Origin of the sequence: Enterobacter chengduensis (assembly GCF_001984825.2) — a bacterium.
Lineage (GTDB): Bacteria > Pseudomonadota > Gammaproteobacteria > Enterobacterales > Enterobacteriaceae > Enterobacter > Enterobacter chengduensis.
On sequence record NZ_CP043318.1, the window covers coordinates 975635 to 1087748 of the forward strand.

At 55.3% G+C, this 112114-nt stretch carries 115 protein-coding genes, 5 tRNA genes and 3 rRNA genes (2 of these 123 cut by a window edge); 84 read left to right on the forward strand and 39 right to left on the reverse strand.

Translation table 11 applies throughout. The annotated features are described in order from the left end of the window. A protein-coding gene (fhuB, locus tag FY206_RS04665) for a Fe(3+)-hydroxamate ABC transporter permease FhuB (RefSeq protein ID WP_032644122.1) crosses the window boundary here: on the forward strand, positions 1-590 show its 3' portion. Its footprint begins 1393 nt before the window's first position; 590 of the gene's 1983 nt are visible here — the last part of the coding sequence; its start codon lies beyond the left edge, outside the window; its stop codon occupies positions 588-590. Positions 591-679: 89 nt separating this feature from the next. Here fhuB and hemL read toward each other — a convergent pair whose 3' ends face one another. Then, entirely contained in the window at positions 680-1960 is a 1281-nt protein-coding gene (gene hemL / locus FY206_RS04670) for a glutamate-1-semialdehyde 2,1-aminomutase (RefSeq protein WP_032644123.1), read from the reverse strand. Positions 1961-2072: 112 nt separating this feature from the next. On the opposite strand from hemL, the gene clcA reads away from it, so the two are divergent. Both clcA and erpA read left to right on the forward strand, forming a co-directional pair. Beyond that, positions 2073-3473 (forward strand): H(+)/Cl(-) exchange transporter ClcA, encoded by a 1401-nt coding sequence (clcA, locus tag FY206_RS04675; protein WP_032644176.1) that lies wholly within the window; start codon positions 2073-2075, stop codon positions 3471-3473. A gap of 85 nt (positions 3474-3558) precedes the next feature. Then, positions 3559-3903, forward strand: coding sequence for an iron-sulfur cluster insertion protein ErpA (gene erpA / locus FY206_RS04680; RefSeq protein WP_032644124.1), 345 nt, complete (start codon positions 3559-3561; stop codon positions 3901-3903). A 58-nt stretch (positions 3904-3961) separates the two neighbouring features. Here erpA and FY206_RS04685 read toward each other — a convergent pair whose 3' ends face one another. Genes FY206_RS04685 through mtnN form a run of 3 tightly spaced genes read right to left on the reverse strand, consistent with a single transcriptional unit; the run spans position 3962 to position 6104 of the window. Beyond that, positions 3962-4585 (reverse strand): TRIC cation channel family protein, encoded by a 624-nt coding sequence (locus FY206_RS04685; RefSeq protein WP_032644125.1) that lies wholly within the window; start codon positions 4583-4585, stop codon positions 3962-3964. A gap of 27 nt (positions 4586-4612) precedes the next feature. Further along, positions 4613-5413 carry a vitamin B12 ABC transporter substrate-binding protein BtuF gene (gene btuF / locus FY206_RS04690; protein ID WP_032644126.1) on the reverse strand — a complete coding sequence of 267 codons (801 nt, stop codon included), beginning with the start codon at positions 5411-5413 and terminating at the stop codon, positions 4613-4615. Further along, positions 5406-6104 (reverse strand): 5'-methylthioadenosine/S-adenosylhomocysteine nucleosidase, encoded by a 699-nt coding sequence (gene mtnN, locus FY206_RS04695; protein WP_032644127.1) that lies wholly within the window; start codon positions 6102-6104, stop codon positions 5406-5408. The genes btuF and mtnN overlap by 8 nt, the downstream gene beginning before the upstream one ends. 82 nt (positions 6105-6186) lie before the next feature. On the opposite strand from mtnN, the gene dgt reads away from it, so the two are divergent. From dgt to FY206_RS04710, 3 genes are all read left to right on the forward strand, one after another. Further along, complete coding sequence (dgt, locus tag FY206_RS04700) at positions 6187-7701, forward strand: dGTPase (protein ID WP_032644128.1); 1515 nt, start codon at positions 6187-6189, stop codon at positions 7699-7701. Positions 7702-7832: 131 nt separating this feature from the next. Then, a complete protein-coding gene (gene degP / locus FY206_RS04705; protein ID WP_032644129.1) occupies positions 7833-9272 on the forward strand; it encodes a serine endoprotease DegP in 1440 nt (479 codons plus the stop codon). 146 nt (positions 9273-9418) lie between these two features. Further along, complete coding sequence (locus tag FY206_RS04710) at positions 9419-10576, forward strand: CdaR family transcriptional regulator (protein ID WP_032644130.1); 1158 nt, start codon at positions 9419-9421, stop codon at positions 10574-10576. A 532-nt stretch (positions 10577-11108) separates the two neighbouring features. On the opposite strand, the gene FY206_RS04720 is transcribed toward FY206_RS04710, so the two are convergent. From FY206_RS04720 to map, 4 genes are all read right to left on the reverse strand, one after another. Then, a complete protein-coding gene (locus tag FY206_RS04720; RefSeq protein ID WP_008501916.1) occupies positions 11109-11498 on the reverse strand; it encodes a DUF3461 family protein in 390 nt (129 codons plus the stop codon). 111 nt (positions 11499-11609) lie between these two features. After that, positions 11610-12434, reverse strand: a complete 825-nt coding sequence (gene dapD / locus FY206_RS04725; protein WP_008501915.1) for a 2,3,4,5-tetrahydropyridine-2,6-dicarboxylate N-succinyltransferase — start codon at positions 12432-12434, stop codon at positions 11610-11612. 32 nt (positions 12435-12466) lie between these two features. Next, on the reverse strand, positions 12467-15142 hold the full coding sequence (gene glnD / locus FY206_RS04730; protein WP_032644177.1) for a bifunctional uridylyltransferase/uridylyl-removing protein GlnD: 2676 nt from the start codon (positions 15140-15142) through the stop codon (positions 12467-12469). Between the two features lie 62 nt (positions 15143-15204). Continuing rightward, positions 15205-15999 (reverse strand): type I methionyl aminopeptidase, encoded by a 795-nt coding sequence (gene map, locus FY206_RS04735; protein ID WP_015572721.1) that lies wholly within the window; start codon positions 15997-15999, stop codon positions 15205-15207. A 321-nt stretch (positions 16000-16320) separates the two neighbouring features. On the opposite strand from map, the gene rpsB reads away from it, so the two are divergent. From rpsB to tilS, 20 genes are all read left to right on the forward strand, one after another. Further along, a complete protein-coding gene (gene rpsB / locus FY206_RS04740) occupies positions 16321-17046 on the forward strand; it encodes a 30S ribosomal protein S2 (protein ID WP_003856207.1) in 726 nt (241 codons plus the stop codon). Positions 17047-17163: 117 nt separating this feature from the next. Then, entirely contained in the window at positions 17164-18015 is an 852-nt protein-coding gene (tsf, locus tag FY206_RS04745; protein WP_006173611.1) for a translation elongation factor Ts, read from the forward strand. A 150-nt stretch (positions 18016-18165) separates the two neighbouring features. Then, positions 18166-18891 carry a UMP kinase gene (gene pyrH / locus FY206_RS04750; RefSeq protein WP_008501910.1) on the forward strand — a complete coding sequence of 242 codons (726 nt, stop codon included), beginning with the start codon at positions 18166-18168 and terminating at the stop codon, positions 18889-18891. Between the two features lie 167 nt (positions 18892-19058). Next, complete coding sequence (gene frr, locus FY206_RS04755; RefSeq protein ID WP_014882629.1) at positions 19059-19616, forward strand: ribosome recycling factor; 558 nt, start codon at positions 19059-19061, stop codon at positions 19614-19616. Between the two features lie 93 nt (positions 19617-19709). Further along, positions 19710-20909, forward strand: coding sequence for a 1-deoxy-D-xylulose-5-phosphate reductoisomerase (gene ispC / locus FY206_RS04760; protein ID WP_032644131.1), 1200 nt, complete (start codon positions 19710-19712; stop codon positions 20907-20909). Positions 20910-21095: 186 nt separating this feature from the next. After that, positions 21096-21854, forward strand: coding sequence for a (2E,6E)-farnesyl-diphosphate-specific ditrans,polycis-undecaprenyl-diphosphate synthase (ispU, locus tag FY206_RS04765; protein WP_024907522.1), 759 nt, complete (start codon positions 21096-21098; stop codon positions 21852-21854). 12 nt (positions 21855-21866) lie between these two features. Then, complete coding sequence (gene cdsA / locus FY206_RS04770) at positions 21867-22724, forward strand: phosphatidate cytidylyltransferase (RefSeq protein WP_032644132.1); 858 nt, start codon at positions 21867-21869, stop codon at positions 22722-22724. An 11-nt stretch (positions 22725-22735) separates the two neighbouring features. Next, a complete protein-coding gene (gene rseP, locus FY206_RS04775; protein WP_032644133.1) occupies positions 22736-24088 on the forward strand; it encodes a sigma E protease regulator RseP in 1353 nt (450 codons plus the stop codon). Positions 24089-24119: 31 nt separating this feature from the next. Beyond that, positions 24120-26537 carry an outer membrane protein assembly factor BamA gene (bamA, locus tag FY206_RS04780; RefSeq protein ID WP_032644134.1) on the forward strand — a complete coding sequence of 806 codons (2418 nt, stop codon included), beginning with the start codon at positions 24120-24122 and terminating at the stop codon, positions 26535-26537. 122 nt (positions 26538-26659) lie between these two features. After that, positions 26660-27154, forward strand: coding sequence for a molecular chaperone Skp (gene skp / locus FY206_RS04785; protein ID WP_032644135.1), 495 nt, complete (start codon positions 26660-26662; stop codon positions 27152-27154). A 3-nt stretch (positions 27155-27157) separates the two neighbouring features. Then, the gene (gene lpxD / locus FY206_RS04790) at positions 27158-28183 is read left to right on the forward strand and encodes a UDP-3-O-(3-hydroxymyristoyl)glucosamine N-acyltransferase (protein WP_032644136.1); all 1026 of its coding nucleotides are present in this window, start codon (positions 27158-27160) and stop codon (positions 28181-28183) included. Between the two features lie 102 nt (positions 28184-28285). Further along, the gene (fabZ, locus tag FY206_RS04795; protein ID WP_010426706.1) at positions 28286-28741 is read left to right on the forward strand and encodes a 3-hydroxyacyl-ACP dehydratase FabZ; all 456 of its coding nucleotides are present in this window, start codon (positions 28286-28288) and stop codon (positions 28739-28741) included. 3 nt (positions 28742-28744) lie between these two features. Continuing rightward, positions 28745-29533, forward strand: a complete 789-nt coding sequence (lpxA, locus tag FY206_RS04800; RefSeq protein ID WP_023310462.1) for an acyl-ACP--UDP-N-acetylglucosamine O-acyltransferase — start codon at positions 28745-28747, stop codon at positions 29531-29533. Beyond that, positions 29533-30681 carry a lipid-A-disaccharide synthase gene (lpxB, locus tag FY206_RS04805; protein WP_032644137.1) on the forward strand — a complete coding sequence of 383 codons (1149 nt, stop codon included), beginning with the start codon at positions 29533-29535 and terminating at the stop codon, positions 30679-30681. The genes lpxA and lpxB overlap by 1 nt, the downstream gene beginning before the upstream one ends. Then, a complete protein-coding gene (gene rnhB, locus FY206_RS04810; protein ID WP_032644138.1) occupies positions 30678-31274 on the forward strand; it encodes a ribonuclease HII in 597 nt (198 codons plus the stop codon). The genes lpxB and rnhB overlap by 4 nt, the downstream gene beginning before the upstream one ends. A gap of 38 nt (positions 31275-31312) precedes the next feature. After that, the gene (gene dnaE / locus FY206_RS04815) at positions 31313-34795 is read left to right on the forward strand and encodes a DNA polymerase III subunit alpha (protein WP_032644139.1); all 3483 of its coding nucleotides are present in this window, start codon (positions 31313-31315) and stop codon (positions 34793-34795) included. A 12-nt stretch (positions 34796-34807) separates the two neighbouring features. Next, a complete protein-coding gene (accA, locus tag FY206_RS04820) occupies positions 34808-35767 on the forward strand; it encodes an acetyl-CoA carboxylase carboxyl transferase subunit alpha (RefSeq protein ID WP_008501895.1) in 960 nt (319 codons plus the stop codon). 100 nt (positions 35768-35867) lie between these two features. Beyond that, the gene (locus FY206_RS04825; RefSeq protein WP_032644140.1) at positions 35868-38000 is read left to right on the forward strand and encodes a lysine decarboxylase LdcC; all 2133 of its coding nucleotides are present in this window, start codon (positions 35868-35870) and stop codon (positions 37998-38000) included. Between the two features lie 65 nt (positions 38001-38065). Then, a complete protein-coding gene (locus FY206_RS04830; protein WP_032644141.1) occupies positions 38066-38455 on the forward strand; it encodes a VOC family protein in 390 nt (129 codons plus the stop codon). A 59-nt stretch (positions 38456-38514) separates the two neighbouring features. Beyond that, positions 38515-39804, forward strand: a complete 1290-nt coding sequence (tilS, locus tag FY206_RS04835) for a tRNA lysidine(34) synthetase TilS (RefSeq protein ID WP_032644142.1) — start codon at positions 38515-38517, stop codon at positions 39802-39804. Between the two features lie 28 nt (positions 39805-39832). On the opposite strand, the gene rof is transcribed toward tilS, so the two are convergent. Next, positions 39833-40093 (reverse strand): Rho-binding antiterminator, encoded by a 261-nt coding sequence (rof, locus tag FY206_RS04840; protein WP_008501890.1) that lies wholly within the window; start codon positions 40091-40093, stop codon positions 39833-39835. After that, positions 40080-40280 (reverse strand): YaeP family protein, encoded by a 201-nt coding sequence (locus FY206_RS04845; RefSeq protein ID WP_008501889.1) that lies wholly within the window; start codon positions 40278-40280, stop codon positions 40080-40082. Before FY206_RS04845 ends, rof begins: the two co-directional genes overlap by 14 nt. A 196-nt stretch (positions 40281-40476) precedes the next feature. On the opposite strand from FY206_RS04845, the gene FY206_RS04850 reads away from it, so the two are divergent. From FY206_RS04850 to nlpE, 3 genes are read left to right on the forward strand one after another with little or no spacing between them, the layout of a single operon-like run. Beyond that, entirely contained in the window at positions 40477-41022 is a 546-nt protein-coding gene (locus FY206_RS04850; RefSeq protein WP_032644143.1) for a YaeQ family protein, read from the forward strand. Then, a complete protein-coding gene (gene arfB / locus FY206_RS04855; protein ID WP_032644145.1) occupies positions 41019-41441 on the forward strand; it encodes an alternative ribosome rescue aminoacyl-tRNA hydrolase ArfB in 423 nt (140 codons plus the stop codon). Before FY206_RS04850 ends, arfB begins: the two co-directional genes overlap by 4 nt. A gap of 34 nt (positions 41442-41475) precedes the next feature. Beyond that, positions 41476-42174 (forward strand): envelope stress response activation lipoprotein NlpE, encoded by a 699-nt coding sequence (nlpE, locus tag FY206_RS04860; RefSeq protein WP_032644146.1) that lies wholly within the window; start codon positions 41476-41478, stop codon positions 42172-42174. 47 nt (positions 42175-42221) lie between these two features. Here nlpE and proS read toward each other — a convergent pair whose 3' ends face one another. From proS to metN, 6 genes are all read right to left on the reverse strand, one after another. Further along, on the reverse strand, positions 42222-43940 hold the full coding sequence (gene proS / locus FY206_RS04865; RefSeq protein ID WP_032644148.1) for a proline--tRNA ligase: 1719 nt from the start codon (positions 43938-43940) through the stop codon (positions 42222-42224). A gap of 112 nt (positions 43941-44052) precedes the next feature. Further along, complete coding sequence (tsaA, locus tag FY206_RS04870) at positions 44053-44760, reverse strand: tRNA (N6-threonylcarbamoyladenosine(37)-N6)-methyltransferase TrmO (RefSeq protein ID WP_032644149.1); 708 nt, start codon at positions 44758-44760, stop codon at positions 44053-44055. Next, the gene (gene rcsF / locus FY206_RS04875) at positions 44757-45161 is read right to left on the reverse strand and encodes an Rcs stress response system protein RcsF (RefSeq protein ID WP_008501883.1); all 405 of its coding nucleotides are present in this window, start codon (positions 45159-45161) and stop codon (positions 44757-44759) included. The genes tsaA and rcsF overlap by 4 nt, the downstream gene beginning before the upstream one ends. A 106-nt stretch (positions 45162-45267) precedes the next feature. Then, on the reverse strand, positions 45268-46083 hold the full coding sequence (metQ, locus tag FY206_RS04880; RefSeq protein ID WP_014168729.1) for a methionine ABC transporter substrate-binding lipoprotein MetQ: 816 nt from the start codon (positions 46081-46083) through the stop codon (positions 45268-45270). Between the two features lie 40 nt (positions 46084-46123). Continuing rightward, complete coding sequence (locus FY206_RS04885; protein WP_014168730.1) at positions 46124-46777, reverse strand: methionine ABC transporter permease MetI; 654 nt, start codon at positions 46775-46777, stop codon at positions 46124-46126. Next, on the reverse strand, positions 46770-47801 hold the full coding sequence (metN, locus tag FY206_RS04890) for a methionine ABC transporter ATP-binding protein MetN (RefSeq protein ID WP_032644150.1): 1032 nt from the start codon (positions 47799-47801) through the stop codon (positions 46770-46772). The genes FY206_RS04885 and metN overlap by 8 nt, the downstream gene beginning before the upstream one ends. A gap of 188 nt (positions 47802-47989) precedes the next feature. On the opposite strand from metN, the gene gmhB reads away from it, so the two are divergent. The 8 genes from gmhB to dkgB all read left to right on the forward strand — a co-directional run bounded on the left by gmhB (position 47990) and on the right by dkgB (position 55158). After that, positions 47990-48556, forward strand: coding sequence for a D-glycero-beta-D-manno-heptose 1,7-bisphosphate 7-phosphatase (gmhB, locus tag FY206_RS04895; protein WP_032644151.1), 567 nt, complete (start codon positions 47990-47992; stop codon positions 48554-48556). 368 nt (positions 48557-48924) lie between these two features. Continuing rightward, positions 48925-50466: ribosomal RNA gene (locus tag FY206_RS04900) — 16S ribosomal RNA — on the forward strand. Between the two features lie 69 nt (positions 50467-50535). Beyond that, positions 50536-50612: transfer RNA gene (locus FY206_RS04905), tRNA-Ile, on the forward strand. Between the two features lie 109 nt (positions 50613-50721). Beyond that, a tRNA-Ala gene (locus FY206_RS04910) sits at positions 50722-50797 on the forward strand. 171 nt (positions 50798-50968) lie between these two features. Further along, positions 50969-53873: ribosomal RNA gene (locus FY206_RS04915) — 23S ribosomal RNA — on the forward strand. A gap of 72 nt (positions 53874-53945) precedes the next feature. Continuing rightward, positions 53946-54061: ribosomal RNA gene (gene rrf, locus FY206_RS04920) — 5S ribosomal RNA — on the forward strand. The 16S, 23S and 5S rRNA genes sit together here with 3 tRNA genes alongside, the layout of an rRNA operon. Before the next feature lie 56 nt (positions 54062-54117). Further along, positions 54118-54194, forward strand: a tRNA-Asp gene (locus FY206_RS04925). A 160-nt stretch (positions 54195-54354) separates the two neighbouring features. After that, positions 54355-55158, forward strand: a complete 804-nt coding sequence (gene dkgB, locus FY206_RS04930; protein ID WP_077064324.1) for a 2,5-didehydrogluconate reductase DkgB — start codon at positions 54355-54357, stop codon at positions 55156-55158. Between the two features lie 29 nt (positions 55159-55187). Here the strand turns inward: dkgB and yafC are convergent, their stop codons facing one another. After that, on the reverse strand, positions 55188-56093 hold the full coding sequence (gene yafC, locus FY206_RS04935; RefSeq protein WP_032638271.1) for a DNA-binding transcriptional regulator YafC: 906 nt from the start codon (positions 56091-56093) through the stop codon (positions 55188-55190). 104 nt (positions 56094-56197) lie between these two features. Here yafC and FY206_RS04940 point away from each other — a divergent pair, with 104 nt between their 5' ends. From FY206_RS04940 to FY206_RS04950, 3 genes are all read left to right on the forward strand, one after another. Then, complete coding sequence (locus tag FY206_RS04940) at positions 56198-57373, forward strand: MFS transporter (protein WP_032638273.1); 1176 nt, start codon at positions 56198-56200, stop codon at positions 57371-57373. Between the two features lie 136 nt (positions 57374-57509). Next, positions 57510-58310 carry an endonuclease/exonuclease/phosphatase family protein gene (locus FY206_RS04945; RefSeq protein ID WP_032642466.1) on the forward strand — a complete coding sequence of 267 codons (801 nt, stop codon included), beginning with the start codon at positions 57510-57512 and terminating at the stop codon, positions 58308-58310. 75 nt (positions 58311-58385) lie between these two features. Further along, entirely contained in the window at positions 58386-59159 is a 774-nt protein-coding gene (locus FY206_RS04950; RefSeq protein WP_032638275.1) for a class I SAM-dependent methyltransferase, read from the forward strand. Between the two features lie 52 nt (positions 59160-59211). Here FY206_RS04950 and mltD read toward each other — a convergent pair whose 3' ends face one another. Then, on the reverse strand, positions 59212-60576 hold the full coding sequence (mltD, locus tag FY206_RS04955) for a murein transglycosylase D (RefSeq protein WP_032638277.1): 1365 nt from the start codon (positions 60574-60576) through the stop codon (positions 59212-59214). A 68-nt stretch (positions 60577-60644) separates the two neighbouring features. Further along, on the reverse strand, positions 60645-61403 hold the full coding sequence (gloB, locus tag FY206_RS04960) for a hydroxyacylglutathione hydrolase (protein WP_032638279.1): 759 nt from the start codon (positions 61401-61403) through the stop codon (positions 60645-60647). 32 nt (positions 61404-61435) lie between these two features. Here gloB and FY206_RS04965 point away from each other — a divergent pair, with 32 nt between their 5' ends. Continuing rightward, positions 61436-62152 carry a class I SAM-dependent methyltransferase gene (locus FY206_RS04965; RefSeq protein WP_032638281.1) on the forward strand — a complete coding sequence of 239 codons (717 nt, stop codon included), beginning with the start codon at positions 61436-61438 and terminating at the stop codon, positions 62150-62152. Here the strand turns inward: FY206_RS04965 and rnhA are convergent, their stop codons facing one another. Beyond that, positions 62153-62620, reverse strand: a complete 468-nt coding sequence (rnhA, locus tag FY206_RS04970) for a ribonuclease HI (RefSeq protein ID WP_023310485.1) — start codon at positions 62618-62620, stop codon at positions 62153-62155. It lies immediately after the preceding gene. A 64-nt stretch (positions 62621-62684) separates the two neighbouring features. Here rnhA and dnaQ point away from each other — a divergent pair, with 64 nt between their 5' ends. The 9 genes from dnaQ (at position 62685) to FY206_RS05015 (ending at position 71780) form a co-directional block, all read left to right on the forward strand. Continuing rightward, positions 62685-63416: a DNA polymerase III subunit epsilon gene (gene dnaQ / locus FY206_RS04975; RefSeq protein WP_032638283.1), complete on the forward strand. Its 732-nt coding sequence runs from the start codon at positions 62685-62687 to the stop codon at positions 63414-63416. 132 nt (positions 63417-63548) lie between these two features. Further along, positions 63549-63625 (forward strand) — tRNA-Asp (locus tag FY206_RS04980). A gap of 380 nt (positions 63626-64005) precedes the next feature. Then, positions 64006-64725 carry a FadR/GntR family transcriptional regulator gene (locus FY206_RS04985; protein WP_032638285.1) on the forward strand — a complete coding sequence of 240 codons (720 nt, stop codon included), beginning with the start codon at positions 64006-64008 and terminating at the stop codon, positions 64723-64725. Continuing rightward, complete coding sequence (locus tag FY206_RS04990; RefSeq protein ID WP_032638287.1) at positions 64722-65735, forward strand: ABC transporter ATP-binding protein; 1014 nt, start codon at positions 64722-64724, stop codon at positions 65733-65735. Before FY206_RS04985 ends, FY206_RS04990 begins: the two co-directional genes overlap by 4 nt. Beyond that, entirely contained in the window at positions 65732-66814 is a 1083-nt protein-coding gene (locus tag FY206_RS04995; protein WP_032638289.1) for an ABC transporter ATP-binding protein, read from the forward strand. Before FY206_RS04990 ends, FY206_RS04995 begins: the two co-directional genes overlap by 4 nt. A 2-nt stretch (positions 66815-66816) precedes the next feature. Then, positions 66817-68331 (forward strand): ABC transporter substrate-binding protein, encoded by a 1515-nt coding sequence (locus tag FY206_RS05000; protein WP_077064323.1) that lies wholly within the window; start codon positions 66817-66819, stop codon positions 68329-68331. A gap of 18 nt (positions 68332-68349) precedes the next feature. Then, a complete protein-coding gene (locus tag FY206_RS05005) occupies positions 68350-69291 on the forward strand; it encodes an ABC transporter permease (protein ID WP_008500268.1) in 942 nt (313 codons plus the stop codon). Between the two features lie 2 nt (positions 69292-69293). Next, positions 69294-70169, forward strand: coding sequence for an ABC transporter permease (locus FY206_RS05010; RefSeq protein ID WP_045890577.1), 876 nt, complete (start codon positions 69294-69296; stop codon positions 70167-70169). Between the two features lie 9 nt (positions 70170-70178). Continuing rightward, positions 70179-71780, forward strand: coding sequence for a gamma-glutamyltransferase family protein (locus FY206_RS05015; RefSeq protein ID WP_032638297.1), 1602 nt, complete (start codon positions 70179-70181; stop codon positions 71778-71780). Positions 71781-71831: 51 nt separating this feature from the next. On the opposite strand, the gene FY206_RS05020 is transcribed toward FY206_RS05015, so the two are convergent. Together FY206_RS05020 and fadE are read right to left on the reverse strand one after the other, a co-directional pair. Beyond that, a complete protein-coding gene (locus tag FY206_RS05020; protein WP_032638299.1) occupies positions 71832-72602 on the reverse strand; it encodes an amidohydrolase in 771 nt (256 codons plus the stop codon). A gap of 108 nt (positions 72603-72710) precedes the next feature. Continuing rightward, complete coding sequence (gene fadE, locus FY206_RS05025) at positions 72711-75155, reverse strand: acyl-CoA dehydrogenase FadE (RefSeq protein WP_032638301.1); 2445 nt, start codon at positions 75153-75155, stop codon at positions 72711-72713. Positions 75156-75394: 239 nt separating this feature from the next. Here fadE and lpcA point away from each other — a divergent pair, with 239 nt between their 5' ends. Both lpcA and FY206_RS05035 read left to right on the forward strand, forming a co-directional pair. Continuing rightward, positions 75395-75973 (forward strand): D-sedoheptulose 7-phosphate isomerase, encoded by a 579-nt coding sequence (gene lpcA / locus FY206_RS05030; RefSeq protein WP_010427884.1) that lies wholly within the window; start codon positions 75395-75397, stop codon positions 75971-75973. Positions 75974-76026: 53 nt separating this feature from the next. Further along, a complete protein-coding gene (locus FY206_RS05035; RefSeq protein WP_010427885.1) occupies positions 76027-76794 on the forward strand; it encodes a class II glutamine amidotransferase in 768 nt (255 codons plus the stop codon). Here the strand turns inward: FY206_RS05035 and dpaA are convergent. Then, on the reverse strand, positions 76765-77505 hold the full coding sequence (dpaA, locus tag FY206_RS05040; protein WP_032638303.1) for a peptidoglycan meso-diaminopimelic acid protein amidase: 741 nt from the start codon (positions 77503-77505) through the stop codon (positions 76765-76767). The genes FY206_RS05035 and dpaA overlap by 30 nt on opposite strands. 298 nt (positions 77506-77803) lie before the next feature. On the opposite strand from dpaA, the gene FY206_RS05045 reads away from it, so the two are divergent. From FY206_RS05045 to dinB, 8 genes are all read left to right on the forward strand, one after another. Continuing rightward, positions 77804-79147, forward strand: a complete 1344-nt coding sequence (locus FY206_RS05045) for a Na(+)-translocating NADH-quinone reductase subunit A (protein WP_032638305.1) — start codon at positions 77804-77806, stop codon at positions 79145-79147. A gap of 3 nt (positions 79148-79150) precedes the next feature. Beyond that, complete coding sequence (locus FY206_RS05050; RefSeq protein WP_077064322.1) at positions 79151-80386, forward strand: NADH:ubiquinone reductase (Na(+)-transporting) subunit B; 1236 nt, start codon at positions 79151-79153, stop codon at positions 80384-80386. After that, positions 80379-81173 carry a Na(+)-translocating NADH-quinone reductase subunit C gene (locus FY206_RS05055; RefSeq protein ID WP_032638310.1) on the forward strand — a complete coding sequence of 265 codons (795 nt, stop codon included), beginning with the start codon at positions 80379-80381 and terminating at the stop codon, positions 81171-81173. Before FY206_RS05050 ends, FY206_RS05055 begins: the two co-directional genes overlap by 8 nt. Next, entirely contained in the window at positions 81166-81804 is a 639-nt protein-coding gene (locus tag FY206_RS05060; protein ID WP_045890578.1) for an NADH:ubiquinone reductase (Na(+)-transporting) subunit D, read from the forward strand. The genes FY206_RS05055 and FY206_RS05060 overlap by 8 nt, the downstream gene beginning before the upstream one ends. 6 nt (positions 81805-81810) lie before the next feature. Beyond that, a complete protein-coding gene (gene nqrE / locus FY206_RS05065) occupies positions 81811-82407 on the forward strand; it encodes an NADH:ubiquinone reductase (Na(+)-transporting) subunit E (protein WP_008500255.1) in 597 nt (198 codons plus the stop codon). Between the two features lie 10 nt (positions 82408-82417). Beyond that, positions 82418-83641, forward strand: a complete 1224-nt coding sequence (gene nqrF, locus FY206_RS05070) for an NADH:ubiquinone reductase (Na(+)-transporting) subunit F (RefSeq protein WP_032638316.1) — start codon at positions 82418-82420, stop codon at positions 83639-83641. A 2-nt stretch (positions 83642-83643) separates the two neighbouring features. Then, positions 83644-83844, forward strand: coding sequence for a (Na+)-NQR maturation NqrM (gene nqrM, locus FY206_RS05075; protein WP_032638318.1), 201 nt, complete (start codon positions 83644-83646; stop codon positions 83842-83844). Positions 83845-83951: 107 nt separating this feature from the next. After that, on the forward strand, positions 83952-85010 hold the full coding sequence (gene dinB, locus FY206_RS05080) for a DNA polymerase IV (RefSeq protein ID WP_032638320.1): 1059 nt from the start codon (positions 83952-83954) through the stop codon (positions 85008-85010). 77 nt (positions 85011-85087) lie between these two features. Here the strand turns inward: dinB and pepD are convergent, their stop codons facing one another. Then, positions 85088-86545: a cytosol nonspecific dipeptidase gene (gene pepD / locus FY206_RS05085; RefSeq protein WP_032638322.1), complete on the reverse strand. Its 1458-nt coding sequence runs from the start codon at positions 86543-86545 to the stop codon at positions 85088-85090. Between the two features lie 260 nt (positions 86546-86805). Here pepD and gpt point away from each other — a divergent pair, with 260 nt between their 5' ends. The 3 genes from gpt to crl all read left to right on the forward strand — a co-directional run bounded on the left by gpt (position 86806) and on the right by crl (position 89072). After that, entirely contained in the window at positions 86806-87264 is a 459-nt protein-coding gene (gene gpt, locus FY206_RS05090; RefSeq protein WP_003863205.1) for a xanthine phosphoribosyltransferase, read from the forward strand. 104 nt (positions 87265-87368) lie between these two features. Further along, entirely contained in the window at positions 87369-88613 is a 1245-nt protein-coding gene (gene frsA, locus FY206_RS05095; RefSeq protein WP_032638324.1) for an esterase FrsA, read from the forward strand. A gap of 57 nt (positions 88614-88670) precedes the next feature. After that, complete coding sequence (gene crl, locus FY206_RS05100) at positions 88671-89072, forward strand: sigma factor-binding protein Crl (protein ID WP_032638326.1); 402 nt, start codon at positions 88671-88673, stop codon at positions 89070-89072. 135 nt (positions 89073-89207) lie between these two features. Here the strand turns inward: crl and phoE are convergent, their stop codons facing one another. Further along, positions 89208-90260, reverse strand: a complete 1053-nt coding sequence (gene phoE, locus FY206_RS05105) for a phosphoporin PhoE (protein ID WP_032638328.1) — start codon at positions 90258-90260, stop codon at positions 89208-89210. A gap of 305 nt (positions 90261-90565) precedes the next feature. Between phoE and proB the strand changes: the two genes are divergently transcribed. The 3 genes from proB to FY206_RS05120 all read left to right on the forward strand — a co-directional run bounded on the left by proB (position 90566) and on the right by FY206_RS05120 (position 93121). After that, on the forward strand, positions 90566-91669 hold the full coding sequence (proB, locus tag FY206_RS05110; protein ID WP_028017715.1) for a glutamate 5-kinase: 1104 nt from the start codon (positions 90566-90568) through the stop codon (positions 91667-91669). Between the two features lie 11 nt (positions 91670-91680). Further along, a complete protein-coding gene (gene proA / locus FY206_RS05115; protein WP_032638331.1) occupies positions 91681-92934 on the forward strand; it encodes a glutamate-5-semialdehyde dehydrogenase in 1254 nt (417 codons plus the stop codon). 111 nt (positions 92935-93045) lie between these two features. After that, a tRNA-Thr gene (locus tag FY206_RS05120) sits at positions 93046-93121 on the forward strand. A gap of 14 nt (positions 93122-93135) precedes the next feature. Here FY206_RS05120 and FY206_RS05125 read toward each other — a convergent pair. The 10 genes from FY206_RS05125 to FY206_RS05165 form a co-directional block, all read right to left on the reverse strand. Continuing rightward, positions 93136-94293: a site-specific integrase gene (locus FY206_RS05125; protein WP_243144153.1), complete on the reverse strand. Its 1158-nt coding sequence runs from the start codon at positions 94291-94293 to the stop codon at positions 93136-93138. Then, a complete protein-coding gene (locus tag FY206_RS05130; protein WP_072011928.1) occupies positions 94176-94523 on the reverse strand; it encodes a helix-turn-helix domain-containing protein in 348 nt (115 codons plus the stop codon). The genes FY206_RS05125 and FY206_RS05130 overlap by 118 nt, the downstream gene beginning before the upstream one ends. A gap of 41 nt (positions 94524-94564) precedes the next feature. Continuing rightward, positions 94565-94804, reverse strand: a complete 240-nt coding sequence (locus FY206_RS05135; RefSeq protein WP_077064320.1) for a DUF4060 family protein — start codon at positions 94802-94804, stop codon at positions 94565-94567. Positions 94805-94806: 2 nt separating this feature from the next. Then, the gene (locus tag FY206_RS05140; protein ID WP_080500339.1) at positions 94807-97377 is read right to left on the reverse strand and encodes a Dam family site-specific DNA-(adenine-N6)-methyltransferase; all 2571 of its coding nucleotides are present in this window, start codon (positions 97375-97377) and stop codon (positions 94807-94809) included. Then, entirely contained in the window at positions 97374-97532 is a 159-nt protein-coding gene (locus FY206_RS05145; RefSeq protein ID WP_077064319.1) for a DUF1317 family protein, read from the reverse strand. Before FY206_RS05145 ends, FY206_RS05140 begins: the two co-directional genes overlap by 4 nt. Next, the gene (locus FY206_RS05150; RefSeq protein WP_077064318.1) at positions 97529-98260 is read right to left on the reverse strand and encodes a single stranded DNA-binding domain-containing protein; all 732 of its coding nucleotides are present in this window, start codon (positions 98258-98260) and stop codon (positions 97529-97531) included. Before FY206_RS05150 ends, FY206_RS05145 begins: the two co-directional genes overlap by 4 nt. A 16-nt stretch (positions 98261-98276) precedes the next feature. After that, a complete protein-coding gene (locus FY206_RS05155; protein WP_207708327.1) occupies positions 98277-98945 on the reverse strand; it encodes a DEAD/DEAH box helicase family protein in 669 nt (222 codons plus the stop codon). Beyond that, a complete protein-coding gene (gene exoX / locus FY206_RS05160; RefSeq protein ID WP_077064316.1) occupies positions 98945-99616 on the reverse strand; it encodes an exodeoxyribonuclease X in 672 nt (223 codons plus the stop codon). Before exoX ends, FY206_RS05155 begins: the two co-directional genes overlap by 1 nt. Beyond that, entirely contained in the window at positions 99600-99767 is a 168-nt protein-coding gene (locus FY206_RS25265) for a hypothetical protein (RefSeq protein WP_167513844.1), read from the reverse strand. The genes exoX and FY206_RS25265 overlap by 17 nt, the downstream gene beginning before the upstream one ends. Before the next feature lie 84 nt (positions 99768-99851). Beyond that, positions 99852-100052: a cell division protein FtsZ gene (locus FY206_RS05165; RefSeq protein WP_072778541.1), complete on the reverse strand. Its 201-nt coding sequence runs from the start codon at positions 100050-100052 to the stop codon at positions 99852-99854. Positions 100053-100272: 220 nt separating this feature from the next. Here FY206_RS05165 and FY206_RS05170 point away from each other — a divergent pair, with 220 nt between their 5' ends. After that, complete coding sequence (locus FY206_RS05170) at positions 100273-100482, forward strand: hypothetical protein (protein ID WP_077064315.1); 210 nt, start codon at positions 100273-100275, stop codon at positions 100480-100482. 31 nt (positions 100483-100513) lie between these two features. On the opposite strand, the gene FY206_RS05175 is transcribed toward FY206_RS05170, so the two are convergent. From FY206_RS05175 to FY206_RS05185, 3 genes are all read right to left on the reverse strand, one after another. Then, the gene (locus FY206_RS05175; RefSeq protein WP_077064314.1) at positions 100514-100819 is read right to left on the reverse strand and encodes a hypothetical protein; all 306 of its coding nucleotides are present in this window, start codon (positions 100817-100819) and stop codon (positions 100514-100516) included. A gap of 2 nt (positions 100820-100821) precedes the next feature. Then, positions 100822-101256 carry a hypothetical protein gene (locus tag FY206_RS05180; RefSeq protein ID WP_077064313.1) on the reverse strand — a complete coding sequence of 145 codons (435 nt, stop codon included), beginning with the start codon at positions 101254-101256 and terminating at the stop codon, positions 100822-100824. A gap of 86 nt (positions 101257-101342) precedes the next feature. After that, positions 101343-102038, reverse strand: coding sequence for an XRE family transcriptional regulator (locus tag FY206_RS05185; protein WP_077064329.1), 696 nt, complete (start codon positions 102036-102038; stop codon positions 101343-101345). Between the two features lie 110 nt (positions 102039-102148). Between FY206_RS05185 and FY206_RS05190 the strand changes: the two genes are divergently transcribed. The 10 genes from FY206_RS05190 (at position 102149) to FY206_RS05230 (ending at position 107400) form a co-directional block, all read left to right on the forward strand. Next, complete coding sequence (locus FY206_RS05190) at positions 102149-102376, forward strand: helix-turn-helix domain-containing protein (protein WP_077064312.1); 228 nt, start codon at positions 102149-102151, stop codon at positions 102374-102376. 37 nt (positions 102377-102413) lie between these two features. Beyond that, positions 102414-102734: a CII family transcriptional regulator gene (locus tag FY206_RS05195; protein ID WP_000426372.1), complete on the forward strand. Its 321-nt coding sequence runs from the start codon at positions 102414-102416 to the stop codon at positions 102732-102734. A 3-nt stretch (positions 102735-102737) separates the two neighbouring features. Continuing rightward, positions 102738-102887, forward strand: coding sequence for a hypothetical protein (locus FY206_RS25270; protein ID WP_167513845.1), 150 nt, complete (start codon positions 102738-102740; stop codon positions 102885-102887). Positions 102888-103221: 334 nt separating this feature from the next. After that, the gene (locus tag FY206_RS05200) at positions 103222-104112 is read left to right on the forward strand and encodes a replication protein (protein WP_077064311.1); all 891 of its coding nucleotides are present in this window, start codon (positions 103222-103224) and stop codon (positions 104110-104112) included. Further along, entirely contained in the window at positions 104109-105506 is a 1398-nt protein-coding gene (locus tag FY206_RS05205) for a DnaB-like helicase C-terminal domain-containing protein (RefSeq protein WP_077064310.1), read from the forward strand. The genes FY206_RS05200 and FY206_RS05205 overlap by 4 nt, the downstream gene beginning before the upstream one ends. After that, the gene (locus tag FY206_RS05210) at positions 105506-105796 is read left to right on the forward strand and encodes a DUF4406 domain-containing protein (protein WP_077064309.1); all 291 of its coding nucleotides are present in this window, start codon (positions 105506-105508) and stop codon (positions 105794-105796) included. The genes FY206_RS05205 and FY206_RS05210 overlap by 1 nt, the downstream gene beginning before the upstream one ends. Continuing rightward, positions 105793-106422: a hypothetical protein gene (locus FY206_RS25440; RefSeq protein ID WP_077064308.1), complete on the forward strand. Its 630-nt coding sequence runs from the start codon at positions 105793-105795 to the stop codon at positions 106420-106422. The genes FY206_RS05210 and FY206_RS25440 overlap by 4 nt, the downstream gene beginning before the upstream one ends. Then, a complete protein-coding gene (locus tag FY206_RS05220) occupies positions 106419-106700 on the forward strand; it encodes a hypothetical protein (protein ID WP_059445267.1) in 282 nt (93 codons plus the stop codon). Before FY206_RS25440 ends, FY206_RS05220 begins: the two co-directional genes overlap by 4 nt. Continuing rightward, entirely contained in the window at positions 106697-107008 is a 312-nt protein-coding gene (locus tag FY206_RS05225) for an ead/Ea22-like family protein (protein ID WP_077064307.1), read from the forward strand. Before FY206_RS05220 ends, FY206_RS05225 begins: the two co-directional genes overlap by 4 nt. Beyond that, positions 107005-107400 carry a hypothetical protein gene (locus tag FY206_RS05230; protein ID WP_077064306.1) on the forward strand — a complete coding sequence of 132 codons (396 nt, stop codon included), beginning with the start codon at positions 107005-107007 and terminating at the stop codon, positions 107398-107400. The genes FY206_RS05225 and FY206_RS05230 overlap by 4 nt, the downstream gene beginning before the upstream one ends. A 56-nt stretch (positions 107401-107456) precedes the next feature. Here FY206_RS05230 and FY206_RS05235 read toward each other — a convergent pair whose 3' ends face one another. Continuing rightward, positions 107457-108158 carry a hypothetical protein gene (locus FY206_RS05235; RefSeq protein WP_100249864.1) on the reverse strand — a complete coding sequence of 234 codons (702 nt, stop codon included), beginning with the start codon at positions 108156-108158 and terminating at the stop codon, positions 107457-107459. A gap of 307 nt (positions 108159-108465) precedes the next feature. On the opposite strand from FY206_RS05235, the gene FY206_RS05240 reads away from it, so the two are divergent. The 7 genes from FY206_RS05240 to FY206_RS05270 form a co-directional block, all read left to right on the forward strand. Continuing rightward, a complete protein-coding gene (locus FY206_RS05240; RefSeq protein ID WP_077064305.1) occupies positions 108466-108918 on the forward strand; it encodes a recombination protein NinB in 453 nt (150 codons plus the stop codon). Then, a complete protein-coding gene (locus FY206_RS05245; RefSeq protein WP_044702921.1) occupies positions 108908-109207 on the forward strand; it encodes a DUF1364 family protein in 300 nt (99 codons plus the stop codon). The genes FY206_RS05240 and FY206_RS05245 overlap by 11 nt, the downstream gene beginning before the upstream one ends. Next, on the forward strand, positions 109204-109563 hold the full coding sequence (locus tag FY206_RS05250; protein ID WP_044242279.1) for a RusA family crossover junction endodeoxyribonuclease: 360 nt from the start codon (positions 109204-109206) through the stop codon (positions 109561-109563). Before FY206_RS05245 ends, FY206_RS05250 begins: the two co-directional genes overlap by 4 nt. Beyond that, positions 109560-110243, forward strand: a complete 684-nt coding sequence (locus FY206_RS05255; RefSeq protein WP_074139170.1) for a hypothetical protein — start codon at positions 109560-109562, stop codon at positions 110241-110243. The genes FY206_RS05250 and FY206_RS05255 overlap by 4 nt, the downstream gene beginning before the upstream one ends. A 223-nt stretch (positions 110244-110466) precedes the next feature. Next, positions 110467-110937, forward strand: a complete 471-nt coding sequence (locus FY206_RS05260) for a hypothetical protein (RefSeq protein ID WP_243144149.1) — start codon at positions 110467-110469, stop codon at positions 110935-110937. Next, positions 110931-111872: a hypothetical protein gene (locus tag FY206_RS05265; RefSeq protein WP_077064303.1), complete on the forward strand. Its 942-nt coding sequence runs from the start codon at positions 110931-110933 to the stop codon at positions 111870-111872. Before FY206_RS05260 ends, FY206_RS05265 begins: the two co-directional genes overlap by 7 nt. After that, a protein-coding gene (locus FY206_RS05270) for a methyltransferase domain-containing protein (protein ID WP_077064302.1) crosses the window boundary here: on the forward strand, positions 111778-112114 show its 5' portion. Its footprint extends 278 nt past the window's final position; only the first 337 of its 615 coding nucleotides appear in the window; the start codon lies at positions 111778-111780; the stop codon falls past the right edge of the window. Before FY206_RS05265 ends, FY206_RS05270 begins: the two co-directional genes overlap by 95 nt.

Genomic DNA, 112114 nt, shown 5'->3' on the forward strand with positions numbered 1-112114 from the left:
TCCTGATAGCCTCCGGTCGCGGCGGGTTTTCGCCACACCGCATGCTGCTGGCTGGGATGGCGCTCAGCACCGCCTTTACCATGCTGCTGATGATGCTGCAGGCCAGCGGCGATCCGCGTATGGCGAAGATCCTGACCTGGATTTCCGGCTCGACGTACAACGCCACCGGCAGCCAGGTGCTCTGGTCCGGAAGCGTGATGCTCGTGCTGCTGGCGATGGTGCCGCTGTGCCGCCGCTGGATGACCATTCTGCCGCTCGGCGGGGAAACCGCGCGCGCGGTGGGAATGGCGCTGACGCCAGCCCGCGTCGCGCTGCTGCTGCTCGCTGCGTGCCTGACGGCGACGGCAACCATGACCATTGGCCCGCTGAGTTTCGTCGGATTAATGGCACCGCACATTGCCAGAATGATGGGATTCCGCCGGACGATGCCGCATATCGTGATGTCGGCCCTGACGGGCGGGGTAATGCTGGTGCTGGCGGACTGGTGCGGAAGAATGGTGCTGTTCCCGTACCAGATCCCGGCGGGGCTGCTGTCGACCTTTATCGGCGCGCCGTATTTTATTTATCTGTTGAGAAAGCAGAGCCGGTAATAAAAGTAAACGGCAATCCTTAGATTGCCGTTTTAGGGTTTGCTCCCTGTGGGAGAGGGTTGGGGTGAGGGTATCACCCCGCACGGACCTTAAAGCTTCGCAAACACCTTACGCGCCGCGTCGATGGTGTTGTTGATATCCTCTTCGCTGTGCGCCACGGACATAAAGCCCGCTTCGAACGCTGACGGCGCGAGGTACACGCCTTCTTCCAGCATCAGGTGGAAGAAACGCTTGAAGCGTTCAACGTCGCACTTCACCACGTCCTGATAGCAGGTCACGGTTTTCGCATCGGTGAAGAAGATCCCGAACATGCCGCCCACGTGGTTGACCACCAGCGGAATGCCTGCCTCTTCTGCGGCTTCCAGCAGACCGTTTGCCAGCTGCGTGGTTCGGTCGGTCAGGGTTTCGTGAATGCCCGGCTGCGCCACCTCGGTCAGGCAGGCAAAACCCGCCGCCATTGCGATAGGGTTACCGGAGAGCGTGCCCGCCTGGTAAACCGGGCCGGTAGGCGCCAGGGCTTCCATCACGTCCTTACGGCCACCAAATGCGCCGACCGGCATACCGCCACCGATGATTTTACCGAGGCAGGTCAGGTCCGGCTCGACGTCATAATAAGACTGGGCACCCGCCAGCGCCACGCGGAAGCCGGTCATGACTTCATCGATGATCAGCAGCGCGCCGAACTCATCGCACAGGGCGCGCAGGCCCGGCAGGAAGTCAGGCTGCGGTGGGATGCAGTTCATGTTGCCCGCAACCGGCTCAACGATAATGCAGGCGATCTCCTGCGGATACTGCTCGAACGCCGCGCGAACGGTGCTCAGATCGTTGTAGGTGCAGGTCAGGGTATGCTTCGCGAAATCTGCCGGTACGCCCGGGGAGTTTGGCTGGCCGAGGGTCAGCGCGCCGGAACCGGCTTTTACCAGCAGACAGTCCGCGTGGCCGTGGTAGCAGCCTTCGAATTTAATGATTTTATCGCGACCGGTAAAACCGCGCGCCAGGCGAATCGCGCTCATGGTCGCTTCGGTACCGGAGTTCACCATACGCACCATATCCATGGTCGGCACCAGTTCAGTCACCAGCTCCGCCATCTTCACTTCCATCTCGGTTGGCGCACCGAAGCTCAGGCCGCGCTGGGCGGCTTCAATCACCGCGTTACGAATGGCAGGATGGTTATGCCCCAGCACCATCGGCCCCCAGGAACCGACATAATCAACGTAGGCTTTGCCATCGACATCATACAGATATGCGCCGTCAGCGCGTTCAATAAACAGCGGCGTGCCGCCCACGCCGGTAAAGGCGCGCACGGGTGAGTTTACGCCACCCGGAATTAGCTCGCGGGCTGCGCTGTAGAGGTTTTCTGACTTGCTCATGGCGTCGTTCCTGATTCGTAGAAATAAGTTTAGGGGGCTATTCTAAGTGATCTACAGGAGGTGTGTCTGGTAAAATCCCGCGGGTTATTTGTATGACGAAAAAGAACAGGTAATGAAAGAAAACTCTCCTTCATTTGAAGAACAACAGTTTACGCGCGCCCAGCACCGAATCAGCATTCGGCGGCTGCTCAATCGCGATAAAACGCCGCTGGCGATCCTGCTTGCCGCTGCCGTGGTGGGAACGCTCGCGGGCCTGGTGGGCGTGGCGTTTGAAAAAGCGGTCAATGCCGTACTCAACTGGCGAGTGGGCGCCGTGGCCATTTTTGCCGACAGCGAATGGCTGGTCTGGGTTTTGGCATTCGGCCTGTCGGCGCTGTTTGCCATGGTAGGGTATTTTCTGGTGCGTAAATTCGCGCCGGAAGCGGGCGGATCGGGCATCCCGGAAATTGAAGGTGCGCTGGAGGAGCTGCGGCCGGTGCGCTGGTGGCGGGTCATTCCGGTAAAATTTATCGGCGGCATGGGGACGCTGGGCGCGGGAATGGTGCTGGGCAGGGAAGGACCAACGGTACAGCTGGGGGGCAACGTCGGCCGTATGGTGGGCGATCTGTTTCGCATGCGCAGCGCCGAAGCGCGCCATACGCTGCTGGCCACCGGTGCCGCGGCGGGGCTTTCAGCGGCGTTTAACGCGCCGCTGGCGGGCATATTGTTCATCATTGAAGAGATGCGCGCGCAGTTTCGCTACAACCTGATCTCGATTAAAGCGGTGTTTACCGGCGTTATTATGTCGAGCATCGTTTTTCGCATTTTTAACGGCGAAGGGGCGGTGATTGAGGTGGGCAAGCTGACCAACGCTCCGGTCAACACCCTGTGGCTTTACCTGATCCTCGGCATGATTTTTGGCATAGTGGGGCCGCTATTTAACACCTTTATCCTGCGTGCTCAGGAGATGTTCCAGCGCATTCACGGCGGGAACACCACGAAATGGGTGCTGATGGGCGGCCTGCTGGGCGGAATGTGCGGCGTGCTCGGCTTTATCGAGCCGAACGCCGCGGGCGGCGGGTTCGGGCTGATCCCCATTGCGGCGGCGGGGAATTTCAGCGTGGGTCTGCTGCTGTTTATGTTTATCTCCCGCGTCATAACGACGGTGCTCTGCTTTTCCTCCGGCGCGCCCGGCGGGATATTCGCCCCGATGCTGGCGCTGGGTACGCTGCTGGGCACCGCGTTTGGTATGGCGGCTGAAGCGGGTTTTCCCGCCTATCATCTTGACGCCGGGACCTTTGCGGTGGCCGGAATGGGGGCGCTGCTGGCCGCTTCCCTGCGTGCGCCGTTGACCGGGATCGTGCTGGTCCTGGAGATGACGGACAATTACCAGCTCATTTTGCCAATGATCATTACCTGTCTCGGCGCGACACTATTAGCCCAGTTCCTGGGTGGAAAACCGCTATACTCCACCATCCTCGCGCGTACCCTGGCAAAACAAGAGGCTGAGCGGGCCGCCACGCAGAATACTTGAATGAATTACCAGGGTATTAGATAATGACACAAAGAATTGGGTGAATTTTGCCCAATGGCAGTAGCAGTATTCATGGGAGCATATGATGAGTGATGATGTAGCTGTGCCGCTGGAGTTTACCGAAGCAGCAGCCAACAAAGTGAAAAACCTGATTGCCGACGAAGACAATCCGGATCTGAAACTGCGTGTTTATATTACCGGTGGCGGCTGCAGCGGCTTCCAGTATGGTTTTACCTTTGACGATCAGGTTAACGATGGCGATATGACTATCGAGAAACAGGGCGTCGCGCTGGTGGTTGACCCAATGAGCTTGCAGTATCTGGTGGGTGGTTCGGTGGATTACACCGAGGGTCTGGAAGGGTCGCGCTTTGTGGTGACGAACCCGAACGCGACAAGCACCTGCGGGTGTGGTTCTTCGTTCAGCATTTAAGCCTGAATGCGGATTGTAGGCCCGGTAAGCGAAGCGCCACCGGGCTTATAAACGACGCCTATCTTGAATTTTCATCCAGGGTAAACGTCGGCAGCTTCAGGTGCCAGCGTATCGCCGCCAGACGAATCACCAGCGTTACGACCATCCCCAGCATCGCGGCATTTTCCAGCGGGATTGCAAAGGTGTAATAGGCGGTCGCGTGAACAATCCCACCCACAATGCAGGCCGTTGCGTAAATTTCAGTACGCAGGATCATCGGCACTTCGCGCGCCAGAATGTCGCGAATGATCCCGCCGCCCACGCCGGTTAATACGCCCATGCAGATTGCCACCATTGGACCGGTGCCCGCATTAAACGCCTTATTGACGCCAATACCGACGAAGACGGCCAGACCGACGGCATCAAGCACCGGCAAGATCCATTTGGGTAAGCGGCGCGGCTGGCGAACCAGCACGATGGTTAACAGGCAGGTGACCATCGCGACCACCAGATCGGTGGGATCTTTCACCCAAAACACCGGGCCATTCGCCAGTGCCATGTCGCGGATCGTCCCCCCGCCGACGGCGGTCACCACGCCCAGCACCAGCACGCCAAACGGATCCATGCGGAGTTTCCCTGCGAGCAGTACGCCGGAGATAGCAAAAACGGCTGTGCCAAGAATATCCAGCCAATAAACGAGCATCGTTAAATCCTCGAAAAAGGTCTTCTGTTAGTGACTCTCTGCCAGCGCGGCACAGAGCTGTTTTGCGGCGAGGATAATACGCGGGCTGGCGCGTTCAAACCAGTCACTGTTGAGGGGTATTACCGGTATTTTTAGCTGCTTTTGCCAGAATTGTTCTATTTTGGGAATTTCGCTCGCATTTCCGACCACGACGATGGCCTGTGGCTGGCGCGCCAGAACCTGCTCACGGCTTACCTGAGGCCACGGCACCCGGCTGGCTGCAAAAATGTTTTCCCCTCCGCAGACTTCCAGCACCTGATTCTGAATCGACCCTTTTCCGGTGGTGAACAGCGGCTGGCTGCCAAACTGCAGGAAGATGCGTTTTTTCACGGAGGTATCATATCGGGATTTCAGCGCGGCATAGTCATTGAGCATCTGGTTCGCCGCGCGCTCGGCTTTTTCAGGGGTAGGGCTATAAGGGGCGAGGGCGCGCAGTGCCTGAGCGACCTGCTCAATGCTGACGGCATCAATCCACATGACCTTAATGCCAAGCGAGGCAAGCTGGTTAACCTGCCGCTCGGCGTTGCCGCCCCGCCAGGCCAGCACAAGATCCGGCTTGAGCGCCACGATGCGCTCAACGTTCATCCCCTGCCAGGTTGCCACTTGCTCAATACCCGCGGCCTGCGGTGGGTAATCCGAAAAGCTGCTTACGCCAACCGGCGCGATCCCGGCGGCAAAGGCCAGTTCCGTATTTGCAGGGGAGAGCGTAATCACGCGCGGTGCGGCATAGAGCCACAGCGGGGCGAGAAGAAGCAGGGCGACCAGCGCCCTGACGGTATGTTTAGCCACGTGCCAGGTTCTGCACCAGGCGTTCCACCATCACGGTGGACTGTTTTGCCGCAACGGTCAGGAACTCGTCGAAGCTGATGTGGGACTGCTGGTCTGCCACGTCAGATATGGCGCGAACCACCACGAACGGTACGTTAAAGTTATGGCAAACGTGCGCAATCGCGGTCGCTTCCATCTCAACGGCCACCGCCTGAGGGAAGTTATGGCGGATTTTTGCCAGCCCAACGGAGCCGTTGATGAAGGCATCACCGCTGACAATCAGGCCGCGTACCGCGTTGAGGTTGAGTTCTGCAATGCAGGTCTCTGCCGCCGCAATCAGCTTGTCGTCAGCTTTAAACCCTGCCGGGCAGCCCGGAAGCTGACCGTATTCGTAACCAAATGCGGTAACGTCGGCATCGTGGTAACGCGCTTCGTCGGAAACCACGATATCACCCACTTTCAGCGTCGGCGCCAGGCCGCCCGCAGAGCCGGTGTTCACGATCACGTCCGGCTTGCAGCGCTCAAGCAGCAGGGTTGCCCCCAGCGCAGCAGCCACTTTACCGATGCCTGATTTCAGCAGAGCCACCTCAACACCGTTCAGCTGGCCGGTGTAGATTTCACAACCCCCCAGAGAGAGGGTCTGACGGTTCTCAATTTTGTCACGCAGCAGCGTAACTTCTTCTTCCATTGCACCAATAATGCCGATTTTCATAGATTTACTCGCGATGTGCCTTGTTAAGATGCATAGTCTATCATGCGGTTAAGGGGAAACGCATTCTCACGCGGGGGAGCACATGTCACCAATCGATTTTCGTACCAAAATTAACTGGCACCGACGTTTCCGTTCGCCGCAGGGCGACAAGAGCGAACATGAGATCCTGCGTATCTTCGAAAGCGATCGCGGGAGAATCATTAACTCGCCCGCCATTCGCCGTCTGCAGCAAAAGACCCAGGTTTTCCCGCTGGAGCGTAACGCCGCGGTGCGCACGCGCTTAACCCACTCAATGGAAGTGCAGCAGGTTGGGCGCTACATTGCAAAAGAGATTTTGAGCCGTCTTAAAGAGCAGCGTTTACTGGAAACCTATGGGCTGGACGAACTGACGGGGCCCTTCGAGAGCATCGTTGAGATGGCCTGCCTGATGCATGACATCGGTAACCCGCCTTTCGGCCACTTTGGCGAGGCGGCTATCAATGACTGGTTTAAGCAGCGGCTTCATCCTTCGGATGCGTTGAGCCAGCCGCTGAGCGATGACCGCTGCACCGTTCGGGATTTACGCCTGCGTGAAGGTGAAGACGGGCTTAACGATCTGCGCCGCAAAGTGCGGCAGGACTTGTGTCACTTCGAGGGCAATGCCCAGGGGATCCGGCTGGTTCATTCCCTGATGCGCATGAACCTGACCTGGGCACAGGTTGGCTGCATTCTGAAATATACGCGTCCCGCGTGGTGGATGGGTGAGACGCCCGCGTCCCACAGCTATTTAATGAAAAAGCCGGGCTATTATCTTTCTGAAGAAGCCTATATAGAAAGGCTACGTAAAGAACTTTCACTGACCCCAAACGGCCGCTTTCCATTGACCTGGATTATGGAAGCCGCGGATGATATTTCCTATTGCGTGGCTGACCTGGAAGATGCCGTTGAGAAAAGAATTTTCAGCGTTGAAGAGCTTTATCAGCATCTTTATGCGGCCTGGGGCACTCATGAAAAAGGCTCGCTGTTTGCCCAGGTGGTCGAAAATGCCTGGGAAAAATCGCGATCGAATACGTTAAGCCGCAGTACGGAAGACCAGTTCTTTATGTATTTGAGGGTTAATACATTAAATAAGCTGGTGCCGTATGCGGCGTCGCGCTTTATTGATAATTTGCCGCTCATCTTCAGCGGGGAATTCAACCACGCGCTGCTGGAAGACGACAGCAGCTTCAGCCAACTCCTTGAGCTTTATAAACATGTGGCGATGCGGCATGTATTCAGCCATCCGGATGTCGAGCAATTAGAACTGCAGGGCTATCGGGTCATCAGTGGCTTACTGGAAATTTATTCCCCGCTGCTCCAGCTGTCGGCCGACGAATTCAGCGAGCTGGTGGAACACGAGCGCGTGCGCCGGATCCCGATTGAATCGCGGCTTTATCAGAAACTCTCTACCCGGCATCGTCTGGCGTATGTCGAAGCGATTGGCAAACTGGATCGCCATTCTACCCAATGGCCGGTGATGGAATATTATTATCGCTGCCGTCTTATCCAGGACTATATCAGCGGCATGACCGATTTGTATGCCTGGGATGAATACCGCAAGCTCATGGCGGTGGAATAACGTCGGAGTTTTGTAAAGACGGCCAATAAATTTTTACCTTTTCCATAAACTTATCGCCGGAACTAAGCGGTATAAAACGAATCTGAGTTACACAGCAATTTTGCGTTACCTGTAAATCGAGATTGAGAAACATGAAAAAAACCACATTAGCAATGAGTGCACTGGCTCTGAGTTTAGGTTTAGCGCTGTCTCCTCTGACTGCTACTGCAGCCGAGACCGCGTCGTCGGCAGCAACCGCGCAGCAGATGCCAAGCCTGGCACCGATGCTCGAAAAAGTGATGCCATCGGTGGTGAGTATTAACGTTGAGGGTAGCACGACCGTCAATACGCCGCGTATGCCGCGTAACTTCCAGCAGTTCTTCGGTGACAACTCACCGTTCTGTCAGGACGGTTCGCCATTCCAGAGCTCGCCGTTCTGTCAGGGCGGCGGTGCCGGGGATGACGGCCAGAGCGGCGGCGGCCAGCAGCAGAAATTCATGGCGCTTGGTTCAGGGGTGATTATTGATGCCGCTAAAGGCTACGTCGTCACCAATAACCACGTTGTTGATAACGCCAGCACCATTAAGGTTCAGCTGAGCGATGGCCGCAAGTTCGACGCCAAGGTGGTGGGTAAAGATCCGCGCTCCGACATCGCGCTGATTCAGATTCAGGATCCAAAAAACCTGACGGCGATTAAGCTTGCCGACTCCGACGCGCTGCGCGTCGGGGACTACACCGTGGCGATCGGTAACCCGTTCGGTCTGGGTGAAACCGTGACTTCGGGCATCGTCTCTGCGCTGGGCCGTAGCGGCCTGAACGCAGAGAACTACGAGAACTTTATCCAGACGGATGCGGCGATCAACCGCGGTAACTCCGGCGGTGCGCTGGTGAACCTGAACGGCGAGCTGATCGGTATCAACACCGCGATCCTGGCACCGGACGGTGGAAACATCGGTATCGGCTTTGCTATCCCGAGCAACATGGTGAAAAACCTGACCGCGCAGATGGTGCAGTACGGCCAGGTGAAACGCGGCGAGCTCGGTATCCTCGGTACGGAACTGAACTCCGAGCTGGCGAAGGCGATGAAAGTTGACGCCCAGCGAGGGGCATTCGTCAGCCAGGTGATGCCGAACTCCTCTGCGGCAAAAGCGGGCATTAAAGCAGGCGACGTGATCACCTCCCTGAACGGTAAGCCGATCAGCAGCTTTGCCGCCCTGCGCGCCGAAGTGGGCTCAATGCCGATTGGCAGCAAAGTGACCCTTGGCCTGCTGCGCGACGGTAAGCCGGTTAACGTGAGCCTGGAGCTGCAGCAGAGCAGCCAGAATCAGGTGGATTCCAGCACCATCTTCAGCGGTATTGAAGGGGCTGAGATGAGCAACAAAGGCGCAGATAAAGGCGTGGTGGTGAACAACGTGAAAGCGAACTCACCGGCAGCCCGTATCGGCCTGAAAAAAGGCGATGTGATCATGGGGGCTAACCAGCAGCCGGTGAAAAACATCGCTGAACTGCGCAAAATTCTCGACAGCAAGCCGTCCGTGCTGGCGCTGAATATCCAGCGTGGTGATACCTCTATCTACCTGCTGATGCAGTAATCCTCTTAAGCCCCTGCGCGCAGGGGCTTTCTCGTTTCTGTGACGCCTGGCACAACTCCATACATCTTTCCCTCTCTTTGTGCATTCGCACAATGCAGCCGATACTGAACTTCCCTATGCTTGAGCTCTGCTCACAGGAGGGTTGCATGGCTGGCTGGCATCTTGATACCAAAATGGCACAGGATATCGTGGCGCGCACCATGCGCATCATTGATACCAATATCAACGTAATGGATGCCCGCGGGCGCATTATTGGCAGCGGCGATCGCGAGCGTATTGGTGAATTGCACGAAGGTGCGCTGCTGGTGCTTTCTCAGGGGCGGGTCGTGGATATCGACGATGCGGTAGCGAAACACCTGCACGGCGTCCGCCAGGGCATCAACCTCCCGCTGCGCCTTGAAGGCGAGATTGTCGGGGTCATCGGCCTGACCGGCGAGCCGGAGTCTCTGCGAAAATACGGCGAGCTGGTCTGCATGACGGCAGAGATGATGCTGGAGCAGTCGCGCCTGATGCACCTGCTGGCTCAGGATAGCCGCCTGCGTGAAGAGCTGGTGATGAACCTTATTCAGGCGGAAGAGCATACGCCTGCACTCAGCGAATGGGCGCAGCGTCTGGGGATCGATCTGAACCAGCCGCGCGTGGTGGCGGTCATTGAGGTCGATAGCGGTCAGCTTGGCGTGGACAGCGCGATGGCCGAGCTGCAGCAGCTGCAAAATGCGCTGGCGACGCCGGAGCGCGATAACCTGGTGGCGATCGTTTCTCTGACGGAAATGGTGGTGCTCAAACCGGCGCTCAATGCGTTTGGCCGCTGGGATGCCGACGATCATCGTCGTCGCGTGGAGCTGCTCATCTCCCGCATGAAGGAGAATGGCCAGCTGCGTTTTCGCGTTGCGCTGGGCAACTACTTTACCGGGCCGGGCAGTATCGCCCGCTCCTGGCGTACCGCGCGCACCACCATGATGGTGGGCAAGCAGCGGATGCCGGAGAGTCGGAGCTACTTCTATCAGGATCTGATGCTGCCGGTGCTGCTCGACAGCCTGCGCGGGGGCTGGCAGGCCAACGAGCTGGCGCGGCCCTTAGCGCGTCTGAAAGCCATGGACAACAACGGCCTGCTGCGCCGGACGCTGCAGGCGTGGTTCAGCCATAACGTGCAGCCGCTGGCGACGTCAAAAGCGCTGTTTATCCACCGCAATACCCTGGAGTATCGGTTAAACCGAATTTCGGAGCTGACGGGGCTGGACCTGGGGAATTTTGACGACAGGCTGCTGCTGTACGTGGCGCTGCAGCTGGACGAGCAGCGGTGAGGTTATTTTGCCGGGTGGCGGCTTCGGCCTACATCATGGTTTTCACCCTCTACCTGTGGGCTGAGGGATCCCCACAAAATATTGCCTGCACGGACGACCCCCTCTCCCTTGAGGGAGAGGGCTGGGGTGAGGGGGAACATACGGCTGTGGATGTCATTCCGTTCACTTTATGTTCCTTGCTACTCTGTAACGACATGACCGGTGAACGTGCCAGGGTGGCTCAATCGCCACCACCCTGGCGACCCGGGCTCCCGGCGGTAAATCGCCGCTTCGCGGTGCCCTCAGCTTATTCCTTCCGGCTTATCGGGGACGGGCGGAGGTAACGTCCCTGTAAAGGCCGCCCTCTCGGCGCATCCATGCGCCTCGCCCCGGCCTGCAGGAAACGCTTCGGCGATTTACAGCCGGACCAGGTCATTGCTGTAAGGCATTCATAATCCTGATGCTAGATACGTCGCTTCAGTTAAAAAAATTACTGGGGATTCCCCAGCCCTGTGGGAGAGGGCTGGGGTGAGGGCATCAGGCTGCACCCAACTCATTTGTTGCGGGTTAATTTCTCAAGATCCGCTTCAATTTCGCTGATCTTGTTGGTCACAACGCTTTCAAGGTGACGCAGATCGTCAAGGATCTTACGCTTGAGATCGACTTCGGTGCGGTCGCGCTGGCAGATCTGATCGAGTTCATCGATCACATAGCGCAGGTTAGGGCTGATTTCCTGTACTTCTTTGTATCCCTGACCTACGCCGTCAGCAACAACGGTCTTACGCTGGCGCGGGTATTTAAACTTCACGCTTTTGGCGAAAAACTCTCCTTTGTCCTTGTGAAAATAGATTTTCAAAATATCGTTATTGGCTTCCTGACGGAGGCTGTAACGATCAATTTCATCAGGATTGGTAATGCCCAGACTTTTCAGATTATCGTACATAGCGGTACCCTTGATCTCAACATAACCTTTGAATAATTAACGAAAAAATCTATTTTCGCCACCCTCAGATATAAAAAAAGCGGGGTTGCCCCCGCTTTTTGTTATACCCGATTAATCGATGGTGCGCAGCAATTCGTTGATGCCCACTTTACCGCGCGTTTTCGCATCCACTTTCTTCACGATAACCGCACAGTAGAGGCTGTATTTGCCATCTTTTGACGGCAGGTTGCCGGAAACCACCACGGAGCCGGCCGGAACGCGACCGTAGTGAACTTCGCCGGTTTCACGGTCGTAAATACGGGTGCTCTGACCGATGTAAACGCCCATGGAGATCACGGAACCTTCTTCAACGATCACGCCTTCAACCACTTCGGAGCGCGCGCCGATGAAGCAGTTGTCTTCGATAATGGTTGGGTTAGCCTGCAGGGGCTCCAGTACGCCACCGATGCCCACGCCGCCGGACAGGTGAACGTTTTTACCGATCTGCGCGCAGGAACCCACGGTGGCCCATGTATCAACCATGGTGCCTTCATCAACGTAAGCGCCGATGTTCACATAGGATGGCATCAGCACGGTGTTGCGGGCGATGAATGCGCCCTGGCGAACTGCCGCAGGCGGCACCACGCGGAAGCCTTCTTTCTGGAAACGCGCTTCGTCGTAGTCAGCGAACTTCATCGGCACTTTATCGAAGTAGCGGCTTTCTGCGCCATCAATAACCTGGTTATCGTTGATGCGGAAAGAGAGCAGCACGGCTTTCTTCAGCCATTGATGAGTGACCCACTGACCGTCGATTTTTTCTGCCACGCGCAGCGCGCCGGAATCCAGCAGGGAAATCACCTGGTTTACCGCTTCACGGGTCACGGTATCCACATTTGCCGGGGTAATCTCGGCGCGACGCTCAAAAGCGGACTCAATAACGTTCTGTAACTGCTGCATTGTTTACTCTTTCCATTTCACTAAAAAACATATCACCCTTTATCGTTTGGATTGAGGGCTGCTGTCAACCGTTGTTGCACTTCAAGCTGCAGGTCATTATTAAGGGCACGCCGGTCCGCTGTCGCGATTATAAATAAATCTTCTACTCGCTCGCCAATGGTTGTAATTCGGGCCCCATGAAGCGAAATTCCCAGATCGGCAAAAACCTGGCCGACGCGGGCAAGCAGCCCCGGCTGGTCGAGCGCGATCAGCTCGAGGAACGATTTACGGTCGGTGTGGGTCGGCAGGAAATTGACCTCGGTATCGACGGTAAAGTGGCGCAATTTCGCCGGCTGGCGACGCGGCTGCGGGGGCTGCCAGCTGCGCTGGGTAATGGCCTGCTCCAGACCAAAACGGATCCCTTCATGCCTGTCCGACGACAGCGGGCTGCCGTCCGGCTCCAGCACGATAAAGGTGTCCATCGCCATGCCGTCGCGGGTAGTGAAAATCTGCGCGTCGTGAACGCTCAGGTTACGCCTGTCCAGCTCGGCGCAGACCGCAGCAAACAGATAAGGTCGGTCAGGGCTCCAGATGAAAATCTCCGTTCCGCCGCGGGTGGCCTGCGGGCTGAGCAGGATCATCGGCTGGGAGAGATCGTGCTTGAGCAGATGCCGCGCGTGCCACGCAAGCTGGTTTGGGCTGTGGCGGACAAAATAGTTGGCGCGACAGCGGGCCCAAATCTGATGCAGCGCCTCTTCATCAATGTTATCCATCCGCAGCAGCGCCAGCGCCTGAAGCTGGTGATGACGCACGCGCTCGCGCATGTCCGGGGTATTTTGCATCCCGCGACGCAGCTGTTTTTCGGTGGCGAAGTACAGCTCGCGCAGCAGGCTCTGCTTCCAGCTGTTCCACAGGGTTTCGTTGGTGGCGCAGATATCGGCCACCGTCAGGCAGACCAGATAGCGCAGACGGTTTTCCGTCTGGACCTCTTCGGCGAACTGCTTGATCACCTCCGGATCCTGAATATCACGACGCTGCGCGGTGACCGACATCAGCAGGTGATGACGCACCAGCCAGGCGACCAGCTGCGTTTCGCGCGAGTTAAGCCCATGCAGCTCGGCAAATTTCAGCACGTCCTGCGCGCCGAGCACCGAGTGGTCACCGCCGCGGCCTTTGGCGATGTCGTGGAACAGGGCGGCAATCAGGATCAGTTCCGGATGGGTGAGCCGCGGCCACAGCTCTACGCAGAGCGGGTGGCGGGATCGCGTCTCTTCTTTCGCAAAGCTTTCCAGCTTGAGCATCACGCGGATCGTGTGTTCATCCACCGTATAGGCGTGGAACAGATCGAACTGCATTTGCCCGACGATGTGCGACCACTGCGGCATATAGGCCCACAGCACGCTGTGGCGGTGCATCGGCAGCAGGCCGCGGCTGACGGCGCCCGGGTGGCGCAGCATGCTCAGGAACAGCGAGCGCGCTTCCGGGATATAGCACAGCGGCTGTGTCAGATGGCGGCGCGCGTGGCGAAGATGGCGCAGGGTGGTGGAGTAGATCCCGGTGATGGTGCTGTTGCGCACCATGGTATAAAACATCCGCAGAATCGCTTCCGGCTCGCGGATAAACAGCGTGTCGTCCCGCAGATCGATAAGCGTGCCGCGCAGCTGGAATTCGTCATCAATCGGGCGCGGCTTTTCGTCCGCCGTCAGGGCGAGAATGGCCTCGTCGAACAGCTGCAACAGCATCTGGTTCAGCTCGGTCACCCGGCGGGTGACGCGGAAGAAATCCTTCATCATCTGCTCAACCGGTTCGTTACCTTCGCCCTGATAATTCAGCCGCTGGGCCACGCTGAGCTGGCGGTCAAACAGCAGGCGGTTATCGTAGCGGGTGACCTCCAGATGCAGAGCAAAGCGGATGCGCCAGAGCAGGTGCAGGCACTCGTTCAGCTCGTTACGCTCGGCCTCGGTTAAGAAGCCAAAGCCGACCATCTCGTCCAGCGAGGTGGCGCCAAAATGGCGGCGGGCGACCCACTGCAGCGTGTGGATATCGCGCAGGCCGCCGGGGCTGCTTTTAATATCGGGTTCAAGATTGTAGCTGGTGCCGTGGTAGCGCTGGTGGCGCTGGTTTTGCTCCTCGACCTTCGCGGCGAAGAACTTTTCTGACGGCCAGAAGCCGTCGCTGAAGATGTGTTTTTGCAGCTCCAGGAACAGCGCGACGTCACCGATCAGCAGACGGGTTTCAATCAGGTTGGTGGCGACGGTCAGGTCAGATAATCCTTCCAGCAGGCACTCTTCCAGGGAGCGCACGCTGTGGCCGACTTCCAGCTTCACGTCCCAGAGCAGGGTCAGCAGCTCGCCAATTTTTTGCGCCTGTTCGTCCGGCAGCTTTTTGCGGCTTAAGATCAGGAGATCGATATCGGAAAGCGGATGCAGCTCTCCGCGGCCATAGCCCCCGACCGCGACCAGCGCGACGTCGCTTACCTGTCCGAATCCGTACTCGATCCACAGACGCTGCAGCAGCTGGTCGATAAATTCGGTACGCGCTTCGATGAGCTGCTCGGCGGACACGCCGGCGTCGAACGCGCTGCCCAGCCAGCGATGGAACGTTTCCATGTGGGCTTTAATGTGGGCGCAGGTCAGCTCGTTCGATGGCCAGACGCCCGGGTTATCGGGCTGGTCGGGGAGGGTGGGAAGGGCTGTGTTAGCATACTGTTCGGGTAAAAGATTACTCATCGTGCGCCACCCATAAGAAAAAGCTATCGCCATTAAAAAAGCCGGCATTTGCCGGCTTCTTATCACTCAATGTTCGTCAGTATCGCCGGGATAGTGTCATCCTTGCGCAACGTCATAATTTCGCAGCCGTTGTCCGTTACCACAATAGTATGCTCGTACTGCGCAGACAAGCTTCGGTCTTTGGTTTTCACCGTCCAGCCGTCTTTCATGGTGCGGATACGGTAGTCACCCGCGTTGACCATTGGCTCAATGGTAAAGGTCATGCCTTTTTGCAGCACCACGCCGCCGTCATCGGCATCATAGTGCAGAACCTGCGGTTCTTCATGGAAGACGCGACCAATGCCGTGACCACAGTACTCGCGCACCACGGAGAAGCCTTCTGCTTCCACAAATTTCTGGATTGCCGCACCAATGGTACGCAGGCGAATGCCCGGCTTCACCATTTTCAGCGCCAGGTACAGGCTCTCTTGCGTCACTTTGCACAGACGCTCGCCAAGAATAGTCGGCTTGCCGACGATGAACATCTTAGAGGTGTCACCGTGGTACTCGTCTTTAATGACGGTCACGTCGATGTTGACGATGTCGCCATCTTTCAGCAGTTTTTCATCGTCCGGGATGCCGTGGCAAACCACTTCATTAATGGAGATGCAGACGGATTTTGGGAAACCGTGGTAGCCGAGGCAGGCGGAAACCGCGTGCTGCTCGTTCACGATATAGTCGTTACAGATGCGGTCCAGTTCACCGGTGCTGACGCCCGGCTTCACGAACGGTTCGATCATTTCCAGCACGTCCGCGGCCAGACGACCGGCGACGCGCATCTTTTCAATTTCTTCAGGTGTCTTAATAGAGATAGCCATGTAATCTGTCCATCGGTGTCGATTTTTTCGACAATACTAGTCTAAGTGTCGTCAATGGTATCAGTCAGGCACGCCCCGTGCCAAATTGAGAATCATTAACAGCACACTCCGCCAACAACTGTTGGTTTCTGGTCGTGTTTTGTGGTATAAAGCGCGCCGGACTTCCGATCCATCTCAGATACACAGGCTGGACGGGAGCGACAAATCTCACTTTGTGTAACAACACACACGTATCGGCACATATTCCGGGGTGCCCTTCGGGGTCGGTAATATGGGATACGTGGAGGCATAACCCCAACTTTCAATATAGAGGTTTTAAACATGGCAACTGTTTCCATGCGCGACATGCTCAAGGCTGGTGTTCACTTTGGTCACCAGACCCGTTACTGGAACCCGAAAATGAAGCCTTTCATCTTCGGCGCGCGTAACAAAGTTCACATCATCAACCTTGAGAAAACTGTACCAATGTTCAACGAAGCCCTGGCTGAGCTGAACAAGATCTCTTCCCGTAAAGGTAAGATTCTGTTCGTTGGTACTAAGCGCGCTGCAAGCGAAGCTGTGAAAGATGCTGCTAACAGCTGCGACCAGTTCTTCGTGAACCATCGCTGGTTGGGCGGCATGCTGACCAACTGGAAAACTGTTCGTCAGTCCATCAAACGCCTGAAAGATCTGGAAACCCAGTCTCAGGACGGTACTTTCGACAAGCTGACTAAGAAAGAAGCGCTGATGCGCACTCGTGAACTGGACAAGCTGGAAAACAGCCTGGGCGGTATCAAAGATATGGGCGGCCTGCCAGACGCGCTGTTCGTAATCGATGCAGACCACGAGCACATCGCTATCAAAGAAGCTAACAACCTGGGTATCCCGGTATTCGCTATCGTTGATACCAACTCCGATCCGGACGGTGTTGACTTCGTTATCCCGGGTAACGACGACGCAATCCGTGCTGTTAGCCTGTACCTGAGCGCTGTAGCTGCTACCGTTCGTGAAGGCCGTTCCCAGGATCTGGCTTCTCAGGCGGAAGAAAGCTTCGTAGAAGCTGAATAATAAGGTTTTACCCCTTATTAGTACCGTGTATGAATAGGGGCCCATTACCGGCCCCTTTTTTCAATTTACACTGTTTGGCCCCCGGCCGGGCAGTTCACATCTCCCGAGGATTTAAGAATGGCTGAAATTACCGCATCCCTGGTAAAAGAGCTGCGCGAGCGTACTGGCGCAGGCATGATGGATTGCAAAAAAGCGCTGACTGAAGCGAACGGCGACATCGAGCTGGCAATCGAAAACATGCGTAAATCCGGTGCGATCAAAGCAGCTAAAAAAGCAGGCAACGTTGCTGCTGACGGCGTGATCATCACCAAAATCGACGGCACCTACGGCATCATTCTGGAAGTTAACTGCCAGACTGACTTCGTTGCTAAAGATGGCGGTTTCCAGGCATTTGCGAACAAAGTTCTGGACGCAGCTGTTGCTGGCAAAATCACCGACGTTGAAGTTCTGAAAGCACAGTTCGAAGAAGAACGTGTTGCGCTGGTTGCTAAAATCGGTGAGAACATCAACATCCGTCGCGTATCTTCTCTGGAAGGCGACGTTCTGGGCTCTTACCAGCACGGTGCACGTATCGGTGTTCTGGTTGCGGCTAAAGGCGCTGACGAAGAGCTGGTTAAACAGCTGGCTATGCACATCGCTGCAAGCAAACCAGAATTCGTTAAGCCAGAAGACGTGTCTGCTGAAGTGGTAGAAAAAGAGTACCAGGTTCAGCTGGACATCGCGATGCAGTCTGGTAAGCCAAAAGAAATCGCAGAGAAAATGGTTGAAGGCCGTATGAAGAAATTCACCGGCGAAGTTTCTCTGACTGGCCAGCCATTCGTAATGGACCCAAGCAAGTCTGTTGCTCAGCTGCTGAAAGAGCACAACGCTGACGTAACTGGCTTCATCCGCTTCGAAGTGGGCGAAGGCATCGAGAAAGTTGAGACTGACTTCGCAGCAGAAGTTGCTGCAATGTCCAAGCAGTCTTAATGATTGAAAAGGAGCCGCCTGAGGGCGGCTTCTTTTTGTCACCCGTCACAGGAAATCAGACAGGCTCCAGTATCGCTGTGCTGATTTGCGGCATATCATGTCGCCAGAATTAACCCCCATCTTAATCGTTGACAGTCTCAGGAAAGAAACATGGCTACCAATGCAAAACCCGTGTACAAACGCATTCTGCTTAAGCTGAGTGGCGAAGCGCTGCAGGGATCGGAAGGCTTCGGTATTGACGCAAGCATCCTTGATCGCATGGCACAGGAAATCAAAGAACTGGTCGAACTGGGTATCCAGGTTGGCGTGGTTATTGGCGGTGGCAACCTTTTCCGTGGTGCTGGTCTGGCGAAAGCGGGGATGAACCGCGTTGTGGGCGACCACATGGGTATGCTGGCAACCGTCATGAATGGCCTGGCAATGCGTGATGCGCTGCATCGCGCCTATGTGAACGCCCGCCTGATGTCCGCGATCCCCCTGAATGGCGTTTGCGATAATTACAGCTGGGCAGAAGCCATCAGCCTGCTGCGCAACAACCGCGTGGTGATCCTCTCCGCCGGTACGGGCAACCCGTTCTTTACGACCGATTCCGCTGCCTGCCTGCGCGGTATCGAGATCGAAGCCGATGTGGTCCTGAAAGCGACCAAAGTAGACGGCGTGTTTACTGCCGATCCGGCAAAAGATCCGTCTGCCACCATGTACGATCAGCTGAGCTACAGCGAAGTGCTGGATAAAGAGCTGAAAGTGATGGATCTTGCCGCCTTCACGCTGGCTCGCGACCACAAACTGCCGATCCGTGTCTTCAATATGAACAAGCCTGGCGCACTGCGTCGCGTGGTCATGGGCGAAAAAGAAGGCACTTTGATCACGGAATAATTTCCGTTGACGATAAATACAGGTAAGATTCCGCTTTATTTTGTAGTGGTATCTTACCCGGGCGCGCCTTTGGCGTTGTCATGAATTAAACGCGACTATACTTAGCACACCTGTAGCGCTGTGCTGGCGGATAGTCTGCCTGAGACAAGTTTTCAAGGATTCGTAACGTGATTAACGACATCAGAAAAGATGCTGAAGTACGCATGGAAAAATGCGTAGAAGCGTTCAAAACCCAAATCAGCAAAATCCGTACCGGCCGTGCTTCCCCAAGCCTGCTGGATGGCATCATCGTAGAATACTACGGCACGCCAACCCCGCTGCGTCAGCTGGCGAGCGTCACGGTAGAAGATACCCGTACGCTGAAAATCAACGTGTTCGATCGCTCTATGAGCCCGGCCGTTGAGAAAGCGATCATGGCCTCTGACCTCGGCCTGAACCCAAGCTCTGCGGGTTCTGATATCCGCGTTCCGCTGCCTCCGCTGACGGAAGAGCGTCGTAAAGATCTGATCAAAGTGGTGCGTGGCGAAGCTGAGCAGGGTCGTGTATCCGTGCGTAACGTTCGTCGCGACGCGAACGATAAAGTAAAAGCGCTGCTGAAAGAAAAAGAGATCAGTGAAGATGACGATCGTCGTTCTCAGGACGACATTCAGAAAATGACCGACGCGGCCATCAAGAAAATTGATGCGGCGCTGGCAGACAAAGAAGCGGAACTGATGCAGTTCTGATTTCTGTCGTACACTGATAAACGCCGTTCAGAGGGACTTCGGGTCTTGCTGGCGGCGTTTTGCTTTTATCTGGTCTAACTTTTCGGGCATCTCATGAAGCATTTAACACTCCTCGGCTCAACCGGCTCTATTGGTTGCAGCACTCTCGACGTTGTTCGCCATAATCCTGAACTTTACACCGTGACTGCGCTGGTGGCCGGTAAGAATGTGCAGCGGATGGTCGAGCAGTGCCTGGAGTTTGCGCCCCGCTATGCGGTGATGGATGACGAAGAGAGCGCGCGCCTGCTGAAAGCTCAGCTGCTTGAGAAGGGCAGCCGAACCGAGGTGCTGAGTGGCCAACAGGCAGCCTGCGAGATGGCGGCTCTGGATGAGGTGGATCAGGTGATGGCGGCTATCGTCGGGGCGGCAGGATTATTGCCGACGCTTGCCGCGATTGATGCCGGTAAGGATGTTCTGCTGGCCAATAAAGAGTCGCTGGTCACCTGTGGACGCCTGTTTATGGATGCGGTGAAGCAGCGCGGTGCGCGTCTTTTGCCGGTCGATAGCGAACACAACGCGATTTTTCAGAGTTTACCGCAACCTTTTCAGCAAAACCTGGGGTACGCTGACCTGGAGCAGAATGGCGTAGTGTCGATTCTGCTTACCGGGTCTGGTGGCCCGTTCCGTGAAACGCCACTGTCTGAACTGCGCGCCATGACGCCGGATCGGGCGTGCCGTCATCCGAACTGGTCGATGGGGCGTAAAATCTCCGTGGATTCAGCCACCATGATGAACAAAGGTCTGGAATACATTGAAGCGCGCTGGCTGTTTAATGCTTCAGCGAAACAGATGGAAGTACTGATTCACCCGCAATCGGTGATTCACTCGATGGTGCGTTATCAGGATGGCAGCGTGCTGGCACAGCTGGGCGAGCCGGACATGCGTACGCCGATTGCCCATTCCATGGCGTGGCCAAATCGAGTGAAATCCGGCGTGAAGCCGCTCGATTTCTGCAAGCTAAGTTCCCTGACGTTCAGTGAACCAGACTATGACCGCTACCCTTGTCTGAAGCTTGCGATAAGTGCCTTTGACCAGGGGCAGGCGGCGACAACGGCACTGAATGCTGCCAATGAAATTACCGTTGACGCATTTCTGAATCAGCAAATTCGTTTTACCGATATCGCGGCGTTAAATTTATCGGTACTGGAGATGATGGATTTGCGCGAACCACAAAGCGTGGAAGAGGTGCTGGCGGTGGATGCAGCTGCGCGTAATATTGCGCGCCAACAGGTGACACGTCTCGCAAGCTGGTGATAAAGCAAGCACTAGTCGTCGTGCTATTTGTTAGCGTTGGGCTTCAGTGATATAGTCTGCGCCACCTGATCGCAGGTATTTGACTTAGTGTGGTCAGGTGAGCCGTGGTTTGACACGGCTTTTTTATGTATAGGCTTCAGTATTCCTGAGTACCGTTAAATCCTTTTCAGGGACAAAAAACGCGTTATGTTGTCTGCGAATCAACCAATAAGCGAAAATTTGCCAGCTCATGGCTGTCGTCATGTAGCAATCATTATGGATGGCAATGGCCGCTGGGCGAAAAGACAAGGGAAGATACGAGCCTTTGGGCATAAAGCGGGGGCGAAATCCGTTCGCCGCGCCGTTTCTTTTGCCGCCAACAACGGCATTGATGCGTTAACGCTCTATGCTTTTAGCAGTGAAAACTGGAATCGACCGCTGCAGGAAGTGACAGCGTTGATGGAGCTGTTTGTGTGGGCGCTAGATAGCGAAGTAAAAAGCCTGCACCGCCACAACGTCCGCCTGCGCATCATTGGCGATACCAGTCGTTTTAACTCACGTTTGCAGGAACGGATTCGTAAAGCAGAGGCGCTGACGGAAAATAATACCGGTCTGACGCTGAATATCGCGGCGAATTACGGTGGACGCTGGGATATTATCCAGGGCGTTCGGCATCTGGCCGAACAGGTTCAGGAAGGGCTGTTGAGACCCGACCAAATTGATGAAGAGGCGCTGAGCAAGCAAATCTGCATGAATGAACAGGCGCCTGTGGATTTGGTAATTAGGACAGGGGGGGAGCATCGCATAAGTAACTTTTTGATATGGCAAATTGCCTATGCCGAACTTTACTTTACGGATGTTCTTTGGCCCGATTTTGATGAACAAGACTTTGAAGGTGCGCTGCATGCCTTTGCCAATCGAGAGCGTCGTTTCGGCGGCACCGAGCCTGGTGGCGACAAAGCCTGATGGGGGTAGCTTTTGCTGAAGTATCGCCTGATTTCCGCTTTTGTATTAATACCCATTGTCATTGCGGCGCTGTTTTTACTGCCCCCGGTGGGATTCGCGATTGTCACGCTGGTGGTGTGCATGCTCGCCGCGTGGGAATGGGGACAGTTTAGCGGCTTTACCTCGCGCTCTCAGCGAGTATGGCTTGCGGTACTTTGTGGCTTTATCCTGGCCATAATGCTGTTTACGCTGCCTGAATATCATCATGATATTCATCAGCCGCTGGTCGCCGGTTCCTTGTGGATATCGCTGGCCTGGTGGGTGGCGGCGCTGTTTCTGGTTCTTTTTTATCCAGGCTCAGCGGCTTTATGGCGTCATTCAAAAGTGCTGCGACTGATTTTCGGTTTGCTCACCATAATTCCTTTTTTCTGGGGTATGGTTGCGCTGCGCGCCTGGCACTACGATGAAAACCACTACAGCGGTGCGATCTGGCTGCTTTATGTGATGATTCTGGTCTGGGGGGCTGACTCCGGGGCCTATATGTTTGGTAAACTGTTCGGCAAACATAAGCTGGCGCCGAAGGTTTCTCCGGGCAAAACCTGGCAAGGATTCATCGGCGGCCTGTTTACGGCAGCGATCATCTCCTGGGGCTACGGCGTCTGGGCGAATCTTGAAGTGGCACCGTCAATACTGCTGGTGTGCTCGATTTTTGCTGCGCTTGCCTCCGTGCTCGGTGATTTAACCGAAAGTATGTTTAAGCGTGAAGCAGGGATAAAGGACAGCGGACACCTGATTCCAGGGCATGGCGGCATACTGGATCGCATTGATAGCCTGACAGCGGCTGTTCCCGTGTTTGCGTGTTTGCTTTTACTGGTATTCGGGACGATTTAACGGAAGGTTTTATGCTGAGCATTCTCTGGAATCTGGCGGCGTTCATTGTTGCACTGGGTGTACTGATTACCGTGCATGAATTTGGCCATTTCTGGGTTGCTCGCCGCTGTGGCGTGCGCGTAGAGCGGTTTTCCATCGGTTTTGGTAAATCACTCTGGACGCGCACCGACCGTCACGGCACGGAATTTGTCATCGCCCTTATCCCGCTGGGCGGCTACGTCAAAATGCTCGACGAACGCGTCGAGCCCGTCGCGCCAGAGCTGCGACACAGCGCATTCAACAATAAAACCGTTGGACAACGCGCTGCCATCATTGCTGCCGGACCGGTAGCCAACTTCATCTTTGCGATTTTCGCTTACTGGCTGGTGTTTATCATCGGCGTCCCTGGCGTGCGCCCGGTGGTGGGTGAAATTGCGCCCAACTCCATCGCGGCGAGTGCGCAAATTACATCTGGGATGGAACTTAAAGCGATTGATGGCATCGAAACCCCTGATTGGGATGCCGTTCGACTGCAGCTGGTAGCCAAAATCGGCGATCCGCAGACCACCATCAGCGTATCGCCGTTTGGTTCAGATGCGCGTCAGGACAAAGTCCTTGATTTACGTCACTGGCGCTTCGAACCAGACAAAGAGGATCCCGTCGCTGCGCTGGGCATTCGTCCACGCGGCCCGCAAATCGAGCCGGTATTAGCCGAAGTCCAGGCCAATTCGGCGGCGAGCAAAGCGGGTTTGCAAGCGGGCGACAGGATCGTTAAAGTCGATGGTCAACCATTAACAGAGTGGATGACCTTTGTTACTCTGGTGCGCGATAATCCGGGAACGTCTCTCGCGCTGGAAGTTGAAAGGCAAGGCAGTCCGCTTTCGCTGACGCTGATCCCGGATACGAAGTCGGTCGGCAAAAAGGCAGAAGGGTTTGCAGGCGTGGTGCCAAAAGTGATCCCGCTGCCAGACGAGTACAAGACAATACGCCAGTATGGGCCGTTCAGCGCCATCCTTGAAGCCACGGATAAAACATGGCAACTGATGAAGCTGACGGTCAACATGTTGGGGAAATTGATAACCGGTGATGTGAAACTGAACAACCTCAGTGGGCCAATTTCGATTGCTCAGGGGGCTGGGATGTCAGCGGAATTCGGGGCGATTTACTATCTCATGTTCCTCGCGCTCATTAGCGTGAACCTTGGGATAATCAACCTGTTTCCGCTTCCCGTTTTAGACGGGGGTCATCTGCTGTTTTTAGCGATTGAAAAGCTAAAAGGCGGACCGGTATCCGAGCGAGTTCAAGACTTTAGTTATCGCATTGGCTCGATTTTGCTGGTGCTGTTAATGGGGCTTGCACTTTTCAATGATTTCTCTCGGTTGTAAGAGAGTTAGTTAGGAAGAACGCATAATAACGATGGCGATGAAAAAGTTGCTCATAGCGTCGCTGCTGTTTAGCAGCGCCACCGTATACGGTGCTGACGGGTTCGTAGTGAAAGACATTCATTTCGAAGGCCTTCAGCGTGTCGCCGTTGGTGCGGCCCTCCTCAGTATGCCTGTGCGCCCCGGCGATACGGTTAATGATGATGATATCAGTAACACCATCCGTGCTCTGTTTGCCACCGGCAACTTCGAGGATGTCCGCGTCCTGCGCGATGGTGATACGCTGCTGGTACAGGTAAAAGAACGTCCAACGATCGCCAGTATCACTTTCTCCGGCAACAAGTCGGTGAAAGATGACATGCTCAAGCAAAACCTTGAAGCATCCGGTGTTCGTGTGGGGGAGTCTCTGGACCGCACAACCCTTTCAGACATTGAAAAAGGTCTGGAAGACTTCTACTACAGCGTCGGTAAATACAGCGCCAGCGTGAAAGCGGTTGTTACTCCGCTGCCACGTAACCGTGTTGATCTGAAGCTGGTCTTCCAGGAAGGTGTTTCCGCGAAGATCCAGCAGATCAACATTGTGGGCAACCACGCGTTCAGCACCGACGAACTGATTTCCACCTTCCAGCTGCGCGATGAAGTGCCGTGGTGGAACGTGGTAGGCGATCGCAAATACCAGAAACAGAAACTGGCGGGCGACCTGGAAACCCTGCGCAGCTACTATCTGGATCGTGGTTACGCGCGTTTCAATATCGACTCGACTCAGGTGAGTCTGACGCCGGACAAGAAAGGCATCTACATTACGATCAACATCACTGAAGGCGATCAGTACAAGCTTTCGGGTGTTGAGGTAAGTGGTAACCTGGCCGGGCACTCTGCGGAAATCGAATCGCTGACCAAAATTCAGCCAGGCGATCTCTATAGCGGTTCCAAGGTCACCAAAATGGAAGACAGCATTAAGAAGCTGCTCGGCCGCTATGGTTATGCCTACCCGCGCGTACAGACTCAGCCGGAAATCAATGACGCGGATAAAACCGTTAAGCTGCACGTGAATGTTGACGCGGGTAACCGTTTCTACGTGCGTAAGATCCGCTTCGTCGGTAACGACACCTCCAAAGACTCCGTTCTGCGTCGCGAAATGCGTCAGATGGAAGGCGCATGGTTAGGTAGCGATCTCGTTGATCAGGGTAAAGAGCGTCTGAACCGTCTGGGCTATTTTGAAACGGTGGACACCGACACCCAGCGCGTACCGGGCAGCCCGGATCAGGTTGATGTCGTTTATAAAGTGAAAGAGCGTAACACCGGTAGCTTCAACTTCGGTGTGGGCTACGGTACCGAAAGCGGCGTCAGCTTCCAGGTCGGCGTGCAGCAGGATAACTGGCTGGGTACGGGTTACTCTGTTGGTATCAACGGTACCAAAAACGACTACCAGACCTACTCTGAGTTCTCTGTAACGAACCCATACTTCACCGTTGACGGTGTGAGTCTGGGCGGTCGTATCTTCTATAACGACTTTAAAGCAGACGATGCGGATCTGTCCTCGTACACCAACAAGAGTTACGGTGTGGACGGTACGCTTGGCTTCCCGATCAACGAATACAACACCCTGCGTGCGGGCTTAGGTTACGTGCATAACGACCTGTCCAATATGCAACCGCAGGTGGCGATGTGGCGTTATCTGGACTCGATTGGTCAGTCAACCAGCAAAGATGGCCATGATAATGGCTTCGCGGCGGATGACTTCACCTTCAACTACGGCTGGACCTATAACCGTCTCGACCGTGGCTACTTCCCAACGGAAGGTTCTCGCGTCAACCTGAACGGTAAAGTCACCGTCCCGGGCTCCGATAACGAGTTCTATAAGGTGACGCTGGATACTGCGTCCTACTTCCCGATCGACGACGATCATAAGTGGGTGGTTCTGGGTCGTACCCGCTGGGGCTATGGTGATGGTTTAGGCGGCAAAGAACTGCCGTTCTATGAAAACTTCTATGCCGGTGGTTCCAGTACCGTTCGTGGCTTCCAGTCCAACAACATTGGTCCGAAAGCAGTCTATTACGGCGGTAACGATAAGGATAACTGTAATAAATCCTCGTCTTCTGAGGTTTGTAGCTCCAATGACGCGGTGGGCGGTAACGCCATGGCCGTTGCGAGCCTGGAGTTCATTACCCCAACGCCGTTTATCAGCGATAAATACGCGAACTCCGTCCGTACGTCCTTCTTCTGGGATGCCGGTACGGTGTGGGATACTAACTGGCAGAATACGGCCCAGATGCGCGCAGAAGGCATTCCTGACTACAGCGATCCGAGCAATATTCGCATGTCTGCCGGTATCGCATTACAATGGATGTCACCGCTGGGGCCGTTGGTCTTCTCTTACGCCCAGCCGTTTAAGAAATATGATGGAGATAAGTCGGAGCAATTCCAGTTTAACATTGGTAAAACCTGGTAATAATCCGCAGCAAAGGAATGCGTTGGCAGTGTAGCGCTGACAACTGGCGATCGGTAACATGGTCGCCTTGCCACGCAAAGAACGGTACCTTCTGGTGCCAATGGGATGGTAAGGAGTTAATTGTGAAAAAGTGGTTATTAGCTGCAGGTCTCGGTTTAGCGATGGCAACTTCTGCTCAGGCAGCAGACAAAATTGCAATCGTCAACATGGGTAATTTGTTCCAGCAGGTTGCACAGAAAACAGGTGTTTCTGCGACGCTGGAAAACGAATTCAAAGGCCGTGCAAGCGAACTGCAGGGTATGGAAAACGATCTTCAGTCCAAAATGCAGCGTCTGCAGCGTGATGGTTCTACCATGAAAGCGAGCGACCGCAGCAAGCTGGAAAAAGACGTAATGGCTCAGCGCCAGACGTTCTCCCAGAAAGCGCAGGCTTTCGAGCAGGATCGTCAGCGTCGTTCTAACGAAGAGCGCGGCAAGCTGGTGACTCGTATTCAGACCGCTGTTAAAGCAGTGGCTGCCGATCAGAGCATCGATCTGGTTGTAGATGCGAACGCCGTTGCTTATAACAGCAAAGATGTTAAAGACATCACTGCTGATGTTCTGAAACAGGTTAAATAAGTAATGCCTTCAATTCGACTGGCTGATTTAGCTCAGCAGTTGGATGCAGAATTACACGGTGATGGCGATATCGTCATCACCGCTGTTGCGTCCATGCAATCTGCTAAAGCTGGCACGATTACCTTCATGGTAAGCCCTAAGTACCGTGAGCAACTGGCTCAATGCCAGGCGTCAGCCGTTGTTCTGACGCAGGACGACCTCCCCTTTGCCACTGTTAGCGCGCTGGTAGTGAAAAATCCCTACCTGACGTATGCACGCATGGCTCAAATTCTTGATACCACGCCGCAGCCGGCTCAGAACATTGCTGCCAGTGCCGCGATTGATGCGACGGCAAGGCTGGGTAACAACGTTGCCGTTGGCGCGAATGCGGTTATCGAATCCGGCGTTGTGCTGGGCGATAACGTCGTCATTGGCCCGGGTTGCTTCGTTGGGAAAAATACGAAAATCGGCGCCGGAACCCGTTTATGGGCCAATGTGTCCGTTTATCACGACGTTGAAATTGGCGAAAATTGCCTCGTTCAGTCCAGCACCGTGATCGGTTCTGACGGCTTTGGTTATGCTAACGATCGCGGTAACTGGGTTAAGATCCCGCAGCTTGGTCGCGTTATTATTGGCGATCGCGTGGAGATCGGCGCCTGCACCACCATTGACCGCGGTGCGCTTGACGACACGATCATTGGCAATGGTGTTATCATCGATAACCAGTGCCAGATTGCGCATAACGTTGTGATTGGCGACAATACCGCGGTTGCGGGTGGCGTCATCATGGCAGGCAGCCTGAAAATTGGCCGTTATTGCATGATCGGCGGTGCGAGCGTGATTAATGGCCATATGGAAATATGCGACAAGGTTACCGTGACGGGCATGGGCATGGTTATGCGTCCTATCACTGAACCTGGCGTCTATTCCTCTGGCATTCCGCTACAGCCCAACAAGGTATGGCGTAAAACAGCAGCTCTGGTGATGAATATTGATGATATGAGCAAGCGCCTCAAGTCTCTTGAGCGTAAGATCGATCAACAAGACTAAGCGTCATCCGTTTAACGCTATTTTTCCCGGCCTGTCGGCTTTCTAATAAACCGGCAGGCCGTGTTATTATTGTTATCAGTACATTTTGACAGGAAGAGTATTTTGACTACTGACACTCATACTCTGCATATTGAAGAGATTTTAGAACTTCTGCCGCACCGCTACCCGTTTCTGCTGGTAGACCGTGTGCTGGATTTTGAAGAAGGTCGTTTTCTGCGCGCAGTGAAAAATGTTTCCGTGAACGAGCCGTTTTTCCAGGGGCACTTCCCTGGTAAGCCTATCTTCCCGGGTGTGTTGATTCTGGAAGCGATGGCTCAGGCTACCGGTATTCTGGCGTTTAAAAGCGTCGGCAAGCTGGAGCCAGGCGAGCTGTATTACTTCGCGGGTATCGATGAAGCGCGCTTTAAGCGCCCTGTCGTGCCTGGTGATCAGATGATCATGGAAGTCACTTTTGAAAAAACGCGTCGTGGCCTGACTCGCTTTAAAGGCGTAGCGCTGGTAGACGGCAAAGTTGTTTGCGAAGCGACGATGATGTGTGCTCGTAGCCGGGAGTCCTGATACGTGATTGATAAATCCGCCTTTATTCATCCTACCGCGATTGTGGAAACCGGTGCCATTATTGGCGCTAACGTCCACATTGGCCCGTTTTGTATTGTTGGACCCCATGTCGAAATTGGTGAGGGTACAGTACTGAAATCTCACGTTGTCGTGAATGGTCACACGACCATTGGCTGCAATAATGAGATCTATCAGTTCGCCTCCATCGGCGAAGTTAACCAGGATCTTAAATATGCTGGTGAGTCTACCCGTCTGGAAATTGGCGATCGTAACCGTATTCGCGAAAGCGTCACCATTCATCGTGGAACAGTACAGGGTGGTGGGTTGACGAAGGTGGGCAGCGATAACCTGTTCATGGTGAATGCGCATATCGCGCACGACTGTACCGTGGGTGACCGCTGTATTCTTGCCAACAACGCAACGCTGGCAGGACACGTATCCGTTGATGACTTCGCAATTATTGGCGGCATGACCGCAGTCCATCAGTTCTGCATCATTGGTGCGCACGTGATGGTTGGCGGATGCTCCGGTGTGGCGCAGGACGTCCCACCGTATGTAATTGCGCAGGGCAACCATGCCACGCCGTTTGGCGTGAACATCGAAGGCCTCAAGCGTCGTGGTTTTAGCCGCGAAGCGATTACCGCCATACGCAACGCGTACAAACTGCTGTACCGTAGCGGTAAAACGCTGGAAGAGGCGAAGCCGGAAATTGCCGAGCTGGCGAATAAGCACCCTGAAGTGAACGCGTTCATGGAATTCTTTGACCGTTCAACAAGGGGTCTGATTCGTTAATGGTCGACAGTCGTCCGCTTACGATAGCCCTGGTCGCCGGAGAAACCTCCGGCGATATTCTTGGTGCCGGTCTCATTCGTGCGCTAAAGGCGCGTGTACCTAACGCACGCTTTGTTGGCGTTGCTGGCCCGCTGATGCAGGCCGAAGGCTGTGAAGCGTGGTACGAAATGGAAGAGCTGGCCGTAATGGGCATTGTTGAGGTGCTGGGGCGGTTACGCCGTTTGCTGCACATTCGTGCCGACCTCACCCGCCGCTTTACCGAGCTCAAGCCCGATGTGTTTGTCGGTATCGATGCACCTGATTTCAACATTACCCTTGAAGGCAATCTGAAAAAACAGGGCATTAAAACTATTCACTACGTCAGTCCGTCCGTCTGGGCGTGGCGACAGAAACGCGTTTTCAAAATTGGACGGTCCACCCACCTGGTGCTGGCTTTTCTGCCTTTCGAAAAAGCGTTTTACGACAAATTTAATGTTCCGTGCCGTTTTATCGGTCATACCATGGCGGATGCGATGCCGCTGGATCCGGATAAAAACGCGGCGCGCGACGCGCTGGGTATTCCGCATGATGTGCACTGTCTGGCACTGCTGCCAGGCAGCCGTGGCGCAGAAGTGGAAATGCTCAGCGCCGATTTCCTCAAAACAGCGCAAATCCTTCGCCAGACCTATCCCGATCTTGAAGTCGTCGTGCCGCTGGTGAATGCCAAACGCCGCGAGCAGTTTGAGCGCATCAAAGCGGAAGTTGCCCCGGACCTTCACGTTCGTCTACTGGACGGGAAAGGGCGGGAAGCAATGTATGCGAGCGATGCCGCGCTGCTGGCCTCCGGCACGGCTGCGCTGGAGTGTATGCTGGCAAAATGCCCGATGGTGGTCGGTTACCGCATGAAGCCCTTCACTTTCTGGCTGGCAAAGCGTCTGGTGAAAACCGATTATGTCTCCCTGCCAAACCTGCTTGCCGGGCGCGAGCTGGTGAAAGAGCTGTTGCAGGATGAGTGCCAGCCGCAGGCGCTTGCGGAGGCGCTGCTACCGCTGCTCGCCAACGGTAAAACCAGCCACCAGATGCACGATACCTTCCGCGAACTGCATCAACTGATCCGCTGTAACGCTGATGAGCAAGCGGCAGATGCGGTGCTGGAGTTAGCGAAATGATGGAATTTGTTTATCCTCACACCCACCTTGTGGCGGGTGTGGATGAAGTGGGTCGTGGCCCGTTAGTCGGCGCGGTGGTGACCGCCGCGGTGATCCTCGATCCGGCTCGTCCGATTATCGGGCTAAACGACTCAAAAAAATTATCCGAAAAACGTCGACTGGCCCTGTTCAGTGAGATTCAGGAGAAGGCGCTGGCCTGGAGCCTGGGTCGCGCTGAGCCGCATGAAATCGACGAGCTGAATATTTTGCATGCTACAATGCTGGCCATGCAGCGTGCGGTAGCGGGTCTGAAAATTGCCCCGGAATATGTCCTGATTGACGGCAACCGCTGTCCGGCACTGCCGATGCCTTCGATGGCTGTCGTGAAAGGCGATAGCCGGGTCGCCGAGATCAGCGCAGCATCTATTATTGCCAAAGTGACACGCGATGCTGAAATGGCCGCGCTGGATCTCACTTACCCTCAGTATGGTTTCGCCCAGCACAAGGGGTATCCTACGCCTTTCCATCTGGAAAGACTGGCTGAACATGGCGCAACCGAGCACCACCGGCGCAGTTTTGGCCCGGTGAAACGCGCGCTGGGACGGTTGTCCTGAATCAATACGCACGCAATTAAGTAACGCGGAATCTGAAGATGGCTGAACCACGTTTCGTACACCTGCGGGTGCATAGCGACTACTCCATGATCGATGGGCTGGCGAAGACCGGGCCGCTGGTAAAAAAGGCGGCCTCCCTTGGCATGCCCGCGCTGGCGATCACCGATTTTACCAACCTGTGTGGCCTGGTGAAGTTCTACGGAACGGCGCACGGCGCGGGAATGAAGCCTATCGTCGGCGCAGATTTTCATGTTCAGAACGATCTTATCGGCGATGAACTGACGCAAATCTCCGTGCTGGCGATGAACAACACGGGCTATCAAAACCTCACTCTGCTCATCTCAAAAGCCTATCAGCGCGGCTATGGCGCGCTGGGCCCGTGGATCGACCGGGACTGGCTGGCGGAGCTGAACGAAGGGCTGCTGCTGATCTCCGGTGGTCGCATGGGCGACGTCGGCAAATGCCTGCTGCGCGGCAACAGCGCGCTGGTGGATCAGTGCGTCTCGTTTTATGAAGAATATTTCCCGGATCGTTACTATCTGGAATTGATCCGCACCGGTCGCCAGGACGAAGAGAGCTATCTGCACGCCGCTGTTGCGCTGGCTGAAGAGCGCGGTTTGCCCGTGGTGGCGACGAATGACGTGCGTTTCCTTGAGTCCGGCGATTTTGACGCGCACGAAATTCGCGTGGCGATCCACGATGGCTTTACGCTCGACGACCCGAAACGGCCGCGTAACTACTCCGCTCAGCAGTACATGCGCAGCGAGGAGGAGATGTGTGAACTCTTCTCCGATATCCCCGAAGCGCTGGAAAACAGCGTAGAGATTGCCAGGCGCTGCAACGTTACCGTGCGACTTGGCGAATACTTCCTGCCGCAGTTCCCGACGGGTGACATGACCACGGAAGATTTCCTGGTCGTGAAATCGAAGGAAGGTCTGGAAGAGCGTCTCGAATTCCTCTTCCCGGATGAAGAAGAGCGTAAAAAGCGTCGTCCTGAATATGACGAACGCCTGGACATTGAACTCCAGGTTATCAACCAGATGGGCTTCCCGGGCTACTTCCTGATCGTAATGGAGTTTATCCAGTGGTCGAAGGATAACGGCGTGCCGGTCGGACCGGGCCGTGGCTCCGGTGCGGGCTCGCTGGTGGCGTATGCGCTGAAAATTACCGACCTCGATCCGCTGGAATTCGACCTGCTGTTCGAACGTTTCCTCAACCCGGAACGTGTTTCCATGCCCGACTTCGACGTCGACTTCTGCATGGAGAAACGCGATCAGGTGATTGAGCACGTGGCCGATATGTACGGCCGTGACGCGGTATCGCAGATCATTACCTTCGGGACCATGGCGGCGAAAGCGGTAATCCGCGACGTGGGCCGCGTGCTGGGCCACCCGTACGGGTTTGTCGATCGTATTTCTAAGCTGGTGCCGCCCGACCCGGGCATGACGCTGGCAAAAGCCTTTGAGGCCGAACCTCAGCTGCCGGAAATCTACGAAGCGGACGAAGAGGTCAAAGCGCTGATCGACATGGCGCGCAAGCTGGAAGGCGTCACGCGAAACGCCGGTAAGCACGCGGGGGGCGTGGTTATCGCGCCGACCAAAATTACCGACTTCGCGCCGCTCTACTGCGATGAAGCGGGTGAGCATCCGGTAACACAGTTTGATAAGAACGACGTGGAATACGCCGGGCTGGTGAAGTTTGACTTCCTCGGCCTGCGTACGCTGACGATCATCGACTGGGCGCTGAAGATGATCAACCCGCGCCGGGAAAAGCAGGGCCTTGAGCCGATAGACATTGCCGCCATCCCGCTGGATGACAAGAAAAGTTTCGACATGCTGCAGCGTTCGGAGACGACAGCCGTCTTCCAGCTTGAATCCCGCGGCATGAAGGATCTGATCAAACGCCTGCAGCCTGACTGCTTCGAAGATATGATCGCACTGGTTGCCCTGTTCCGTCCGGGCCCGCTGCAGTCGGGGATGGTAGATAACTTTATCGACCGTAAGCACGGGCGCGAAGAGATTTCCTACCCGGACGTGCAGTGGCAGCATGAAAGCCTGAAGCCGGTACTGGAGCCCACCTACGGCATCATCCTGTATCAGGAACAGGTTATGCAGATCGCCCAGGTGCTTTCCGGCTATACCCTCGGCGGCGCGGACATGCTGCGTCGTGCGATGGGTAAGAAAAAGCCGGAAGAGATGGCCAAGCAGCGCTCTATCTTTGAAGATGGCGCGAAGAAAAACGGCGTAGACGGCGAGCTGGCGATGAAAATCTTCGACCTGGTGGAGAAATTTGCCGGGTACGGATTTAACAAATCCCACTCCGCCGCCTATGCTTTGGTGTCGTATCAAACGCTGTGGCTGAAGGCGCACTATCCCGCTGAATTTATGGCGGCAGTGATGACCGCCGATATGGACAACACCGAGAAGGTGGTGGGCCTGGTGGACGAGTGCTGGCGCATGGGGCTTAAGATCCTGCCGCCGGATATCAACTCGGGCCTCTACCATTTCCACGTCAATGACGACGGAGAGATCGTCTACGGGATTGGCGCGATCAAGGGCGTGGGTGAAGGTCCGATCGAGGCGATCATCGAAGCGCGTAACAGCGGCGGCTATTTCCGCGAGCTGTTCGATCTGTGCGCCCGAACCGATACCAAAAAGCTGAACCGCCGCGTGCTGGAAAAACTGATCATGTCCGGCGCGTTCGACAGGCTGGGGCCGCACCGTGCCGCGCTAATGAACTCTCTTGGCGATGCGTTAAAAGCGGCGGATCAGCACGCAAAAGCGGAAGCCATTGGTCAGGCGGATATGTTCGGGGTGCTGGCGGAAGAGCCGGAGCAGATCGAGCAATCGTATTCCAACTGCCAGCCTTGGCCAGAACAGGTGGTGCTGGATGGAGAGCGTGAGACGTTAGGCTTGTACCTGACGGGGCACCCGATCAACCAGTACATCAAAGAAATTGAGCGCTATGTCGGCGGCCACAGGCTAAAAGACATGCATCCGACAGAACGTGGTAAAATCACCACGGCTGCGGGGCTCGTGATTGCCGCAAGGGTTATGGTCACCAAGCGCGGCAATCGTATCGGCATCTGTACGTTGGATGACCGTTCCGGGCGTCTGGAGGTGATGCTGTTCACCGACGCGCTGGATAAATACCAGCAATTGCTGGAAAAAGACCGCATACTTATCGTCAGCGGACAGGTCAGCTTTGATGACTTCAGTGGGGGGCTTAAAATGACCGCCCGCGAAGTGATGGACATTGACGAAGCCCGGGAAAAATATGCTCGCGGGCTTGCTATCTCGCTGACGGACAGGCAAATTGATGACCAGCTTTTAAACCGACTCCGTCAGTCTCTGGAACCCCACCGCTCGGGGACAATTCCAGTACATCTCTACTATCAGAGGGCGGATGCACGCGCGCGGTTGCGCTTTGGTGCAACGTGGCGTGTCTCTCCGAGCGATCGTTTACTGAACGATCTCCGTGGCCTCATTGGTTCGGAGCAGGTGGAACTGGAGTTTGACTAATACAGGAATACTATGAGTCTGAATTTCCTTGATTTCGAACAGCCGATTGCTGAGCTGGAAGCGAAAATCGATTCTCTGACAGCGGTAAGCCGTCAGGATGAAAAACTGGATATTAACATCGACGAAGAAGTGCATCGTCTGCGCGAGAAAAGCGTAGAGCTGACGCGCAAAATCTTTGCCGATCTCGGCGCATGGCAGGTGGCTCAGCTGGCTCGCCATCCACAGCGTCCGTACACCCTGGATTATGTCCGCCTGGCGTTTGACGAATTTGACGAACTGGCCGGCGATCGCGCATATGCTGACGATAAAGCTATCGTTGGCGGTATCGCGCGTCTGGACGGACGCCCGGTGATGATCATTGGTCATCAAAAAGGTCGTGAAACCAAAGAGAAAATCCGTCGTAACTTTGGTATGCCAGCGCCAGAAGGCTACCGCAAGGCCCTGCGTCTGATGGAGATGGCTGAGCGTTTCAACATGCCAATCATCACCTTCATCGATACCCCGGGTGCTTACCCTGGCGTGGGCGCGGAAGAGCGCGGTCAGTCTGAAGCCATCGCGCGCAACCTGCGCGAGATGTCTCGCCTGAAGGTGCCGGTTATCTGTACCGTTATCGGTGAGGGTGGCTCCGGCGGCGCGCTGGCGATTGGCGTGGGCGATAAAGTGAATATGCTGCAGTACAGCACCTATTCCGTTATCTCCCCGGAAGGCTGCGCGTCCATTCTGTGGAAAAGCGCCGATAAAGCGCCGCTGGCTGCAGAAGCGATGGGCATCATTGCGCCACGCCTGAAGGAGCTTAAGCTGATCGATTCCATTATCCCGGAACCGCTGGGTGGTGCGCATCGTAAGCCGGAAGTGATGGCGGCGTCTCTGAAAGCGCAGCTGCTGGCCGATCTGGCAGACCTGGACGTGCTGAGCAAAGAAGACCTGCTCAACCGCCGCTACCAGCGCCTGATGACCTACGGTTACGCGTAAGCTTCACAATTATCTGAAAAGCCGCACAATGTTGCGGCTTTTTTTATACCTGCGGTTTAGCCGGACTATGCTTAGCTAATGTTTTTTAAGGAGGAAGCCCATGAATATCATTGCCGTTATGGGGCCACACGGCGTCTTTTATAAAGATGAGCCGATTAAGGAGCTGGAGCACGCCCTGCAGTCGCGCGGGTATCAGCTAATCTGGCCGCACAACAGCGCCGACCTGCTGAAGTTCATCGAGCATAATCCGCGCATCTGCGGCGTGATCTTCGACTGGGATGAATATGACCTCGAACTGTGCAGCGATATCAACAAGCTGAACGAATACCTCCCGCTGTACGCGTTTATTAATACCCACTCAACCATGGACGTCAGCGCCAACGATATGCGTATGGCGCTGTGGTTCTTTGAATATTCGCTCGGCGTGGCGGAAGACATTGCGTCCCGCATTCAGCAGTACACGAATGAATATCTCGATAACATTACGCCGCCGTTTACCCGGGCGCTCTTCACCTACGTGAAAGAGGGGAAATATACCTTCTGTACGCCCGGCCATATGGCGGGGACGGCCTACCAAAAAAGCCCGGTGGGCTGCCTGTTCTATGATTTCTTCGGTGGCAACACGCTGAAGGCGGACGTGTCAATTTCGGTCACCGAATTGGGCTCTCTGCTGGACCACACCGGCCCGCATCTGGAAGCCGAAGAGTATATCGCCCGCACCTTTGGCGCCGAGCAGAGCTATATGGTGACCAACGGCACCTCCACCTCGAACAAAATCGTCGGGATGTACGCCGCGCCTGCGGGCAGCACGCTGCTGATCGACCGAAACTGCCATAAATCGCTGGCCCATCTGCTAATGATGAGCGACGTCGTACCGCTCTGGCTGTCGCCCACGCGTAACGCGCTCGGTATACTTGGCGGCATTCCGCGCCGGGAGTTCACCCATGACGCCATTGAAGGTAAGGTCGCGGCAATTACCGGCGCGAGCTGGCCCGTTCACGCGGTGATCACCAACTCAACTTACGATGGTCTGCTGTACAACACGGACTGGATCAAAAAGACGCTGGACGTGCCGTCGATCCACTTCGATTCCGCATGGGTGCCGTACACCAACTTCCACCCGATCTACGCGGGTAAAAGCGGCATGAGCGGCGAACGCGTGCCGGGTAAAGTCTTCTTCGAAACGCAGTCGACGCACAAAATGCTGGCGGCGTTTTCCCAGGCTTCGCTTATCCATATCAAAGGCGAGTATGACGAAGACACGTTCAACGAAGCCTATATGATGCACACCACCACCTCACCGAGCTATCCGCTGGTGGCCTCCATTGAAACGGCCGCGGCAATGCTGCGCGGCAATCCGGGCAAACGCCTGATCAACCGTTCCGTGGAGCGTGCGCTGCATTTTCGCAAAGAGGTTCAGCGGCTGAAAGAGGAAGCCGACGGCTGGTTCTTTGATATCTGGCAGCCGGAAGAGATCGATGAAGCGGAGTGCTGGCCCGTCTCCCCCGGCGAAGACTGGCATGGCTTCCGGGATGCCGATAGCGAACACATGTTCCTCGATCCGGTAAAAGTGACGATCCTGACGCCGGGCATGAACGAGCAGGGCAAGATGAGCGATGAGGGGATTCCGGCCGCGCTGGTCGCGAAATTCCTTGATGAACGTGGCGTGGTGGTGGAGAAAACCGGGCCCTATAACCTGCTGTTCCTGTTCAGTATTGGTATTGATAAGACTCGGGCGATGGGGCTGCTGCGCGGCCTGATGGAGTTCAAGCGCGCCTACGATCTCAACCTGCGGGTGAAGAACATGCTGCCGGATCTCTACGCGGAAGATCCTGACTTCTACCGCAATATGCGTATTCAGGATCTGGCCCAGGGGATCCACAGGCTGATCCGTCAGCACGATCTGCCGCGCCTGATGCTTCAGGCGTTCGATGTCTTACCGGAGATGAAGTTTACCCCGCACAAGGCGTGGCAGCGCCAGGTGAAAGGGGAGGTCGAAACCGTCGAGCTGGAAAACCTGGTTGGGCGCGTATCGGCTAACATGATCCTGCCTTACCCGCCGGGCGTTCCGCTCCTGATGCCGGGAGAGATGATTACCGAAGAGAGTCGCGCCGTGCTCGATTTTCTGCTGATGCTCTGTTCGGTGGGGCGCCACTATCCCGGTTTTGAGACGGATATCCACGGTGCGAAGCGCGACGAGAACGGCGTTTACTGGGTGCGAGTCCTAAAATAATGATGACCGCTTGCCAGGTGTGGGTTTTCGGTTGTAACGTTCAGGCATCATAAAAAGGAGAAGCTATGCTGGGTTTAAAAGCTGTTCACCATATTGCGATCATTGCGACCGATTACGCGAAAAGTAAGGCCTTCTACTGCGACATCCTGGGCTTTACGCTGTTGAGCGAGGCCTACCGCGAGGAGCGCGACTCCTGGAAGGGCGATCTGGCCCTGAACGGGCAGTATGTGATTGAACTGTTCTCTTTTCCTTTTCCGCCTGCGCGTCCGTCCCGCCCGGAAGCCTGCGGCCTGCGCCATCTTGCCTTCAGCGTCGATGATCTGGATAGCGCAGTCAAACATCTGGAAGCGCACGGCGTGACGTGTGAAGCGATCCGCGTCGATCCGTTCACCGACAGGCGCTTTACCTTTTTCAACGACCCGGACGGCCTGCCGCTGGAGCTTTATCAGCAGTAATGTTCGTCCTGTGTGATAATGCCCGCTCTGTTCGGGCATTTTTTTATGTGTAATTCCCTATGACCTTACCCGCTATCGCGCACGCCGTTTCACCGTACCGCCAGCTGCTGGTGGGGTTTAGCGGTGGCCTGGATTCCACCGTTCTGCTCCATCGCCTTAAGCGCTGGCGCGATCGGGAACCTGACGTCCAGCTTCGGGCGATGCATATCCATCACGGATTAAGTCCTCACGCGGATGAATGGGTGGCGCACTGCGAAGCGTTGTGTGCGGCCTGGGATATCCCGCTCCTGGTTGAGCGGGTCGCGCTTGCGGAAGAAGGCCTGGGCATTGAGGCGCAGGCGCGTAAAGCGCGCTACGCCGCGTTTACCGGGGCACTGCGTGCTGGAGAAGCGCTGGTCACGGCCCAGCATCTGGATGACCAGTGTGAAACCTTTCTGCTGGCGCTTAAGCGGGGAAGCGGGCCAGCGGGGCTGTCTGCCATGCCGCCGCGCTCTGAATTTGCCGGCACAACGTTACTGCGTCCGCTGCTTGGCGAGACGCGTGCCTCACTGGAAGCCTGGGCGCGGGAACATCAGCTCAACTGGATTGAAGATGAGAGCAACCAGGATGACGGCTATGACCGTAACTTCCTGCGTCTGCGCGTCCTTCCGCTTTTAAGCGAACGCTGGCCGCATTTTGCCGACGCGACGGCACGAAGCGCCATGCTGTGCGCCGAACAGGAATCGCTGCTGGACGAGCTGTTGAGCGACGAGCTGGCTGAACTGATTTCTAAAGACGGAGCGCTGGCCATTGCACCGCTGACAGCGTTGAGCCCGGCACGTCGCGCCGCGCTGCTACGGCGCTGGCTGGCCTTTCATCAAGCCGTAATGCCGTCGCGGGCGATGCTGAGCCGTATCTGGGACGAAGTCGCCCTGGCGCGGGACGATGCTTCCCCGTGCGTCCACCTGAACGGTTATGAGGTGAGACGCTATAAGGGAGAGCTCTGGTGGGTAAAATCCACGCCCTCGCTGACCGATGCGGTGCTCGACTGGCTTTCTCCTGACGCACCGCTGGTATTGCCCAACGAGGCAGGGCATGTCTCTCTTATACCATCAGGTCATGTGCGGCTGCCGAAGCCTGATGAACCGGTCACCGTGCGCTTTAAGGCTGGCGGTATGCTGCATATCGTCGGGCGTAACGGGGGGCGGAAGCTGAAGAAAATCTGGCAGGAGTGCAGCGTGCCGCCGTGGCTGCGCGACACCACGCCGCTGCTGTTTTACGGTGAAGCGTTGATTGCTGCTGCGGGTGTCTTCATCACGGAAGAGGGATGGTCTGAAGAGGGAGTCCGCTTTGAGTGGCAAAAAGCGTAACGGGCAGCCAGGCTGCCCGTTAGTGTTGTCAGGATTCGCTCACCACGACGGTGCCGATTTGCGGGTGGCTGAAGCTGGCTATTTTGTCCAGACGCAGCTCGCGCGTCGCACCGGCGTCTTCCACTATCAGGTACTCCACGTTTTTACGTGAAACCAAATCGCTGGCTTTCGCCTTCAACACTTCGCCATCTTTTAGCTCCAGCGTCAGTAATAAATGATGCTGGCAGGCGAGTTCGAGGTTGTCATAGTCATCACAATTGATGGGTTGATAAGTATCATTCATCGACATAATCGCTCACCAGTAAATTCGCCGCAGCATACGCTGCTTTTTCCCTGACCGACTCTGAAAGGCTCTCATCAGAGGCCACTTCATTAAGCACTTTCAATACACAGCCCAACGCGTCCGGGACATACCCCAGATCTCCGCTGGCGATTTCCGCATACCGTTTGCGAATTAACTCACAATAATTATTCACATCCCCTCCCGCCAGCGCACTGACTTACTGTGAGATATCATTAAGCCTACGAAGATAAACTCGGTTTAGCAAGGTGACTATACCATACTCATTTAAGCAATATCAGCGCCTTGATAGCGGTGTATTTATCACCCTGTAACAGCCTTTTGCCGCGGTTTTCGCTACAATGTGCCCCTGATTCGAATGGAGTTCTCTCATGGCGCTGAAAGCGACAATTTATAAAGCAGTGGTCAATGTGGCCGATCTGGATCGCAACCGGTTCCTCGACGCGTCGCTTACGCTGGCACGCCACCCCTCCGAAACCCAGGAGCGTATGATGCTGCGCCTGCTGGCGTGGATTAAGTATGCCGACGAGCGACTGCAGTTTACTCGTGGGTTAAGCGCAGAAGACGAGCCGGAAGCCTGGCTGCGTAACGATCATCTGGGTATCGATTTGTGGATCGAACTCGGGCTGCCGGACGAGCGCAGAATTAAGAAGGCCTGCACCCAGTCCGCTGAAGTGGCCTTATTCGCGTATAATCAGCGCGCTGCGGAGATTTGGTGGCAGCAAAATAAGAGCAAGTGCGGACAGTATAAAAATCTCACGGTCTGGTACCTGGACGATGAGCAGCTGGCGCAGCTGAGCGAGTTTGCCAGCCGGACCATGGTGCTACAGGCGACGATTCAGGACGGCGCCATCTGGCTCTCTGATTCTCAGAATAATCTGGAAATTCACCTAACGGCGTGGCAACCGGCGTCATGATCGTCCTGTCCCGAAACGTCAGCATTCCTGACAACGAGCTTGAGATCGCCGCCATCCGTGCGCAGGGGGCCGGTGGGCAGCACGTCAACAAGGCGTCGACGGCTATCCATTTGCGTTTTGACATTCGGGCATCAAGCCTGCCAGAGTATTATAAAGAAAGCCTGCTTGCCGCCAGCCATCACCTTATTACCAGCGATGGCGTAATTGTGATTAAAGCCCAGGAGTACCGCAGCCAGGAGCTCAACCGGGAAGCGGCGATAGCCAGGCTGGTGGCGGTCATCAAAGAATTAACGGCAGTACAAAAAAGCCGCCGGGCAACGCGGCCAACTCGCGCATCGAAAGAGCGCCGGTTGTCTTCTAAGGCCCAAAAATCCACAGTGAAAGCACTACGCGGTAAAGTTCGTCGCCCGACAGAGTGACGAAAGGGAACACACTTTTCATAAGGAATTCATTGTGAAAAAAGCATTATTATCAGCGCTGGCAGTGAGTACGCTGTTTGCGCTTTTCGGGTGTAACAATCGTTCCGAAACGCAGGTTTTGCAACCCACGCAAACGGAAGAACTCAAACCGATGCAGCAAAGCTGGCGCGGCGTATTGCCGTGTGCGGACTGCGAAGGCATTGAAACGTCTCTGTTCCTGCAAAAAGACGGCACCTGGGTGATGAACCAGCGCTATCAGGGCGCTAAAGAGCCGTCTTCTTTTGCGACTTATGGCACATGGGCGCGTACGGCCGAGAAGCTGGTATTGACGGATACCACGGGCGATAAAACGTATTTCCGCGCTAAGGGCGAGGGGATGGAGATGCTCGATCGCGAAGGCAATCCGATTGAATCCCAGTTCAACTACACGCTGGCACCGGTGAAAGCGGCCCTGCCTGCCACGCCAATGGCGATGCGGGGGATGTACTTCTATATGGCGGATGCGGCGATCTTTACCGACTGCGCCACCGGCAGGAAGGTCAGCGTGGCAAACAATGCGCAGCTTGAACGTGATTACGCGGTGGCACGCGGTAATGACAGCAAGCCGGTATTGTTGACGGTTGACGGTCACTTTACGCTGGAGCCAAACCCGGACAGCGGGGAGATGGTGAAGACGCTGGTGGCGGACAAAGACGCGAAGTTTATTGCGGGCAAAGACTGTAACAGCAAATAAGCTGACGTAGCGCCATTAAAAAACCCCGCCTGAGCGGGGTTTTTTGTTTAGCCTTTGATGGCTTTCACCAGGTAATCAAGAATGTCGCCGGTCTTGATCATCTGTTTTTCGCCGCTGCGACGGTATTTGTATTCAATCTCATCGCTGTCGAGGTTGCGGTCGCCGATGACGACGGTGTGCGGAATACCGATCAGTTCCATATCGGCAAACATCACGCCTGGACGCTCTTTACGGTCATCCATCAGCACTTCGATACCCTGAGCGCGCAGCTCGGCATACAGCTTCTCGGCCAGCTCCTGCACGCGGTAAGACTTGTGCATGTTCATTGGCAGAATAGCGACCTGGAACGGCGCGATGTTGTCCGGCCAGACGATGCCGCGCTCGTCGTAGTTCTGCTCGATCGCCGCAGCCACCACGCGCGTCACCCCGATACCGTAGCAGCCCATGGTCAGGATCTGGTTACGGCCATCTTCACCCTGAACGGCGGCGTTCAGCGCGCGCGAGTATTTATCGCCCAGCTGGAAGATGTGACCCACTTCGATGCCGCGCTTAATCATCAGGGTACCCTGACCGTCCGGGCTTGGATCGCCTGCGACCACGTTACGGATGTCAGCCACTTCCGGCGTCGCCACGTCGCGATCCCAGTTGATGCCGAAATAGTGTTTACCGTCGATGTTCGCACCGGCGGAGAAGTCGCTCATCGCGGCTACCGTGCGGTCAATAACAACAGGCACCGGCAGATTGACTGGACCCAGTGAACCTGGACCCGCATTGACCACGGCACGGATTTCCGCTTCCGTGGCGAAGGTCAGCGGGCTTGCGACCTGCGGAAGCTTCTCGGCTTTCACTTCGTTCAGCTCGTGATCGCCACGCACCAGCAGGGCAACCAGCGGGAAAGCGCTCCCTTCGGTGGATTTCACCAGCAGCGTCTTAACGGTTTTTTCGATCGGCAGATTGAACTGCTCAACCAGCTCGGCGATGGTTTTGGCGTTTGGCGTATCAACCAGCGTCATCTCTTGCGTTGCCGCGCCGCGTGGTTCTTTTGGTGCCAGCGCTTCTGCAAATTCGATATTCGCCGCGTAGTCTGAAGAGTCAGAGAAGATCACATCGTCTTCACCGCTCTGCGCCAGCACCTGGAACTCATGGGAGGCGCTACCGCCGATAGAGCCGGTATCAGCCTGCACGGCGCGGAAATCCAGACCCATGCGGGAGAAGATTTTGCTGTAGGCCGCGTACATGGCGTCGTAAGTCTCTTGCAGGGATTCCTGAGAAGTATGGAAAGAGTAGGCGTCTTTCATCAGGAATTCGCGAGAGCGCATGACGCCGAAACGCGGGCGAACTTCGTCACGGAACTTGGTCTGGATCTGGAAGAAGTTCAGCGGCAGCTGTTTGTAAGAGCTCAGCTCATTACGAATCAGGTCGGTAATGACTTCTTCATGCGTTGGGCCGAGAACGAACGGACGCTCGCCGCGATCGACGAAACGCAGCAGTTCTGGGCCATATTGCTCCCAACGGCCGCTCTCCTGCCACAGGTCAGCGGGCTGAACCACAGGCATAGACACCTCGATAGCACCGGCGTTGTTCATCTCTTCACGCACGATGTTTTCGACTTTTTTCAGGACGCGAACGCCGGTCGGCAGCCAGGTATATAACCCGGAGGCCAGCTTGCGGATCATCCCGGCGCGCAGCATCAGCTGATGGCTGATCACTTCGGCGTCGGCAGGCGTCTCCTTCAGAGTGGAGAGCAGATATTGGCTAGTACGCATGTTGTTACGGTTCCATTTCGACGATTGGAACAGGCTGAAACGCCAGCCTGACACAAAAAAAGTGGTTTAGTTTACCAGTGTGGCAAAGATGCCAAAAGAGAGGAGAACAAAATTACCTGGGTTCAAGGGCAAACACTTCAAAACCTGCCCCGGTAACGCGCCAGCGAACGTTAAAATCCAGCAGCCATACGGCGTACGTTTTTCCTGCTTCCTCTTCTTTACGGTAGGCCGGACGCGGATCCTGTGCCAGAACCTCGGTGATGAAATCCCGTAAGCGAGGATAGCGCTTCTCCAGTTGGCCAAGCTGCGCGGTTATCTCAGGCGTAAAATAGACAGGCATGTTAGCCTGCGGTGCGTCCTGAGCATAGCTGGCACGCGCGTCCGGAAGCGCTTCGGCGAAGGGCAAATAGGGTTTGATGTCGATAACCGGCGTGCCGTCGACCAGGTCCAGACTGCCTAACTCCAGTATCACCTGCTCTTTCTGGCAGCGTATGCCTTTCAGTTCAACCAGCGACATGCCAACCGGGTTTGGACGGAAGGTTGAGCGCGTCGCAAACACGCCCATTCTCGCATTGCCGCCAAGACGAGGAGGACGCACGGTAGGACGCCAGCCGCCTTCCATCGTCTGATGAAACACGAACACCACCCATAGATGGCTGAACGCCTCAAGTCCGCGTACCGCATCGGCCTGATTGTAAGGCGCAACCAGGTGAAGCTCGCCGCCTCCGCTGGTGACCAGACCGGGCTGGCGGGGTACGGCGAACTTCTCTTTATAAGGAGAGCGGATAACGCCTATTTGCTCGAACTGAAATGCACTCATTTCGCCGTAATGTTTAGCGCAGAACCGATGCAAACCGCCTGACGGTAGCAGCCCGGCGTGCCGCTGGTGACTTCACAGCTGTGCAGCAGAACCGCGTTGGCTTTCATTTTGGCCGCGTTAATCTGCATACGTTTACGCGCCGTCGGAATATTTGGTGGCGAGTCCTGATTGGTCGCCTGACAGGATTCGCCGCTCACTTCGCCCAGCTCACGGAACGGTTTACCGACGAGTTCGTCTGCTTTCGTGATAATGCGAACCGGCGCAGGGCGAACCACTTTCGGCTTCGCAGGCTCGGTCTTTGGCGGGGTTGCCGTGCTTTGAACGGGTTCAACAGGAGATCTGCTTAGCATAGAACAGCCGCTCAGCATGAGTGCTAAAAGACAGATCGGTAAAGCACGCATAATATTTCCTCAATGGATAATCAAAACGTCAGATATTGAATCAGTAGACTGCACAAATGACAAGACGGGCATAAGCCCGTCCTGATGATATTACACTGAGGTGAGATTACCAGCCTTTAACAGCGCCGCCGTTAAACACCTTGTTGGCTTCCTGGTAAACTTCGTCCGACTGATAGGCCTGTACGAATTTCTTCACGTTTTCCGCGTCTTTGTTGTCTTCGCGAGTCACGATCAGGTTAACGTACGGGGAATCTTTATCTTCAACGAAGATGCCGTCTTTGGCAGGCGTCAGGCCAATCTGGCTGGCGTAGGTGGTGTTGATCACGGCCAGAGCGATTTGCGCATCGTCCAGGGAACGCGGCAGCTGCGGGGCTTCCAGCTCAACAATTTTCAGATTTTTCGGGTTTTCGGTGACGTCCAGAACGGTTGGCAGCAAGCCAACACCGTCTTTGAGTTTGATCAGGCCCACTTTCTGCAGCAGCAGCAGGGAACGACCGAGGTTGGTTGGGTCGTTAGGCACGGCAACCTGAGAGCCCGGCTGCAGTTCGTCCAGTGATTTAATTTTCTTGGAGTAACCGGCGATTGGATAAACGAAGGTGTTACCGACGCCCACCAGTTTATAGCCGCGATCTTTGATCTGCTGGTCCAGGTATGGCTTATGCTGGAAGGCGTTAGCGTCGATATCGCCTTTGCTCAGCGCTTCGTTCGGCAGAACGTAATCGTTGAAGGTTACCAGCTCTACGTCCAGGCCATACTTCTCTTTCGCCACTTTCTGAGCGACTTCCGCAACCTGCTGTTCTGCACCCACGATTACGCCCACTTTAATGTGGTTTGGATCTTTTTCGTCCTGACCGCAACCCACCAGTGCCAGAGAGCCGATCAGCGCGCCTACTGCTGCGAAGGTCTTTAATTTAAACGCCATGTTTTATCCTTAACTCGTAGAGTTTGTGTTGTGTGTAACGTTATTTGTGCGTAACGGTCCGGACGATGCGATCGCCAGAGAACTGGATTAAGTAAACCAGAACAACCAGCAATACCAGAACGGTATTCATCACGGTAGCGTTATATCCAATATAGCCGTACTGATAACCAATCTGGCCTAAACCGCCCGCGCCAACGGCACCACCCATTGCGGAATAACCGACCAGCGTAATGAGCGTGATGGTTGCCGCGTTCACCAGGCCTGGCAGTGCTTCCGGCAGCAGAACCTTGCGGACGATCTGCATCGGCGTTGCGCCCATCGCGCGTGAGGCTTCGATCAAACCGGTTGGGATCTCCAGCAGGGCGTTTTCCACCATACGGGCGATAAACGGCGCTGCCCCCACGGTCAGCGGAACGATGGCCGCCTGCAGGCCGATAGACGTTCCGACGATCACGCGGGTAAACGGAATCATCCACACCAGCAGAATAATGAAGGGAATGGAACGGAAGATATTCACCAGCGCAGAGAGCGTACGGTACAGCTTCGCGTTCTCAATGATTTGACCCGGACGCGTCACGTACAGCAGTACGCCGACCGGCAGGCCAATCACAAAACCAAAGAAGCCAGAGACAAAGGTCATTGCCAGCGTTTCCCAAACGCCGCGAACCAGCAGCCACATCATCGGCTCAGACATAACCCAGTACCTCTACTTTTACGTGGTGTTCTTGCAGCCAGGCAATCGCTGCCTGGGTTTCTTCTTGAGTGCCGTGCATTTCCGTCAGCATGATGCCGAACTTCACGCCACCGGCGTAATCCATCTGCGCGCTGATAATGTTGTTGTTCACGTTAAAGCGACGCGCGGTTTCGGAAAGCAGAGGGGCATCAACGGACTGACCGGTGAACTCCATGCGCAGCATCGGGACGCTGTCTGCCGCAGGTTCGCTTTTCAAACGCGCCAGATAATCTTCCGGAATATCCAGATGCAGCGTGGACTGGATGAACTGCTGCGCCAGCGGGGTTTTCGGATGGGAGAACACTTCGCTTACCGTGTCCTGCTCGATCAGTTCACCGTTGCTGATGACCGCCACGCAGTCGCAGATGCGTTTCACCACGTCCATCTCGTGCGTAATTAGGAGGATCGTCAGGCCCAGGCGACGGTTAATATCCTTCAGCAGTTCCAGAATAGAACGCGTGGTGGCCGGATCCAGCGCGCTGGTGGCTTCATCGCACAGCAGCACCTTTGGATTGCTTGCCAGCGCGCGGGCAATGGCCACGCGCTGTTTTTGCCCACCGGACAGGTTTGCCGGGTAGCTGTCATGTTTGTCGCCCAGACCCACGAGGTCGAGCAGTTCGGTCACGCGACGCTTCACTTCTTCTTTCGGCGTGTTGTCCAGCTCCAGCGGCAGGGCAACGTTGCCGAACACGGTGCGAGAGGCCAGCAGGTTAAAGTGCTGGAAGATCATGCCAATCTGACGACGCGCTTTGGTGAGTTCTTTCTCTGAGAGGGCGGTAAGTTCCTGGCCGCCAACTTCTACGCTGCCCTGGGTTGGACGCTCAAGCAGGTTAACACAACGAATCAGCGTGCTTTTACCTGCACCCGATGCGCCAATGACGCCATAAATTTGACCAGCAGGAACATGCAGGCTGACGTTGTTCAGCGCCTGAATCGTTCGGTTCCCCTGCTGGAACACTTTGGTGATATTGGAAAGTTTAATCATTAGATTATTTTTATCGTATGTAAGTTAGCCGTGGCATTTTCTTCTGCCAGATACGGGTGATGACCGTAAACAAAACGGATGTTAAGGCATCCAGACGTCTAAATCAATCCAACTCTGTACGATGAGCACTTTATTGCGCTGCGATTCATGAGATACTAGTCGAACATGCCTTTTTCAGGAGCAAACCGGTGGCAAAATCAGTACCCGCAATTTTTCTCGATCGTGACGGCACTATTAATGTGGATCACGGCTATGTCCATGAGATTGATGAGTTCGAGTTTATCGAGGGCGTAATAGATGCCATGCGCCAGCTGAAAGAGATGGGGTATGCGCTGGTGGTGGTGACAAACCAGTCCGGGATTGCACGCGGTAAATTCACCGAAGCACAGTTCGAGACGCTGACGGAATGGATGGACTGGTCGCTGGCCGACCGCGGTGTGGATCTCGACGGCATCTACTATTGTCCGCATCACCCGCAGGGAAGCGTAGAAGAGTATCGTCAAACCTGTGACTGCCGTAAGCCGCACCCGGGAATGTTCATCTCTGCGCAGGAATTCCTGCACATTGATATGGCGGCTTCTTATATGGTGGGCGACAAGCTGGAAGATATGCAGGCAGCTGCCGCAGCGGGTGTAGGAACCAAAATATTAGTTCGCACCGGTAAGCCAGTGACGGCAGAAGCAGAAAATGCAGCGGATTGGGTGATTAATAGTCTGGCCGATCTGCCAAAAGAGATTAAAAAGCACCAAAAATAGCCTTTTTGGCGAAAAGATGAGCGGTTGAAAATAAAATGCATTTTTCCGCTTGTCATTCCTCGGCGGCCCCCTATAATGCGCCTCCATCGACACGGCGGACGTGAATCACTTCACAAACAACCCGGTCGGTTGAAGAGAAAAAATCCTGAAATAACGGGTTGACTCTGAAAGAGGAAAGCGTAATATACGCCACCTCGCAACGGTGAGCGAAAGCCGCGTTGCACTGCTCTTTAACAATTTATCAGACAATCTGTGTGGGCACTCAAAGTGACATGGATTCTTAATGTCTTCGGACAATAAATGAATACCAAGTCTCTGAGTGAACATACGTAATTCATTACGAAGTTTAATTCACGAGCATCAAACTTAAATTGAAGAGTTTGATCATGGCTCAGATTGAACGCTGGCGGCAGGCCTAACACATGCAAGTCGAGCGGTAGCACAGAGGAGCTTGCTCCTCGGGTGACGAGCGGCGGACGGGTGAGTAATGTCTGGGAAACTGCCTGATGGAGGGGGATAACTACTGGAAACGGTAGCTAATACCGCATAACGTCGCAAGACCAAAGAGGGGGACCTTCGGGCCTCTTGCCATCAGATGTGCCCAGATGGGATTAGCTAGTAGGTGGGGTAACGGCTCACCTAGGCGACGATCCCTAGCTGGTCTGAGAGGATGACCAGCCACACTGGAACTGAGACACGGTCCAGACTCCTACGGGAGGCAGCAGTGGGGAATATTGCACAATGGGCGCAAGCCTGATGCAGCCATGCCGCGTGTATGAAGAAGGCCTTCGGGTTGTAAAGTACTTTCAGCGGGGAGGAAGGTGTTGAGGCTAATAACCTCAGCAATTGACGTTACCCGCAGAAGAAGCACCGGCTAACTCCGTGCCAGCAGCCGCGGTAATACGGAGGGTGCAAGCGTTAATCGGAATTACTGGGCGTAAAGCGCACGCAGGCGGTCTGTCAAGTCGGATGTGAAATCCCCGGGCTCAACCTGGGAACTGCATTCGAAACTGGCAGGCTAGAGTCTTGTAGAGGGGGGTAGAATTCCAGGTGTAGCGGTGAAATGCGTAGAGATCTGGAGGAATACCGGTGGCGAAGGCGGCCCCCTGGACAAAGACTGACGCTCAGGTGCGAAAGCGTGGGGAGCAAACAGGATTAGATACCCTGGTAGTCCACGCCGTAAACGATGTCGACTTGGAGGTTGTGCCCTTGAGGCGTGGCTTCCGGAGCTAACGCGTTAAGTCGACCGCCTGGGGAGTACGGCCGCAAGGTTAAAACTCAAATGAATTGACGGGGGCCCGCACAAGCGGTGGAGCATGTGGTTTAATTCGATGCAACGCGAAGAACCTTACCTACTCTTGACATCCAGAGAACTTTCCAGAGATGGATTGGTGCCTTCGGGAACTCTGAGACAGGTGCTGCATGGCTGTCGTCAGCTCGTGTTGTGAAATGTTGGGTTAAGTCCCGCAACGAGCGCAACCCTTATCCTTTGTTGCCAGCGGTTAGGCCGGGAACTCAAAGGAGACTGCCAGTGATAAACTGGAGGAAGGTGGGGATGACGTCAAGTCATCATGGCCCTTACGAGTAGGGCTACACACGTGCTACAATGGCGCATACAAAGAGAAGCGACCTCGCGAGAGCAAGCGGACCTCATAAAGTGCGTCGTAGTCCGGATTGGAGTCTGCAACTCGACTCCATGAAGTCGGAATCGCTAGTAATCGTAGATCAGAATGCTACGGTGAATACGTTCCCGGGCCTTGTACACACCGCCCGTCACACCATGGGAGTGGGTTGCAAAAGAAGTAGGTAGCTTAACCTTCGGGAGGGCGCTTACCACTTTGTGATTCATGACTGGGGTGAAGTCGTAACAAGGTAACCGTAGGGGAACCTGCGGTTGGATCACCTCCTTACCTTAAAGAACCTGCCTTTGCAGTGCTCACACAGATTGTCTGATGAAAAACAGCAGTAAAAACCTCTACAGGCTTGTAGCTCAGGTGGTTAGAGCGCACCCCTGATAAGGGTGAGGTCGGTGGTTCAAGTCCACTCAGGCCTACCAAATTCTCCCTGAATACTGCGTTGCGAAATAACTCACATACTGAAGTATGCTTCGTTATTCCACGCCTTGTCTCAGGAAGAATTACCGGTACAGAGGTTTGTAATACGATGGGGCTATAGCTCAGCTGGGAGAGCGCCTGCTTTGCACGCAGGAGGTCTGCGGTTCGATCCCGCATAGCTCCACCATCTTTTACTGCGAACACAAGAAAACTTCAGAGTGAACCTGAAAAGGTGCACTGCGAAGTTTTGCTCTTTAAAAATCTGGATCAAGCTGAAAATTGAAACGACACATCTTTAAGGTGTGTTCGAGTCTCTCAAATTTTCGCAATCATGAAGTGAAACATCTTCGGGTTGTGAGGTTAAGCGACTAAGCGTACACGGTGGATGCCCTGGCAGTCAGAGGCGATGAAGGACGTGCTAATCTGCGAAAAGCGCCGGCGAGGTGATATGAACCTTTGACCCGGCGATGTCCGAATGGGGAAACCCAGTGTGTTCCGACACACTATCGTTAACTGAATACATAGGTTAACGAGGCGAACCGGGGGAACTGAAACATCTAAGTACCCCGAGGAAAAGAAATCAACCGAGATTCCCCCAGTAGCGGCGAGCGAACGGGGAGCAGCCCAGAGTCTGAATCAGCTTGTGTGTTAGTGGAAGCGTCTGGAAAGTCGCACGGTACAGGGTGACAGTCCCGTACACGAAAGCACACAGGTTGTGAACTCGAAGAGTAGGGCGGGACACGTGGTATCCTGTCTGAATATGGGGGGACCATCCTCCAAGGCTAAATACTCCTGACTGACCGATAGTGAACCAGTACCGTGAGGGAAAGGCGAAAAGAACCCCGGCGAGGGGAGTGAAAAAGAACCTGAAACCGTGTACGTACAAGCAGTGGGAGCACCTTCGTGGTGTGACTGCGTACCTTTTGTATAATGGGTCAGCGACTTATATTCTGTAGCAAGGTTAACCGTATAGGGGAGCCGAAGGGAAACCGAGTCTTAACTGGGCGTTAAGTTGCAGGGTATAGACCCGAAACCCGGTGATCTAGCCATGGGCAGGTTGAAGGTTGGGTAACACTAACTGGAGGACCGAACCGACTAATGTTGAAAAATTAGCGGATGACTTGTGGCTGGGGGTGAAAGGCCAATCAAACCGGGAGATAGCTGGTTCTCCCCGAAAGCTATTTAGGTAGCGCCTCGTGAACTCATCTTCGGGGGTAGAGCACTGTTTCGGCTAGGGGGCCATCCCGGCTTACCAACCCGATGCAAACTACGAATACCGAAGAATGTTATCACGGGAGACACACGGCGGGTGCTAACGTCCGTCGTGAAGAGGGAAACAACCCAGACCGCCAGCTAAGGTCCCAAAGTCATGGTTAAGTGGGAAACGATGTGGGAAGGCACAGACAGCCAGGATGTTGGCTTAGAAGCAGCCATCATTTAAAGAAAGCGTAATAGCTCACTGGTCGAGTCGGCCTGCGCGGAAGATGTAACGGGGCTAAACCATGCACCGAAGCTGCGGCAGCGACGCTTATGCGTTGTTGGGTAGGGGAGCGTTCTGTAAGCCGTTGAAGGTGGCCTGTGAGGGTTGCTGGAGGTATCAGAAGTGCGAATGCTGACATAAGTAACGATAAAGCGGGTGAAAAGCCCGCTCGCCGGAAGACCAAGGGTTCCTGTCCAACGTTAATCGGGGCAGGGTGAGTCGACCCCTAAGGCGAGGCCGAAAGGCGTAGTCGATGGGAAACAGGTTAATATTCCTGTACTTGGTGTTGCTGCGAAGGGGGGACGGAGAAGGCTATGTTAGCCGGGCGACGGTTGTCCCGGTTTAAGCATGTAGGCGGAGGTTCCAGGTAAATCCGGTACCTTTTAACGCTGAGGTGTGATGACGAGGCACTACGGTGCTGAAGTAACAAATGCCCTGCTTCCAGGAAAAGCCTCTAAGCATCAGGTAACACGAAATCGTACCCCAAACCGACACAGGTGGTCAGGTAGAGAATACCAAGGCGCTTGAGAGAACTCGGGTGAAGGAACTAGGCAAAATGGTGCCGTAACTTCGGGAGAAGGCACGCTGATATGTAGGTGAAGCCCCTGCGGGTGGAGCTGAAATCAGTCGAAGATACCAGCTGGCTGCAACTGTTTATTAAAAACACAGCACTGTGCAAACACGAAAGTGGACGTATACGGTGTGACGCCTGCCCGGTGCCGGAAGGTTAATTGATGGGGTTAGCGGCAACGCGAAGCTCTTGATCGAAGCCCCGGTAAACGGCGGCCGTAACTATAACGGTCCTAAGGTAGCGAAATTCCTTGTCGGGTAAGTTCCGACCTGCACGAATGGCGTAATGATGGCCAGGCTGTCTCCACCCGAGACTCAGTGAAATTGAACTCGCTGTGAAGATGCAGTGTACCCGCGGCAAGACGGAAAGACCCCGTGAACCTTTACTATAGCTTGACACTGAACACTGGTCCTTGATGTGTAGGATAGGTGGGAGGCTTTGAAGCGTGGACGCCAGTCTGCGTGGAGCCGTCCTTGAAATACCACCCTTTAATGGCTGGTGTTCTAACGTAGACCCGTGATCCGGGTTGCGGACAGTGTCTGGTGGGTAGTTTGACTGGGGCGGTCTCCTCCCAAAGAGTAACGGAGGAGCACGAAGGTTAGCTAATCCTGGTCGGACATCAGGAGGTTAGTGCAATGGCATAAGCTAGCTTGACTGCGAGAGTGACGGCTCGAGCAGGTGCGAAAGCAGGTCATAGTGATCCGGTGGTTCTGAATGGAAGGGCCATCGCTCAACGGATAAAAGGTACTCCGGGGATAACAGGCTGATACCGCCCAAGAGTTCATATCGACGGCGGTGTTTGGCACCTCGATGTCGGCTCATCACATCCTGGGGCTGAAGTAGGTCCCAAGGGTATGGCTGTTCGCCATTTAAAGTGGTACGCGAGCTGGGTTTAGAACGTCGTGAGACAGTTCGGTCCCTATCTGCCGTGGGCGCTGGAGAATTGAGGGGGGCTGCTCCTAGTACGAGAGGACCGGAGTGGACGCATCACTGGTGTTCGGGTTGTCATGCCAATGGCACTGCCCGGTAGCTAAATGCGGAAAAGATAAGTGCTGAAAGCATCTAAGCACGAAACTTGCCCCGAGATGAGTTCTCCCTGACTCCTTGAGAGTCCTGAAGGAACGTTGAAGACGACGACGTTGATAGGTCGGGTGTGTAAGCGCAGCGATGCGTTGAGCTAACCGATACTAATGAACCGTGAGGCTTAACCTTACAACGCCGAAGATGTTTTGGCGGTGAGACAGACAATCAGATTTCAGCTTTGATACAGATTAACAGAATTTGCCTGGCGGCTTTAGCGCGGTGGTCCCACCTGACCCCATGCCGAACTCAGAAGTGAAACGCCGTAGCGCCGATGGTAGTGTGGGGTCTCCCCATGTGAGAGTAGGGAACTGCCAGGCATCAAAATTAGTAGTAAGCCGGTGCATAAATCCGGTGGTTACAAGCAGTCTTCGGTGGAGCGGTAGTTCAGTCGGTTAGAATACCTGCCTGTCACGCAGGGGGTCGCGGGTTCGAGTCCCGTCCGTTCCGCCACTTATTAAAAGCCCTGAGCTAACGCTCAGGGCTTTTTTCTTATCTATTGCTTAATTATTGCGAAATTAGCAAAAATCCTCTGCGTTTTGCGCTCTTTTTCTCTATAACAACGCCAGCGATAATCTTCCTCAGTTTACGAACATAATGATTGAGGAACAGTATGACTCTCCCTGCATTTGGTCTGGGCACTTTCCGCCTGAAAGACGACGTTGTTATCGCATCGGTTAATACCGCACTCGAGCTTGGCTATCGCGCCGTTGATACGGCACAGATCTATGAAAACGAAGCTGCCGTCGGACAAGCCCTTGAAGAGAGCGGTGTGTCGCGTAATGAACTGTTTATCACCACGAAAATCTGGATTGAAAACCTCAGTAAAGACAAGCTGCTCCCTAGCCTGAAAGAGAGCCTGAAAAAACTGCGTACTGACTATGTAGATCTGACGCTGATCCACTGGCCATCACCGAATGATGCCGTCTCAGTCGAAGAATACATGCAGGCGCTGCTGGAAGCGAAAAAGCAGGGCTTAACCCGTGAAATTGGTATCTCCAACTTCACCATTCCGCTGATGGAAAGAGCCATTGCCGCTGTTGGCGCAGAAAATATTGCGACCAACCAGATCGAGCTATCTCCATACCTGCAAAACCGCAAAGTCGTGGATTGGGCAAAACAGCATGGGATCCACATCACCTCATACACGACGCTGGCCTATGGTAAGGCTCTGAAAGATGAGGTGATTACGCGCATCGCGGAGAAACATAACGCGACCGCTGCACAGGTCATTCTGGCATGGGCAATGGGTGAAGGTTACGCGGTGATCCCATCATCCACTAAACGTGAAAACCTCGCCAGCAACCTGCTGGCAGCGGATCTTCATCTGGATGCGGACGATAAAAGAGCGATCGCAGCGCTGGATTGCAACGATCGCCTGGTCAGCCCGGAAGGTTTAGCCCCTGACTGGGATTAAGTTTGACCCACCCTCTGTAGTCTGAACCCTCACACAGCTCCTCCGGGAGCTGTTTTTATATGTTCACTCAGGAAGTCAATAAAAGCGCGAATCCGCGTACTCACCGCTCTGTCGCTGTAATACACCGCGCTAAAGGGCATCTCGACTGGCAAACGTTTATCCGCCATCAGCTCCACCAGTTCACCTCGTGCAATTTCCTTGTCAATCATATAGTCAGACAGGCACGCGATGCCGTTTCCTTCAAGACACAGCTGCTTCAGCGTTTCCCCGCTGTTAGAGGATAACCCGCAGGTAATTTCATGGAGCTGGCCATCATGACAGGCGATAGGCCAGGTGTTCAGCGACACCGGCTCCGTAAAGCCCAGGCAGAGATGTTGCTTCAGCTCTTCAACCGTCTCCGGTTTACCATGTTCGGCAATATACTCTGGCGATGCGATAATTTTGCGGTAGCTGGCAAACAGAGGGCGGGCACGCAGGCTTGAATCTGTCAGGGTCCCCGCCCGGATAGCCACATCCACTTTACGCTCAATGAGGTTAATAAACGTCTCTGAAGAGACCAGAGAAAGCGTCATCTCAGGATAGCGTTCGCGAAAAGGCTTGATCAGCGGCATCAAAAAGTGAAGCACGACCGGCGTAGCCGCATCAATGCGCAGCAACCCACGCGGCGTGCTGCGGGTTTCCATAATCTCCGTCTCCGCTGCGGCCATCTCCTGCAGTACCGACTGCACGCGGCGGAAATAACGCTCTCCTTCTTCCGTCAGGCTCAGCTGCCGCGTCGTTCGGTTGAGCAGGCTCACGCCCAGCTTCATCTCCAGCTTTTTTACCGATCGGCTTATGGCGGAATTAGCCTGTCCCAGCTGTTCGGCCGCGCGGCTAAAGCTGCCGCTTTCAACGACGGCGACAAAGATTGTCAGCTCTTCTGATGTTGCTTTCATTATTGCACCACCCGCAAAATTCTATTGATATTTTGACCATTTTTGTTATTTAAGCACTGGCCCATACTGCCTGTCATCTTAATCCTGATGATACGGAGTATTTTATGCCACTGGCGCTACTTGCCCTGACGATCGGTGCCTTTGCAATTGGCACGACCGAATTCGTTATTGTGGGACTGGTTCCCACCATCGCTAATCAGCTTGCGATCTCGTTGCCTTCCGCCGGGTTGCTGGTCTCTATCTACGCCCTGGGCGTCGCCGTCGGCGCGCCCGTGCTGACGGCCCTCACCGGACGTTTCCCACGTAAGCAGCTATTAGTTGCATTAATGGTGCTGTTCACCGCCGGAAACATGCTGGCCTGGCAGGCGCCGAACTACGGCACCCTGGCGATCGCTCGTCTGTTGACCGGCCTCGCGCACGGTGTGTTCTTCTCGATTGGTTCCACCATTGCAACCAGCCTGGTACCCAAAGAGAAAGCGGCTTCAGCCATTGCGATCATGTTCGGTGGGTTGACGGTTGCACTCGTCACGGGCGTACCGTTGGGAACGTTTATCGGACAGCACTTCGGCTGGCGTGAAACGTTCCTTGCCGTCTCCTTATTGGGCGTTATTGCCCTGGTGACCAGCCTGCTGCTGGTGCCGTCGACTATTCCCGGCCGGGCCAGCGCAAGCCTGAGCGATCAATTGAAGGTCCTTACGCATCCGCGTTTGCTGATCATCTACGCGGTTACGGCGCTTGGCTATGGAGGCGTATTCACCGCCTTCACCTTCCTTGCTCCGATGATGCAGGACCTGGCAGGCTTCTCCCCCAACGCCGTGAGCTGGATTTTACTGGGATACGGTATTTCCGTGGCCATTGGCAATATCTGGGGCGGCAAGCTTGCGGATAAGCATGGTGCGGTACCGGCACTGAAATTCATCTTCGCCGCGCTGGTTGCTCTGTTGATGATTTTTCAGTTCACGGCTTCGATACAGTACGCCGCGCTGGTCACCGTACTGGTCATGGGGATTTTCGCCTTTGGCAATGTGCCCGGGCTTCAGGTCTACGTTGTACAGAAAGCCGAGCTTTATACGCCAAATGCGGTGGATGTGGCTTCCGGTCTGAACATTGCCGCTTTTAATATTGGGATCGCGCTGGGCTCCCTCATTGGTGGGCAAACGGTCGAACACTTCGGATTAACCCAGACCCCATGGATTGGCGCGGTGATTGTTCTGGTCGCCTTCCTGCTGATAGGCCTGAGTGGGCGCCTTGATAAGCCTACCCGCGTCGCGCTGGGGTAACATCAGTAAGTGCTTGCTTACAAAACTGGAAAGCGGTTTCTCAGAAATTGCGTTGAAAGTATGACCTAAAGTCCCTATAACATTAGAACCAGTCCGTTTTCCGGACTGGTTCATGTTACAGAGGCTGTTTCCAAAAGTGCGAAAAAATACCTATGCCATGCGTTATGTTGCCGGAATGCCCGCGGAGAGGATCTTGCCTCCGGGATCGTTTGCGAGCATAAGCCAGGCATTACCCGCCGGCACGCCGTTAAGCAGCGATGAAAAAATCCGCGTGCTGGTGTGGAATATCTTCAAGCAGCAGCGTGCGGAGTGGTTATCGGTTCTCAAGAATTTTGGCAAAGATGCCCATCTGGTCCTGCTCCAGGAGGCGCAAACCACCCCTGAGCTGGTGCGGTTTGCCACGACCAACTATCTTGCCGCCGACCAGGTGCCTGCCTTTGTCCTGCCACAGCATCCCTCGGGCGTGATGACGCTTTCAGCGGCACATCCGGTCTACTGCTGCCCGCTGCGCGAACGCGAGCCCATCCTGCGTCTGGCGAAATCGGCGCTGGTGACGGTCTATCCGCTGCCGGATACCCGAATGCTGATGGTGGTGAACATCCACGCGGTAAACTTCAGCCTGGGCGTGGATGTCTATAGTAAGCAGTTACTTCCCATTGGCGATCAGATAGCGCATCACAGCGGGCCCATCATTATGGCAGGCGATTTCAATGCCTGGAGCCGTCCGCGCATGAACGCGCTGTACCGCTTTGCGCGCGAAATGTCGCTGCGCGAAGTGCGTTTTAGCGATGACCAGCGCAAAAAAGCCTTTGGTCGTCCTCTCGATTTTGTCTTCTATCGTGGGTTGAACGTGCACGACGCCTCTGTTCTGGTGACGCGCGCCTCCGACCACAACCCTCTACTCGTCGAATTCAGTCCCGGCAAACCTGATAAATAATGGTGCGTCAGGTCTGCCGTGGGGCAGGCCTTCGCGGGTGCTGCCCTTTATTTTTCACTCACAAAGGACAGTACGATGACAACAACACGCTCCCATCATGACAACGTAGAAAAACAGTTTGGTTCTCAGGCAAGCGCCTATCTGAGCAGCGCCGTACACGCTTCCGGTCGCGATCTGGCGCGTCTCGGTGAACGTCTGGCAGCGTTTCCGCAGGCGCACGTGCTGGATTTAGGCTGTGGGGCAGGGCATGCCAGCTTTACGGCCGCGCAGCAGGTCGCGCACGTTACCGCGTATGACTTATCCAGCCAGATGCTGAACGTCGTTGCCGAGGCGGCGAAAGCGAAAGGGCTGAACAACATTGATACGCGGCAGGGCTATGCCGAATCCTTGCCGTTTGACGATGCGTCGTTTGAGGTGGCGATCAGCCGTTATTCCGCGCACCACTGGCATGATGTCGGCCAGGCATTACGCGAGGTTAAACGTGTCCTGAAGCCGGGCGGAATCTTCATTATTATGGATGTGATGTCACCCGGACATCCGGTGCGCAATATCTGGCTGCAGACGGTAGAAGCGCTGCGCGATACTTCACACGTGCAAAACTACGCCAGCGGAGAGTGGTTGTCGCTTATTACTGAAGCGGGGCTGATCGCGCGCGCGTTGATTACCGACCGCTTACCGCTGGAGTTTAGCTCCTGGATCGCGCGTATGCGCACCCCGGAAGCATTAAGCCAGGCGATCAGGCTCTATCAGGAAAGCGCGTCCGCGGAGGTAAAGGCGTACTTTGAACTGCAGGACGATGGCTCATTTACCAGCGACACCATCATGGCTGAAGCGCAAAAAGCGGGATAAACAAAAAAGGCACCGAGGGGAATCGGTGCCTTTTTATCTTTCGATCGCGTTATCAGGAGTCTGGCGTGGCGCTATTCTTCACAAACAGCGTCAGCTGGTCGCCAGGTTTCAGATTGTCAGTATCATTGTTCCAGCGCATCACATCCTTGATGTTCACGCCGTGTCGTTTTGCGATACTGGACAGCGAATCGCCCTTGCGCACGCGATAGGTAATGCTATCGCTGTTGCTGGCGAGACGCTGTGCGCTGCTACCTGCACCTACCGTCAGAGTTTGACCCACTTTCAGACCTGAACTGCGCAGGTTATTCCACTGCTGCAGATCTTTCGCCGTCACGCCAAGACGTGATGCAATGCCCGAAAGCGTATCACCTGAACGAACCTTATAGCTGCGGCTATTGACCGATGATGCATCGGCGATCAGCGTTGACTGAACGGCGGCGATTTCACCAGAAGCTAAAGACTCACGTAACCGTTCGGCATGTTTCTGCGGAACCATTACATACTGCGGGCCACTTGCCCCCAGGGTTGAGCCTTTAACGCCAGCATTAAAGGTTTTCAATTTACTTACCGACATACCCGTCATATCAGCAACCTGTTGGATATCAACCGGATTGCTGAGGCGAACGCGCGCCAGTGCACGACTTTCGTCTGGTGTTGGCAGTTGCACACCGTAACGCTTGCTGTTCTTGAGAATATCGCTCAGTGCCAGCATTTTCGGTACGTAAATCTTCGTTTCCTGTGGCAGTGAGAGCGACCAAAAATCGGTGGATTTACCCCGTGCTTTATTCGCTTTCATTGCCTTCAGTACACGACCTTCGCCGCTATTGTACGCTGCGACCGTTAACAGCCAGTCGCCGTCAAACATCTTGTTCAGACGTTGCATCATGTCGAGAGCGGCTGTCGTTGAAGCGACAACATCGCGACGCGCATCATAGTTGCGGGTCTGTTTCAGACCATAGTTTCGCCCGGTGCTCGGAATGATCTGCCAAATGCCCGCGGCATTGGCGCCAGACGTCGCGTGTGGGTCAAAAGCGCTCTCCACTATGGGTAGGAGTACCAGCTCCATAGGCATGTTACGTTTTTTAACTTGCCCGGCTATCCAGTACATATACGGCTCTGCCCGTAACGTTACATCGTGGAGATAGCTCTTATTACCTAAATACTTCTGTTTCTGTTCGCGAATCCGGGTATTTTCCGGAATTCCCATCTTTAGCTCGTCGCCAATAGAGGTCCACAAGTCTTGATCCTGCGCGAAAGATGTTCCATCGTCCATCCAGCGCGCCGAACTTGCAAACTTCCCTGCTTCCCCTTGACCAGCTGCAGAAAGGCTCTGTGCGTGCTGCTGTACGTTGCTGCCGTTCTGCGACTGGCAACCTACAAGCAGGACAGAGGCGAGTAATATCGCTTTTGCCTTCATGTGTGTGTCAATAGTTGCTTAAAAGACGAGCGATGATAACGGCGAAATTTTGAAAAGGCAACCCGCAATTATCTGAAGTTATCTTTCTTTGACCTTAACCATGCAAATCGCTGTTCTGGTTGTTGCAAATTTGTTTCTTGGTTAATTTTGTTAATTAAATCAATATCATCTGTTCGTAAAAATAAATTAATCTGGCGCTCATTTTTCAGAATTACGGGGAGTGTTTTTTGGTTTTTTGCACGTAACTCCTTCACTTTGTGATAATAATCCTGAATCGCTCGATCCTCGGGTAAGAGGCTTATCGCAAACTTCATATTTCCTAATGTATACTCATGGGCGCAACAAATGACGGTCTCATCGGGCAGGGCATTAATCTTCTGTAAAGACTGATACATTTGCGCTGGCGTGCCTTCAAACAGCCTTCCGCAGCCGCCGGAGAACAGCGTGTCGCCGCAAAAAAGATAAGGCTTACTGTAGAAACATAGATGTCCTAAAGTGTGACCGGGCGTAGCAAATACGGAAAACTCCCACTCGCGTATGAGGATTTTTTTGCTTTCTTCGACTACTTGCGTGATCCCCTTATCTTGTGCTTCAGCCGGTCCGTAAACCACAAGATGCGGAAAGTGGTCGCGCAGTTCAGGCACGCCGCCAGTATGGTCGTTGTGGTGATGCGTCAACAGAATAGCCTCTGGCTGCCAGCCGTTCTCCTTTATTGCGCGCAGAACCGGGGCCGCTTCTCCGGGATCGACAATGACGCATCGACGTTCATCGTCAACCAAAACCCAGATGTAATTGTCCTCAAAAGCGGAAATACTGATAAGATTCATACATTACCTCTAATAGCGTGGCGGGTGTGTTGATGAAACCGGCAAGGATACCTCAGGCTGTCGCAGCACCGGAACGTTGGGCAGAATTGCCCTGGGGTGAATACTATCGCGAGGCGTTAGAGCAACAGCTTAAGCCCTGGCTCGCGAAAATGTATGGCTTTCACCTGCTTAAGATTGGCAATCTCAGCGCGGAAATCAATACCGAAAGCTGCGCTATCTCGCATCAGGTGAATGTCTCTCTCGGCGGATCGCCGGTTCAGGTTAAAGCAGACCCGCTGCATCTGCCGTTTGCGGAAAAATCCGTCGATGCGTGTTTGCTCGCACACACGTTACCCTGGTGCAGCGATCCGCATCGTCTGCTGCGCGAGGCCGATCGCGTGCTGATTGATGACGGCTGGCTGGTACTGAGTGGATTTAACCCGCTGAGCCTGATGGGGCTGCGTAAGCTGGTGCCCGTGCTGCGCCGGACGCCGCCTTACAACAGCCGGATGTTCACCCTGATGCGCCAGCTCGACTGGCTTTCGCTGCTGAACTTTGAAGTGCTCTGCTACGGCGGTTTTCAGGTGCTGCCCTGGGCGCGGCAGGGGGGCGTCTTGCTGAACACGCATTTGCCTGCCTTAGGCTGCATGCAGTTTATCGTCGCGCGTAAGCGAACCATTCCCCTTACGCTTAACCCCATGAAGCAAAGCAAATCGAAAACGCCGATCCGCCAGACCGTAGGCGCCACGCGGCAATACAGAAAGCCCTGATCAGGCGTCAGGCTGATACCCCGCGTCCTCATGCGCAGGGTTAGAGGCTGCCGCACGCGCCAGTTCGTCGCAGCGTTCGTTTTCCGGGTGGCCGGCGTGGCCTTTAACCCACTCCCACTTAATCTGGTGCTGGCCCAGCGCAGCATCAAGACGTTTCCAGAGATCGACGTTCTTGACCGGCTTCTTATCGGCGGTCTTCCAGCCGCGTTTTTTCCAGTTATGGATCCACTGGGTAATCCCCTGGCGCACATACTGGCTGTCGGTACTTAACACTACGTCACAATGTTCTTTTAACGCCTCCAGCGCCACGATGGCCGCCATCAGCTCCATCCGGTTGTTGGTGGTCAGAAAATAGCCTTCGCTGAAGGTTTTTTCGTGCTGGCGATAGCGCATAATCGCGCCGTAGCCGCCGGGACCCGGGTTGCCGAGACAAGATCCATCGGTGAAAATTTCTACCTGTTTACGCATCTCTGGTAGACTTCCTGTATTTGAAACGTTCAGTTAAACGATAAGTCTGACATAAATGACCGCTATGAGCACTGCAATTACTCGCCAGATTGTCCTCGATACCGAAACCACCGGTATGAATCAGATCGGCGCGCACTACGAAGGGCATAAGATCATTGAGATCGGTGCCGTTGAAGTGGTGAACCGTCGTCTCACGGGGAACAACTTCCATGTGTATCTCAAACCCGATCGGCTGGTGGATCCAGAGGCGTTCGGCGTTCACGGTATTGCCGATGAGTTCTTGCTGGATAAGCCGACGTTTGCGGATGTCGCTGACGAGTTCCTGGAATACATCAAGGGCGCCGAGCTTGTCATCCATAACGCCTCGTTCGATATCGGCTTTATGGACTATGAATTCAGCAAGCTTAATCGTGATATCCCGAAGACGAACACCTTCTGTAAGGTGACGGACAGCCTGGCGCTGGCAAGGAAGATGTTCCCGGGCAAGCGTAACAGCCTTGATGCACTCTGTTCGCGCTATGAGATAGACAATACCAAGCGAACGCTCCACGGGGCGTTGCTCGATGCCCAGATCCTCGCCGATGTCTATCTGACGATGACCGGCGGGCAGACGTCAATGAAGTTCAGTATCGAAAATGAGTCTCAGCAGACGCAGGGCGAAGCGGGTATTCAACGTGTTGTCCGTCAGGCGAGCCGGCTGCGGGTTATTTTAGCCAGTGATGAAGAGCTTATTAACCACGAATCGCGGCTTGATCTGGTGCAGAAGAAGGGCGGCAGCTGTTTGTGGCGTGCCTGAAAAAACGGCTGAATGCCTGTAAAATCATCGTTTGGGCGATTTTTGCAGCAAACGATTCAAAACGTGAGAAAAAGCGTTGACGAGATCGGAGGCGCACCGTAATATGCGCCTCGTTCCCCAAACGGGAACAGTGGAGCGGTAGTTCAGTCGGTTAGAATACCTGCCTGTCACGCAGGGGGTCGCGGGTTCGAGTCCCGTCCGTTCCGCCACTATTCAGAAGGCCTGAATCAGAAATGATTCAGGCCTTCGTCGTTTCAGCATTCTGCGATCTTATTCCTTCATCTATCGTTAACAAAAAGTTAATCTCCATAGTGCAATTAATTAACAATTGCACGAGTGCAGTGCGTTATTTGCACTGATATTGTGCATTTCGCCGCCGTGCCTTTCTTCCTACCTCAGCTACGCTGTCTCTTTCTGTAAAAATAATTCACGCAGGATCATTGGCTTATCTCCCTCGCGCCCAAAAAAAAGCCGAACCAATTACGAATTGGTTTGGTTATTGCTTAATCATTAGCACGATAAGCGTCATTCCATATCAATAGCTTATCGTTAATAAAAATAAAGTCATGATGAAAGCGAGCGAACCAATATGGAAAAACCGTCACGGTTTCTGGCCAATTCCAGCACCGCGCTTGAGCAGCTGCGCGGGCTTATCAACCAGCATGAGTCAACACCAGGCATACCGCTGCCCACGGAACGTGAGCTGTCGGAAACACTCGGCGTAGGACGACGTGAAGTGCGTCGTGCGCTGGACGTGCTGGAAGAAGAAGGGCGCATCTGGCGCAAGCAGGGCAAAGGGACCTTTATTGGCCCGGCGGCACCTGTAGAACCGCTGGCCCTGCAGGGATTGGTTCAGCAGACCAACCTGCTGGAAGTGATGGAAGCTCGTCTTCAGCTCGAACCCGGCTTAGCCCGGCTTGCGGCACTGCGTGCCACCAGGGAAAACCTCGCGCTCATGCAGCGCATGCTGGAACGCATCGACAAGGTCAGCCCGGACGACCGCGATCTCAACGAACTCTGGGACAGCGCCTTCCACCGGGCGATTGCCGAGGCGGCGGGCAACCGCCTGATGCTCGGCCTGTTTGATGCCATTGATGCCGTGCGGCGCGAACCGGGCTGGCAGCATCTGCGTGAATTAGCCCGCACCCCCGAACGCGTCGACAGCTATAACGACCACCACCACAAGATTATGTCTGCGATTATCCATCGCCAGCCCAATGAAGCCGCAGCCGCCATGCGCGAACACCTGCTCAGCCTGCAAACCGCCCTGATTCAGGCGATCCACCTTGAGGACGACTTCACGCCATGACGACAATACCCTTTAAGGACGCCACGCCCGTACTCCGGCTGAATAATCTCAACGTTAAATTTGCCGGCTCTCCGGTAAGCGTACTGGACGGCATTTCCCTGACGGTCAAAGCGGGCGAAACGCTGGCGCTGGTGGGGGAGTCCGGCTGCGGAAAAAGTATCACCTCGTTAGCGCTGATGGGATTACTGCCCGCAAGCGCGCAGATTGTCAGCGGTGAGATGCGGTTTCGCCGCCACGATCTGCGAAAGCTCTCGCCGCGGGAGTATGCCGATCTGCGCGGCAGCGAGCTGGCGATGATCTTTCAGGAGCCGATGACCTCGCTCAATCCGGCGTTTACGTTGGGCGATCAGCTCAGCGAAGCGGTTATGCGGCACCAGAACGTCTCGCGCGCGGAGGCGATGAAGGTCGCGCTGCAAATCCTTGAGAAGGTACAAATCCCGGCGGCCGGAATGCGCCTCAAGGCGTATCCCCACCAGCTTTCCGGCGGCATGCGCCAGCGGGTGATGATTGCGATGGCGCTGATTAACCATCCCAAACTGCTGATTGCCGATGAACCGACCACCGCGCTGGATGTCACCATTCAGGCGCAAATCCTGACCCTGCTGAACACCCTTAAAGAGGAAACCGGCACGGCGGTGCTGATGATCACCCACGATTTAGGCGTGGTGGCCGAAGTCGCCCAGCAGGTGGCGGTGATGTATGCCGGACAGGTGGTGGAGCAGGGGAGCGTGGAGGCGATCTTCGCCGACCCGCAGCACCCGTACACCATCGGCCTGATGGGCTCGATCCCCTCGCTGGGCGCGCGTAAAGGCCAGCTCTCCACCATTCCCGGTTCGGTCCCGCTGCCGGAGTCCATGCCGAAAGGCTGCCGCTTTGCCACCCGCTGCCCGTTTGCGCAGTCCCGCTGCCATGATGAAAAACCGTCGCTCAACACGCTCGGCGCGGGCCATCAGGTCGCCTGCTTCCGCGTGCCGCTCGAACACCACGTTGCCCTGGGAGAGACCGCATGACCACGCCCATTCTTGAAGCCCGGGACCTCAGCAAGCTTTTCCCCGGCCCGAAAAAACTTTTCGCCCCGGCACGGTTTGTTACGGCGGTCGATCGCGTTTCGCTTGCCGTGATGCCGGGCGAAACGCTGGCGATTGTCGGCGAATCTGGCTCCGGGAAATCCACGCTGGGTCGTCTGCTGCTGCGCCTGCTGGCCGCCAGCGAAGGGCGCGTGTTTTACCAGGGGGAAGAGATCACGCATGCCTCGGGGGCACGCCTCAACCAGCTCAGGCGCGAGCTGCAGATTATCTTTCAGGATCCCTTTGCCTCGCTGAACCCGCGCATGACCGTGGAGCAGATTGTCGGCGAGCCGCTGTGGCTGCACCAGAACATGAAAAAAGCTGACCGGCAGTATCGCGTCGCGGAGCTTCTCAAGACCGTTGGCCTGCCTGCCGCCTGGGCCGGGCGCTATCCGCACGAGTTTTCCGGCGGCCAGCGCCAGCGTATCGGCATTGCGCGCGCGCTCGCCTCGGGCCCGAAGCTGCTGCTGGGGGATGAACCCGTCTCTGCGCTGGATGTGTCGGTGCAGGCGCAGGTGGTTAATCTGCTGGAGAGCCTGAAGCACCAGCTGGGGCTGACGATGGTGATCGTCGCCCACGGTCTGGCGGTGATCCGCCACATGAGCGACCGCGTGGCGGTGATGTACCTTGGGCAAATCGTTGAGCTTGCCACCGTCGACGAGATTTTTGACGCGCCGCTGCACCCCTATACTCAGGCGCTGATCGCCTCGGCGCCGCAGATGCAGCCGGGCGTTGAGCGCGTCGCGCCGCTGCTGCAGGGGGATCTGCCCAACCCGGCCAGCCCGCCGTCCGGCTGCCGCTTCCACACCCGCTGCCCGTACGTTACCGATGAATGCCGCCAGGTCGAGCCAATCAATCAGGTTCTGGATGGCGGACGCCAGGTTGCCTGTCACCGCTGGCAGGAGATTAACCGCGATCGCAGCGTTATCCAGATTGCACCGCCATCCGCCGCTTTTCTGCGCCGCCGCGCGCTGTTTGAACACGCGGCCACTCACTCCTCCCTTCCTTCAAGGAACTCATGATAATGACAATGCGTAATTCTCTTTTGACCGTACTGGGAAGTGTTATGTTGCTTGGCGCGGCGCTGCCCGCCCATTCTGAAAGCGTGCTGCGGATCGGTCTGGGCGCCGACCCGGACATGCTCGACCCGCACCTGGCGCGCACCTACTATGGCCGCTTCGTGTTCGCCTCCCTGTGCGACAGGCTGGTGGACGTGGATGAAAACCTGAAGGTCGTCCCCGGTCTGGCGAAAGACTGGGCGTGGAGTGACGACGGCAAAACCCTGACCCTGAATTTGCGCGAAGGCGTCACCTTCCACGACGGAGAGAAATTCGATTCCGCCGCCGCGAAATACAACCTCGACCGCGCCCTGACCTTAAAAGGCTCCCTGCGTAAAAGCGAGATCTCCTCCGTGGAATCGATAGAGGTTACCGGCCCGATGCAGATTGCCCTGCACCTGAAAACGCCGGATGCCGCGCTGCTGATGCAGCTCACCGACCGTGCGGGCGCGATGATGGCGCCTGAAGCGGCGAAAAAGCCCGACTTTGCCGCCCATCCGGTCTGTTCCGGCCCGTACAAGTTCGACAGCCGCGTGTCCCAGGACCGCATCGTGCTGACCCGCTTCGACAACTACTGGAACAAAGACGCCTACCACTTCGACAAAATTATCTATCTGCCGATCCCGGACGCCTCCGTGCGCCTCGCGAACCTGCGGGCAGGCGATCTTGACCTGACCGAAGGCATCGCCGCCAGCGACGTGAAAACCGTCGAAGCCGACAGCAAGCTGGCGCTGGCGAAGGTAACGGGCCTGGGCTATCAGGGCATTACGTTTAACATCAACAACGGCAAGGTGCCGGCAAACGATCCGTTCAGGGACGCCCGCGTGCGTGAAGCCTTCTCACAGGCTATCGACCGAGATGCCTTAAACCAGGTGGTCTTCGAGGGGCTCTACACCCCGGCAAACCAGGCGTTTTCACCGGTCAGCCCGTATCACGTCAACCTGCCGGTTCCCCCGCGTGACGTCGACAAGGCCAAAGCGCTGCTGAAGGCGGCAGGCGTCACCGCGCCGCTGACCGTCAACCTGCTGGTGCCGAACAACCCAACCTCGCAGCAGGTAGGCCAGGTGCTGCAGGCGATGGTCGCCGAGGCGGGCTTTAACCTGAACCTGCAGATGACCGAATTCGCCACGCTGCTGGATCGCCAGCAGAGCGGGGACTATCAGCTGAGCTTCTCCGGCTGGTCGGGGCGCCCGGATCCCGACGGCAGCATCTACGGCTTTATCAACAGTAAAGGCACCCTTAACGACGGCCGCTACAGCAACGCGCAGGTGGATGAGTGGTTGACGCAGGCGCGCCAGAGCACCGACCAGGCCGCGCGCCAGCCGCTGTACGACAAGGTGGTGAAGCAGCTGCAAACCGACATGCCGATTGCCTACCTCTACTTCGAGCCGCGCATTTTCGGTCTCAACAAAAGCGTGCAGGGCTTTAAGCCGTACCCGGACGGCATCGTGCGTCTGGCGGGTTTGACGCTGGCGAAATAACCGTCCCGAGGAGAACCCATGCTGGAACTGATTTGCAAACGTCTGCTGCTGGCCGTCCCGACGCTGCTGCTGGTGAGCATGATGGTGTTCGGGCTGCAAAAGCTGCTGCCCGGCGACCCGCTGATCGCCATGGCCGGCGAGGAGCGCGATCCGGCGGTTATTGCACAGCTGCGCGCGGAGCTGAACCTTGATGCGCCGATCCCCGTGCAGTATTTCCACTGGCTGACGCGGGCGCTGCAGGGGGATCTGGGCGTTTCCTTGCGCACGCACGAACCGGTGACGCAGCTGATTGCCAGCAAGCTGCCGGTCACGCTGGAGCTGTCGCTGCTGGCGATGATTATCGCGCTGGTGTTTGGCATCAGCATGGGGATCCTCGCGGCGGTGAACAAAAACAGCTGGGTCGATCACGGGGCGAACTTCGTGGCGATCTCGGGGATCTCGATTCCCCACTTCTGGCTGGGGATCCTGCTGATTCTGGTCTTCTCGGTGAACCTGCAGTGGCTTCCCGCGTCCGGCTACGTGCCGTTCAGTGAAGATCCGCTCCAGAACCTGCGCACGCTGCTGCTGCCTGCGTCCGTGCTCGGCACCGGCCTCGCGGCAACGCTGATGCGCCACACCCGCGCGTCGATGATTGCCGTGCTGAAGGCAGATTACATCCGCACCGCGCGGGCAAAGGGGCTGCTGCCGAAGGCGGTGATCTTAAAGCACGCGTTTCGCAACGCGCTGGTGCCGGTAATCACCCTTACCACGCTGCTGTTTGGCGAGCTGCTGGGCGGGGCGGTGCTGACCGAGCAGGTCTTCACCATTCCCGGCTTCGGCAAGATGATCGTCGACTCGGTATTTAACCGCGACTATGCGGTGGTGCAGGGCGTGGTGCTGATCGTGGCAATCGGTTTCCTGATGCTGAACCTGCTGGCCGACGTGCTCTACGTCCTTATCAACCCGAAAATGCGAGGTTAACCATGGCGGAACTGACGACGCAAACCGCTGTGCCCGCGCTGCCGCGCGCGCAGAACCGGGTGCTGACGAAATTCCTCGGCAATAAAAGCGCGGTGATTGGCGCGCTTGTGGTGGGCTTCTTCGTGCTGGTGGCGCTGCTGGCGCCGTGGATTGCCCCGTTCGACCCGGTTAAAGCCAACTTCCTGGCGGTGCGCAAAGCGCCGTCGGCGATGTACTGGTTCGGCACCGACGAGCTGGGGCGCGACATTTTATCCCGCATTATCTGGGGGGCGCGAACCTCGCTGATGGCGGGCTGTATGTCGGTTGTTATCGCGGTGGTCATCGGCGTGCCGCTGGGGCTGGTGGCGGGGTATTTCCAGAAGATGTGGGACGGCGTCATCTCGCGGTTCATTGAAGCGCTGCTGGCCTGTCCGTTCCTGATCATGGCGATCGCGCTCGGGGCATTTTTAGGCCCAAGCCTGACCAACGCCATGATCGCCATCGGCCTTTCCGCGATGCCGATCTTCGCGCGCCTGACGCGCGGGCAGGTGATCGCCATCCGCAACGAAGAGTACATCGACGGCGCGCGGGCGATTGGCCTGCCGGATAGCTGGATCATCATCAAATACGTTCTGCCGAACGTGATGTCGCCGATCCTGGTGCAGGCCACGCTGGCGATCGCCTCGGCGATCATCGCCGAAGCCAGCCTGTCGTTTTTAGGGCTGGGACAGCAGCCGCCCAACCCGTCCTGGGGCTCCATGCTCAACACCGCAAAGGGCTTTCTGGAGCAGGCGCCGTGGATGTCCGTTTTCCCCGGCGTGGCGATTTTCCTTGCCGTGCAGGGCTTTAATTTACTCGGCGACGGGCTGCGCGACGCGCTCGATCCGCGCCACGACTAAGGAGTCATGATGACCAAAGCGCTTGATTTTATGTCCGGTTACGAATCACGACGCCCGCCGATGCTGGGCCATAACGCCGTTGCCACGTCGCAGCCGCTGGCGGCGCAGGCGGGCATGAAGATGCTGCAGCTGGGTGGGAATGCCGTGGATGCGGCCATTGCCGCCGCGATGGCGCTCACGGTGGTCGAGCCGACCGGCAACGGGATCGGCAGCGACGCCTTCGCCATCGTCTGGGACGGTAAAAAGCTGTACGGCCTGAACGCGTCGGGCCGCTCGCCTGCCAGCTGGCACGCGGATCTGTTTGCCGGAAAAACGGCGGTACCGGAAATCGGCTGGGACGCGGTGACCGTGCCGGGCGCGGTATCCGGCTGGGTCGCGCTGGCGGAACGCTTCGGCACGCTGCCGCTGACTACCCTTGCGCAGCCGGCCATTGACTACGCGCGCAACGGTTTCCCGGTCTCGCCGCTGATTGGCCATCTCTGGCAGCGCGGCTATAGCAAGCTGAAAGATCAGCCCGGCTTCAGCGCCTGCTTCGCGCCGGAAGGCCGCGCCCCGCGCGTGGGGGAGATCTTCCGTAATCCGGCGCAGGCAAACTCGCTGGAGCTGATTGCGAAAACCAACGGTGACGCGTTTTACCGCGGCGAGCTGGCGCAGAAAATTGCCGCCTTCGCCAAAGAGCACGGCGCGCACCTGACGGCTGAGGATCTCGCCAGCCACCGCGTGGACTGGGTAGACCTGCTGTCGCGCGACTTCGCGGGCGGCTCGGTGCAGGAGCTGCCGCCAAACGGCCAGGGGATTGCTACGCTGATTGCGCTCGGCATTCTGGAGCAGTGCGGCATTGAGAAGCATCATCCGGATTCCGTTCAGTCTCTGCACCTGTCCATTGAGGCGATGAAGCTGGCGCTGGCGGATCTCGATCGCTACGTGGCGGACGAGGAGCATATGGCGTTCGCGGCAAAAGAGCTGCTGAGCGACCATTATCTGAAGGCGCGCGCGGCGCTTATCGATCGTGATAAGGCGTCCGATTTTTCCTACGGTTCCCCGACGCAGAGCGGCACGGTCTACATCAGCACCGCCGACGCCAGCGGGATGATGGTCTCGTTTATTCAGTCCAACTATATGGGCTTCGGTTCAGGGATTGTGGTGCCGGACACCGGGATCAGCCTGCAAAACCGGGGCTGTGGTTTTTCGCTGGATCCCAGTCACCCGAACGCGCTGGCGGGTAGCAAACGTCCGTTCCACACCATCATTCCGGGCTTTGCGATGGACGGCAACGGCCAGCCGCTGATGTCCTTCGGCGTAATGGGCGGCCCGATGCAGGCGCAGGGGCACATGCAGATGGCGCTGCGCATTATGCTGCACGGGCAAAACCCGCAGGCGGCAATCGATGCGCCGCGCTGGCGCGTGGTGCAGGGCAGGGAGGTGATCGTTGAATCGACCTTCGATCGCAATACGATCGCCGCGCTGCGCGAACGCGGACACCAGATCGTGGTGGAAGATCCGCTGCAGGATTATAACTTCGGCGGTGCGCAGGTGATTTACCGTCTGCCGGAAGGGCACTACGTGGCCGCGACGGAGAGCCGCAAGGACGGGCAGGCGCTCGTGAGTTAATACTTTATCCTCCCTCTCCCTTTGGGAGAGGGGCGGGGTGAGGGGACAATTTCACCCAATGCTAAAGGGATCCGCATCCTGCCACGCCGGAAACTTTTCCCGGTACTCCTTCAATGCCGTCAATGACAGCTCGGCATCAATGCGCGTTGCCTGATGCGGCTCGGCGGTGGCAATAATCTCGCCCTGAGGATTCACCACCCGGCTGTCGCCGCGATAGTGATGTCCGTTGCCGTCCGTCCCCACGCGGTTACAGCCCACCACGTACGCCTGGTTCTCAATCGCGCGCGCCACCAGCAGCGACTGCCAGTGCAGGGAGCGCGGGGCAGGCCAGTTGGCGACATACAGCGCCAGATCGTAATCGTTGCGGTTACGCGACCACACCGGGAAGCGCAGGTCGTAGCAGACCAGCGGCAGAATACGCCAGCCGCGCCACTCGAACACCACGCGCTCGTTACCCGCTTCATAGTGATGATGCTCATCCGCCATGCGGAACAGGTGGCGTTTATCGTAAAAATGCACCTTTCCTTCCGGCTCCACCAGCAGGAAACGGTTCACCGGCCCGCGTTCGGTCTGCAGGGCGGCGCTGCCCGCAATCAGCGCGTGGGTCTGCTGCGCTTTGGCATGCATCCACGCCACCACCTCATCCTGCGGCATTGACTGTTTTGCCGCTTCCATGGCGAAGCCGGTGGTGAACATCTCCGGCAGGACAATCACATCACGCCCGGTAATGCCTTCCAGTTGACGATCAAAGTGGCGCAGGTTGGCAGGGCCATCCATCCACACTAAAGGTTGCTGCAAAATCGAAATCTTCAAGCCAGGCACGATACAGACTCCTCAAACGACCCCTTTTTGACACTGTAGCACGTCATTACGAGAAAATGTGGCAATAAAAAACCCCGCGCGAGGCGGGGGTTGTCTAAGCGAAACGCGTTATGCCGCTTCAGGTTTGCGGTGCTTCTCCGGCAGCTTTACCGGCTGCGTCGCCAGCTCGTCCGGTTCGAAATCATCCACGTTAATGCTGCGCAGACGGCTCTCTTCGGCTTTCACCAGCAGAGCAGCTTCATCTTTATTGATAATGCCCCCGGCCAGCGCCTGTTTTGCCAGTTCGTCCAGACGGGTAAACGGTAGGTTTTTGCCCAGCTGTTTACAGATCTTCTGGTGAATTGGGTCGGCGGCCATCACGTCCAGCAGCGCCTCTTCCAGCAGACCCACCGGGTTATGTGGCGTAGGGGCCAGGTACTGACCGCGACCGATACGGGAGCGGGTTGCGCTCGGTACCTGCAGGATCTTCGCCACCTTGTGGTCCAGCTTGTCGGACGGCGCCAGATGGTGACGGCCGGTCGGGAAGATCACCGCGCGCAGCGCGCCCGCCACGAAGCGGTTCGGGAAGTTCGCCAGCAGATCGTCAATCGCCTGTTCTGCCTGATACATCGCATCCTGCACGCCCCAGTGAACCAGCGGCAGATCCGCTTCCTGACGGCCTTCATCGTCGTAGCGTTTCAGGACCGCAGAGGCCAGGAAGATCTGGCTCAGCACGTCGCCCAGACGGGCAGAGATACGTTCGCGACGCTTCAGGCTGCCGCCCAGCACCGCCATGGAAACGTCAGACAGCAGGGCCAGGTTGGCGCTCAGACGGTTCAGATGCTGATAATAACGTTTGGTTGCATCGCCGGTCGGCGTGGCGCTGGTAAGTCCGCGCGTCAGGCCCAGCCAGAAGCTGCGCACCTTGTTGCTGCCCACGTGACCGATATGTTTGAACAGCAGCTTATCGAAGGCATCCACGTCGTTGTTCTGGGCAGCGGCCATCTCTTCCAGCACGTACGGATGGCAGCGAATGGCGCCCTGACCGAAGATCATCATGCTGCGGGTCAGGATGTTTGCCCCTTCCACGGTGATGGCAATTGGTGCGCCCTGATAGCCGCGCGCCAGGAAGTTGCCTTCGCCGAGCATAATGCCTTTACCGCCCGCGATATCCATCGCGTCAATGATTGACTGCTGCGCACGGTGGGTACAGTGGTACTTCACGATTGCCGACAGCACGGCCGGTTTTTCGCCGAGCATAATGCCGTAGGTAATCAGCGTGGCGGCAGCGTCCATTACGTAGGCGTTGCCCGCGATACGCGCCAGCGGCTCTTCGATACCTTCCATCTTGCCGATGGAGATTTTGAACTGACGGCGGATGTGGGCGTAAGCACCAATCCCCATCGCCACCGACTTCAGACCGCCGGTTGAGTTCGACGGCAGGGTAATGCCGCGACCCACCGACAGACATTCCACCAGCATACGCCAGCCCTGGCCGGCCATTTTCGGGCCACCGATGATGTAGTCAATCGGTACAAAGATGTCCTGACCGCGGGTAGGACCGTTCTGGAACGGCACGTTCAGCGGGAAGTGACGGCGACCAATTTCAACGCCTGGGGTAGAGGTTGGGATCAGCGCACAGGTAATGCCCAGATCTTCTTCACCGCCCAGTAGTTTTTCCGGGTCAGAGAGCTTGAAGGCCAGACCCAGCACGGTGGCGATGGGTGCCAGCGTGATATAGCGCTTGTTCCAGGTCAGGCGCATGCCCAGCACCTGCTCGCCCTGCCACTCGCCCATGCAGACCACGCCGGTGTCAGGAATTGCGCCCGCATCGGAGCCTGCTTCCGGGCTGGTCAGCGCGAAGCACGGTATTTCCTGACCGCGCGCCAGACGCGGCAGGTAGTGATTTTTCTGCTCTTCGGTACCGTAATGCTGCAGCAGTTCGCCCGGGCCTAAGGAGTTAGGCACGCCAACGGTAATCGCCAGGATCCCGGAGACGCCCGACAGCTTTTGCAGTACGCGAGCCTGAGCGTAGGCGGAGAACTCCAGACCGCCGTACTCTTTCTTGATGATCATCGCAAAGAAGCGGTGCTCTTTCAGGTAAGCCCACAGTTCCGGCGGCAGATCGGCCATTTCATGGGTAATCGCGAAGTCGTTAGCCATGCGGCACGCTTCTTCTACCGGGCCGTCAATAAAGGCCTGCTCTTCGGCGGTCAGGCGCGGCTGCGGGTAGTTGTGCAGTTTTTTCCAGTCCGGGTTGCCCTGGAACAGGTCGCCTTCCCACCAGGTGGTGCCCGCATCAATCGCTTCTTTCTCAGTACGCGACATGGGCGGCATCACCTTGCGGAAGCCTTTAAACACCGGCGCGGAGATCATTGACTTACGCATCGGGGCCAGGTTAAACGGCAGAAGAATGATGGCAAGAGGGACTAAAAGCCAGATATTCCAAAGACCAGCGACGCCAAGCGCAGCCGTCCAGGCCAGAAGAATCAGGCTGCTCAGGAATAAACTTACGCGGTGATAGAACAGCACACCGAGCAGAACAACGGTTGCGAGAATGCTCAAAATCATCATAAAGAAAAGCTCCCTTGCTTGTAGGAGGTCTGACCACTTGTGATGATATGGTTGTAGTTGATGTCATTTCCTTTAGCAATGTGTTTACAAAATAATTACAACCTGGTTCACATTGTTTGCGTTTTAAGCGGCACGAAAAAGCAAAACGCCGGACGTTTCGCATGGCTTTAGCTTCTCGCTTTTCCCGCTATCCGGTACACTCCACTGTGTTATTTCATCAATACTGAAGGATTATCCTCATGTACCAGGATCTTATTCGTAACGAACTGAACGAAGCGGCGGAAACGCTGGCTAACTTTCTGAAAGATGATGCCAATATTCACGCTATTCAGCGCGCGGCGGTCCTGCTGGCCGACAGCTTCAAAGCGGGTGGCAAAGTGCTCTCCTGCGGTAACGGCGGTTCCCACTGCGATGCGATGCACTTCGCAGAAGAGCTGACCGGACGCTATCGCGAAAACCGCCCGGGCTACCCGGCGATTGCGATTTCCGACGTGAGCCACATCTCCTGCGTCGGCAACGACTTCGGTTACGACCATATTTTCTCCCGCTACGTTGAAGCGGTAGGCCGTGAAGGCGACGTGCTGCTGGGTATCTCTACCTCCGGTAACTCCGGCAACGTGATTAAGGCAATCGCCGCCGCGCGTGAAAAAGGGATGAAAGTCATCACCCTGACCGGGAAAGATGGCGGTAAGATGGACGGTACGGCGGATGTTGAAATTCGCGTTCCGCACTTCGGCTATGCTGACCGCATTCAGGAAATTCACATCAAAGTGATCCACATCCTGATCCAGCTGATCGAAAAAGAGATGGTTAAGTAAGACTTCGCTGGGGGGCACCGGTGCCCCCCGCAGTTGTGGAGTGGAGGTGATCTATGTGCGAACTGCTCGGGATGAGCGCCAATGTGCCAACCGATATCTGCTTTAGTTTCACCGGGCTGGTTCAGCGCGGTGGAGGAACCGGGCCGCATAAAGACGGCTGGGGCATTACCTTCTACGAAGGCAAAGGGTGTCGCACGTTCAAAGATCCACAGCCCAGCTTTAACTCACCGATTGCCAAACTGGTGCAGGACTACCCCATTAAGTCCCGCTCGGTGATTGCCCACATTCGCCAGGCAAACCGCGGCGAAGTGGCGCTGGAAAATACCCATCCGTTTACCCGTGAACTGTGGGGCCGTAACTGGACCTACGCGCACAACGGGCAACTGACGGGCTATAAGTCCCTGGAGACGGGCAACTTCCGTCCGGTTGGCGAAACCGACAGCGAAAAAGCCTTCTGCTGGCTGCTGCACAAGCTGACGGAGCGTTACCCCCGCACCCCAGGCAATATGGCCGCCGTGTTCAAATACATCGCGACGCTGGCATCTGAACTGCGTGAAAAAGGCGTGTTCAATATGCTCCTCTCTGACGGTCGCTATGTGATGGCGTTCTGTTCGACGAATCTGTTCTGGATCACCCGCCGCGCGCCGTTTGGCGTTGCGACGCTGCTCGATCAGGATGTGGAAATAGACTTTCAGAAGGAGACCACACCGAACGATGTGGTCACTGTTATCGCAACGCAGCCGCTGACGGGCAACGAAACCTGGCAAAAGATTATGCCAGGCGAGTGGGTGCTATTTTGTCTCGGGGATCGTGTAATTTGACGCCAGCTGTGGATGGACGACTTCGTGGCTCAGCGGTTTGCTGACCACGTAACGGCCATCCACAACCGAGACAACAGGCGGCTTGTGGGTCTGCTCAAAGTAGTCATAACCCGGCTTCAGCTGTTTCCAGAAATCCGCGTAGTAGGAGTACTTGTGACGCGCCATGTTGGCATCGGTCATGCGGAACGGATAGATGCTGACCTGAACGTTTGGCTGACCAAAGACCAGCGCGCCGGTGACAAACTGGAAAATCTCATCAATGCCGGAGTCGGTCATCGCATAACAGCCGATAGACACGCAGGCACCGTGAATCATCAGGTATTTACCTTCATAACCGTGAGCACGGTCATAGGCGTTCGGGAAGCCGATGTTAATGGCTTTATAGAAGCGGCTGTCAGGCTTGAGCTGGCTACGCTGAACGTTATAAAACCCTTCCGGACTTTTGAAATCGCCCTGACGCTGTTTTGGCCCCAGCCCGCCGGAGTAGTTACAAATTTTGTAACTATCAAGCAGCTGATATGTCTCGCCCATTTTCACAAACAGATCGAGAGTGCGCTCTTCCTTGAAGATTTGAATATAAACCGGCGATCCCATTAACTGCTGTTTATATTCCTTGCTGATCGGCGTCGTTGAGCTGTTACTGCTGAGCAGTCCGGCAAACGACATGCACGGAATCAGAAGCATCGCAATGAACAATGCGATTTTACGCATACTACTAGTTCCTTGATAAAACCATGACCAACTTGCCAGGACGGCAAAAGAGACCCGAAATCAGATTATTCTGTTAGGAGCGCTCACATTAGCACCGCCATAGATTTTCGCAAGAGCCGGGCGGTGAGTTTACAAATTAGTTTTACGTTATAAACCATCAAAATGGCGATGGCTCCAGGAACTTTGCGCATTAGCTCGCAATTTGGCGCGCGCGACGGCGGATTCCCTGCCCGTGAGAGGGGGAAAATGTTACACTTTGCGGCCACTGGATTGTTGTTCATGGAAACCTGCTAACCACATGTTTAAAATCAAAAAAGGACTTGATCTGCCGATTGCAGGCGTGCCAGCGCAGCACGTTTCGACAGGCGCAAGTGTCCGTCATGTCGCCATTTTGGGCGACGACTACCTCGGTATGCGTCCTTCAATGCTGGTACAGGAGGGCGATCGCGTTATCAAAGGGCAGGCGCTCTTTGAGGACAAAAAAAATCCCGGCGTGATGTTCACGGCCCCCGCGAGCGGCACCGTTGTGGCCATCAACCGTGGCGAACGGCGCGTTCTGCAGTCGGTGGTTATCCGCATTGAGGGCGATGAAAAGCGTGAGTTCACCCATTACGAGGCCGCAGACCTCGCGTCGCTGAGCCGTGACGCCGTTCAGGATCAGCTGCTGGCGTCCGGCTTATGGACCGCGCTTCGTACGCGTCCCTTCAGCAAATCCCCCGTTCCGGGGACGGAACCGGCCGCAATTTTCGTTACGGCAATCGACACCAACCCGCTCAGCGTGGACCCGCAGCCGGTTATCCTGGCGCAGCGCAAAGCCTTTGATGCCGGGCTGACCGTGTTAACTCGCCTGACGTCCGGAAAAGTCCACGTTTGCCAGGCCGGCGGCGGCAAGCTCGGCGGCCATCCGCAGGGGCAGGTCACGTTTAATGAATTTTCGGGCCCGCATCCGGCGGGGCTGGTCGGGACGCACATCCATTTCCTTGAGCCAGTAAGCCTGACGAAACGGGTCTGGCACCTGAATTATCAGGACGTCATCGCCATCGGTACGCTCTTCACCACCGGTGAGCTTAACGCGGAACGCGTCATCGCCATCGGCGGGCCGCAGGCGGCAAACCCGCGTCTGGTGAAGACGCTGCTGGGCGCAGACATCAACGAGCTGCTGGTGGGTGAAACGAAAGCGGGCGAAAACCGCCTGATTTCCGGTTCGGTCCTCAGCGGCCGCCATGCTGCCAACGCGCACGCGTACCTGGGACGCTTCCATTTGCAGGTCAGCATTGTGCAGGAAGGGCGTGAGAAAGAGCTGTTTGGCTGGGTTCTGCCCGGCGCAGAAAAATACTCCGTCACCCGCACCACGCTGGGCCACTTCCTGCGTCATAAGCTCTTTAACTTCTCCACCAGCACGCACGGCGGGGAGCGCGCTATGGTCCCCATTGGCAACTACGAGCGCGTGATGCCGCTGGACATTCTGCCCACCGTGCTGCTGCGCGATCTCCTTGCCGGCGATACCGACGGCGCGCAGGCGCTGGGCTGTCTGGAGCTTGACGAAGAAGATCTGGCGCTGTGTACCTATGTGTGTCCGGGTAAATACGAATATGGACCCGTATTGCGCGAGGTGTTAACCCGCATTGAGCAGGAAGGATAACCGATGGGCTTAAAACACCTCTTTGAAAAAATTGAGCCGCACTTTACCGAAGGAAAGCTCAAAAAGTACTACCCGCTCTACGAAGCGACAACGACGATCTTCTACACGCCGGGGCTGGTGACGAAAGGGGCGGCGCACGTTCGCGACGCCATCGACCTTAAGCGGATGATGATTCTGGTCTGGTTTGCGGTCTTCCCGGCGATGTTCTGGGGCATGTACAACGTTGGCCTGCAGACCATTCCGGCGCTGCACCACATGTACGATGCCCAGCAGCTGGCGCAGGTGATTCAGTCTGACTGGCACTACCGTCTGGCCCAGTCCTTGGGGGTAAGCTTCGCTGCAGATGCGGGCTGGATCAGCATGATGACGCTGGGCGCAGTTTTCTTCCTGCCGATTTACATCACGGTCTTTATCGTGGGCGGCTTCTGGGAAGTGCTGTTTGCCATCATCCGTAAACATGAGATCAACGAAGGCTTCTTCGTGACCTCGATTCTGTTTGCCCTGATTGTTCCCCCGACGCTGCCGCTCTGGCAGGCGGCGCTGGGCATCAGCTTCGGCGTGGTGATTGCCAAAGGAATTTTCGGCGGCACCGGGCGGAACTTCCTCAACCCGGCGCTGGCGGGACGCGCGTTTCTGTTCTTTGCCTATCCGGCGCAAATCTCGGGCGACCTGGTCTGGACGGCGGCGGACGGTTTTTCCGGCGCAACGCCGCTTTCCCAGTGGGCGGCACGCGGCGGCGAAACGCTGGTGAACAACGCAACGGGTCAGCCCGTTACCTGGTTTGATGCCTTTATTGGCAACATACCGGGCTCCATCGGGGAAGTCTCGACCCTGATGATTTTGCTGGGCGGCGCGATCATTCTTTTCGGTCGCGTGGCCTCGTGGCGAATTGTTGCGGGCGTCATGATCGGCATGGTGCTGACCGCCACCCTGTTTAACCTCATCGGTTCGACCACCAACCCGATGTTCTCCATGCCGTGGTACTGGCATCTGGTGCTGGGTGGCTTCGCGTTCGGCATGATGTTCATGGCGACGGACCCCGTATCTGCCTCGTTTACCGACAAAGGTAAATGGAGCTATGGCGTGCTCATTGGCGCGATGTGTGTCCTCATCCGCGTGGTCAACCCGGCGTACCCGGAAGGGATGATGCTGGCCATTCTGTTTGCCAACCTGTTTGCGCCACTCTTCGATTACCTGGTGGTGCGGGCCAATATCAAGCGGAGGAAGGCGCGTGGCTGAAGTAAAAAATAACGACAGCATCAGCAAAACGCTGCTGGTGGTGCTGGTGCTCTGTCTGGTCTGTTCGATTGTCGTGGCCGGTTCTGCCGTAGGGTTAAAACCTCTGCAGCAGAAGCAGCGTGCGCTGGATAAACAGCGCAACATCCTGGCCGTCGCCGGGCTGATGCAGGACGGGATGAGCGCAGACGACGTTTCGGCCATATTTGCCGAACGTATTTCAGCGCGTCTGGTGGATTTAAAAACCGGTGAACTGCTGGATAAAGACCCGGCAACCTTCAACCAGGCGCTGGCGCTGAAAGATCCGCAGATGAGCCTGACGCTGGAGGCATCGCACGATCCCGCCGGGATTAAGCGACGCAGTAACCTTGCCGAAATCTATCTGGTTCGCGATCCCCAACAACGCATTCAGGAAGTGGTGCTGCCTATTTACGGTAACGGGCTGTGGTCCATGATGTATGCCTTTGTGGCACTGGATACCGATGGCCGCACGGTCAAAGGCATTACCTATTACGATCAGGGCGAAACGCCGGGACTGGGTGGTGAAGTGGAAAACCCTAACTGGCGGGCACAGTTTGTCGGCAAGAAAGTGCTCGACGATAACGGCCAGCCTGCGCTGAAGGTGATGAAAGGGGCGGCGCGTCCGGGCGACGACTACGCCGTTGACGGGCTTTCCGGCGCCACGCTCACCTCAAAAGGCGTGCAGCACAGTTTTGATTTCTGGATGGGCGAGCTGGGCTTTGGTCCTTTCCTGAAAAACGTACGTGAAGGAGCGCTGAACAATGGCTGATAACGGTGAACTGAAAGAAGTTAAAAAGGTGCTCATTGGCCCACTGTTAGCCAATAACCCGATCACGCTCCAGGTGCTGGGCGTCTGTTCAGCCCTGGCGGTGACAACCAAGCTGGAAACGGCGGTGGTGATGACGCTGGCGGTCACGCTGGTCACGGCGTTCTCCAGCATGTTTATCTCGATGATCCGCCACCACATCCCCAACAGCGTGAGGATCATCGTCCAGATGGCGATCATCGCCTCGCTGGTGATCGTGGTCGATCAGCTGCTGCGCGCTTTTGCCTACGAAACATCAAAACAGCTTTCGGTGTTTGTCGGCCTGATCATCACCAACTGTATCGTGATGGGGCGCGCGGAAGCCTACGCCATGAAAATGCCGCCGCTCGCGAGCTTTATGGATGGGATCGGCAACGGCCTGGGCTACGGCGCGATCCTGCTGACGGTCGGGTTCCTGCGTGAGCTGATTGGCAGCGGCAAGCTGTTTGGCATCACGGTGCTGGACACGGTGCAAAACGGCGGCTGGTATCTGCCCAACGGCCTGTTCCTGCTGGCCCCTAGCGCATTTTTCATTATCGGTTTGCTGATCTGGCTGATTCGTACGTTGAGACCAGAGCAGCAGGAAAAGGAGTAACCGACGATGGCTCATTACCTGAGTTTGTTTGTGCGGGCGGTGTTTGTTGAAAACATGGCGCTCGCGTTTTTCCTCGGCATGTGTACGTTCCTTGCGGTTTCCAAAAAAGTGTCGACGGCATTTGGTCTGGGAATCGCGGTTACCGTGGTGCTCGGCTTATCTGTACCCATTAACAATCTGGTCTACAACTTTGTGCTGCGGGACGGCGCGCTGGTGGAAGGGGTCGATCTCAGCTTCCTGAACTTTATCACCTTTATCGGGGTGATCGCGGCGCTGGTACAAATACTCGAGATGATCCTCGATAAGTATTTCCCGTCGCTGTACAACGCGCTGGGGATCTTCCTGCCGCTGATCGCCGTAAACTGCGCCATCTTTGGTGGCGTCTCGTTTATGGTTCAGCGTGATTACAACTTCAGTGAATCCGTGGTGTACGGTTTCGGTTCCGGCATCGGCTGGATGCTGGCGATTGTCACCATGGCGGGGATCCGCGAGAAAATGAAATATGCCAACGTGCCTGCGGGTTTGCGTGGCTTAGGGATCACCTTTATCACCACCGGGCTGATGGCGCTAGGCTTTATGTCCTTCTCCGGCGTGCAGCTATAAGGGCTAAAAGATGGAAATTATTCTTGGCGTGGTGATGTTCACGCTAATCGTACTGGTGCTGTCAGGGTTGATTCTGGCGGCGCGGGCGAAGCTGGTGAATTCCGGCGACGTGGTGATTGATATTAACGACGATCCGCAGAATCAGATCCGCACACCTGCGGGAGATAAGCTGCTCAACACGCTCTCCGGTAACGGCATTTTTGTCTCCTCAGCCTGCGGCGGCGGCGGTTCCTGCGGACAGTGCCGCGTGACGGTAAAAGAGGGCGGCGGCGATATTCTGCCGACGGAACTGTCGCATATCACGAAGCGTGAAGCGAAAGAGGGCTGCCGTCTGGCCTGCCAGGTCGCGGTGCGCCAGAACATGAAGATTGAGCTGCCGGAAGAGATCTTCGGCGTGAAAAAATGGGAGTGCGAGGTTATCTCTAACGATAACAAAGCCACCTTTATTAAAGAGCTGAAGCTGCGCGTACCGGAAGGGGAAGATGTTCCGTTCCGCGCCGGGGGATACATTCAGATTGAGTGTCCTGAGCATACCGTGGCCTATGCGGACTTCGACGTGCCGGACGAGTACCGCGCCGACTGGGACAAGTTCAATCTCTTCCGCTTTGTCTCTGAGGTAAAAGAGCCGACGCTGCGCGCCTACTCGATGGCCAACTACCCGGAAGAGAAGGGCATTATCATGCTCAACGTGCGTATTGCCACGCCGCCGCCAAACGTGCCGGATGCGCCGCCGGGCGTGATGTCGTCATACATCTGGTCCCTGAAGCCTGGCGATAAGGTGACCATCTCCGGCCCGTTCGGCGAGTTCTTCGCGAAAGATACCGACGCGGAAATGGTCTTTATCGGCGGCGGCGCGGGTATGGCCCCGATGCGCTCACACATTTTTGACCAGCTCAAGCGGTTGGGGAGCCAGCGTAAGATCGGCTTCTGGTACGGAGCGCGCTCGCTGCGCGAGATGTTCTATGATGATGAGTTTGAACAGCTGGCGCGTGAAAACCCGAACTTTACCTTCCACGTGGCGCTTTCCGATCCGCAGCCGGAAGATAACTGGACGGGCTACACGGGGTTCATCCACAACGTGCTGTATGAAAACTACCTCAAGCAGCACCCGGCACCGGAAGACTGCGAGTTCTATATGTGTGGTCCGCCGATGATGAACGCCGCCGTGATCAAGATGCTGAAAGATCTCGGCGTCGAAGATGAGAACATCATGCTTGATGACTTTGGAGGCTGATAATGCTCACGTTTCTGGCAACCTTCGTGGTTTTTGTGCTTGTCATCTTCGGCATGTCGTTAGGCTGGATCGTTAAGCGGAAAGCTATTCAGGGCAGCTGCGGCGGTATTTCCTCCCTTGGGATGGAAAAGGTCTGCGACTGCCCGGAACCGTGCGATGCGCGCAAAAAACGCATGGCGCGCGATAAACAACGCATTATTTAGTCTTCTGGGTCGGGTAAGGCAAAGCCGCCACCCGACAATTCTCAGTCACACTTCTCAACCCTCATTTACTTACTGTATACTTATCCAGTAATAAGTGAGGGCTTACTATGCGCAAAATAATCCATGTCGATATGGACTGCTTTTTTGCCGCAGTGGAGATGCGAGACAACCCGGCGCTGCGGGATATTCCCATCGCCATTGGCGGCAGCCGCGTTCAGCGTGGTGTTATCAGCACCGCCAACTATCCCGCGCGCAAATTTGGCGTGCGCAGCGCCATGCCGACGGCGATGGCCCTGAAGCTTTGCCCTCATCTCACGCTTCTGCCCGGCCGGTTTGAAGCCTACAAAGAGGCTTCCCTCCATATTCGGGAGATTTTCGCCCGCTATACCTCTCTGATTGAGCCGCTGTCGCTGGACGAAGCCTATCTGGATGTCACCGACAGCGTGCATTGTCACGGCTCCGCCACGCTGATGGCGCAGGAGATCCGCCAGACGATTTTCAACGAGCTGAATCTGACGGCATCGGCGGGGGTCGCGCCCGTTAAATTCCTTGCCAAAATCGCCTCCGATTTAAATAAGCCCAACGGTCAGTACGTCATCACCCCGGAAGAGGTGCCGGCATTTTTAAAAACGCTCCCGCTCGGTAAAATCCCCGGCGTCGGGAAAGTCTCCGCTGCAAAGCTGGAAAACATGGGGCTACGCACCTGCGAAGACGTGCAGCGAAGCGATCTCGCCATGCTGCTCAAGCGCTTTGGAAAGTTTGGCCGCGTGCTGTGGGAGCGCAGCCAGGGGATTGACGATCGCGACGTAAACAGCGAAAGGCTGCGAAAATCCGTCGGCGTTGAGCGCACCCTCAGCGAAGATATTCATGACTGGTCCGAATGCGAATGTATTATCACAGAACAGCTTTACCCGGAGCTGGAGCGACGCTTAAGCAAGGTGAAGCCGGACCTGCTCATCGCCCGTCAGGGCATCAAGCTCAAATTCAACGATTTCCAGCAGACCACGCAGGAGCACGTCTGGCCGCGTCTGAATAAAGACGATCTTATCGCGACGGCGAAAAAAGCATGGGAAGAACGCCGGGGCGGGCGAGGGGTGAGGCTGGTGGGATTGCACGTCACGCTGCTGGATCCGCAGCTAGAGCGGCAGCTGGTATTGGGATTGTAAAAAAGCCCGGTGGCTCTACGCTTGCCGGACCTACATTTTTCACCCTCTCCCTTTGGGAGAGGGCTGGGGTGAGGGTATTACTTCGCAGGAATCGCCTTCAGCAGTTCAGTCAGCAGCGTCCAGTAATGGCCAACGCTTTCGATATGAACCTGCTCATCCGGCGAGTGCGGACCGGTAATGGTTGGCCCGATAGACACCATATCCATATCCGGATACGGTTTCTTGAACAGACCACATTCCAGACCCGCGTGAATCACCTGAATGTTCGGCGTGCTGTTGAACAGACGCTGGTAGGTTTCGCGCACCAGCGCCATCACCGGAGAACTCGCATCCGGCTGCCAGCCCGGGTAGCTGCCTTTGGCAGAGGTTTTGGCTCCCGCCAGCGCGCCCAGAGATTCCAGCATGCTCACCACGTACTCTTTACCGCTGTCGATAAGCGAGCGGATCAGGCAGATGATTTCCGCGCTGTCGTCGCTCATGGTCACCACGCCCACGTTCAGGGAGGTTTCCACCACGCCTTTCGCCACGTCTGAGTTGCGGATCACGCCGTTTGGCGTTGCGTTCAGCAGCTGAACGAAAGTTTCACGAGACTGCGCGGTCAGGGCGGCTTTGTCCGTGGAGACGGATTCCAGCACCACGGTCAGGTTTTTCTCTTTCGCCGACAGTTCGTTTTTCAGGATTTCCAGGTATACGGTGGAGAGTTTTTTCAGCTCGTCGGCTTTTGCCGCCGGTACTGCCACGGTGGCGAAGGCTTCGCGTGGGATCGCGTTACGCAGGGTACCGCCGTTGAAGTCTACCAGACGCAGATCCAGCTCGGCCGCATGGCCTGCCAGGAAGCGTGCCAGCAGCTTGTTGGCGTTACCCAGACCCAGATGAATATCACCGCCGGAGTGGCCGCCTTTCAGCCCTTTCAGCGTCAGCTTGAAGGTCTGGAAGCCCGCAGGAATCGCTTCGCGTGACAGCGGCAGAGTAGAGATGAAATCAATCCCGCCCGCGCAGCCCATGTAGATCTCACCTTCTTCTTCGGAGTCGGTGTTGATCAGGATGTCCGCCTGCAGCCAGTTCGCCTGCAGACCGAACGCGCCGTCCATGCCCGCTTCTTCGGTCATGGTCAGCAGCACTTCCAGTGGACCGTGCTCAACGCTATCGTCGGCCAGCACCGCCAGCGCAGAGGCCATACCGATGCCGTTATCCGCGCCCAAAGTGGTGCCGCGCGCTTTCACCCAGTCACCGTCGATGTACGGTTGAATCGGGTCTTTGGTGAAGTCGTGAACGGTGTCGTTGTTCTTCTGTGGCACCATATCCAGGTGCGCCTGCAGCACAACCGGTTTGCGGTTTTCCATGCCTGCGGTAGCGGGTTTACGGATCAGAATGTTGCCAACCTGGTCGCGTTCAGCGTGCAGACCTTTTTCTTTCGCCCAACCCATAATATGTTCGGCAAGCTGTTCTTCATGGTAGGAAGGGTGTGGAATGGAGCAGATTTTGGCAAAAATATCCCACAGCGGCTGCGGAGATAATTGAGACAGTTCAGACACGATAAGTCTCCTTGTCGAGGCGCTGCAAATAGGGTTGCAGGCCACAGGGTTAGCAGGTTAATAGTTACCACAAGTCAGGCTTGCGAGATGAATCTGAGAATACCACTTTCTCTGCTGGCTGGTAGCATAAAGCATGTAAAAACTGAGGCAGAAGGCGCTAAACACTGGTTTTTAGTGCGTCAGATCTCTATAATCTCGCGCAACCTATTTCCCCCTCGAACACTTTTTAAGCCGTATAAAAACAGGCTGGGACACTTCACATGAGCGAAAAATACGTCGTCACCTGGGACATGTTGCAGATTCACGCACGCAAGCTGGCTGCGCGTCTGATGCCTTCCGAACAGTGGAAAGGCATTATTGCCGTCAGCCGTGGCGGTCTGGTACCGGGGGCGCTGCTGGCACGTGAGCTGGGTATTCGTCATGTCGATACCGTTTGCATCTCCAGCTATGACCACGACAACCAGCGTGAGCTGAAAGTGCTGAAACGCGCGGAAGGCGACGGTGAAGGCTTTATCGTTATCGACGATCTGGTGGACACCGGCGGTACCGCGGTTGCTATCCGCGAAATGTATCCGAAAGCACATTTCGTCACCATCTTCGCAAAGCCTGCTGGCCGCCCGCTGGTTGACGATTACGTCATTGATATCCCGCAGGATACCTGGATTGAACAGCCATGGGATATGGGCGTGGTCTTTGTGCCGCCTATTTCAGGCCGTTAATACCCGCACGTAACTTTACACGCCCGGCTCTGTCGGGCGTTGTTCTTTTTGGCCTGCCACGCGTTACAATAGTCTTCATATGACGTATCCATGGAGGCAACGCAATGACGCAGGCGAATCTCACCGAGACTCTCTTCAAACCCCGTTTCAAACACCCTGAAACGTCGACGCTGGTGCGTCGCTTTAATCCGGGTATCCAGCCTGCCGTCCAGTCCGCGTTAGACGGTAAAAACGTGCCCCACTGGTATCGCATGATTAACCGCCTGATGTGGATCTGGCGCGGTATTGATCCGCGTGAAATCCTTGACGTGCAGGCGCGTATCGTCATGAGCGAGTCGGAGCGCACCGACAGCGAACTCTACGACACGGTGGTCGGCTACCGTGGTGGAAACTGGATCTACGAATGGTCTAAGCAGGCGATGCTCTGGCAGCAAAAAGCCAGCCAGGAGGAAGATGCCACGCGCAGCGGCAAGCACTGGCTCCATGCGGCCAATCTCTACGCCATTGCCGCCTACCCGCATTTAAAAGGTGATGAACTGGCTGAGCAGGCTCAGGCGCTGGCGAACCGAGCCTATGAAGAAGCGGCTCAACGCCTTCCGGGCCAGATGCGCGAACTGGAGTTCACCATTCCCGGGGGGACGTCCGTAACCGGGTTCCTGCATATGCCTGAAGGTGAAGGTCCGTTCCCGACCGTCCTTATGTGCGGGGGGCTGGATTCGCTGCAAATCGATTATTACAGCCTGTATGAGCGCTACTTCGCACCAAAAGGGATCGCGATGCTGACGCTGGATATGCCCTCAATCGGCTTCTCCTCCAAATGGAAGCTCACTCAGGATTCCAGCCTGCTGCACCAGCATGCGCTAAAAGCGCTGGAAAACATTCCGTGGGTTGAGCACACCCGCGTGGCGGCATTTGGCTTCCGCTTTGGTGCAAACGTCGCGGTGCGTCTGGCGTACCTTGAATCGTCTCGCCTGAAAGCCGTCGCCTGCCTGGGGCCGGTTGTTCACGCCCTGCTCAGCGATCCCGCACGCCAGGGGAGCGTGCCTGAAATGTACCTGGACGTACTGGCAAGCCGTCTTGGCATGCATGATGCATCAGACGAAGCGCTGCGCGTTGAGCTCAACCGCTACTCATTAAAAACGCAGGGGTTACTGGGACGTCGCTGCCCAACGCCGATGCTGTCCGGGTTCTGGAAAAACGATCCGTTCAGTCCGGAAGAGGAGTCGCGCTTAATCACTTCGTCATCTGCCGATGGCAAATTGCTTGAAGTGCCGTTCAGCCCGGTCTATCAGAATTTCGACAAAGCGCTGAAAGAGATTACGCGCTGGATCGCGCAGAGAGTGTGTTAATAGATTGCTAAATTTCGCTGGTTTGGTAAAACAGTGGCTTCACAAAAGGAGATCGCAATGACGTTACCGAGTGGACACCCGAAAAGTAGGCTGATTAAGAAGTTTATGGCTCTCGGCCCGTATATTCGAGAAGAGCAGTGTGAAGAGAATCGCTTTTTTTTCGACTGCCTGGCCGTATGCGTCAACGTGAAGCCTGCACCCGAAAAACGTGAATTCTGGGGCTGGTGGATGGAAATGGAAGCAGAGGAAAAACGCTTTACGTATAGCTATCAGTTTGGGCTGTTTAATAAAGACGGCTACTGGCAGGCCACCACCATTAAAGATCAGGAAGTGATTGACCGCCTGGAATATACGTTAAAAGAGTTCCACGCTAAGGCAGGCGCGCTGCTGGCAACCCTGGATCTCAAGTTCGAGCCCGCGGATGACTTTTCCAGCGAAGCGGTGAAGCTGACTGCCTGATGGCGCCACATTGCCGGGTGGCGGTTTTGCCTTACCCGGCCTATACAATGCACTATCCCGTAGGCCCGGTAAGCGCAGCGCCACCGGGCAAAAAAATCCCGGCACATCTGCCGGGATTTTCTTATTCGGAAAATATTAGAACTGGTAGGTCATGCCCAGGGCAACAATATCATCGCTGCTCACGCCCAGTTTATTATCGTCGTCAATCTGGTTGATTTTATAATCAACAAACGCGGACATATTTTTGTTGAAGTAATAGGTCGCGCCGACATCAATGTATTTCACGATATCTTCGTCGCCAATCCCTTCGATGTCTTTGCCTTTAGACTGAACATAACCCACGGATGGACGCAGACCAAAGTCAAACTGATACTGGGCGACTACTTCGAAGTTTTGCGCTTTATTTGCGAAACCGCCGGAGATAGGGGCCATATTACGGGTTTCAGAATAGATGGTGGCCAGATAAATATCGTTGGCATCATATTTCAGACCGGTTGCCCAGCCTTCCGCTTTATTACCTTCACCGCGAGCCAGCAGGTTCTGCGCGTTGGTGCGATCGGAGCTGGCATAAGCGCCGATTACAGAAAAATCGCTGCCGCCGAAGTCATAGCTCAGAGACGTACCAAAGCCGTCCCCGTTCTGCTTTTTCACGTCACGGTTTTCGTTTTTGCCCTGATATTGCAGGGTCATATCAAGGCCGTCCACCACGCCAAAGAAGTCGGTGTTACGATAGGTGGCAAGACCGGAGGCACGCTTGGTCATGAAGTTGTCGGTCTGTGCCAGACCGTCGCCACCGAACTCCGGGAACATATCTGTCCAGGCGGCAACGTCATACAGCGCGCCCAGGTTACGTCCGTAATCCAGAGAGCCGAAGTCTTTCACTTTAATACCGGCAAATGCCAGACGCGTTTTCTGAGTAGAGTCGCTTTCGGCTTTGTTACCGGCAAACTCAGCTTCCCAGCGGCCATAGCCCGTCAGCTGATCGTTAATCTGAGTTTCGCCTTTAAAGCCGAAACGAACGTACGTCTGGTCACCATCTTTGGTGTCGTCATCGCTGATATAGTGCATGGCTTTCACTTTGCCGTACACGTCCAGTTTATTACCGTTTTTATTATAAACTTCAGCTGCGTGAACGGATGCAGAAGTAACCACGCCCATAACCACTAATGCCAGAGTGCTCTTTTTCATTTTCGATCCTGTCTTATAAACGCGCTAAAAAAATTCGCTGGACGATAAGCTCATGCTTAAGTCCCGTGAAAAAACAGGAAGGGTTTTATCGTTCTGGAATGAAACTTTTATGACAAACTAAGAATAATTTTAAAAAACTGTGATTTATTATTTCGGTAATAAAAGTGTCAAATTCTCCCGCTACGCTTCCTGATCCCGCGCAACAAAGTGTTTCGCGATGTGCTAAGGCAGTTGGCAACGGGGCTGACTCCTGTTAAAACGTTCGTTTGACATTACTTTCCCTTATCGTTGAACGGCAGAGAATCATGAGTGACAGCCAGACGCTGGTGGTAAAACTCGGTACCAGTGTGTTAACAGGCGGATCGCGCCGCCTAAATCGCGCCCACATTGTTGAGCTTGTACGTCAGTGCGCTCAGTTACATGCCGCAGGGCATCGTATTGTGATTGTGACCTCCGGGGCGATTGCCGCCGGGCGTGAACACCTGGGTTACCCCGAACTCCCCGCGACGATCGCCTCCAAACAGCTGCTGGCCGCCGTGGGGCAAAGCCGACTTATTCAACTCTGGGAACAGCTGTTCTCCATCTATGGCATCCACGTCGGGCAGATGCTGCTGACGCGCGCGGATATGGAAGACCGCGAGCGCTTCCTCAACGCCCGCGATACCCTGCGCGCGCTGCTGGACAACAATATCGTTCCTGTTATTAACGAAAACGACGCCGTCGCCACCGCTGAAATTAAAGTGGGTGATAACGATAACCTCTCCGCGCTGGCCGCCATTCTGGCCGGTGCGGATAAATTGCTGCTTCTGACCGATCAGCAGGGGCTGTTTACCGCCGATCCGCGCTCCAACCCGGAAGCCGAGCTGATTACCGACGTTCACGGTATCGACGATGCGCTGCGCGCCATCGCCGGCGACAGCGTGTCCGGCCTCGGAACCGGCGGCATGGGGACCAAGCTGCAGGCCGCTGACGTGGCATGCCGCGCCGGTATCGACACCATCATTGCTGCGGGCAGCCGCCCGGGCGTGATTGGCGACGTGATGGAAGGCCTCTCCGTCGGCACCCGCTTCCACGCCCAGGAATCTCCGCTGGAAAACCGCAAGCGCTGGATATTTGGCGCGCCGCCTGCGGGCGAACTCGTCGTGGATGAAGGGGCAACCGCCGCGATTCTGGAACGAGGAAGTTCATTACTTCCTAAAGGAATTAAAAGCGTGACAGGCAACTTCTCCCGTGGTGAAGTGATCCGCATCCGTAACCTCGAAGGTCGCGACATCGCCCACGGCGTCAGCCGCTATAACAGCGATGCCCTGCGCCGCATCGCGGGCCACCATTCGCAGCAGATCGACGCCATTCTGGGCTATGAATATGGCCCGGTTGCCGTCCACCGCGATGACATGATTATTCGTTAAGGAGCCAGAACATGCTGGAACAAATGGGCGCTGCCGCGAAGGCCGCCTCTTACAAACTGGCGCTCCTTTCCAGCCGCGAGAAAAACCGCGTGCTGGAAAAAATCGCTGATTATCTGGAATCGCAATCCGCTGAGATCCTGCGAGCCAACGAACAGGATTTAGCTGAGGCGCGTGAAAACGGCCTGAGCGAAGCGATGCTTGACCGCCTGGCGCTTACTCCGGCGCGCCTGAAAGGCATTGCCGACGATGTCCGCCAGGTCTGCAACCTGGCCGACCCGGTAGGGCAGGTGATAGACGGTGGGCTGCTCGACAGCGGTTTACGCCTGGAGCGTCGCCGCGTGCCGCTCGGCGTCATCGGCGTGATTTATGAAGCCCGTCCCAACGTGACGGTGGATGTTGCGTCTCTGTGCCTGAAAACCGGCAACGCCGCCATTCTGCGTGGTGGGAAAGAGACCTGGCGCACCAACGCCGCGACGGTGAAAGTCATCCAGCAGGCGCTGGAAGAGTGTGGCTTACCGGCGGGGGCCGTGCAGGCGATCGAGAGCCCGGACCGCGCGCTGGTCAACGAAATGCTGCGCATGGACAAATACATCGACATGCTGATCCCACGCGGCGGCGCGGGCCTGCACAAGCTGTGCCGCGAGCAGTCGACGATCCCGGTGATCACCGGCGGTATCGGCGTATGCCATATCGTGGTGGACGACAGCGCTGAGATTGCGCCGGCGCTGAAGATTATCGTGAACGCGAAAACCCAGCGTCCAAGCACCTGTAACACCGTAGAAACGCTGCTGGTGCACCAGGGTATTGCGAGCACCTTCCTGCCAGCCCTGAGCAAACAGATGGCGGAGAGCGGCGTGACGCTGCACGCTGATGCTAACGCGCTCGCACTGCTGCAGGATGGCCCGGCAAACGTGGTTCCTGTAAAAGCGGAACAGTACGACGACGAGTTCCTGTCGCTGGATCTGAACGTGAAAATCGTGAGCGATCTCGACGACGCCATTGCGCACATCCGTGAACACGGCACGCAGCATTCTGACGCGATTCTGACGCGCACCCTGCGCAATGCCGATCGCTTCGTGAATGAGGTGGATTCCTCTGCGGTGTATGTGAATGCCTCCACCCGCTTCACCGACGGCGGCCAGTTTGGCCTTGGCGCCGAGGTGGCGGTCAGCACGCAGAAACTGCACGCGCGCGGTCCGATGGGGCTGGAAGCGCTGACCACCTACAAGTGGATCGGCTTCGGCGACGATACGATTCGTGCGTAAATAATCACGGGTGATGCAAAAATAGCCGTTTGATTCAAAAGGGCATTGACGCATCACCCGGATAGATCTAACCTTTTGCCCCGTGGTTACGTTCGTAACCGGCCTTTCAGGGCCGATATAGCTCAGTTGGTAGAGCAGCGCATTCGTAATGCGAAGGTCGTAGGTTCGACTCCTATTATCGGCACCACTAACCACGCGGGTTCACGCGATATTCACCAGTTCAGCAAAAGCGCCTTGTGCCATATTTGTGCCATTCCCCGCCAGGAATGAGTCGATTTGCATGGCATGCTGCGTCAGGTGATTCGGTGCCAGATGTGCATAACGCTGCACCATCTCGATGCTTTCCCACCCGCCCATTTCCTGTAGCGCACTGAGTGGCACGCCGGACTGTACAAGCCAGCTCGCCCATGTGTGCCGCAGGTCATGGAAGCGGAAATTTTCTATTCCTGCCCGCCTTAACGCCGCGCGCCATGCCGTGTTAGCATCAGACCGCATTTTGCGCACTGCCTTTGTTCTCGTTCCATCCGGGCGAACGGATGATTCAGTGTGAACAAAGACCCACCGGTTATGTTTCCCCAGCTGCTCCCGCAGCACCTTACAGGCCGATTCGTTCAGGGCGACCCCAATCGCCCTTCCTGCTTTCGCGTCCTCGGGGTGAATCCACGCGACCTTCCTCTGCATATCAATTTGCGACCACTCCAGATCTGTGATGTTCGACCTGCGCAGCCCCGTCGCCAGTGCAAAAATAACAACTGGCTTCATATGCTCGGGAAGCTCCCGGATCAGGTTCGCCGCTTCCTCTTTGGTTAGCCAGCGAATACGCTTATTTTTCGGCACCGGGCATTTGATGTTCGGCGCTTTGGCTATCCATCGCCATTCGTTGGCCGCGCATCGTAACAGCGCCCGGATGAAAGCAAGGTGCGTCGCCTTCGTCGCCAGCGACGCTGGTTTATCCTTAAATTCAGGAACCGGCTTACCTCTTCGCAGCTGGCTGTCCCGTTTAGCCTCCCAGTTCATTCGATGTTTGCGATTAACCATCGAACTCACCGCCGACAAGATCCTGTCTTCCGTGATTGCTGACAGGTCCATTCCTTTGAAGTGCATCCTCCAGAATCCGATCCGGCTTTTGTCATCGTCCAGGCTTTTCTTGTGCTGCTTTTCGTTAAGCCAGCGAACGCACGCTTCATCAAATGTTCGCGGCTTAAACTCCCCCATCTTATCAACTCGCCATGCTTCAGCTTTCAGCTGATCATAGAGCTCCTGCGCTTGCCTTTTGTCCGTTGTCCCAAGAGACCGTCTAATTCGACTTCCACCAGGCGTAACGAAGTCGCAGTGCCACGTACCGGCACGTTGTTTGATTGACATGCTTTATCCTCCTGCACATCAACCGCATTCACGGGTTGATTGTGGATCGGGTTCTTCACTGCCGCAATACAGTCTGTTTTGCAGATCAGGTATGGGCTTTTTTTCTTATGTGGATTTTTTCGGGTAGCAGCCAGGCGACCGGACTTTATCCACTGGGCAATCGTGCCTTTATCCACTTTTAGGAAGGCGGCGGCCTCATCTCTGGTAAATACTTCTTCGTCCATCGATGTTCTCCAGTGACCCCAGCCGGGGCCGTCATTGTTATTCAGTGTGCCTGTGCTGGCAGGTTTCGAAGTTTACGAACGCCGATCATTGCTGTGGCGACATAGCTGGTGGCCCGGTTGACGACTTCGACGGTGACCTTCATGCCATCCACCTCGACGGTGTAATTTGTCTGGTGTTTCTGCCTTCCGTAATCGCCATATTTTGCATGGTGCGCCGCCAGCGCAACATCGCAAGCGCGGCGACCAACAGGTGATTGCTTACTGCGATTAATCAGCCTCATCATCACTTCACTCCCAAAGTGGCTACGACATCACTCGCTGTTTCGCGGGTGCTGCCTTTGCTGGATATAGCCCGGCGAGCACTGACGCGGTGCAGGGTGAAGCCGTGCTGTTCGTAAAGTTCAATTACGCGCGGTGCGGTAGAATTGCTGATTACCACTTTTGCCCCCCGCTGGTGGGCTGCCACACAGCATTCCGCAAGCTCTACTTGGCTACCCCACGAGAACCCACCAGCCGCGTAGTTAGTGAAACCAGCGGTGCCGGGTAGCGGCTCATAAGGTGGATCGCAGTAAACGACGTCACCATCACCTGCCAGTGCTAGCGTGCGTCTGAAGCCTGCATTCATGAATACGCATGCGTGAGCCTTTCGCTTAAATGCCTTGATCTCTTCTTCCGGGAAATATGGCGCTTTATATTTCCCAAAGCCGACGTTAAAAAAACCGTCCAGGTTATAACGGATCAGGCCGTTGAAACAGTGCCGATTGAGGTAAAGGAATGCTGCTGCACGCTCGACCGCGTCCAGCTGCTGCGCATTGAATGCTTCACGAATTACCGTGTAGTTTTCGGCATCATTCAGGTGTCTGAATGCCTTCATTGCTTCGTAGATCACCGAATCGGGGACCACCGCCAGCATCTGATACAGGTTAATCAGGTCAGTGTTGACGTCAGCAAGCAGGAAGCATTCGTGCTTGTCTGAGTTAAGGAACACCGATCCGCCACCCACAAAAGGCTCGATGAGACGCTTACCTGCGGGGATCAGGCGATCCAGTTCCGGCAGCAGTGAATATTTACCGCCAGCCCATTTTAGGAACGGTCGCTGCCAGCTGCGCGGCGTAGGTTCTGCTATGGGCAGTGCTGCCGCGATACGTTCACCAATCCAGCGCATTACCGGGACGGCCATGCTGTTGCCGATCGCTTTATAGCGTGGCCCATCCGGGCAATCAGCCGCAGCTTTTCCGCGCCACGAAATCAGAGTGTGGTTATCGGGAAAACCCTGGAGTCGCTCGCATTCAACGGGCGTTAGGCGGCGAACCTGCATGCCAAACTGAACGACGTCAGCAGATGCACGCGAATCCTGCGTAAAGGCCACGTCTTCCTGATAGCCTTTACCTTGAGGGCCAGCAGCATCGTGGCGACCAATAGACGCGTGCTGGATGCAAATAGCGGGCGGCTGACCGCTGTTTGCATGGCTGGTATCGTGATTACCGGCTCTCAGCGTTGGTGACATATCCACGGTCGCATCAGCGCCATGGTCTTTGTAGCTGAAAGCTATTGCCGGGAAGCCTTGTCCTGGTTTACCTCCGCCAGTGGATAGAGGGCCGACTATTTGCCCGTCGCCGCCCTGCAAACGAATCTCACCACGACTGTTCTCCGCGAAAGCAATGGCTGGGGCCAGATTGGTGCCTGATTGTGCTGAAGTCAGCGTAGGGGCTTGTTCTTCAGCCCAACCAATGCCACCGGCTTTACTGCCCTGACCGGGTTTAAACCCATAACACACGGCGTTTTCCTGACCATGATTACGTCCCAACGTATGAGCCAACTCGTGATTAGTGTCAGGATCTTGCGTGCCATGGACAGCGAAGGTCTCTGTGTCAAAGTCCATTCTCACACCGTGGGCGGTGCATGCGGTTGCTACGTCGATACTTCCGCCAGTATTGCCTCCGCCATACGCCAAAACGTAGGTGTCCAAATCTTCTGCGGTGCTGTCGTTTTCTTTCGCCAACAATGTGCGGGAAATATCGGAATAAGCGTCTGATACAAGTCCAGATCCGCGCTGGCTGAAAATTTCCTGATTGCTGGCGCCAATACCACCAATATTGTTGGACTGGTTCAGGGTTGGGTGTGGATTTGCTGGGTTGTCCCAGTGACTACCGCCATCAGAGCGTTTTCCAGCATAGCTGGCAATTTCCGGTTGCGTTTCTCGGCGCGGCGGAGTATCCCGGCGCACGCTGTTGAGCTCAAAAAGTACCGCTGTGGGATCGAAGTCTTTTCGAGAACTTGCGACAACGAACACACGGCGGCGGCGTTGGGCCACTCCGAAAAATTGAGCATCAAGGACGCGCCAGGCGATAATCCTTTGTGGTCCAGACACACAACCTGCGTGCGTCCATTTTCCCCCTGCTGGCTGCAACTCGCAGCTTTCTCCGGCAAGTCCTGCCAGAAAACAGCCGAAGGCGTTGTCTTTGCTGCTGAGGACGCCCGGGACGTTTTCCCAGACGATGATCGCTTCTTCTTCCCCGCGTTCGCGGCGTTTGTCGTCGATTGCATTCGCTAATTCCACGTAAGAAAGGGTTAACTGTCCGCGCTCGTCGTCCAGACCATTACGCAGGCCAGCAATACTGAAAGCCTGACACGGCGTGCCGCCTACCAGCACATCTGGTGCCGCAACATCACCAGCTCGCACCGCAGCGGCGATTTTTGTCATGTCGCCGAGATTCGCCACCTGCGGCCAGTGATGAGCCAGGACAGCAGACGGAAACGCTTCAATCTCAGCAAACCATGCTGGTTGCCATCCCTGCGACTCCCATGCGACGCTGGCGGCTTCAATCCCACTGCAAACAGATCCGTATCTCATGCTGCCACCTGCTTTTCGTTAAGTTCTTCAGCCAGTCGTTGCGCTTTCAGTGGGTTGGTAACGACTTCACCCCACGGCAGCAACCATCCGTTTTTCTCTTTGAGCCAGGGAAGGCGCTCCGCGCCAACCCTGATTTCGTCCTGTGCGTGCGTCATAGCGCATAGATAGAGTGAGAAGGGAACGGAAGACCGATCGGCGCAAACGGGATATCGTCGTCAAAGTCTACCGGTGGCTGACCGCTGTTCTGCTGCAAGCGAGACTGTGGTGCGCCGCCAGTCTGATTTGCATAAGGGTTACCGCCATGTTGGGCATTGCGCGGGCCTGAGAACTGCGCGCCGCCGTGGATACGTTCATCCTTATCCTTCATCGACAGTTCAAGCGCGGCTATCGCTTCCGCTGGAGCGTTCTCAGCATGTTCGGCGTAGGTCTTACGCGTTCCCGGCTGGAAAACGTGGCGCACTTCGAACTTGTAGCCGTCGCCGCCGTCGTTTTTGGTGTAGAGCACCTTCTGGAGGAACAGGCCCACCTTTTTGCCAACCAGCGCCGGGCAGTGCCATTCGACGCCGTTCTGGCCTTGTACCTGCTGCGGTTGTGCCTGCTTGACCTGGGCGACCCACATCAGCGCCGATACCAGGCCCATGCCGAACGTCTGCTGGCCGTCCTTTCCGAGGAAGTTAATGCGCAAGTAATTTGCCTTTGCCCCGTTGGAGTCCAGGCTCAGTTCCAGCGCCTGGGACTGGCTGCCATCTTTCCCGAAGGTGTACACCGCAGAAACGATTTCGCCCTCGTAAGCGCCGGTTTCGCTGATCCCGCCTGTTGCGCCAGCTTTCTTCGCCATCTCAGCCGTTTCGTTGTTCCACATAAAAGTCATTGGTTGGTTCATCGTTAAATCCTCAATGTTACAATTCGGTCATAAATTCGGTGATAGCCACGTCTACGGCGTGGAGGTCGTTTTCCATTTCCGTCTGGTCCGGGAACAGGTCAGGCGGTGCTTTGGCGGTGTCGTTGTCATCGCCTTTGATGAGAAAAACGTGTTTGCCGTCCTTCTTGATGGCGCGCAGCACGATGGAGAAATAGCCCTCTGGCGTCAGCTTTTCGTTGAGCATCTTCCCGGTGGTCTTCATGCGGATCTTTCCCTCGGTCTCTTCGGTGTGAGCCAGGAAATAAACGCGGAAGTCGTCCGGCAGCTCGGTGGCCGCCATGATGATTCGCCAGATGTGATCTGCCATTTCGGTGAACTTTGCATAGCCGGTCTGGTACGCGCGGTTCATGTTTTCGTGCTGCATGACCACCTGGAAATCGTCGATGATCAGGACACGGCGCGTTTTCGACTGCACCATGCGATAGATGGTGTCCAGCACCGTTTCCCAGTTATCCGAGCGCAGAACGTTACCGCGCTGTTTGCTTCCGTCTGGCAGCAGCTTGCCGTGAAGTTTCCAGCCCGCAGACTTGAACGGCAGCATTTTGGGGATGCACTGGAGCAGCATCACGTCGTCCGGATTGAAGTTGCGCAGGCTGTAGGACTTGCCCGCGCCAGAGTCACCGAGGATCAGCACTGGAGTACCCATCATTTTCCCCCATTCAGCCAGTGGCTGGCCGTGAACAGCACATCTTCATCGTCGCTGTTGGCAACGAGCCAGCGCAGGTAACCCGGTTCTGTTTTTGCCAGCTCTGCGAAAGGGACTCCTTTATGCTTACCGAAGCGGAGCGCATGCAGCAGGGAAGGGTTATTGGAGATGGCCCGCATTTCGCCCATCGTCCATTTCGCCAGGCGGCCCATATAGAGCAGCAATTCGGCGGTGACATAGCAGTCATACAGCGCGCGGTGAGCGTAAAGCCCTTCCGGTACTTCCGGCTTCAGCCCGAGGCTGTAACGCAAGTACTGGTTGCTGTGGCTCTTGTGCTCCGGCAGGAGCGAACGCGCCAGCTTGGCGGTGCAGATCCACGGCGCGTTCATTGCGGTAAGCTTGGCTTTATCAAACTTCGCGTTGTGGGCGACGTATGCGTCGGCACCCATATAGCGGCCAATGACTTCACTGAGCAGCGGCGCGCCTTCCACCATGTCTTCGGTGATATGGTGAATAGCCATGGCTTCAAAACCGATCGCCACGCCTGGCTTAACGAGGTCGCTCATTGGGTTGCAGATCACCCCGTCGACAATATCGACGCTGGCTATTTCCACCACGGTTTCCGGGCCGCCTTCCAGCCCAGTCGTTTCGGTATCAATGACACGCAGCATTGTTAATCCCCTGTGTTCTGTAATCACAAACTGCATCGAAGTGCGCGAGCTGGTGGGCGATGGCCTCAAGGTCAGCTGGCGATAAGTGGTACATCAGGCACAGAAGCGCGATAAGGTTCATCGCCTGCTGCTGTTTGGTCGTAGCCTGCATATCCATTCCTCTGAAAAAGGTTGTAAGAATCCTGTCGCTGTAAAAGCCGACCGTTTAACAAAGTTGGTTTTGCTGGTGTCCCTGCTAATGGATGGCAGGTTTACCGTGCTGGTTGAGATAAACCTCTATCTCATCGTTAGTGGTGCGCAGGCGCTCAAACAGAGTGAACAGATACAACCCTTTGCCCACGTTTGCAGATGCGCGGTATGTGCGCCCCTGATACCTGACCAGCATCCCTGGTACAACGCTGGTTCTTGGTAATGTTGTTGTGCCGTAATTAGCCATCTCATCCCCTTGCCGTCTTCCCGGCTGCCAGAACTTTTACCCGGACATTCGCGTTTGAATGCGTTGTTTGGATGAGTTGATAATAGCAATGGCTATTGGGTATATCAATACGTATTGGTATTATTTTATCGAGAGAGTATTAATTGTTTGATAGCTAAGTGAATTTATTTTTGTTTTAGAGAGTGCTATGTTTGAAAAAACATCAGGAAGGAGTTGCGTGATGGATTTGGATGAAGAAAGGGTCAATATGATGGCTTATGCTGCCGGGCGGGCCGTGATGGAATTGTCGCTGGCAGATTTGCCTGTGACGCAGCAAGCCATCATCGACAAGTTGGAGCAATACCGCAGAGAAACAGGTAATGTGATCGGCAAAGGCGTTAACAGAGATGCTGCGGAGATAGTAAGGAAAGGTAGTAAGGCTGTGAAGTAGATACAAAAAAACCGGCACGCTGGCCGGTTAATTAAAGAGCTGCCTTAATAGCGTTGATGATAGGTGGGAGAAGTTGTGCGATAAAGATCGCTCCAACCACCCAAACTATGATGCTGAACTTCGCGTCACTAACGTCAGCCTTGGTAGCGTAATTTGATTTCATCACGGCAAGGTCAGTTTTGATGCCGTGCATGTCTTTTTCTAAATCTTTGATTCGTTGCAACATGTCATCACCTCCTCCGCTTCCATCTCCATCTTTAAAATCATTATGGGGGCTGGTTGGAATTTGTTCAACTATGTTTCCATCAAGAGGAACAGAGTATAAATGCCTCTTCATGCCTAAGTCCTTATTGGGTTGGCAGAAATAATTGCGCACTTCTTCTCATCAATCATATCGCTCAGGCCGTTATTTGTTTCTTCGAAAATCCTGTAAATGACGTCATATGTACCATTCCCGACTAGCTTGATATTTTTTACGTAAAGTGAAGTTCCAACCATTACTGAGGTGTCATTTATGGGTGAGAACATGAATGTTTCCAATGAGTTTTCATCGCCATTAGTGTCAGTGAGGGCTGATTCTCCATTAAATGTTACATCAAGTTCAGTGGTGTATTTTTTACCATGATCGAAGTACATCAAAGCTGTCAGATAGAATGAGCAACTACTAGGATACTCATTTACCACGACCAGTGGGTCTGGCTGCATGAAAGGAGAAATGCCAAGCCCTGGCTTTACTATCGTCGGGTAAATAGTAATTATTTTTTCCGTTCTCATAATATGTTTCTTCACGTCAAAAATCTATGTTAGCCCCGGCGCTGGCCGCAGCTTCGTCTCTACCCAAAAATATCCTCAGGTCACTTCTACAACTTGTTGTAAGCTATCGACTCATGAATTAAGGCTTTACCCATGATGTAGAGCTGATCTTGGTTTTCTTCGGTTATGTACCAGTCCTTGTAAGCCGGGTTATCTGAAAGGACGGCTAGCTGTAGTCCCTGCATTTGCAGGCGCTTTACATGGAAGTGCTGTCCGAAGACAAATGCATATACTCCGTCAACCTTGAAGCTTCTCACTGACACATCAAAGAAGAGTCGATCGCCAGACTGAATCGTTGGGCACATGCTATCACCGTCTACAGTCATTACCTTCACATCATGCTGAGAGCGATTTCCGAATAGGGAGCGCGCGTGCTCAGTTGTGAACTCGATAGCATGCAGAACTTCTACAAACTCAGAAATCATAAACGATCCTGGTCCAGCGCTAACCGTCAGGTCGAGAACATCAACCCTGAATACATCAGGTACCGTATTCTCCGCTACCGGGATTACCGGTTGCTGCCCATCATTTCTCATCGGACCAGCACCTGTGGAAAGCCACTCCGAACGCACGCCGAGCGCTTTAGCTATTTCTACAATCTTTGTCGAACCACGGGCGTTACCGCTAGTCAGTCGCCAGATAGTAGGCTGCGCAACACCCGAGGCCTTAGCTAAAGCCCCTTGAGACATACCTGAAGCTGTCATTGCCTGGTTAAGGCGCTCAGCAAGAGTTTCTTTTTTCATAGTTTTTAATTTATACGCTTGCGTATTGATGGTCAAAACACGTTTAGCTATTGCCAATACCAATACGCATTGCTATTATCAGTTTGACCCAATACTTATAGGAATTGGATATGACGAACAACACCATCCAGCGAGCAATTGATATCGCTGGCAGCCAAAAAAAATTAGCTGACCTTTGTGGCGTAGCTCAACCCACTGTATGGCGATGGCTACACGGTGGTGGCATTGATGCTCGCTACGTTATGAAAATTGTTTCTGCCACTGACGGAAAGATTAAAGCCACTGAAATCAGGCCAGATTTAGCTCAGTTATTGGGAGCTAACAATCCCGCAGCCTAAGTGTCGACCTAACCACTCACCACAGGAATTATCACCAATGGAGAACGCAATCGCACGAAAGTTAGACCCGCCAGTTATCAATCCGGTTGAGATAGAAAGCGTCTTGCTCAACCGGCTTGCATCAGTGGGCCAGAAGTCTTACGCCGAGCATATGGGCATCAGCGAGTCGACGGCCAGCAGGCGAAAAGCTGAGGGGCATTTCAGCACCATGGCGAAAGAGCTGGCCTTCCTGGGTATTCAGGCCGCGCCACCGGAAGCAGTGCTGGTATCGCGGGAGTATCTGGCCTCAGTCGAAACGCTCGCCGATATCGGGCTGAAAGCCGAACGAGCAAGGCCGGGGCCGCTGGGGTGGGATTAAGCCATGAACCATATCGAATTCATCGAAAAGCATGTTCGTGAAGAACTGCTGAAGCTCGGTTTCTCTCTGGGAGTGGCTCAGGGGGGGGGCATTCCAGGCTATCGACATGTACAAGCGCATGAGCCAGGCAAGCAGAAAGGGGAAGATTTTTGATGATGTTTTACGGCACGCAAAGCTGTGGGCGGAGAAACAGCAGTTACCCGCTGACCGGTTTGAGAAGCGAAAAGTTAAACGGAACGCCCAGCCGGGCCTGTTCTGAAAAGGCGAAAGCCGCTGTGCGTGAACACAAGCGGCCTTCAGGTGCAAAAAACGTCAGTCAATTGCGAGGTCAATTCTAATGCCAAAGCGCAAAAAGTACCAGGAAAATGAGGAGCGACGCCTTCAGGATTCCCCTGATGGGCTGGTGGTTGCCGCGTCAAAAACAGGGCGTTCGCCGAACGTCTTGTTGGCGTGATCCGTCTGGCTCTCGCTACGTCGGGAGTGAAAAATGGGCGTCGTTAAGTTAGCAGACTACAGGCCGCCGCTGGAGGTCGTGGAGCATCGCGTGGCGCAGCTGGAAGATGGTTTTACTCGTGTTGCTAATGAGCTTCTCGATGCTGTCATGGCATCCGGACTAAGCGAAACAGAGCTGTGTGTTGTCCTTGCTATTTGGCGCAAGACGTATGGCTACAACAAGAAGATGGACTGGGTTAGCAATGACCAGCTTGAGCAGATGATTGCCAAGCATCACACACACTGTTCGACAGCAAAAAATCAGCTTGTTGCCAAAAAAGTCTTGGTCCAGGAGGGGCGTAGCGTGGGTATGAATACCAACATCATCGAGTGGAAAACAAAGATTAACGGATTCTGCAAAACATTAGCTAAACCTGCTAAGGATTCTTTAGCGGAAGTTGCTAATAAAACCTTAGCTGAAAGTGCTAAGGAAACATTAGCGGAAGGTGCTAAGGATGATGGCGAAACCTTAGCAGAATCTGCTTTTGAAACTAAGCAGGATCTGCTAACCACAAAAGACAATATACAAAAGACAATAAACAATACCCCCCAACCCCCAGAGGGGGAGTGTGTCGGGCAGGAAGAAAAACCTGTCTCAAAGAAACCCCCAATCGACTACCAGGCGGTGCTGTCTGCATACAACACCACCCTGGGAGACCGCCTTCCCCAGGCAGAGGCACTAAACGACAAACGTCGCCGTGCTATCAAACGCCTGCTGACCGAACTGAAAGAGCCAACCGTCGAGGCTGTGGAGAATTATTTCGCAGCCTTCGCTGAGCGAGCACCAAAGTTTTACTTCGGTGAGAACGACAGAGGCTGGCGCGCCAGTTTCGATTATCTGTTGCGCTCTGACACCCTGCTGAAAACCAGGGAGAAGGCGCTATGACCGACATGAACATGATCCCTCAGAACATCGAAGCCGAACAAAGTGTGCTGGGCGGCATGATGCTGGATAGCGGTAGTGATCGCTGCCAGACCGCTATGTCGATGCTCAAACCAGAATCGTTCTACATCCGCCCCCACCAGGTGATTTTCGCCGAGATGCGGGAGCTGGTAGCCAACCAGAAGCCTATCGACCTGATCACCCTGATTGAGTCGCTGGAATCTAAAGGGCTTGGCGAGCAGGCTGGTGGATTCGCTTACATGGCTGAGATATCCAAAAACACTCCCAGCGCGGCGAACATCGTTCACTACGCCATGCTGGTGCGCGAGAAAGCCATGGAGCGCTACGGCATAGACAAGCTGACCAGCGCCACTGAACTGCTGTTCTCCCGCAACGGGATGACCACCAGCCAGAAGTTTGACGCTATTCAGACCCTGTTCACCGATATCGCTGACTACGCGAAAACCGGTAACCGCCGAGGGCTTCGCGAGTTTTCGGAAGTGATGGGCGACTGGGTGGACGAGGTGGAAGCGCGCTGGAGCGACTCAGACGCAACGCGTGGACTGTCGACGGGGATTGGCTCGCTGGATGACCTGCTGCAACCGAAAGGGCTGGTTAAAGGCGCTTTGATGGTGATCGGCGCACGTCCAAAGATGGGTAAAACCACGCTGTATAGCCAGCTGGCCGTCAACTGTGCCGAAGTTGAACAGCTCCCCGCGCTGATGTTCAGCCTCGAAATGCCGGATAAGCAGATTGTGGAGCGCATGATCGGGCAGGTCAGCCGCGTTAATACCGACGTGTTTTATGGCGATCGGTACGACGACGCGCAGGTGGCAATGGCTTTTGCTGCTGGTGGACGTCTGGCCCAGACCGGAAATCTGTACGTCGACGACACGCCCGGGATAACGCTGGCACACATCGTCGCAGAGTCACGTCGCATCAAACGCGAACGCGGCGCTGTCGGCATGGTGCTGGTGGACTACCTGACCCTGATGACCGCCGACAAGGCTGACCGTAACGATCTGGCCTACGGGATTATTACGAAGGGGCTGAAGAACCTGGCGAAGGAACTGAACTGCATCGTGGTGCTGCTTACTCAGCTGAATCGCGATCTGGAGAAGCGCACCAACAAACGCCCGATGCCTAGTGATTCCCGCGACACCGGGCAGATTGAGCAGGATTGTGATTACTGGATCGGTATTTACCGCGAAGGCGCATACGACGAAAACGCAGATCAGGCGGCTACCGAATTGCTGTTGCGCCTGAACCGCCACGGCCCGACAGGCGTTGTTTATTGTGACCAGCGCAACGGGGCGATCTACGACTGTGACCAGGCTGCTGCTGAGCAGAAACGCCGCGCGAATGATGCCAGACCCAACAACAAGAGGGAATTTTGATGAAAATTTACATTGCTGGGCCAATGACCGGCATCGCGAAATATAACCGTCCTGCGTTCCATTTCGAGGCTATGCGCCTGGCTTCGGAAGGCCATGTGGTGTTAAACCCCGCGACGCTTCCCGATGGCCTGAGCCAGCCAGAGTACATGGATATTTGTCTCGCGATGCTCCGCTGCGCTGAAGGCATTTTCCTGCTGTCCGGCTGGCAGAACTCCGCAGGCGCAAAAGCGGAACACGCTCTGGCTCAAAAGCTGGATCTGGAAATCATTCATCAGGAGAGTGCGGTATGACCAACAAAACCAAAGAACTCGTCGCTGCCGGGTATGCGCTGGCGAAAGATCTGCATTGCGCTGAGTCTGCCGCGCTGGTGCGTGAACTGGCGACGCAGCTGGATGTGCAACTGTCTCGCAGTAATGCGCTAGCTGCGGAGAATGCGGGGCTGAAGGCTGAGGTGCCAATGGGTTCCATTGTGAATGGCCGTGCGTTTGCGGATCGCTTAGAGGCGTACCCGTTTGAGTGTCAGGGTGGAAATCTCAATATGTGCAGTGACTGGCAAGAACTCCTCCGTTGCTTCGAGCACCTTTCGGAATGGGCAATGCACGGTCAACCCGAAACCCCGTCCACGGACGCTTTCCTGGCTGAAGTGCGGGCTAGCGCTATTCCTGAAGGTTACGTGCTTGTTCCGCAGGAAATGCACCTGTCGTCGGAAGCTATGGAAGGAATTTGCTTCCACTGCGGAGACGGCGACCATAACTTTGGTGAATTCACTGATGGCACGTTGTTTGTCGGGGACGTCGATTACGGCGATGGCAAGAAGGTGCATGGTCTGCACATCGCAACAGCCGATTATCCCGAGGAAGGATGCGCGACAATCTGCGAGTTCGCCGCCCAGCTTCGCAAAGGAGTGCAGTCATGAGCGTAATCCAGTACGTAGTTAGTGATGCAGGCACGTTTCCTGAGGATGCATTTTTTCTCGATCCTCGACACATCGATGAGCTCACTTCTGAGTGGGAATTGGAATGCTTGTCTCAGGATGCCGCCCTTGATTATTTCGACAACCATGACGGCTGGGAATCTGACTGGCCGTTGGATATCGAGTTATTCATTGACGGTGAGAGCGTAGGTGTATTCGCGGTTGAAATGGAACATGTACCTCGCTTCAGCGCAAGAAAAAGACCGGAGGCCGCCCAATGAGCAACATCGACAAACAGGCGCTGCGTGAAGCGGCTGAGGCAGCAATTGGGGCACATGAGCGCCTTAGTGTTATGCCTCCTGATGATATTTTCGATATCTCACTGGCCGAAGGAACCCAGCTTGATGCAGATATCACCGCGTTGAACGCTCTGAACTCTACAGCCAACCCCGCCACCGTGCTGGCGCTGCTGGATGAGCTGGAAGCCAAAGACAAGCGGATTGCAGATTTGAAGGAGGCATTCAGCATTGCATTGTCTGCTGCTGGTATCGATGTCCCCGCCGCAGCCGGTAAAGGAGAGGCATCATGAGCACCATTTCCAAAGAGCGTCTGGAACAATTAGCATCTGGAAACGCATGGGTTTGCGTTCAGGATGACGAAGCAACTGAGCTGGCGCGTATCGCGCTGGCATCGCTCGAAGCGGAACCTGCCGGCTGTGATGCCTGTGGTGGTAACGGTTCGGTAGACATCGATCACGGCGAGATGGGCATTGAGCATATCGAGTGTCCGAAATGTTACACCGCCCCTCCAGCGCCGGTAGATGTGCCTGATGATGTTTCTGGTCCCCTAGCTCATGCCTACAAAGAGCTTACGCCTCACGTAGCAAGCTTATCCAGCGGCACGGCAGCAGTAGGTGAAGTAATGGATAAATCCACTACCGAACTGAATGTTAGTGATGAAAATTTATTTATGACTTACTGAAATAACCGAGTTATTGCCCCCTTTGCTGTGAAAAAAAAAGGGGGCTGAATATACATTTATGCACGCATTTCTACTATTTTTTTTATGTCTATTTCTTCGTGGAAGGGTTGATCATGAGCAATGCTTAAAATCGTAGGGATAGATAGTGTAACTAGTGGTAAGGCCTTATCAGTTCCCTTTCTAGTTTCTTCTAATTGTGATAATACATATTGATCCATTATATCTCTATATCTTTCTTTTAGCTTTTCAAGTGTAGGTTTAATCACATCAAATACAACTTGCCCGTAGTCAATGGCTTCTTTTTTGCTTGGTATTTTTCCTTTGTGTATAACGGCATTTCTGAACTTAACGTTATCGGTGGAAAGTAGTGGCGGTTTATTTCCATATTCAAGTAAATATAGAAATATAAACGCACCTAACTGTCTTTCGGATTGAACAGAAATTTCTTTCCATGAATCATTTATTTCATTTTGCTCTACACCTTTAGATATGCACACGATTTTAATAAAAAACTCATTAAATCTCTCTAAAGAAGCTGTAAAGGATGATATTGCCTCTCTATAATATCCATCATTAATTGCATAGATACCTATATCAAATAAAATCTCAAACTTTCGCTGTTGTAGTATAGTAATGGATTTATGTCCTTTGGGACACGTCGCTTCATAAAGACCATCATCGGTAAATTCAACAGTTGATATTTCCTCTGCTTTACCATTTTCTTGCATACATTTCCCGCATGTGATTGGTAATCTCATGAGTTGTTCCTTATGGAGGGGTAAGTAAACCTACTTTAATTTTATTATCTCATTTATCCAGCCAGTAAGTAAGCTTCAGATACATGTTGTTTTTCTATTCATATCTCGAAAATGGGAAAAATATTACGTTTGATTATCAAGTGGTGCTGGTACATACTATCTATGTCAGCCTGAACAACTGACACCCGGACATTCGCGCCACGGAGAACACCATGGCGCAGCACCACCAGCTTAAACACAATCGCCTGACGTTATCCGACGTCAGCGATTTGTCGTATTTGTCGCTTAACCTCTTCGGAGGTGACGCGTGAGCCAACAATTCCACCTCGTTAACGAAAGCGTTAAGCAGAACGCTATCAACTACATTCGTCAGTTGCCGGTCGACAGCAATCGCCCGCTGATTCTCGACGTGAAAGAATCGACGCGCACCGCCATTCAAAACCGCAAGATGTGGCCGCTACTGAAAGACCTTTCCGACCAGGTTCTCTGGTTCGGCAATAAATACGATTCCGACGACTGGAAAGACCTCATCACCGCGCTGGTGGCGAAGACCAAAAAGCAGGAACAGCGAATGGCCCCCGGCCTTGATGGCGGTGTCGTTATGTTCGGCCAGCGCACCAGCAAAATGACCATTCCCCAGATGGTAGAGGTCATTGAGGCGATTTACTGGTTCGGCACCCAGCAGGGCGTCACCTTCAGCGAACAATCCCGCAATGAAATCGAGTGGGCGAAGCGTTGGGGGGACAGCAATGCGAAATAACCCTAGTCAGAGAACCTACCGCAGCAAAAAATGGCTCGCTGCTGTAGGGCAGATCGAACAGTGCGTGTTATGCGGTTCGTGGGGGACGCAGGTGGCGCATCGCAATGAAGGAAAAGGCATGGGCCTGAAAGCCGATGATTGCGCCACGGCGGCGATCTGCGTTTGCTGCCACGACAGCATCGACAACGGGAGCAAGCTATCGCGCGACGAACGCCGCCAGCTGATGGACCGCGCTATCGTTCTGACCGTTATCCAGATCGCCCGCCTTGGGCTGGTGGTGCCAGCATGAAAATTTACGATATCACTCCTGTCGCCAAGCCTCGCATGACCCGAAGCGATCGCTGGCGCAGTAGGCCGGAAACCTCCGCTTACTGGTTCTTTAAAGCTCAGGTGCGCCGTCTCGGTATAACCCTCCCGGAATCCGGTTACCACATAACATTCGTATTGCCCATGCCGAAAAGCTGGAGCAAGAAGAAGCGTCAGCAGCATGATGGCCAGCCACACCAGACCAAGCCGGATAAGGACAATCTGGAGAAAGCGTTACTGGATGCGATATTCGATGATGACTGTCGGATATGGGACGGCAGAGTAACGAAACGATGGGGAGAGACAGGCCAGATCATTATCCAGGAGAATGCAGAATGACACGCAACGACATTAACAATTACCAGAAAGCGTCTGTTGAGCGTACCAACCCGCAAAACGCCTGGGTGACGCTGGCAGCAGCTCCACGCAGATCTTACCTGGGGAAATACCGCCGACTTACACCATCGCAAAGCCGTTGGGTTCGTTCGTTGCTGAACCACTGGGGCGGTATGTACGGGGGCAGCGGAACAGAACACCTTTCTGGTGGCGGTGGTATGTGGTCAATGATATTAACCGGCTGGACTGGCGAGCAGCAGGAGCGGATCGCTACCGTGCTGTCTGGTCTGCGTAAAATTGGCTATACCGGAGATGCGTTGTTTGAGCAGGCTAAAGCCATCATTTGGCCGAAGAAATCACTTTCTGACCTGATCGGCAACGCCGGGGATCAAGAGGAAGCTGCATTCATGGAGGCTATCATCCTGAAGTCCTTCAAGCCGGGGAATCCCGTGTATGAGATAGGGAAGGACTATTACACCTGGCGGAAAACCATCAATGACATGGCTCGATGGATGCAGTATTACTACGCGCCGTTTCTGACCGAAAAGCAATGTATTGACCGTGTGCGCTGGTGTATTGAGTTGTTCAACTCTGCTGTCTTCTTCACGTTAAAAGATGAATTAGGCTTCGAAAATGCAAAAACTTGCGAAAAAGACTTGAAAACGAGTTTTGAAACTGCATAATTCAGATATGCTCGGACGTCAAAGGCGAAAGAGCTTACCCACCAGCGGAGATGCCTTGCGCGGAGCGGTGGGAACCACATTTAAGCCCTTGCAGAAATGCAGGGGCTTTTTTATTGGCTCAATGCCACCGGGTGAATAACGTATGCACACGGCGATCATCTGCGCTTCTGGCCCGTCCCTTACTCCCGTTGACTGTCAAATAGCTGCACGCTCAGGGATTCCTGTGGTAGCGGTTAATTCATCATGGCGAGCCATACCGGAATGCACCCATATTTACGCTGGCGATCTGCGCTGGTGGGATGTGAACATTCCCGCGCTGCCCGATGGCCCCGAACGCTGGTCATGTAACCGGAGAGCACACACCCGATACGGCGTGAACCTCTTCCCGACAGATACCAGTGGCACATTCAATTCGGGACAAAGAGCGATCCTGCTTGCTCATTGGTTGGGGGCAAAAAACGTCATCCTGCTGGGCTTCGATTGCTCAATCTCAAATGGTAGTCACTGGCACGGTGATCATACAGCCCTCGATAACCCGACAGCAGCAAACGTAAAGCGCTGGCATGGCGAGTTTGCCCGGGTTGCGGCGCAACTGCGTGGAAGCGTCCAAATCATCAACAGCAGCCGCCAGACGGCGCTTAATTGCTTTCGTCGTCTACCTCTTGAAGCGGCGATCAGCGAGGTTACATGCTGAATCCTCCGATTTACATCGATGGCATGTTGGGAATGGGAGATACCATTTACCAGCGTGCTTTCGTCAAACAGCTGCCTGCGGGGACATTCATTAAGACGGCATGGCCGGAGCTTTACGAAGACCTGCCAGTAAAAGCTGTCCGAAGTGATACCGCGCTCAGAACGCAGCGAAAAAACGAGTTTCGCAGCTCTGCAAAGTTTTATCCGCCGCCATCGCCACGCCAGACGAAGCGAATATTTTACGGACCGGATGATCTGCGGCGCGGTTCGATATTTGATGCAATGCGCCGCCAGTTCGGCGTAACGCCAGCAGTGCTTGATTTGCCATCCTTTGGCCCGGCGCAGTTTACGCACCAAAAGCCGATCGCCGTTATTCGTCCGGCAACGGTTCGTTCTGAATGGCGTAGCGACTCCCGAAACCCTGACCCCGATTACCTCCTGCGCGCATCGCGAATCCTGCGGAAACATTTCTGCGTGATTAGCGTTGCTGATTTGCAGGACGGGGAAGAGTGGCTGGTGGGTGAAGAACCAGAGGCAGATCTGAAAATGCACGCTGGCGAGCTCAGTATCAAAGAGCTGATGCGCCTGGTAGAGCATGCCGCTGTCGTGGTTACGCCTGTTGGCTGGGCGCTGCCCGCTGCCATTGCGTACAAAACACCTGTTTACGTTGTCGCTGGTGGGCGCGGTGGGCATAACGCTCCCGAGATAGTCACCGATCCGGCGATGGATTTATCCCGCGTTGGCTGGGCAATCCCGGACAATTATTGTCGCTGCGAAGCGTGGGATCACCATTGCGACAAACGCATCTCCAACTTTGATTCAAAATTCGAGGCCTGGCTGAATGAAGTCGTTTTATCAGGAACTGAACAGCGGGCTGGTATTCCTCCCGGAGCTGGGCATCGGTCGTTATCCGGTTCCGGCATCTCGCCCGTATGACGAGCAGTATTTCGCGAAGTATCAGCAGCTGGCCGATACCGAAACGGGGCGAGCATTAACGCAGTCCAGAATTGAGCTGGTGGCGCGCCATTTTCACGGCCCTGTTCTCGACGTTGGTATCGGTGCCGGTCAGTTCGTCTCTACCCGACCGGGAACGCTTGGGTATGACGTTAATCCGGCTGGTATCGCCTGGCTGAACGAGCGGGGCGCATTCGCTGACCTCTACGCCTGTCAGTGGCGCG

Bases quoted from the DNA above. Each gene is read 5' to 3' on its own strand.
- hemL (WP_032644123.1), bottom strand. From the start codon at position 1,960: ATGAGCAAGTCAGAAAACCTCTACAGCGCAGCCCGCGAGCTAATTCCG.
- clcA (WP_032644176.1), top strand. From the start codon at position 2,073: ATGAAAGAAAACTCTCCTTCATTTGAAGAACAACAGTTTACGCGCGCC.
- erpA (WP_032644124.1), top strand. From the start codon at position 3,559: ATGAGTGATGATGTAGCTGTGCCGCTGGAGTTTACCGAAGCAGCAGCC.
- FY206_RS04685 (WP_032644125.1), bottom strand. From the start codon at position 4,585: ATGCTCGTTTATTGGCTGGATATTCTTGGCACAGCCGTTTTTGCTATC.
- mtnN (WP_032644127.1), bottom strand. From the start codon at position 6,104: ATGAAAATCGGCATTATTGGTGCAATGGAAGAAGAAGTTACGCTGCTG.
- dgt (WP_032644128.1), top strand. From the start codon at position 6,187: ATGTCACCAATCGATTTTCGTACCAAAATTAACTGGCACCGACGTTTC.
- degP (WP_032644129.1), top strand. From the start codon at position 7,833: ATGAAAAAAACCACATTAGCAATGAGTGCACTGGCTCTGAGTTTAGGT.
- FY206_RS04710 (WP_032644130.1), top strand. From the start codon at position 9,419: ATGGCTGGCTGGCATCTTGATACCAAAATGGCACAGGATATCGTGGCG.
- FY206_RS04720 (WP_008501916.1), bottom strand. From the start codon at position 11,498: ATGTACGATAATCTGAAAAGTCTGGGCATTACCAATCCTGATGAAATT.
- dapD (WP_008501915.1), bottom strand. From the start codon at position 12,434: ATGCAGCAGTTACAGAACGTTATTGAGTCCGCTTTTGAGCGTCGCGCC.
- glnD (WP_032644177.1), bottom strand. From the start codon at position 15,142: ATGAGTAATCTTTTACCCGAACAGTATGCTAACACAGCCCTTCCCACC.
- map (WP_015572721.1), bottom strand. From the start codon at position 15,999: ATGGCTATCTCTATTAAGACACCTGAAGAAATTGAAAAGATGCGCGTC.
- rpsB (WP_003856207.1), top strand. From the start codon at position 16,321: ATGGCAACTGTTTCCATGCGCGACATGCTCAAGGCTGGTGTTCACTTT.
- tsf (WP_006173611.1), top strand. From the start codon at position 17,164: ATGGCTGAAATTACCGCATCCCTGGTAAAAGAGCTGCGCGAGCGTACT.
- pyrH (WP_008501910.1), top strand. From the start codon at position 18,166: ATGGCTACCAATGCAAAACCCGTGTACAAACGCATTCTGCTTAAGCTG.
- ispC (WP_032644131.1), top strand. From the start codon at position 19,710: ATGAAGCATTTAACACTCCTCGGCTCAACCGGCTCTATTGGTTGCAGC.
- ispU (WP_024907522.1), top strand. From the start codon at position 21,096: ATGTTGTCTGCGAATCAACCAATAAGCGAAAATTTGCCAGCTCATGGC.
- rseP (WP_032644133.1), top strand. From the start codon at position 22,736: ATGCTGAGCATTCTCTGGAATCTGGCGGCGTTCATTGTTGCACTGGGT.
- bamA (WP_032644134.1), top strand. From the start codon at position 24,120: ATGGCGATGAAAAAGTTGCTCATAGCGTCGCTGCTGTTTAGCAGCGCC.
- lpxD (WP_032644136.1), top strand. From the start codon at position 27,158: ATGCCTTCAATTCGACTGGCTGATTTAGCTCAGCAGTTGGATGCAGAA.
- lpxB (WP_032644137.1), top strand. From the start codon at position 29,533: ATGGTCGACAGTCGTCCGCTTACGATAGCCCTGGTCGCCGGAGAAACC.
- rnhB (WP_032644138.1), top strand. From the start codon at position 30,678: ATGATGGAATTTGTTTATCCTCACACCCACCTTGTGGCGGGTGTGGAT.
- dnaE (WP_032644139.1), top strand. From the start codon at position 31,313: ATGGCTGAACCACGTTTCGTACACCTGCGGGTGCATAGCGACTACTCC.
- accA (WP_008501895.1), top strand. From the start codon at position 34,808: ATGAGTCTGAATTTCCTTGATTTCGAACAGCCGATTGCTGAGCTGGAA.
- FY206_RS04825 (WP_032644140.1), top strand. From the start codon at position 35,868: ATGAATATCATTGCCGTTATGGGGCCACACGGCGTCTTTTATAAAGAT.
- FY206_RS04830 (WP_032644141.1), top strand. From the start codon at position 38,066: ATGCTGGGTTTAAAAGCTGTTCACCATATTGCGATCATTGCGACCGAT.
- tilS (WP_032644142.1), top strand. From the start codon at position 38,515: ATGACCTTACCCGCTATCGCGCACGCCGTTTCACCGTACCGCCAGCTG.
- rof (WP_008501890.1), bottom strand. From the start codon at position 40,093: ATGTCGATGAATGATACTTATCAACCCATCAATTGTGATGACTATGAC.
- FY206_RS04850 (WP_032644143.1), top strand. From the start codon at position 40,477: ATGGCGCTGAAAGCGACAATTTATAAAGCAGTGGTCAATGTGGCCGAT.
- arfB (WP_032644145.1), top strand. From the start codon at position 41,019: ATGATCGTCCTGTCCCGAAACGTCAGCATTCCTGACAACGAGCTTGAG.
- proS (WP_032644148.1), bottom strand. From the start codon at position 43,940: ATGCGTACTAGCCAATATCTGCTCTCCACTCTGAAGGAGACGCCTGCC.
- tsaA (WP_032644149.1), bottom strand. From the start codon at position 44,760: ATGAGTGCATTTCAGTTCGAGCAAATAGGCGTTATCCGCTCTCCTTAT.
- rcsF (WP_008501883.1), bottom strand. From the start codon at position 45,161: ATGCGTGCTTTACCGATCTGTCTTTTAGCACTCATGCTGAGCGGCTGT.
- metQ (WP_014168729.1), bottom strand. From the start codon at position 46,083: ATGGCGTTTAAATTAAAGACCTTCGCAGCAGTAGGCGCGCTGATCGGC.
- FY206_RS04885 (WP_014168730.1), bottom strand. From the start codon at position 46,777: ATGTCTGAGCCGATGATGTGGCTGCTGGTTCGCGGCGTTTGGGAAACG.
- metN (WP_032644150.1), bottom strand. From the start codon at position 47,801: ATGATTAAACTTTCCAATATCACCAAAGTGTTCCAGCAGGGGAACCGA.
- dkgB (WP_077064324.1), top strand. From the start codon at position 54,355: ATGACTCTCCCTGCATTTGGTCTGGGCACTTTCCGCCTGAAAGACGAC.
- yafC (WP_032638271.1), bottom strand. From the start codon at position 56,093: ATGAAAGCAACATCAGAAGAGCTGACAATCTTTGTCGCCGTCGTTGAA.
- FY206_RS04940 (WP_032638273.1), top strand. From the start codon at position 56,198: ATGCCACTGGCGCTACTTGCCCTGACGATCGGTGCCTTTGCAATTGGC.
- FY206_RS04950 (WP_032638275.1), top strand. From the start codon at position 58,386: ATGACAACAACACGCTCCCATCATGACAACGTAGAAAAACAGTTTGGT.
- mltD (WP_032638277.1), bottom strand. From the start codon at position 60,576: ATGAAGGCAAAAGCGATATTACTCGCCTCTGTCCTGCTTGTAGGTTGC.
- gloB (WP_032638279.1), bottom strand. From the start codon at position 61,403: ATGAATCTTATCAGTATTTCCGCTTTTGAGGACAATTACATCTGGGTT.
- FY206_RS04965 (WP_032638281.1), top strand. From the start codon at position 61,436: ATGAAACCGGCAAGGATACCTCAGGCTGTCGCAGCACCGGAACGTTGG.
- rnhA (WP_023310485.1), bottom strand. From the start codon at position 62,620: ATGCGTAAACAGGTAGAAATTTTCACCGATGGATCTTGTCTCGGCAAC.
- dnaQ (WP_032638283.1), top strand. From the start codon at position 62,685: ATGAGCACTGCAATTACTCGCCAGATTGTCCTCGATACCGAAACCACC.
- FY206_RS04985 (WP_032638285.1), top strand. From the start codon at position 64,006: ATGGAAAAACCGTCACGGTTTCTGGCCAATTCCAGCACCGCGCTTGAG.
- FY206_RS04990 (WP_032638287.1), top strand. From the start codon at position 64,722: ATGACGACAATACCCTTTAAGGACGCCACGCCCGTACTCCGGCTGAAT.
- FY206_RS04995 (WP_032638289.1), top strand. From the start codon at position 65,732: ATGACCACGCCCATTCTTGAAGCCCGGGACCTCAGCAAGCTTTTCCCC.
- FY206_RS05000 (WP_077064323.1), top strand. From the start codon at position 66,817: ATGACAATGCGTAATTCTCTTTTGACCGTACTGGGAAGTGTTATGTTG.
- FY206_RS05005 (WP_008500268.1), top strand. From the start codon at position 68,350: ATGCTGGAACTGATTTGCAAACGTCTGCTGCTGGCCGTCCCGACGCTG.
- FY206_RS05010 (WP_045890577.1), top strand. From the start codon at position 69,294: ATGGCGGAACTGACGACGCAAACCGCTGTGCCCGCGCTGCCGCGCGCG.
- FY206_RS05015 (WP_032638297.1), top strand. From the start codon at position 70,179: ATGACCAAAGCGCTTGATTTTATGTCCGGTTACGAATCACGACGCCCG.
- fadE (WP_032638301.1), bottom strand. From the start codon at position 75,155: ATGATGATTTTGAGCATTCTCGCAACCGTTGTTCTGCTCGGTGTGCTG.
- lpcA (WP_010427884.1), top strand. From the start codon at position 75,395: ATGTACCAGGATCTTATTCGTAACGAACTGAACGAAGCGGCGGAAACG.
- FY206_RS05035 (WP_010427885.1), top strand. From the start codon at position 76,027: ATGTGCGAACTGCTCGGGATGAGCGCCAATGTGCCAACCGATATCTGC.
- dpaA (WP_032638303.1), bottom strand. From the start codon at position 77,505: ATGCGTAAAATCGCATTGTTCATTGCGATGCTTCTGATTCCGTGCATG.
- FY206_RS05045 (WP_032638305.1), top strand. From the start codon at position 77,804: ATGTTTAAAATCAAAAAAGGACTTGATCTGCCGATTGCAGGCGTGCCA.
- FY206_RS05050 (WP_077064322.1), top strand. From the start codon at position 79,151: ATGGGCTTAAAACACCTCTTTGAAAAAATTGAGCCGCACTTTACCGAA.
- FY206_RS05060 (WP_045890578.1), top strand. From the start codon at position 81,166: ATGGCTGATAACGGTGAACTGAAAGAAGTTAAAAAGGTGCTCATTGGC.
- nqrE (WP_008500255.1), top strand. From the start codon at position 81,811: ATGGCTCATTACCTGAGTTTGTTTGTGCGGGCGGTGTTTGTTGAAAAC.
- nqrF (WP_032638316.1), top strand. From the start codon at position 82,418: ATGGAAATTATTCTTGGCGTGGTGATGTTCACGCTAATCGTACTGGTG.
- nqrM (WP_032638318.1), top strand. From the start codon at position 83,644: ATGCTCACGTTTCTGGCAACCTTCGTGGTTTTTGTGCTTGTCATCTTC.
- dinB (WP_032638320.1), top strand. From the start codon at position 83,952: ATGCGCAAAATAATCCATGTCGATATGGACTGCTTTTTTGCCGCAGTG.
- gpt (WP_003863205.1), top strand. From the start codon at position 86,806: ATGAGCGAAAAATACGTCGTCACCTGGGACATGTTGCAGATTCACGCA.
- frsA (WP_032638324.1), top strand. From the start codon at position 87,369: ATGACGCAGGCGAATCTCACCGAGACTCTCTTCAAACCCCGTTTCAAA.
- crl (WP_032638326.1), top strand. From the start codon at position 88,671: ATGACGTTACCGAGTGGACACCCGAAAAGTAGGCTGATTAAGAAGTTT.
- phoE (WP_032638328.1), bottom strand. From the start codon at position 90,260: ATGAAAAAGAGCACTCTGGCATTAGTGGTTATGGGCGTGGTTACTTCT.
- proB (WP_028017715.1), top strand. From the start codon at position 90,566: ATGAGTGACAGCCAGACGCTGGTGGTAAAACTCGGTACCAGTGTGTTA.
- proA (WP_032638331.1), top strand. From the start codon at position 91,681: ATGCTGGAACAAATGGGCGCTGCCGCGAAGGCCGCCTCTTACAAACTG.
- FY206_RS05130 (WP_072011928.1), bottom strand. From the start codon at position 94,523: ATGGACGAAGAAGTATTTACCAGAGATGAGGCCGCCGCCTTCCTAAAA.
- FY206_RS05135 (WP_077064320.1), bottom strand. From the start codon at position 94,804: ATGAGGCTGATTAATCGCAGTAAGCAATCACCTGTTGGTCGCCGCGCT.
- FY206_RS05140 (WP_080500339.1), bottom strand. From the start codon at position 97,377: ATGAGATACGGATCTGTTTGCAGTGGGATTGAAGCCGCCAGCGTCGCA.
- FY206_RS05145 (WP_077064319.1), bottom strand. From the start codon at position 97,532: ATGACGCACGCACAGGACGAAATCAGGGTTGGCGCGGAGCGCCTTCCC.
- FY206_RS05150 (WP_077064318.1), bottom strand. From the start codon at position 98,260: ATGAACCAACCAATGACTTTTATGTGGAACAACGAAACGGCTGAGATG.
- FY206_RS05155 (WP_207708327.1), bottom strand. From the start codon at position 98,945: ATGGGTACTCCAGTGCTGATCCTCGGTGACTCTGGCGCGGGCAAGTCC.
- exoX (WP_077064316.1), bottom strand. From the start codon at position 99,616: ATGCTGCGTGTCATTGATACCGAAACGACTGGGCTGGAAGGCGGCCCG.
- FY206_RS25265 (WP_167513844.1), bottom strand. From the start codon at position 99,767: ATGCAGGCTACGACCAAACAGCAGCAGGCGATGAACCTTATCGCGCTT.
- FY206_RS05165 (WP_072778541.1), bottom strand. From the start codon at position 100,052: ATGGCTAATTACGGCACAACAACATTACCAAGAACCAGCGTTGTACCA.
- FY206_RS05170 (WP_077064315.1), top strand. From the start codon at position 100,273: ATGGATTTGGATGAAGAAAGGGTCAATATGATGGCTTATGCTGCCGGG.
- FY206_RS05175 (WP_077064314.1), bottom strand. From the start codon at position 100,819: ATGAAGAGGCATTTATACTCTGTTCCTCTTGATGGAAACATAGTTGAA.
- FY206_RS05180 (WP_077064313.1), bottom strand. From the start codon at position 101,256: ATGAGAACGGAAAAAATAATTACTATTTACCCGACGATAGTAAAGCCA.
- FY206_RS05185 (WP_077064329.1), bottom strand. From the start codon at position 102,038: ATGAAAAAAGAAACTCTTGCTGAGCGCCTTAACCAGGCAATGACAGCT.
- FY206_RS05190 (WP_077064312.1), top strand. From the start codon at position 102,149: ATGACGAACAACACCATCCAGCGAGCAATTGATATCGCTGGCAGCCAA.
- FY206_RS05195 (WP_000426372.1), top strand. From the start codon at position 102,414: ATGGAGAACGCAATCGCACGAAAGTTAGACCCGCCAGTTATCAATCCG.
- FY206_RS25270 (WP_167513845.1), top strand. From the start codon at position 102,738: ATGAACCATATCGAATTCATCGAAAAGCATGTTCGTGAAGAACTGCTG.
- FY206_RS05200 (WP_077064311.1), top strand. From the start codon at position 103,222: ATGGGCGTCGTTAAGTTAGCAGACTACAGGCCGCCGCTGGAGGTCGTG.
- FY206_RS05205 (WP_077064310.1), top strand. From the start codon at position 104,109: ATGACCGACATGAACATGATCCCTCAGAACATCGAAGCCGAACAAAGT.
- FY206_RS05210 (WP_077064309.1), top strand. From the start codon at position 105,506: ATGAAAATTTACATTGCTGGGCCAATGACCGGCATCGCGAAATATAAC.
- FY206_RS25440 (WP_077064308.1), top strand. From the start codon at position 105,793: ATGACCAACAAAACCAAAGAACTCGTCGCTGCCGGGTATGCGCTGGCG.
- FY206_RS05220 (WP_059445267.1), top strand. From the start codon at position 106,419: ATGAGCGTAATCCAGTACGTAGTTAGTGATGCAGGCACGTTTCCTGAG.
- FY206_RS05225 (WP_077064307.1), top strand. From the start codon at position 106,697: ATGAGCAACATCGACAAACAGGCGCTGCGTGAAGCGGCTGAGGCAGCA.
- FY206_RS05230 (WP_077064306.1), top strand. From the start codon at position 107,005: ATGAGCACCATTTCCAAAGAGCGTCTGGAACAATTAGCATCTGGAAAC.
- FY206_RS05235 (WP_100249864.1), bottom strand. From the start codon at position 108,158: ATGAGATTACCAATCACATGCGGGAAATGTATGCAAGAAAATGGTAAA.
- FY206_RS05245 (WP_044702921.1), top strand. From the start codon at position 108,908: ATGCGAAATAACCCTAGTCAGAGAACCTACCGCAGCAAAAAATGGCTC.
- FY206_RS05250 (WP_044242279.1), top strand. From the start codon at position 109,204: ATGAAAATTTACGATATCACTCCTGTCGCCAAGCCTCGCATGACCCGA.
- FY206_RS05255 (WP_074139170.1), top strand. From the start codon at position 109,560: ATGACACGCAACGACATTAACAATTACCAGAAAGCGTCTGTTGAGCGT.
- FY206_RS05265 (WP_077064303.1), top strand. From the start codon at position 110,931: ATGCTGAATCCTCCGATTTACATCGATGGCATGTTGGGAATGGGAGAT.